At 39.0% G+C, this 115,343-nt stretch carries 112 protein-coding genes, 6 pseudogenes and 1 other annotated feature (2 of these 119 cut by a window edge); of the genes and pseudogenes, 83 read left to right on the top strand and 35 right to left on the bottom strand.

Annotated features, from left to right (window positions below; genetic code table 11):
• Both CJ483_RS04130 and CJ483_RS04125 read right to left on the bottom strand, forming a co-directional pair.
• On the bottom strand, window positions 1–1,332 hold the 5' portion of the coding sequence (locus CJ483_RS04130; RefSeq protein ID WP_259455563.1) for an amidohydrolase. 297 nt of this gene lie to the left of the window's left edge; 1,332 of the gene's 1,629 nt are visible here — the first part of the coding sequence; the start codon lies at window positions 1,330–1,332; its stop codon lies beyond the left edge, outside the window.
• A gap of 95 nt (window positions 1,333–1,427) precedes the next feature.
• Window positions 1,428–2,909, bottom strand: coding sequence for a sodium:solute symporter family protein (locus CJ483_RS04125; RefSeq protein ID WP_120032206.1), 1,482 nt, complete (start codon window positions 2,907–2,909; stop codon window positions 1,428–1,430).
• Between the two features lie 489 nt (window positions 2,910–3,398).
• Here CJ483_RS04125 and CJ483_RS04115 point away from each other — a divergent pair, with 489 nt between their 5' ends.
• The 8 genes and pseudogenes from CJ483_RS04115 (at window position 3,399) to CJ483_RS04080 (ending at window position 13,217) form a co-directional block, all read left to right on the top strand.
• Entirely contained in the window at window positions 3,399–4,661 is a 1,263-nt protein-coding gene (locus CJ483_RS04115; protein WP_182916960.1) for a sigma-54 interaction domain-containing protein, read from the top strand.
• 1 nt (window position 4,662) lies between these two features.
• Complete coding sequence (locus tag CJ483_RS04110; RefSeq protein ID WP_120032200.1) at window positions 4,663–5,475, top strand: carbon-nitrogen hydrolase family protein; 813 nt, start codon at window positions 4,663–4,665, stop codon at window positions 5,473–5,475.
• A 739-nt stretch (window positions 5,476–6,214) separates the two neighbouring features.
• Window positions 6,215–7,747 carry an ABC transporter substrate-binding protein gene (locus tag CJ483_RS04105; protein WP_120032197.1) on the top strand — a complete coding sequence of 511 codons (1,533 nt, stop codon included), beginning with the start codon at window positions 6,215–6,217 and terminating at the stop codon, window positions 7,745–7,747.
• Between the two features lie 97 nt (window positions 7,748–7,844).
• The gene (locus CJ483_RS04100; RefSeq protein WP_120032195.1) at window positions 7,845–8,795 is read left to right on the top strand and encodes an ABC transporter permease; all 951 of its coding nucleotides are present in this window, start codon (window positions 7,845–7,847) and stop codon (window positions 8,793–8,795) included.
• 15 nt (window positions 8,796–8,810) lie between these two features.
• Window positions 8,811–9,709, top strand: a pseudogene (locus tag CJ483_RS04095) (ABC transporter permease).
• 51 nt (window positions 9,710–9,760) lie between these two features.
• Window positions 9,761–10,780 (top strand): ABC transporter ATP-binding protein, encoded by a 1,020-nt coding sequence (locus tag CJ483_RS04090; protein ID WP_120032193.1) that lies wholly within the window; start codon window positions 9,761–9,763, stop codon window positions 10,778–10,780.
• On the top strand, window positions 10,761–11,765 hold the full coding sequence (locus CJ483_RS04085) for an ABC transporter ATP-binding protein (RefSeq protein ID WP_120032191.1): 1,005 nt from the start codon (window positions 10,761–10,763) through the stop codon (window positions 11,763–11,765). Before CJ483_RS04090 ends, CJ483_RS04085 begins: the two co-directional genes overlap by 20 nt.
• 384 nt (window positions 11,766–12,149) lie before the next feature.
• The gene (locus tag CJ483_RS04080) at window positions 12,150–13,217 is read left to right on the top strand and encodes a serine hydrolase domain-containing protein (protein WP_120032188.1); all 1,068 of its coding nucleotides are present in this window, start codon (window positions 12,150–12,152) and stop codon (window positions 13,215–13,217) included.
• Window positions 13,218–13,428: 211 nt separating this feature from the next.
• Here CJ483_RS04080 and CJ483_RS04075 read toward each other — a convergent pair whose 3' ends face one another.
• Window positions 13,429–14,733, bottom strand: a complete 1,305-nt coding sequence (locus CJ483_RS04075; protein ID WP_120032186.1) for an ArsR family transcriptional regulator — start codon at window positions 14,731–14,733, stop codon at window positions 13,429–13,431.
• A gap of 230 nt (window positions 14,734–14,963) precedes the next feature.
• Between CJ483_RS04075 and CJ483_RS04070 the strand changes: the two genes are divergently transcribed.
• The 4 genes from CJ483_RS04070 to CJ483_RS04055 are packed head-to-tail and all read left to right on the top strand — an operon-like array spanning window position 14,964 to window position 20,921.
• Window positions 14,964–16,070 (top strand): C45 family autoproteolytic acyltransferase/hydrolase, encoded by a 1,107-nt coding sequence (locus CJ483_RS04070; protein ID WP_342754517.1) that lies wholly within the window; start codon window positions 14,964–14,966, stop codon window positions 16,068–16,070.
• A 52-nt stretch (window positions 16,071–16,122) separates the two neighbouring features.
• Complete coding sequence (locus tag CJ483_RS04065; RefSeq protein ID WP_120032183.1) at window positions 16,123–17,469, top strand: APC family permease; 1,347 nt, start codon at window positions 16,123–16,125, stop codon at window positions 17,467–17,469.
• Window positions 17,470–17,506: 37 nt separating this feature from the next.
• The gene (locus CJ483_RS04060) at window positions 17,507–19,138 is read left to right on the top strand and encodes an amidohydrolase (protein ID WP_120032181.1); all 1,632 of its coding nucleotides are present in this window, start codon (window positions 17,507–17,509) and stop codon (window positions 19,136–19,138) included.
• Window positions 19,139–19,172: 34 nt separating this feature from the next.
• Window positions 19,173–20,921, top strand: a complete 1,749-nt coding sequence (locus CJ483_RS04055) for a methyl-accepting chemotaxis protein (RefSeq protein ID WP_120032179.1) — start codon at window positions 19,173–19,175, stop codon at window positions 20,919–20,921.
• 392 nt (window positions 20,922–21,313) lie between these two features.
• On the opposite strand, the gene CJ483_RS04050 is transcribed toward CJ483_RS04055, so the two are convergent.
• Complete coding sequence (locus CJ483_RS04050) at window positions 21,314–21,982, bottom strand: MOSC domain-containing protein (RefSeq protein WP_120032177.1); 669 nt, start codon at window positions 21,980–21,982, stop codon at window positions 21,314–21,316.
• Between the two features lie 325 nt (window positions 21,983–22,307).
• Here CJ483_RS04050 and CJ483_RS04045 point away from each other — a divergent pair, with 325 nt between their 5' ends.
• The 14 genes from CJ483_RS04045 (at window position 22,308) to CJ483_RS03985 (ending at window position 39,059) form a co-directional block, all read left to right on the top strand.
• A complete protein-coding gene (locus tag CJ483_RS04045) occupies window positions 22,308–24,350 on the top strand; it encodes a helix-turn-helix domain-containing protein (protein WP_182916959.1) in 2,043 nt (680 codons plus the stop codon).
• Window positions 24,351–24,680: 330 nt separating this feature from the next.
• Window positions 24,681–26,867, top strand: a complete 2,187-nt coding sequence (locus CJ483_RS04040; protein WP_120032173.1) for an acetate--CoA ligase family protein — start codon at window positions 24,681–24,683, stop codon at window positions 26,865–26,867.
• A gap of 4 nt (window positions 26,868–26,871) precedes the next feature.
• Window positions 26,872–27,321: a MaoC family dehydratase N-terminal domain-containing protein gene (locus tag CJ483_RS04035; protein WP_120032171.1), complete on the top strand. Its 450-nt coding sequence runs from the start codon at window positions 26,872–26,874 to the stop codon at window positions 27,319–27,321.
• Window positions 27,322–27,368: 47 nt separating this feature from the next.
• The gene (locus CJ483_RS04030) at window positions 27,369–27,785 is read left to right on the top strand and encodes a MaoC/PaaZ C-terminal domain-containing protein (protein WP_120032169.1); all 417 of its coding nucleotides are present in this window, start codon (window positions 27,369–27,371) and stop codon (window positions 27,783–27,785) included.
• A 20-nt stretch (window positions 27,786–27,805) separates the two neighbouring features.
• Window positions 27,806–28,969 (top strand): thiolase C-terminal domain-containing protein, encoded by a 1,164-nt coding sequence (locus CJ483_RS04025; protein WP_120032167.1) that lies wholly within the window; start codon window positions 27,806–27,808, stop codon window positions 28,967–28,969.
• Window positions 28,970–28,980: 11 nt separating this feature from the next.
• Entirely contained in the window at window positions 28,981–29,397 is a 417-nt protein-coding gene (locus CJ483_RS04020) for a Zn-ribbon domain-containing OB-fold protein (protein ID WP_120032165.1), read from the top strand.
• Between the two features lie 35 nt (window positions 29,398–29,432).
• The gene (locus CJ483_RS04015; RefSeq protein WP_120032163.1) at window positions 29,433–30,629 is read left to right on the top strand and encodes an acyl-CoA dehydrogenase family protein; all 1,197 of its coding nucleotides are present in this window, start codon (window positions 29,433–29,435) and stop codon (window positions 30,627–30,629) included.
• 21 nt (window positions 30,630–30,650) lie between these two features.
• The gene (locus CJ483_RS24940; RefSeq protein WP_259455562.1) at window positions 30,651–31,361 is read left to right on the top strand and encodes an acyl-CoA dehydrogenase family protein; all 711 of its coding nucleotides are present in this window, start codon (window positions 30,651–30,653) and stop codon (window positions 31,359–31,361) included.
• The gene (locus CJ483_RS24935) at window positions 31,358–31,813 is read left to right on the top strand and encodes an acyl-CoA dehydrogenase family protein (protein WP_259455561.1); all 456 of its coding nucleotides are present in this window, start codon (window positions 31,358–31,360) and stop codon (window positions 31,811–31,813) included. The genes CJ483_RS24940 and CJ483_RS24935 overlap by 4 nt, the downstream gene beginning before the upstream one ends.
• A gap of 263 nt (window positions 31,814–32,076) precedes the next feature.
• A complete protein-coding gene (locus tag CJ483_RS04005; protein WP_120032161.1) occupies window positions 32,077–33,489 on the top strand; it encodes an MFS transporter in 1,413 nt (470 codons plus the stop codon).
• 61 nt (window positions 33,490–33,550) lie between these two features.
• Window positions 33,551–34,324, top strand: a complete 774-nt coding sequence (locus CJ483_RS04000; protein ID WP_120032159.1) for an electron transfer flavoprotein subunit beta/FixA family protein — start codon at window positions 33,551–33,553, stop codon at window positions 34,322–34,324.
• Window positions 34,325–34,387: 63 nt separating this feature from the next.
• The gene (locus CJ483_RS03995; protein ID WP_120032157.1) at window positions 34,388–35,359 is read left to right on the top strand and encodes an electron transfer flavoprotein subunit alpha/FixB family protein; all 972 of its coding nucleotides are present in this window, start codon (window positions 34,388–34,390) and stop codon (window positions 35,357–35,359) included.
• Between the two features lie 38 nt (window positions 35,360–35,397).
• Window positions 35,398–37,488, top strand: coding sequence for a (Fe-S)-binding protein (locus CJ483_RS03990; RefSeq protein ID WP_120032155.1), 2,091 nt, complete (start codon window positions 35,398–35,400; stop codon window positions 37,486–37,488).
• Window positions 37,489–37,586: 98 nt separating this feature from the next.
• Window positions 37,587–39,059: an aldehyde dehydrogenase family protein gene (locus tag CJ483_RS03985; protein ID WP_259455560.1), complete on the top strand. Its 1,473-nt coding sequence runs from the start codon at window positions 37,587–37,589 to the stop codon at window positions 39,057–39,059.
• Window positions 39,060–39,193: 134 nt separating this feature from the next.
• Here the strand turns inward: CJ483_RS03985 and ltaE are convergent, their stop codons facing one another.
• Window positions 39,194–40,228 (bottom strand): low-specificity L-threonine aldolase, encoded by a 1,035-nt coding sequence (ltaE, locus tag CJ483_RS03980; RefSeq protein ID WP_120032153.1) that lies wholly within the window; start codon window positions 40,226–40,228, stop codon window positions 39,194–39,196.
• Window positions 40,229–40,480: 252 nt separating this feature from the next.
• Between ltaE and CJ483_RS03975 the strand changes: the two genes are divergently transcribed.
• The 7 genes from CJ483_RS03975 to CJ483_RS03950 all read left to right on the top strand — a co-directional run bounded on the left by CJ483_RS03975 (window position 40,481) and on the right by CJ483_RS03950 (window position 46,156).
• Entirely contained in the window at window positions 40,481–40,951 is a 471-nt protein-coding gene (locus CJ483_RS03975) for an AraC family transcriptional regulator (protein ID WP_120032151.1), read from the top strand.
• 208 nt (window positions 40,952–41,159) lie between these two features.
• Complete coding sequence (locus CJ483_RS03970) at window positions 41,160–41,783, top strand: hypothetical protein (RefSeq protein WP_120037789.1); 624 nt, start codon at window positions 41,160–41,162, stop codon at window positions 41,781–41,783.
• A 245-nt stretch (window positions 41,784–42,028) separates the two neighbouring features.
• Complete coding sequence (locus CJ483_RS24225) at window positions 42,029–42,211, top strand: hypothetical protein (protein WP_142927210.1); 183 nt, start codon at window positions 42,029–42,031, stop codon at window positions 42,209–42,211.
• 302 nt (window positions 42,212–42,513) lie between these two features.
• Window positions 42,514–43,095 (top strand): GGDEF domain-containing protein, encoded by a 582-nt coding sequence (locus tag CJ483_RS03965; RefSeq protein WP_120032149.1) that lies wholly within the window; start codon window positions 42,514–42,516, stop codon window positions 43,093–43,095.
• 649 nt (window positions 43,096–43,744) lie between these two features.
• A complete protein-coding gene (locus CJ483_RS03960) occupies window positions 43,745–44,650 on the top strand; it encodes a peptidoglycan-binding protein (RefSeq protein ID WP_120032147.1) in 906 nt (301 codons plus the stop codon).
• Window positions 44,651–45,073: 423 nt separating this feature from the next.
• Entirely contained in the window at window positions 45,074–45,478 is a 405-nt protein-coding gene (locus CJ483_RS03955; protein WP_120032145.1) for a DUF2500 domain-containing protein, read from the top strand.
• A 486-nt stretch (window positions 45,479–45,964) separates the two neighbouring features.
• Window positions 45,965–46,156 carry a hypothetical protein gene (locus tag CJ483_RS03950; RefSeq protein ID WP_259455559.1) on the top strand — a complete coding sequence of 64 codons (192 nt, stop codon included), beginning with the start codon at window positions 45,965–45,967 and terminating at the stop codon, window positions 46,154–46,156.
• A 153-nt stretch (window positions 46,157–46,309) separates the two neighbouring features.
• Here the strand turns inward: CJ483_RS03950 and CJ483_RS03945 are convergent, their stop codons facing one another.
• The 4 genes from CJ483_RS03945 to CJ483_RS03930 all read right to left on the bottom strand — a co-directional run bounded on the left by CJ483_RS03945 (window position 46,310) and on the right by CJ483_RS03930 (window position 49,032).
• Window positions 46,310–46,654, bottom strand: coding sequence for a potassium channel family protein (locus CJ483_RS03945; protein WP_120032142.1), 345 nt, complete (start codon window positions 46,652–46,654; stop codon window positions 46,310–46,312).
• 305 nt (window positions 46,655–46,959) lie between these two features.
• On the bottom strand, window positions 46,960–47,223 hold the full coding sequence (locus CJ483_RS03940) for an excalibur calcium-binding domain-containing protein (RefSeq protein WP_120032140.1): 264 nt from the start codon (window positions 47,221–47,223) through the stop codon (window positions 46,960–46,962).
• Between the two features lie 1,070 nt (window positions 47,224–48,293).
• Entirely contained in the window at window positions 48,294–48,485 is a 192-nt protein-coding gene (locus CJ483_RS03935) for a hypothetical protein (RefSeq protein ID WP_120032138.1), read from the bottom strand.
• Between the two features lie 181 nt (window positions 48,486–48,666).
• Entirely contained in the window at window positions 48,667–49,032 is a 366-nt protein-coding gene (locus CJ483_RS03930; RefSeq protein WP_342754516.1) for an immunoglobulin-like domain-containing protein, read from the bottom strand.
• Window positions 49,033–49,204: 172 nt separating this feature from the next.
• Between CJ483_RS03930 and CJ483_RS03925 the strand changes: the two genes are divergently transcribed.
• The 4 genes from CJ483_RS03925 (at window position 49,205) to CJ483_RS03910 (ending at window position 53,632) form a co-directional block, all read left to right on the top strand.
• Entirely contained in the window at window positions 49,205–49,960 is a 756-nt protein-coding gene (locus CJ483_RS03925; RefSeq protein ID WP_120032134.1) for an SGNH/GDSL hydrolase family protein, read from the top strand.
• A 532-nt stretch (window positions 49,961–50,492) separates the two neighbouring features.
• Window positions 50,493–51,458: a helix-turn-helix transcriptional regulator gene (locus tag CJ483_RS03920; protein WP_120032132.1), complete on the top strand. Its 966-nt coding sequence runs from the start codon at window positions 50,493–50,495 to the stop codon at window positions 51,456–51,458.
• A 72-nt stretch (window positions 51,459–51,530) separates the two neighbouring features.
• The gene (locus tag CJ483_RS03915) at window positions 51,531–52,163 is read left to right on the top strand and encodes a type 1 glutamine amidotransferase family protein (RefSeq protein ID WP_120032130.1); all 633 of its coding nucleotides are present in this window, start codon (window positions 51,531–51,533) and stop codon (window positions 52,161–52,163) included.
• Between the two features lie 629 nt (window positions 52,164–52,792).
• On the top strand, window positions 52,793–53,632 hold the full coding sequence (locus tag CJ483_RS03910) for a YitT family protein (RefSeq protein ID WP_120032128.1): 840 nt from the start codon (window positions 52,793–52,795) through the stop codon (window positions 53,630–53,632).
• A 368-nt stretch (window positions 53,633–54,000) separates the two neighbouring features.
• On the opposite strand, the gene CJ483_RS03905 is transcribed toward CJ483_RS03910, so the two are convergent.
• The 4 genes from CJ483_RS03905 to CJ483_RS03890 all read right to left on the bottom strand — a co-directional run bounded on the left by CJ483_RS03905 (window position 54,001) and on the right by CJ483_RS03890 (window position 56,246).
• Window positions 54,001–54,789 carry a polysaccharide deacetylase family protein gene (locus CJ483_RS03905; protein ID WP_259455558.1) on the bottom strand — a complete coding sequence of 263 codons (789 nt, stop codon included), beginning with the start codon at window positions 54,787–54,789 and terminating at the stop codon, window positions 54,001–54,003.
• A 576-nt stretch (window positions 54,790–55,365) separates the two neighbouring features.
• A complete protein-coding gene (locus CJ483_RS25670) occupies window positions 55,366–55,578 on the bottom strand; it encodes a DUF3169 family protein (protein WP_120032126.1) in 213 nt (70 codons plus the stop codon).
• On the bottom strand, window positions 55,509–56,042 hold the full coding sequence (locus tag CJ483_RS03895; RefSeq protein WP_120032124.1) for a DUF3169 family protein: 534 nt from the start codon (window positions 56,040–56,042) through the stop codon (window positions 55,509–55,511). Before CJ483_RS03895 ends, CJ483_RS25670 begins: the two co-directional genes overlap by 70 nt.
• Complete coding sequence (locus CJ483_RS03890) at window positions 56,043–56,246, bottom strand: helix-turn-helix transcriptional regulator (RefSeq protein ID WP_120032119.1); 204 nt, start codon at window positions 56,244–56,246, stop codon at window positions 56,043–56,045.
• A gap of 329 nt (window positions 56,247–56,575) precedes the next feature.
• Between CJ483_RS03890 and CJ483_RS25665 the strand changes: the two are divergent.
• The 4 genes and pseudogenes from CJ483_RS25665 to CJ483_RS03875 form a co-directional block, all read left to right on the top strand.
• Window positions 56,576–56,953, top strand: a pseudogene (locus CJ483_RS25665) (PAS domain-containing protein); the annotation flags it as partial.
• Window positions 56,954–57,049: 96 nt separating this feature from the next.
• On the top strand, window positions 57,050–57,394 hold the full coding sequence (locus CJ483_RS25660) for a methyl-accepting chemotaxis protein (protein ID WP_481747733.1): 345 nt from the start codon (window positions 57,050–57,052) through the stop codon (window positions 57,392–57,394).
• A gap of 217 nt (window positions 57,395–57,611) precedes the next feature.
• Window positions 57,612–57,857 (top strand) — a binding site (T-box leader).
• Window positions 57,858–57,914: 57 nt separating this feature from the next.
• Window positions 57,915–59,477: a 2-isopropylmalate synthase gene (locus CJ483_RS03880; protein WP_120032115.1), complete on the top strand. Its 1,563-nt coding sequence runs from the start codon at window positions 57,915–57,917 to the stop codon at window positions 59,475–59,477.
• Window positions 59,478–60,099: 622 nt separating this feature from the next.
• Window positions 60,100–61,446, top strand: coding sequence for a sensor domain-containing diguanylate cyclase (locus CJ483_RS03875; RefSeq protein ID WP_120032113.1), 1,347 nt, complete (start codon window positions 60,100–60,102; stop codon window positions 61,444–61,446).
• A gap of 323 nt (window positions 61,447–61,769) precedes the next feature.
• Here the strand turns inward: CJ483_RS03875 and CJ483_RS03865 are convergent, their stop codons facing one another.
• Window positions 61,770–62,684: a class I SAM-dependent methyltransferase gene (locus CJ483_RS03865; RefSeq protein ID WP_120032109.1), complete on the bottom strand. Its 915-nt coding sequence runs from the start codon at window positions 62,682–62,684 to the stop codon at window positions 61,770–61,772.
• 647 nt (window positions 62,685–63,331) lie between these two features.
• Here CJ483_RS03865 and CJ483_RS03860 point away from each other — a divergent pair.
• Together CJ483_RS03860 and CJ483_RS03855 are read left to right on the top strand one after the other, a co-directional pair.
• Complete coding sequence (locus CJ483_RS03860; protein WP_259455557.1) at window positions 63,332–65,518, top strand: S-layer homology domain-containing protein; 2,187 nt, start codon at window positions 63,332–63,334, stop codon at window positions 65,516–65,518.
• Window positions 65,519–65,939: 421 nt separating this feature from the next.
• The gene (locus tag CJ483_RS03855) at window positions 65,940–66,812 is read left to right on the top strand and encodes a YitT family protein (RefSeq protein WP_120037778.1); all 873 of its coding nucleotides are present in this window, start codon (window positions 65,940–65,942) and stop codon (window positions 66,810–66,812) included.
• Between the two features lie 107 nt (window positions 66,813–66,919).
• On the opposite strand, the gene aac(6') is transcribed toward CJ483_RS03855, so the two are convergent.
• The 5 genes from aac(6') to CJ483_RS03830 all read right to left on the bottom strand — a co-directional run bounded on the left by aac(6') (window position 66,920) and on the right by CJ483_RS03830 (window position 71,222).
• Complete coding sequence (aac(6'), locus tag CJ483_RS03850) at window positions 66,920–67,354, bottom strand: aminoglycoside 6'-N-acetyltransferase (protein ID WP_120032105.1); 435 nt, start codon at window positions 67,352–67,354, stop codon at window positions 66,920–66,922.
• A gap of 266 nt (window positions 67,355–67,620) precedes the next feature.
• Window positions 67,621–68,460, bottom strand: a complete 840-nt coding sequence (mleCBF, locus tag CJ483_RS03845) for a CBF family alpha/beta fold macrolide esterase (protein ID WP_120032103.1) — start codon at window positions 68,458–68,460, stop codon at window positions 67,621–67,623.
• A gap of 348 nt (window positions 68,461–68,808) precedes the next feature.
• A complete protein-coding gene (locus CJ483_RS25655; protein ID WP_182916958.1) occupies window positions 68,809–69,147 on the bottom strand; it encodes a TIGR04104 family putative zinc finger protein in 339 nt (112 codons plus the stop codon).
• A gap of 267 nt (window positions 69,148–69,414) precedes the next feature.
• Window positions 69,415–70,503 carry a sensor histidine kinase gene (locus tag CJ483_RS03835; RefSeq protein ID WP_120032099.1) on the bottom strand — a complete coding sequence of 363 codons (1,089 nt, stop codon included), beginning with the start codon at window positions 70,501–70,503 and terminating at the stop codon, window positions 69,415–69,417.
• Window positions 70,503–71,222: a response regulator transcription factor gene (locus CJ483_RS03830; RefSeq protein WP_120032097.1), complete on the bottom strand. Its 720-nt coding sequence runs from the start codon at window positions 71,220–71,222 to the stop codon at window positions 70,503–70,505. The genes CJ483_RS03835 and CJ483_RS03830 overlap by 1 nt, the downstream gene beginning before the upstream one ends.
• A gap of 151 nt (window positions 71,223–71,373) precedes the next feature.
• Between CJ483_RS03830 and CJ483_RS03825 the strand changes: the two genes are divergently transcribed.
• Genes CJ483_RS03825 through CJ483_RS03815 form a run of 3 tightly spaced genes read left to right on the top strand, consistent with a single transcriptional unit; the run spans window position 71,374 to window position 73,818 of the window.
• A complete protein-coding gene (locus CJ483_RS03825; RefSeq protein ID WP_120032095.1) occupies window positions 71,374–72,303 on the top strand; it encodes an ATP-binding cassette domain-containing protein in 930 nt (309 codons plus the stop codon).
• Window positions 72,287–72,991 carry an ABC transporter permease gene (locus CJ483_RS03820; protein ID WP_120032092.1) on the top strand — a complete coding sequence of 235 codons (705 nt, stop codon included), beginning with the start codon at window positions 72,287–72,289 and terminating at the stop codon, window positions 72,989–72,991. Before CJ483_RS03825 ends, CJ483_RS03820 begins: the two co-directional genes overlap by 17 nt.
• A complete protein-coding gene (locus tag CJ483_RS03815; protein ID WP_120032090.1) occupies window positions 72,991–73,818 on the top strand; it encodes a DUF4097 family beta strand repeat-containing protein in 828 nt (275 codons plus the stop codon). The genes CJ483_RS03820 and CJ483_RS03815 overlap by 1 nt, the downstream gene beginning before the upstream one ends.
• A 758-nt stretch (window positions 73,819–74,576) precedes the next feature.
• Here the strand turns inward: CJ483_RS03815 and CJ483_RS03810 are convergent.
• Entirely contained in the window at window positions 74,577–74,798 is a 222-nt protein-coding gene (locus CJ483_RS03810) for a hypothetical protein (protein ID WP_120032088.1), read from the bottom strand.
• Between the two features lie 645 nt (window positions 74,799–75,443).
• Entirely contained in the window at window positions 75,444–75,629 is a 186-nt protein-coding gene (locus tag CJ483_RS03805) for a type Z 30S ribosomal protein S14 (protein ID WP_120032086.1), read from the bottom strand.
• Between the two features lie 654 nt (window positions 75,630–76,283).
• Here CJ483_RS03805 and CJ483_RS03800 point away from each other — a divergent pair.
• The 6 genes from CJ483_RS03800 (at window position 76,284) to CJ483_RS03775 (ending at window position 80,525) form a co-directional block, all read left to right on the top strand.
• Window positions 76,284–77,147, top strand: a complete 864-nt coding sequence (locus tag CJ483_RS03800; protein ID WP_120032084.1) for a manganese catalase — start codon at window positions 76,284–76,286, stop codon at window positions 77,145–77,147.
• Window positions 77,148–77,633: 486 nt separating this feature from the next.
• A complete protein-coding gene (locus CJ483_RS03795) occupies window positions 77,634–78,116 on the top strand; it encodes a DUF2975 domain-containing protein (protein ID WP_120032082.1) in 483 nt (160 codons plus the stop codon).
• Between the two features lie 10 nt (window positions 78,117–78,126).
• Complete coding sequence (locus CJ483_RS03790; RefSeq protein WP_120032080.1) at window positions 78,127–78,351, top strand: helix-turn-helix domain-containing protein; 225 nt, start codon at window positions 78,127–78,129, stop codon at window positions 78,349–78,351.
• A 40-nt stretch (window positions 78,352–78,391) separates the two neighbouring features.
• Window positions 78,392–79,183, top strand: coding sequence for a DUF817 domain-containing protein (locus tag CJ483_RS03785; RefSeq protein ID WP_120037776.1), 792 nt, complete (start codon window positions 78,392–78,394; stop codon window positions 79,181–79,183).
• Window positions 79,184–79,910: 727 nt separating this feature from the next.
• The gene (locus CJ483_RS03780; protein ID WP_120032078.1) at window positions 79,911–80,099 is read left to right on the top strand and encodes a hypothetical protein; all 189 of its coding nucleotides are present in this window, start codon (window positions 79,911–79,913) and stop codon (window positions 80,097–80,099) included.
• Between the two features lie 234 nt (window positions 80,100–80,333).
• Window positions 80,334–80,525, top strand: a complete 192-nt coding sequence (locus tag CJ483_RS03775) for a hypothetical protein (protein ID WP_120032076.1) — start codon at window positions 80,334–80,336, stop codon at window positions 80,523–80,525.
• 269 nt (window positions 80,526–80,794) lie between these two features.
• On the opposite strand, the gene CJ483_RS03770 is transcribed toward CJ483_RS03775, so the two are convergent.
• Window positions 80,795–80,992, bottom strand: a complete 198-nt coding sequence (locus CJ483_RS03770; protein WP_120032074.1) for a hypothetical protein — start codon at window positions 80,990–80,992, stop codon at window positions 80,795–80,797.
• 862 nt (window positions 80,993–81,854) lie between these two features.
• Here CJ483_RS03770 and CJ483_RS03760 point away from each other — a divergent pair.
• Window positions 81,855–82,757, top strand: a complete 903-nt coding sequence (locus CJ483_RS03760; protein WP_120032070.1) for a DMT family transporter — start codon at window positions 81,855–81,857, stop codon at window positions 82,755–82,757.
• Between the two features lie 377 nt (window positions 82,758–83,134).
• On the opposite strand, the gene CJ483_RS03755 is transcribed toward CJ483_RS03760, so the two are convergent.
• Window positions 83,135–84,547, bottom strand: a complete 1,413-nt coding sequence (locus tag CJ483_RS03755) for an N-acetylmuramoyl-L-alanine amidase (RefSeq protein ID WP_120032068.1) — start codon at window positions 84,545–84,547, stop codon at window positions 83,135–83,137.
• A gap of 216 nt (window positions 84,548–84,763) precedes the next feature.
• Window positions 84,764–85,576, bottom strand: coding sequence for a hypothetical protein (locus CJ483_RS03750; protein ID WP_182916957.1), 813 nt, complete (start codon window positions 85,574–85,576; stop codon window positions 84,764–84,766).
• A gap of 114 nt (window positions 85,577–85,690) precedes the next feature.
• Here CJ483_RS03750 and CJ483_RS03745 point away from each other — a divergent pair, with 114 nt between their 5' ends.
• The 4 genes from CJ483_RS03745 to CJ483_RS03730 all read left to right on the top strand — a co-directional run bounded on the left by CJ483_RS03745 (window position 85,691) and on the right by CJ483_RS03730 (window position 88,061).
• On the top strand, window positions 85,691–85,951 hold the full coding sequence (locus CJ483_RS03745; protein WP_120032066.1) for a hypothetical protein: 261 nt from the start codon (window positions 85,691–85,693) through the stop codon (window positions 85,949–85,951).
• Between the two features lie 137 nt (window positions 85,952–86,088).
• Window positions 86,089–86,904 (top strand): lipid II flippase Amj family protein, encoded by an 816-nt coding sequence (locus CJ483_RS03740; RefSeq protein ID WP_120032064.1) that lies wholly within the window; start codon window positions 86,089–86,091, stop codon window positions 86,902–86,904.
• A 246-nt stretch (window positions 86,905–87,150) separates the two neighbouring features.
• Window positions 87,151–87,618 carry a helix-turn-helix domain-containing protein gene (locus CJ483_RS03735; RefSeq protein ID WP_120032062.1) on the top strand — a complete coding sequence of 156 codons (468 nt, stop codon included), beginning with the start codon at window positions 87,151–87,153 and terminating at the stop codon, window positions 87,616–87,618.
• Window positions 87,619–87,659: 41 nt separating this feature from the next.
• Entirely contained in the window at window positions 87,660–88,061 is a 402-nt protein-coding gene (locus tag CJ483_RS03730; RefSeq protein WP_120032060.1) for a DUF3139 domain-containing protein, read from the top strand.
• Window positions 88,062–88,156: 95 nt separating this feature from the next.
• Here CJ483_RS03730 and CJ483_RS03725 read toward each other — a convergent pair whose 3' ends face one another.
• The 4 genes from CJ483_RS03725 to CJ483_RS03710 all read right to left on the bottom strand — a co-directional run bounded on the left by CJ483_RS03725 (window position 88,157) and on the right by CJ483_RS03710 (window position 90,595).
• A complete protein-coding gene (locus CJ483_RS03725) occupies window positions 88,157–88,459 on the bottom strand; it encodes a hypothetical protein (protein ID WP_120032058.1) in 303 nt (100 codons plus the stop codon).
• 233 nt (window positions 88,460–88,692) lie between these two features.
• Window positions 88,693–89,046: a hypothetical protein gene (locus CJ483_RS03720; protein WP_120032056.1), complete on the bottom strand. Its 354-nt coding sequence runs from the start codon at window positions 89,044–89,046 to the stop codon at window positions 88,693–88,695.
• Window positions 89,047–89,102: 56 nt separating this feature from the next.
• Window positions 89,103–89,396: a hypothetical protein gene (locus CJ483_RS03715; RefSeq protein WP_182916956.1), complete on the bottom strand. Its 294-nt coding sequence runs from the start codon at window positions 89,394–89,396 to the stop codon at window positions 89,103–89,105.
• Window positions 89,397–89,824: 428 nt separating this feature from the next.
• On the bottom strand, window positions 89,825–90,595 hold the full coding sequence (locus CJ483_RS03710; protein WP_120032052.1) for a thermonuclease family protein: 771 nt from the start codon (window positions 90,593–90,595) through the stop codon (window positions 89,825–89,827).
• Between the two features lie 344 nt (window positions 90,596–90,939).
• Between CJ483_RS03710 and CJ483_RS24930 the strand changes: the two genes are divergently transcribed.
• The 3 genes from CJ483_RS24930 (at window position 90,940) to CJ483_RS03700 (ending at window position 91,890) form a co-directional block, all read left to right on the top strand.
• Window positions 90,940–91,065, top strand: coding sequence for a hypothetical protein (locus CJ483_RS24930; protein ID WP_259455556.1), 126 nt, complete (start codon window positions 90,940–90,942; stop codon window positions 91,063–91,065).
• 94 nt (window positions 91,066–91,159) lie between these two features.
• Window positions 91,160–91,369, top strand: a complete 210-nt coding sequence (locus tag CJ483_RS03705; RefSeq protein ID WP_120032050.1) for a hypothetical protein — start codon at window positions 91,160–91,162, stop codon at window positions 91,367–91,369.
• 143 nt (window positions 91,370–91,512) lie between these two features.
• Entirely contained in the window at window positions 91,513–91,890 is a 378-nt protein-coding gene (locus CJ483_RS03700) for an SET domain-containing protein (RefSeq protein ID WP_120032048.1), read from the top strand.
• A 629-nt stretch (window positions 91,891–92,519) separates the two neighbouring features.
• Here CJ483_RS03700 and CJ483_RS03695 read toward each other — a convergent pair.
• On the bottom strand, window positions 92,520–93,278 hold the full coding sequence (locus CJ483_RS03695) for an SDR family NAD(P)-dependent oxidoreductase (RefSeq protein ID WP_120032046.1): 759 nt from the start codon (window positions 93,276–93,278) through the stop codon (window positions 92,520–92,522).
• Between the two features lie 153 nt (window positions 93,279–93,431).
• Here CJ483_RS03695 and CJ483_RS03690 point away from each other — a divergent pair, with 153 nt between their 5' ends.
• On the top strand, window positions 93,432–94,358 hold the full coding sequence (locus CJ483_RS03690) for a LysR family transcriptional regulator (protein WP_182916955.1): 927 nt from the start codon (window positions 93,432–93,434) through the stop codon (window positions 94,356–94,358).
• Between the two features lie 25 nt (window positions 94,359–94,383).
• Here the strand turns inward: CJ483_RS03690 and CJ483_RS03685 are convergent, their stop codons facing one another.
• Together CJ483_RS03685 and CJ483_RS03680 are read right to left on the bottom strand one after the other, a co-directional pair.
• Window positions 94,384–94,587, bottom strand: coding sequence for a hypothetical protein (locus CJ483_RS03685; protein ID WP_120032042.1), 204 nt, complete (start codon window positions 94,585–94,587; stop codon window positions 94,384–94,386).
• Between the two features lie 281 nt (window positions 94,588–94,868).
• Window positions 94,869–95,147 (bottom strand): hypothetical protein, encoded by a 279-nt coding sequence (locus tag CJ483_RS03680; RefSeq protein ID WP_120032040.1) that lies wholly within the window; start codon window positions 95,145–95,147, stop codon window positions 94,869–94,871.
• 506 nt (window positions 95,148–95,653) lie between these two features.
• Between CJ483_RS03680 and CJ483_RS03675 the strand changes: the two genes are divergently transcribed.
• Together CJ483_RS03675 and CJ483_RS03670 are read left to right on the top strand one after the other, a co-directional pair.
• On the top strand, window positions 95,654–96,037 hold the full coding sequence (locus CJ483_RS03675; RefSeq protein ID WP_120032037.1) for a DUF4181 domain-containing protein: 384 nt from the start codon (window positions 95,654–95,656) through the stop codon (window positions 96,035–96,037).
• Between the two features lie 67 nt (window positions 96,038–96,104).
• A complete protein-coding gene (locus CJ483_RS03670; RefSeq protein ID WP_120032035.1) occupies window positions 96,105–96,293 on the top strand; it encodes a DUF4083 family protein in 189 nt (62 codons plus the stop codon).
• 87 nt (window positions 96,294–96,380) lie between these two features.
• Here CJ483_RS03670 and CJ483_RS03665 read toward each other — a convergent pair whose 3' ends face one another.
• The gene (locus tag CJ483_RS03665) at window positions 96,381–97,139 is read right to left on the bottom strand and encodes an MBL fold metallo-hydrolase (RefSeq protein ID WP_120032033.1); all 759 of its coding nucleotides are present in this window, start codon (window positions 97,137–97,139) and stop codon (window positions 96,381–96,383) included.
• Between the two features lie 129 nt (window positions 97,140–97,268).
• Between CJ483_RS03665 and CJ483_RS03660 the strand changes: the two genes are divergently transcribed.
• The 4 genes and pseudogenes from CJ483_RS03660 to CJ483_RS03645 all read left to right on the top strand — a co-directional run bounded on the left by CJ483_RS03660 (window position 97,269) and on the right by CJ483_RS03645 (window position 100,117).
• On the top strand, window positions 97,269–97,679 hold the full coding sequence (locus tag CJ483_RS03660) for an Lrp/AsnC family transcriptional regulator (protein WP_120032031.1): 411 nt from the start codon (window positions 97,269–97,271) through the stop codon (window positions 97,677–97,679).
• 195 nt (window positions 97,680–97,874) lie between these two features.
• Window positions 97,875–98,090 (top strand): annotated as a pseudogene (locus CJ483_RS03655) (RtcB family protein); the annotation flags it as partial.
• Window positions 98,091–98,512: 422 nt separating this feature from the next.
• A complete protein-coding gene (locus CJ483_RS03650; RefSeq protein ID WP_120032027.1) occupies window positions 98,513–99,475 on the top strand; it encodes an RtcB family protein in 963 nt (320 codons plus the stop codon).
• Window positions 99,476–99,898: 423 nt separating this feature from the next.
• On the top strand, window positions 99,899–100,117 hold the full coding sequence (locus tag CJ483_RS03645; RefSeq protein WP_120032025.1) for a hypothetical protein: 219 nt from the start codon (window positions 99,899–99,901) through the stop codon (window positions 100,115–100,117).
• A 209-nt stretch (window positions 100,118–100,326) separates the two neighbouring features.
• On the opposite strand, the pseudogene CJ483_RS03640 reads toward CJ483_RS03645, so the two are convergent.
• A pseudogene (locus CJ483_RS03640) lies at window positions 100,327–101,779 on the bottom strand (DHA2 family efflux MFS transporter permease subunit).
• 172 nt (window positions 101,780–101,951) lie between these two features.
• Between CJ483_RS03640 and CJ483_RS03635 the strand changes: the two are divergent.
• The 12 genes and pseudogenes from CJ483_RS03635 to CJ483_RS03580 all read left to right on the top strand — a co-directional run bounded on the left by CJ483_RS03635 (window position 101,952) and on the right by CJ483_RS03580 (window position 111,343).
• Window positions 101,952–102,506, top strand: a complete 555-nt coding sequence (locus tag CJ483_RS03635) for a TetR/AcrR family transcriptional regulator (RefSeq protein WP_120032023.1) — start codon at window positions 101,952–101,954, stop codon at window positions 102,504–102,506.
• Between the two features lie 304 nt (window positions 102,507–102,810).
• On the top strand, window positions 102,811–103,260 hold the full coding sequence (locus CJ483_RS03630) for a hypothetical protein (protein WP_120032021.1): 450 nt from the start codon (window positions 102,811–102,813) through the stop codon (window positions 103,258–103,260).
• A complete protein-coding gene (locus tag CJ483_RS03625) occupies window positions 103,191–103,694 on the top strand; it encodes a M23 family metallopeptidase (RefSeq protein ID WP_182916954.1) in 504 nt (167 codons plus the stop codon). Before CJ483_RS03630 ends, CJ483_RS03625 begins: the two co-directional genes overlap by 70 nt.
• 303 nt (window positions 103,695–103,997) lie before the next feature.
• Window positions 103,998–104,345: an ArsR/SmtB family transcription factor gene (locus CJ483_RS03620; RefSeq protein WP_120032017.1), complete on the top strand. Its 348-nt coding sequence runs from the start codon at window positions 103,998–104,000 to the stop codon at window positions 104,343–104,345.
• Between the two features lie 19 nt (window positions 104,346–104,364).
• The gene (locus CJ483_RS03615) at window positions 104,365–105,663 is read left to right on the top strand and encodes an arsenic transporter (RefSeq protein WP_120032015.1); all 1,299 of its coding nucleotides are present in this window, start codon (window positions 104,365–104,367) and stop codon (window positions 105,661–105,663) included.
• Window positions 105,664–105,699: 36 nt separating this feature from the next.
• Window positions 105,700–106,118: pseudogene (gene arsC / locus CJ483_RS03610) on the top strand (arsenate reductase (thioredoxin)).
• A 472-nt stretch (window positions 106,119–106,590) separates the two neighbouring features.
• Complete coding sequence (locus tag CJ483_RS03605) at window positions 106,591–107,037, top strand: MarR family winged helix-turn-helix transcriptional regulator (RefSeq protein ID WP_120032013.1); 447 nt, start codon at window positions 106,591–106,593, stop codon at window positions 107,035–107,037.
• Window positions 107,038–107,135: 98 nt separating this feature from the next.
• Window positions 107,136–108,521, top strand: a complete 1,386-nt coding sequence (locus tag CJ483_RS03600; protein ID WP_120032011.1) for an NAD(P)-binding domain-containing protein — start codon at window positions 107,136–107,138, stop codon at window positions 108,519–108,521.
• Window positions 108,522–108,536: 15 nt separating this feature from the next.
• Window positions 108,537–108,734 (top strand): hypothetical protein, encoded by a 198-nt coding sequence (locus CJ483_RS03595; protein WP_120032009.1) that lies wholly within the window; start codon window positions 108,537–108,539, stop codon window positions 108,732–108,734.
• A 525-nt stretch (window positions 108,735–109,259) separates the two neighbouring features.
• Window positions 109,260–109,607, top strand: a complete 348-nt coding sequence (locus CJ483_RS03590) for a PadR family transcriptional regulator (protein ID WP_120032007.1) — start codon at window positions 109,260–109,262, stop codon at window positions 109,605–109,607.
• The gene (locus CJ483_RS03585; protein ID WP_120032005.1) at window positions 109,594–110,592 is read left to right on the top strand and encodes an HAAS signaling domain-containing protein; all 999 of its coding nucleotides are present in this window, start codon (window positions 109,594–109,596) and stop codon (window positions 110,590–110,592) included. Before CJ483_RS03590 ends, CJ483_RS03585 begins: the two co-directional genes overlap by 14 nt.
• 247 nt (window positions 110,593–110,839) lie before the next feature.
• On the top strand, window positions 110,840–111,343 hold the full coding sequence (locus CJ483_RS03580) for a HEAT repeat domain-containing protein (RefSeq protein ID WP_120032003.1): 504 nt from the start codon (window positions 110,840–110,842) through the stop codon (window positions 111,341–111,343).
• Between the two features lie 116 nt (window positions 111,344–111,459).
• On the opposite strand, the gene CJ483_RS03575 is transcribed toward CJ483_RS03580, so the two are convergent.
• Entirely contained in the window at window positions 111,460–112,194 is a 735-nt protein-coding gene (locus tag CJ483_RS03575; protein WP_120032001.1) for a glucose 1-dehydrogenase, read from the bottom strand.
• 150 nt (window positions 112,195–112,344) lie between these two features.
• On the opposite strand from CJ483_RS03575, the gene CJ483_RS03570 reads away from it, so the two are divergent.
• From CJ483_RS03570 to CJ483_RS03560, 3 genes and pseudogenes are all read left to right on the top strand, one after another.
• Window positions 112,345–112,929, top strand: coding sequence for a TetR/AcrR family transcriptional regulator (locus CJ483_RS03570; protein ID WP_120031999.1), 585 nt, complete (start codon window positions 112,345–112,347; stop codon window positions 112,927–112,929).
• 172 nt (window positions 112,930–113,101) lie between these two features.
• The gene (locus tag CJ483_RS03565; protein WP_120031996.1) at window positions 113,102–113,587 is read left to right on the top strand and encodes an NUDIX domain-containing protein; all 486 of its coding nucleotides are present in this window, start codon (window positions 113,102–113,104) and stop codon (window positions 113,585–113,587) included.
• A gap of 216 nt (window positions 113,588–113,803) precedes the next feature.
• Window positions 113,804–114,375 (top strand): annotated as a pseudogene (locus CJ483_RS03560) (dihydrofolate reductase family protein).
• 271 nt (window positions 114,376–114,646) lie between these two features.
• Here CJ483_RS03560 and CJ483_RS03555 read toward each other — a convergent pair.
• Window positions 114,647–115,150, bottom strand: a complete 504-nt coding sequence (locus CJ483_RS03555; protein ID WP_120031994.1) for a DinB family protein — start codon at window positions 115,148–115,150, stop codon at window positions 114,647–114,649.
• A 131-nt stretch (window positions 115,151–115,281) separates the two neighbouring features.
• Here CJ483_RS03555 and CJ483_RS03550 point away from each other — a divergent pair, with 131 nt between their 5' ends.
• Window positions 115,282–115,343, top strand: the 5' end (the start) of a protein-coding gene (locus CJ483_RS03550; RefSeq protein WP_120031992.1) for a hypothetical protein. The gene runs 121 nt beyond the window's last position; only the first 62 of its 183 coding nucleotides appear in the window; its start codon is at window positions 115,282–115,284; its stop codon lies beyond the right edge, outside the window.

Here is a 115,343-nt window from a genome sequence, read left to right as displayed (position 1 = left end):
CATTGGATTTAAAGGATCAATCGGAAAATCTGTTGAAAGGGCGAGTTTCGCTCCAGCTTCTTGTAATGAATGAAGGGCAAATGCCTTTTTCGAACGTTGTTCTCCAATCCGTGAAACATACAAGTTGCGTTCTGTATTGGCAAGAAGACCGGGCTGCATGGATGCCATCACTCCCAATTTGTGAAAGCGTGGAATATCATCAGGGTGAATGACTTCAATGTGTTCAATGGAATGACGGGAATCTCTTACTCCATTTGCTTTTTGTGCTCCTTCATAAGCATCTAAGGCTAAACGAATGGCAGCATCTCCAATCGCGTGAAAACGAACGCTAAATCCTTCTTTATCCGCTGCGGCGACCCATTCTTTAATCGTTTCAGGCGGGAACGCTGGGCTTGCACACATTGTTGGATCATCTGAATAGGGCTCAATCATATAAGCCGTTGAGTTAGAAACAACACCGTCTATAAATTGCTTTAAACCGGATACCCGCAGTTTGTCAGAGGCATAGTGCTTGCGAAGCTGCTTCGCTTGTTCGAGACTTCCATCAAGAACAGGGAATAAGTGAATTCGTGCAGTCAGCTCTCCATTTTCTTCAAATTCTTTCATTATATTAAAATCATCCAGTTTGCTATTTGCACCATACATATTATTAACAGAGGTGACACCATAGCTGGCTGCGTGTCGTAAGAAATGTTGCAGCAAGTTTCTCTTATCTGTTCGTGAGAGGTCAAAGGCATGGTCAGCCACTAATTCCGTTGCTTTTTCAACTAAGATTCCGGTCGGTTCGCCATGAATGTCTTTTTCGATGTAACCGTATGAAGGATCACCTGTATCCCTCGTAATATTAGCTATCTCTAACGCTTTACTATTTACCCAAGAGTAATGACTGTCTAAAGAAAATAATAAAATCGGTCGATCTGAAATTACTTGATCTAATGACGAACGGCTGGGTAAGCCATTGTTGTCCCAACGGCCTGCATCCCATTTAAACCCGATAATCCATGGGTCGTCTGGGTTTTTCCTCGCATAATCAGCAACCATTTGTACTGTTTCTTCTTCTGAACGTGCTTTAAATAGGTTTACACTATTTAAAGCAAGGCCTCCCATCATAATATGGAGATGGAAATCATGGAACCCTGGCATAATTAATTGATCGCCGTATTGATGAATCTGTGTATGTTCGCCGATGAATGATTTGATATCTTCCTTTGAGCCAATTGCAGCAATTTTGTTGTCGATAATGGCAATAGCCGCTGGATGAGGTTGATCCGTGAGCCCAGTAAAAACAGCATCGCTTGATAAAATAACATCAGCTTTTTGTTGAACCAACATTTTGAATCACTCCATTTCAAAGATTTTAGTTTCATAATGAATAATGCAAATCCTATGCCAAATATTCATTCGCTGAACGATCAAGAGTTCAATTTTTAAGACACACTAGCAGTTTTCTTCCCATTTCGAATAGTAGCACGTGTATCTAATACATTGAAAAGTTCATTAACATGTGAAGGCTTCGGAGTAACAAGAGATATGGTAACAAAAAGAATTAGATTTACTGCTAATCCAAGTAATCCAGCTGATACACCATTTGCCCACGTAATGAGCCACGGAAAGGGTTCTTTTAATAAAACAATCACCATACCAGTTATTGTCCCAACTGCTGCTCCATATTTATTTGCCCGTTTCCAGTACATTCCTAATAAAAGAGCGGGAGCGACTTGAACGAGGCATTCATATACATAGAGAGTAATAGTCGTAACCATGGGAAGGTCCATTGTCGCAATGGCCATGCATAATAACCCAATTGCTAATGTGAAAAGTTTTGAGTATTTCAACTTTTGATCGCGACTTAATTTTTGACTTGTAAAATGTTTGCCGATGATAATGGATGAGGTTGTAGACATAGCGCTAATTGTCGACATACTTGCTGATAAAGCAAAGATTCCCATTAGGCCCAAAACAACTGGACCACCATAAGTTTTGGCAATCCAAAATCCACCTTCCTGCGGATCCTTCGGATATCCATCCAATAAACTTCCGCCTAATGCTAGCCACATAACTAAAATGACAAAGATAGATCCAATAATTGGAACGACCAAGGCTGCCTTCTTAGCAGATTTAACACTATCAGACATGTATAAACGATTGAAGATTCCTGGATTCATCATGCCACCAAAGGTCCCTGTAATGATCGCCGAACTCCACGCCCAAAGCCCAAATTTCTCATTAATAATTAAATGATCAGGTAGCTGCTCCGCCATCATTTCAAACATTGGGGTGACCCCTCCATACACTTTGTATAAGAGATAAATGACGGTTGCACTTCCTACAAAGGTAAAAAATATCCCTTGAAAAAGATCGCCGATTGTACCTGCCCTCATGCCTCCAAGGAAGGAGTAAATAAGAACAAAGGCACTAATAATGAATAAACCAAGGTTAAAAGGAACAGCTCCATAAGTGGCGGCGGATACGAGGTAACCTAGGGTTTGCATTTCAATAATGAGCCATGGAACCCAAAATAAAAACGTTGTAATTCCAATAAATAAGCCAAACGGTTTGCTATCATACCTTAGTTCAGCATAGTCCGCATTCGTCTCTAAATTATATTCTTTTCCCCACTTCCAAACAGGACGAGCCATAATATACATCGTTAACGTTGTCCCTACAGCATAAACAGCTGAAAATTGAGCATATACACCGAAACTAGAAGAATATCCAATGGATCCTGTATATAAAGACCCAACATAAAAGGCACCTAAAAAGCCAAACAAACTTAGAATCCAAGGAAACGATCGGCCACCTACTGCGTATTCTTCAAAACTATCTTGTTTTTTATGGAATTTTTTAATAATTAAACCGTTGGCAATCAAAAATATGGTGATGACTAGTACAGAAATAAGTGTATTCAATCAAGTTCACCTCTTTTATCTTCAACGATGTACCAAACAATTAATGAAATAGAGATAAGAAAACAAACGCAAATAATCCAAAATTGCAGGAACGGTAATCCAAATATCCATGGTTCTATACGATTGAAATATTTAAAAATGGGTGGAACGACTAATGTACTTAGTACGATCCAATTAAATACAAAGAAACATAATGTCACTTTTCCTCTGCTCATCCTCATCCTCCTTTTTTCTCCATACATTTTCACTAGCTGTTACAAGCTGGTCATCCTTTCTTTAGTTTTCTTTAATAGTGCAAATCTTATGCCAATTCAAAATAATTTGTGTATTGCTTGTAAAAGTCTTATAATTGAGCAAATAACGATGAAAAAAATCATCACTTCTATAGAAAAAGGTGTTTTTTTCTTTGCTAATACTTGAATTAAGGGGAGTGATGAAAAATAGCATCAGATGTTTTTTTTCATCATTCTACAAATTGGGGAGATGACCATGATAAAGAATATACAGGCAAATGACAAATGGATAGTTCACACCATACGGACTTCGAATGAAGGGATCTTTAACTCAGCACAAATCAACCTTTTTTACGGCTTTTTTGATGAAAAAATGATTGATATTATTCAAAGTATTGTTGAAAAGAGGCTGAAAACGCTGGAAGATAATGACCTTGTTCATCTAGACATTCAACCACTTGGGATTATTATTTTTAAGCAAGGATCGAAAATGTTTATAGCAGTCTCCTCCAGAGAAGAAGGTTCACCTTATCTAACAAGGGAAAAAAGAGATGATGAACTTGATACAGCTTTTATTACTCGTTCAGCTAATATGAAAGAAGTACTCGAAGTAATAAAAAAAGTTTCGTTTGTCGACTCTACGATTCTCCTGCTTGGAGAATCGGGTGTGGGGAAAAGTATGGTTGCGAAACTTATTCACAAGTATAGCAGCCGTTCCAATCATCCCTTCCTGTCAGTCAACTGCGGAGCCATCCCTGAACCTCTAATGGAAGCTGAATTGTTTGGTTACACAAATGGAAGTTTCACAGGCGGGAAAAAAGGAGGGAAAAAGGGGATCTTTGAGTCAGCGAACGAAGGAATTGTTTTTTTAGATGAAATTGGAGAATTACCATTGAATATGCAAGTAAAGCTGCTAGAGGTTTTACAAGAGCACTGTATTCGGCCTATTGGTGCTGTAAAACAAATCCCCATCAATATTCGTGTTATTGCAGCCACCAATCGTAATTTATTAGAGCTTGTTAAGCAAAAAAAGTTTCGTGAGGACCTCTATTATAGGCTTAATGTGGTTCCGATTGAAATCCCGCCATTACGAGAACGAACAGAGGATATTATCTATTTAGCTCGTCATTTTTTAAAACAAAAAGCAAGCAAATACGGTATTTTTAAAACATTTCATCCGGAAGCAGAAGAGAGCTTTACACATTATGCATGGCCAGGAAATGTAAGAGAATTAGAAAATATTATTGAACGATTAACTATTACGACAGAAGATAATGAAATTCGGCTACAACATTTGCCGCCGTTCTTTCAATCTCTCACTGGAAAAACAAAACAAAATGATGAACAGTCAACGCTTATGCCTCTTAAGCAGGCAAAAGAAATGGTAGAGAAAGAGCTCATTATGAAAGCATATACTCTCTATCAAAGCACGTATAAAGCGGCGAAGGCATTAGGAGTCGACCAATCCACAATAGTAAAAAAACTAAAACGGTTTCGGGAAGAGGGAAGGGAAGAATAACATGCTAACAATTGCTCTTGCTCAACTAAAAGGGGTCTTATTTGAAACCACATTCAATCTTAACCGCGTTTTATCAATGATTGAACAAAGCAAAGAAAAAAATATTGATTATATATTGTTTCCGGAATTATTTTTATCCGGGTTTTTAATTCAAGATAAAGTAAAAGAACTGGCTGAGCCGGTGAATGGGACGAGTATTCGAGCTATTCAACATAAGGTGAAAGAAACAGGTGTTGGTGTCATTATCGGTTTTCCTGAGTATGAGAACAATTGCTATTACAATTCTGCGGCATTTATCGAAAAAGACGGGAGCCTAAAAGGTGTTTATCGTAAAACTCATTTGTTTGATAAAGAAAAACAATTTTTCACACCTGGAGAAGAGTTCCCTATTTTTCATACTTCTTTTGGGAACATCGCTTTAATGATGACATTCGATGTTGAATTTCCGGAAGTATCACGTATTTATGCCGTGGAAGGAGCTGATTTACTCCTAGTTTTAAATGCTCACAGCGTTCCTTATGAACCGCATCAAGAGCTCTTTTTGCGTGCACGAGCGTTGGAAAATCAGCTTTTTCTTGCAGCAGCTAACAAAGTAGGCCTTGAGAAAACAACGCTTTTTTTCGGGGAAAGTGCTGTTATCTCTCCAGAAGGGCATTTTATTGCAAAAGCAGGAAACAATGAAGAAATGATTGTGGCTTCCATTGATTTATCAGATATTCATAAAACAAGAGAAGAACAACCGATGAAATATCTTACGAATAGAAGGGGGCAGCTATACACCAGCTATTTTAATAGCCCTCACGCAATTAAATAAGAAGACAATTAATGATTATTATGGAGTTAAAGAATTTTAAGCAAGTTTTAATCAGATTTTTATAAAATGACTTTGTTAGATCAGAATGCTGTTTTTTCACCGTTGATTGTAACAGAAGGCGGCGACTCCAGCGGGAAAATCGAGTCCTGGTGAGACCCCGCAGGAGTGCATGCGACGAGGAGGCTCACGGAAAGTTAAGGATTGAAAAAGCGTGTTTTGAATAACGTGCTTTTACTATTTGTACCTTTTTCACGAAAACAGTGAATAAAAATTGTATCTAAATATTCTAAAAATATTGACAAATATATCGGGCGATTTATAATTATGGTCATAGCTATTAATCAACAATAAATATTCAAATAAGAGAGGAACCCGATTTTTATCGTCTGATGTGGAACTTTTATAAACAAAGAAAGACCAAAGCGAATGGGGAAATGATTCATGAGCATTTTTAATCATGTGATTTTAAAAAAGTTGCGTGTATTGGTCCAATGCTTGTTACGAACGATAGGAGGTGATAGTGGCAAACTTGATTAGGAGTTTACTATACAGAAAGATTATTTCGACAATCCTTAGGATCAAATGGTTTCTTAGGAGACAAGGAATAGTGCAAGTGAAAATAAGAAAAGTGTTCATCGACAAAGAAAATTTGCACTGTATGGAACACCAACTAGGGCGATAGCTAGTCTTTAATCCCGAGATAAGTAAACGCTAATTTTAAAAATAAGGGGGGAGTTAAATGGAAATGATAAAAATCTTTAAAACAGTACTTGTTGCTTTGCTCGTTATTATGCTTATTGGTTGTGGGTCTGATAAAACTGAAACGGGAGGAAAAGGAACATCTGCTGGAGGAAATTTGAAAATAGCCTATTCTGCACAACCCCAGACACTAGATCCACAAATCAGTTTGGCGCAGGCTACGGCAGATATTATGGGAAACGTTTATGAAACGTTATTAACTGTTGATTCCAAGCACAACATACAACCGATGTTAGCTGAATCTTATGAGCAAGGTGATGACGGTAAAACGATTACTTTTCATTTAAGAAAAGGAGTCCATTTTCACAACGGTGAAGAGATGAAAGCAGATGATGTTGTAGCCTCCATGAATCGATGGAAGGATAGCATAGGCGGCAGAAGTCAATTTTCCGATGCTGTTTTTGAAGCAAAAGATGATTACACCGTAGTTTTAAATCTGCCTAGGCCTTTGTCGACTGCATTAAGTATCATGTCTTTCCAAGGTCCTTCTTTTGCTGCGATCATGCCTAAAGAAATCGTTGAAAAGGCCAGTCCTACTGGCGTGAAAGAATTTATAGGAACAGGTCCATTTAAATTTGTTGAATGGAAGCATGATCAATACGTTTCCCTCTCCCGTTTCGATGATTATCAATCTCGCAGTGAAAAGGCTGATGGATTGGCAGGTAAAAAAGAAGCTCTACTGGATGAGGTTAAATTTATTTTTACCCCGGATGCATCGACAAGAGTAGCTGGAATTCAAAGCGGGGAATTTGATTTTGCTTCTTCCGTTCCAGTAGATAACGTGAAAATGCTTGAAAACGATTCCAATCTAGCTCCTTCTATTAATCCTTTCGGTTATATTAGTGTGAACTTTAATAAGAAAAAGGGAGTCTTCTCTAATGAGAACGCACGTAAAGCTGTTGCTACAGCGCTCGATCGGGAGAAAATCTTAACAGGTAGCTTTAAAAGTGAAAAGTTTTTTACTGTTAATCATTCCATGATGATGGCTCAGCAAAAAGAATGGTCCAGTGATGTTGGCAAAGATTTGTACAAGCAAAACGATCCTGAAAAAGCTAAACAATTATTAAAAGAAGCAGGATACAACGGCAAGGAAGTGAAAATTATGGTCACCCGTGATTATATTGATCACTATAATGCAGCGATAGTAATCCAAAGTCAGCTTGAAAAAACCGGCATGAAAGTAAAGCTGGAAGTGTATGACTGGCCTACCCTGTTGGATAAGACAGCAGATCCAAATGCGTATGATATGTACGTAGTGATCGATCTTCCTATTCCTGAGCCAACTTCAAATTTATCCTTGATACCAGACTTTGCAGGGTGGACGAATAGCCCGGAAATGTTGGAGCTTGTTTCCAAAATTAGAGGTCTACCTTCATCGGACGAGGCGAAAGCCCACTATGGTGAATTGCTCAAGTGGTATTACGATTATGTGCCGGATATCAAAGTCGGTGACGTTAAAAAGTCGATTATTTACGCAAAACGGTTTCAAACTATCAATTTCAAGACCGGATGATTTTATGGAATGTAACAAATAACAAGTAGGAATTTGAATATAAAAACTTCCCCATTGCTGATATAGCAATGGGGAATAATCACAAGGGGGGAAACCTTTGCATATTTACCTGCTAAAACGGGTTGTTTCACTTATACCAGTCTTATTTGTAGTTTCCATCGTTATCTTTTTAATCCTTCATTTAACTCCTGGTGATCCGGCTTCTGTCATATTAGGACAGGAGGCTACTAAGCAGCAAGTAAATGAATTACGTGAAAAGCTAGGTCTTAATCTTCCGCTATACCAGCAATACCTCCATTGGATTACTGGAGTATTCCGCGGAGATTTAGGCACATCTTATTTTATGAATGAGTCGGTCACTCAGTCGATTTTATCTCATCTGAAACCAACGCTCTCTCTAGCCATATTAGGTGAGCTGGTTGCATTGCTCCTTGCTATTCCCATCGGTATTAAAGCCGCTAAACACCGGGGATCGGCTATTGACCAATCTATGATGTCGCTTTCTTTATTAGGATTATCTATTCCAGTTTTTTTATTTAGCCTTTTTCTTATCCTGTTGTTTGGAGTGGGGTTAAAATGGCTGCCGGTAGCTGGATACCAGCCTTTAAGTTCAGGATTATGGAACCATTTAAAATATCTGATTTTACCGGCTACTTCCTTGGGGATCATACAGGCGGCTCTCATTGCAAGAATGACAAGATCTTCTATGTTAGAAGTTCTTAATACCAACTATATTAAAACAGCTCGTGCAAAGGGAGTGAAGGAACGCAATGTCATTTACAAGCACGCTTTGCGTAATGCGTTTCTCCCCATTTTAACCATTATTGGGCAATCTATCGGCTTTCTCATTGCAGGAGCTGTTATTACTGAAACAATCTTTAACATTCCAGGCATTGGCCAACTTACGATTAATTCAGTAACAAGACGAGATTACACCGTCATTCAAGGAGTGGTGTTATTTGTTACTCTCACTTATGTTTTCGTCAACTTGATTATTGATTTGTTATACGGCGTGATTGATCCACGCGTCCGATTAGGACGGAGATAGAAGGGGGAGAGGACTATGGGGGCGATAGAAAACCATATTGAATTATCTAGATATAAACATGACCTGAAGAAACAGCAACGGCAATTATTTGCCCGGCGGCTTTTATCAAACAAATTGATGGTCTCAGGGGCATTATTATTATTTTTTTAGTTTTGGTGACTATTGTGGGACCGTTACTTGTTTCTCATGATCCGTATGAAATGGATGTATCCAACAGGCTGCAAGGGCCCAGTAATGAGCATATTCTAGGTACTGACAATTTCGGTCGGGATATTCTGTCTCGGATTGCTTACGGAGCTCAAGTTACGATGGGGGTCGGTTTTTCGGTTGCTGCTCTATCTTCCATTATGGGTGTCATTATTGGTCTATATGCAAGCTATTATCGGACTCTCGATCATATCTTGATGCGGGTTTGCGATGGGTTAATGTCGATACCGGCAATTTTACTGGCGATTTCATTGATGGCAGCATTTGGCCCTATGACTAAAAATGTCATTATCGCCTTAAGTATTGTATTTACCCCTTATGTTGCCCGTGTCATTCGCTCTGCAGCCTTAGTGATCCGTGAGGAAACCTATGTGGAGGCAATGAAAGCCCAGGGGGCAAGTGCGTTTCGAATCATATGGATGCATATCATGCCGAATACGATCTCGCCGCTCGTCGTGCAAGCAACTTTTATTTTTGCGGAAGCGATTATTACGGAAGCAGCGTTAAGCTTTTTAGGAGTAGGGGTTCCTGCGCCCGATCCAAGCTGGGGCAATATTTTGTATGATGGCAAAGTGGTTATCTATAATGCATGGTGGATGACTGTTTTTCCAGGAATGATGATTATGTTATCTGTCTTGGGCTTAAATTTACTTGGTGACGGTCTTCGTGACTTGATAGATCCCCATGTTAGCAAAGCGAAAAAATAATCGGCACCAGATTAGTGATATTTTTAAGATCATAGAGGTAGGGGGATAACCATGACGGAACAATATTTATTGAGCATAAAGGAACTTAAAACCCATTTTCATACAGAACGCGGGCGGGTCACGGCAGTCGACGGAATAAGCTTCCACGTTGAAGAAGGTGAAATACTTGGTGTAGTTGGAGAGTCTGGTTGTGGAAAAAGTGTTACCTCTCAATCTATTTTAAGGCTGTTTGATGAAAAATACACCACCCAATACGAAGGCGAGATTTATTTTAAAGGGGCTAACTTATTAAAATGTTCGAATACAGAAATGCAGCTTATCCGTGGGAATGATATTGCAATGATTTTTCAAGATCCGTTGAGTTCCCTTAATCCGGTTTACACTGTCGGCTATCAAATTGCCGAAGCAATCTTGCTACATCAAAACGTCTCTAAAAAAGAAGCTTATAATAAAGCTATTGACATGCTTAAACTAACAGGTATTCCGGCACCAGAAAAACGAGTAAATGAATATCCACACCAATTATCAGGCGGGATGCGACAACGGGTTATGATTGCCCTTGCTTTAGCTTGTCAACCGAAATTATTGATTGCCGATGAGCCGACTACGGCTTTAGACGTTACCATTCAAGCGCAAATTTTAGATCTGATTATACAATTAAACAAGGAACTTAAAATGGGCGTTATTTTTATTACACATGACCTTGGTGTCGTTGCTGAAATATGTACCCGTGTGATCGTTATGTATTTAGGTCAAATTGTTGAAGAAGCCGACGTCGATAGTTTGTTTTCCAAACCGCTTCATCCATATACGAAAGGATTGATGCAATCCGTTCCGCAACTGGATGGAGACCGCACGCAAGAGCTGCACGTTATTAAAGGGATGGTTCCTACGTTAAATAATATCCCTCAAGGCTGCCGCTTTGCCCCGCGTTGTCCTTATGCTGATCAATTGTGTAAAGAAAAAATGCCTGAACTCAAGCTATATCAAAATAATCAGAAAGTCAGATGCTGGCATGCGGGCGAAATTTCTCAAGTGGAGGAGGAGAATTATGCCATTTCAAGTTCATAATCAATCAAATCAAATACCTCCTATACTTGAAGTGCAAGGATTAAAAAAGTATTTTCCAATAAAAGGGCCCTTAGGAAGGTTCGGAGGAGTAAAGGAGCAAGTAAAAGCTGTTCATAACGTATCCTTTAAACTATATGAAGGAGAGACATTGGGGTTGGTTGGTGAATCAGGATGCGGAAAAAGCACTACCGGAAGAACGATCTTGCGTTTGACCGAACCAACCGAAGGGAAAGCGATGTATAATAACCAGGATATTTTTCAGCTAAGCGAAAAAGAATTTAGACAGATGAGGCAAGAGATGCAAATGGTGTTTCAAGATCCTTATTCTTCCTTAAATCCACGTAAGCGTATTGGAAAAACACTAGAAGAACCTTTGGTGATTCATTCCATTGGGAACAAAAAAGAGCGCACAGAAAAAGTTATGGAAATCTTAAATCAAGTCGGTTTACAAGTAGATCACTATTACCGGCATCCTCACGAATTCTCCGGCGGACAAAGGCAACGAATTGGCTTGGCTCGTGCATTAGTCGTCAATCCTAAAATTATTATCGCTGATGAACCTGTTTCTGCCCTTGACGTATCGATTCAGTCACAAATCATTAATTTGCTGCAAAAATTGCAGGAGGAAATGAAACTGACCTATCTCTTTATTGCCCACGATATAAGCGTTGTACGCCATATTTGTGACCGTATAGGAGTCATGTATTTAGGGCGGATTGTAGAGGAAGCACCAGTCGATAGTATATTTGCCTCGCCGCTTCATCCATATACTCAGGCATTATTATCGGCAGCACCGGTTCCAAATCCGAAGGTAAAAAGAGAACGAATCTTATTAAAAGGAGAGCTACCGTCCCCTTTAAATCCACCACCTGGGTGCGTTTTCCACACGAGATGCCCCTATGCGACAACTCGTTGCATGAAGGAAGTACCCGTGAAGAAAGAAATGTCTAAAGGTCATTTCGTCGCTTGCCATTTGCATGACTGAACCCAAGATTTAGTCCTTCAAAAGGTCAAATTAACTTTTGGGGTGATACTAGATATTTTACAAGAACAACCGCTGAATCTCATTGATAGACATTTATAAGTAGCTATAGCCGGATTCGCTGCCAATCTAGAATGAATCGTGTCCTTATAAAAAAGAGCAAAAGAAAGCCGACTTTCCGTTCCACTTTGAACGAAAAGTCGGCTTTCTTTATATAGCATAGATTTAAGTGCGAATTCTCATCGCTTCCTAGGTGTTGAATGACAATGTTTAAAGATTAAATTACAGAGTAATTATAATTATGTTAAAGTTAATCTGAAGATTGTAAACTTTTGTACGAGGCAGGTTAATGGAATAAATTTAATATCAAATAATGGAGGGATGCCTGTGCAAGCAAAACAAAGTGAAAAAGTAATCAGTTCAATTGAACAATCATTCATAAAACAAGTACAAAAAGACAAAAATTTGATGAGTGCATTTTTACTTGTTCATTCAGAAAAGAAAGGTATCCATTTAAATATCGCAGAAGGGTCAATGAATCCAAAACAGCCAGCATATATGGCAAGCGTAGGAAAAATATTCACGTCAGTTTTGGTTAGCATTTTATATGAAAACGCTCAATTATCATTCGAAGACGGCATCACCAAATATTTAGATCAAGAATTAGTCAAACACCTTCATGTGTATAAAGGTAAAGATTATACGAATGACATTAAAATTAAACATCTACTAAATCAAACGTCCGGTTTGTATGATAATTTCCGTCCATTACTAGAAAAGCTTCTGGCTGACCCAAACCTTTCCATAAGCCCACAAGAGGCTATTACTTGGGCAAAAAACCATCAAAAACCTCATTTTCCTCCAGGTAACGGCTTTAAATATACTGATACAAACTATCATCTATTAGGATTAATCATAGAAAAAATAACAGGAATACCTTTTCATTTAGCTATGGAACAATATATTTATCAGCCCCTTGGTATGATGAATTCATCTGTGCTACATTACTCCAATCCATTAGACAAAGATACCCAACAGTTAGCAGACTTCTATATTAATAAAAGCAACATAACTAATCACAAAGGATACGCAGGTCTCGACTATGCAGGCGGTGGAGTAGTATCTACTGGAGAAGATATGTTGAAATTTATGAAGGCTTTAGCATCCTATCAATTAGTGAGAAAGGAAACGCTTGAGAAAATGATGAACGATAAAGCGAAGTATGGTGTAGGAATTGAGTATGGTTATGGCATTATGCAGTTTAAAACAGTTCCGCTACTCATGCCAAAAATATTTAATATCTGGGGACATGCAGGTGCCACAGGAGCCTATTTGTTTTATCACCCTAAGATGGATACCTATTTAATCGGAACTTTTAATGACTTTTCTTATGAAAGAAAAGGTGTCAGATTTATGTTAATAAAAGTAATAAACCAGTTGACAAAAATTAAATAACTTTATTCTACCCCGTCCATTTTAATGGACGGGGTAGTGTGTATTTGGCGGTTTGAAAATAAACAACTTTATTGTAATTCAACACTAGAATCATGGGGAACGTTCCAACTAAAGAGAAAATCGACATACCAAAAGACACACTTATTTAACATGATGCTTGTAATCCGTTTATTTTTTAATGACTTGCAGACAAAGCGAACAGCTTCTTGCTTCAATCCTTTAGAATAATTTCATATATTTTTTTAGGCCTTCCTCTTGCATGAGGGCTTTCTTGTCTAACGACAGATGCATAGCCATATTTTTCGAGTACAGTAATAATTCTTTGAGCACTCCTAGGCATAATCTGTAGAAATTGGCTTAATTCTTTTACGGCTACTTCATTAGTCCCGTTCTTCTCTAAGTATGAGGCCACCTTGCTTAAAGTCGAAACACTTAAAGATGTTTTTTTGCTGATGGACTCTAATTCCTCAGAATAGTAGGAGTAGTTCATTGTATTAGGTGAACCGAGTGGACCAATAAATTCATAATTATCTAAAAGAGCCATCCATGTTCCTTTTCCATACTCCTTCGCATGAATAAGGGCATTAACCGCGTGTATTTCAGCCTCGTAGGCTGAATAGCCAGCTCCTATGCCGCAAGTCACGGACTTTAGATGAATTTCATCTAGCTCTATCATTTCTGGAATGGAACAAAAGGAGTTTGTGATGCTTTCCATCACTCCTTTCGTGGTAAAAATAACGAACTTGCCTAATCCGGCCGATTTTAAAGAACCGTTTAATCGCTTAGCATACTTTAACAGTTTATCTGTTATTTTTAGTTCAATATTCAATAGTTCATCAGTAGAGTACAAATCTTTCGATAGTTTGTTTTCAATATCAAGTTCTAGCATTTGAACGGCAATTTGGGCATTTTGCGAGCGCTGTAGCTCAAACGCTAATACGATGCTGTTTAACTTACTTTCAATCGCAGATTTGGTAGGCAGGACTCGAAAAACAGGAACACCTAAGCTTTCGAGCTTCCTTTTAATTTGAGGAATACACGTAATGACCCCTTTTATTTTTTGCTCCTCCCATTTTGTATAATGAAAGTCCATGTAGTCGCTAAGAGTTTGTGATTCATCAAATGGTTTGACATATAAAGGCTTCTCACCAACATTTATTTCTTCTAGTATAATTCGTATATCATCCAGTTCAAATGAATCCAAACTTAGCTCATCAATTCTTAAGCCTCGAGCATAAGAGGCCTGTAAAAGGGTTTTATAAAGGCTAGAGCCTGTGTATTCTACAACATATGTAGGTTGGTTTAACTCTCCCCATTTTTTTGCATAAGAATAGGAAAAGGCACCAGCAAAGAGCCAAGCATCAACTGATTCGGAATAAGGCTGCAAAGGATTGCTTTCCTCTTCGCCAAACCCCCAAACAATTGGAACCCCTTTTAAAGAAGGAGTCTTTTCTACAATAGCATAAATTTTATTGACTGCTTCTTCAGAGCCAAAAATACCTAAACGAATTGCCAAGAAAATCTCTCCTCTAAGTGAATTAAAAAAGTCTTTTGAAGCAGAAAGATCTTTTTCTAAGAATAAAAATATTCTTACTCTATTTTACATTTGTTTAAGCCTTTTTTCTAAAAGAAAACGTTATTTAAAGAAAGATATTAATTTTCTAAAAATATTGACAATTAAGCTATTTTATTTATAATTATGGACATGACCATTAATGAACATTAAATGACTAATGGAGGGATTCTATTGCAAACGATAAAAAAATCCGGGTAGAAGGCACTGCATACGAATGTGGCAAACAAATTGGTGAGCAAGCAGAAAGAGAAATACAATGCGCTTTAAAGGCTTATAAACAACTCTTTATGGACACAAATAAAACTAGTTGGAAGGAAGCAAGAGAGCGAGCAGCCGCCTATATTCCTTGGATTGAGAAGTATGATCCATTCATCATGGAAGAAATGAAAGGGATTAGCGACGGGGCGAAAGTTGAATTAATAGATATTGTTACGTTGAATGCACGAAGTGAAATTATGTCAGCACCTGATGGTTGTACTTCATTAGCAGTTGTTCCTCCGGGGACTAAAAACAACAAGACACTATTAGCACAAAATTGGGATTGGATGGCTGCTTTTAAGCCAAGTTTAATTATAGTAGAAATTATTCAGCCGAACCGCCCAAAGGTGTTAATGTGCACAGAAGCTGGCATTGTCGGCAAGATTGGCATGAATGATAGCGGCATTGGCGTATGCCTAAATTATCTAAGTACAACTGAACAAGCACATGGAGTGCCAGTTCATGTTATTTTACGGGGCATTTTAAATAGCCAACTATTTTCCCAAGCGGTTGGACAAGTGTCCCGTTTGCAAAGGGGAACATCCGCGAACTATTTAATCGCCACCAAAGAAGGGGAAGCGCTAGATATCGAAAGCACATGCGATGACTATGATGCTATTTATCTAACGGATGATACTATTGTTCACTCTAATCATTTTTACGGACCAAAGCATATTAAAATTAAAGATTTGGCAAGACTAAATTTCCCTGATACTCATTTACGCCATGGAAGGGGAGAGAAATTATTGAAAAAGGAGCATGGAAAGATTGATGTGGAAACGATAAAGTCACTTTTGTCAGATCATATCAATTATCCGGATTCTATCTGTAGACATGGAGAAACACTTAGCCCTTTACCTGGAAGACCATTGCCTTCTGATACTGTTTTTTCAATTGTTATGAATTTGTCCGATGGATACTTTGAATTAGCTCCGGGCCAACCATGTGAAACGCCTTTTGAAAGACACACATTTAAACGTGTTAATGAACTTAAACAGCCAACAGTTACACACTCATAAAAAATTAAATAAATCGATCATTAGCCAAAACAATTGGCAAGGGGATGGATGGATGGATCATTTAAACTCAACCACTCTTAAACGAACTCTTTCGTTAAAATATGTTGTGTTTTTTGGCTTAGCTTTTATGGCTCCAACGACTATGTTTTCAACTTATGGAGTGGCAGTAAACAGCACAAACGGTATGATGCCAACCGCTTATGCGATTGCTTTAGTGGTCATGTTATTTACCGCTTACAGCTATGCACAATTAGCGAAAGCGTTCCCAAATGCAGGAGCAGCTTATACGTTTACACAAAAATCTATAAACCCTCACATGGGGTTTATCGTGGGCTGGACCATCATCATTGATTATGTGTTTAGCCCGATGATTAGTTCTCTGCTTAATGGAATAGCATTAAAAGCATTGTTCCCCTCTATTCCAATGGCTGTCTGGATTATTTCATTTATTATCATTATTACGTTGGTTAACATCCTGGGTATTAAATTAGCGGCAAAATTTAATACCATCATGCTTCTCTTGCAAATTTTAGTATTTGTGCTGTTTCTTATTTTGACTATTAAAGGACTCCTTTCAGGAAAAGGAGCAGGGACATTGTTTTTAACCCTACCATTCTATGATGCTGGAATTAGCGTACCTGCTCTTCTATCCATCGTTCCTATTCTATGTTTTAGCTTTTTAGGCTTTGATGCCGTGACTACATTATCAGAGGAAACGAAGAATCCTACGAAAACATTGCCAAGGGCGATCTATTTGATTACGCTGATTGGCGGATTTATGTTCATTTCAGGCTCTTATTTTTTACAGCTCATTTATCCAGATTTTCAGTCTTTCAAAAATCCTGAATCTGCCTATTTAGACATTGCAATTTATGTTGGCGGGAACATTTTTACAAGTATCTTCGTAGCAATAGGGCTAACTGCTGGGTTTGCTTCAGCTGTTGCCTCTGGAACGAGTGCCTCTCGTATTTTATATGCGATGGGAAGGGAGAATGTATTGCCAAAAAAGATTTTTGGTTATCTGTCCCCAAAATACCACACGCCAGTATTCAATATTGTAATTATTGGCGCGGTTGCATTAAGTGCGCTTTTCTTAAATTTAACCACGGCCATATCACTTATTAATTTTGGAGCGTTGTTTGCCTTTTTCTTTGTGAATCTTTCGGTTATCGCTCATTATTTCTTCCGAGAGAAACAGAGATCTTTTAAAGGAACGGTTCAATATTTGATTATCCCGCTTATTGGGGCGGCGCTCATTGGACTATTGATAACAAAATTAGATACACATTCTCTAATACTAGGCGGAATATGGCTTCTAATTGGATTTATTTATCTATTAAACTTAACAAAAATGTTTCGACAGCTGCCTCCAGAGCTTGGCTTTGAAGAAGCTCAATAAAAGGAGGTTAATTATATAATGAGAGGATTGATGAAGAATGAGTCAACAACTAGCTGATATGATTATTTCAAGCAATGCGGTATTTACAGGGCTTTCCGATCAACCGGAACCTGCCTCTATTGCGATGAAAGGCAACAAAATAATTGCGGTCGGTTCTGAGGAAGAAATGAAACAATACACAGGCGAGAAGACAAAAATCTATCAATTCAAAGACCAATTAGTCATGCCGGGATTCCATGATTTCCATCTTCATATGATGCAGGGGGCTGTTGCTCTCAATGGTGTCAATCTGTTTGCGGCCCGTTCGGAAGGTGAGGCGCTGAAAATGATTCGTGAATTCGCTGAATCCAATCCGGAAAACCCATGGGTCATCGGATTTATGTGGGATGCAGGCTTTTGGGATACGCAGGCATTACCGACTCGCCATTCACTGGATCGTATCCTACCTGACCGTCCAGCGATTATGTTTCACGCCGAGGTCCATTACGCTTGGGTGAATACGAAAGCATTAGAGATGGCCAATATTAATCGCCACACGGCTCCTCCCTCTTTCGGTATGATTGGAAAGGATGAGAATGGTGAACCAAATGGCCTTTTATATGAAGGGGCAATGGATGCGGTAATCCGCCATGCCTATGATTTTACAAAAGAGCAAAAGCGGGAACTGTTCGCGAGTTTTCTTGATCATGCTTCAAGTGTCGGAGTCACGGCTGTTCACGACTTATTTGCAGCGGAATCATTGGCCGCTTTAAATGATTATGCTGTTTACAAAGAGTTTGAAGACAAAGAGGAATTAACAGCGCGTATCCATTTGTGGCCTGAATTAAATGGCGACTTAGAACGGGCCAAGCATTTACGGAACACGTATCAATCAGATAAGCTTCGTGTGTCTGGACTGAAGCAATTTATTGACGGTGTCATTACTGCTCGTACGGCTTATTTATTAGAACCGTATGCCGATCAGCTAAATACAAGTGGCGAGGCGACTTTCCCTCCTGAAATAATTAAAAAGTGGGTAGCTGAGGCGGATAAAGAAGGGTTTAGCATTCGCTTTCATGCCATTGGCGATGGAGCGATTCGTCTGGCTTTAGATGCCTATGAGGAAGCGCAAAAGACAAATGGCAAGCGGGATTCGCGCCATTCGGTTGAACATGTCGAAGTGATTCACCCTGATGATATCCCGCGCTTCAAAGAGCTTGGCGTGACGGCGTCCATGCAGCCGGATCACTTTGCGATGTCTGAGCGGGGGGTGTACACGGATCGAATTGGTTCTGAGCGAGAAAAGTATGTGTTTCCGATCAAGACATTGCAAGAAGCCGGGGCGAAATTGGCGTTTGGCACAGACTTTCCCGTTGATGTCTTGAACCCGCTTTTACAAATTTACCGTGCGGTAACGAGAATTGACAGCAGCGGAGAAGCTGTGTGGCATCCGCATGAGCGCATCACACTTGCTGAAGCATTGAAAGCTTACACAGCCGGCCCTGCGTACGGCTCATTTAGAGAGCAGGAATTAGGGACATTAGAGTCAGGGAAGCTGGCGGATATTGTTGTGTTAGAGAAAAATCTTTTTGACATACCCACTGAAGACATACCGGATACGAAAGTGCAGGTAACAATTGTTGATGGAAAGGTTGTTTTCGATCATACCGATTCATTAATAGAAAAGTAAGATAGCTCAAATTTCCAATTTAGGGGACAAGCAGATGGGTATGAAAGGCAGATTAGGTGGATTAGGCATAAAGATAGCTAATATTGCTGCAATTATTATTGTTATCTTAACAGTTGTAAGTGGGAGTATGATATATCATACTGCTCAAGAGGCGGCAGAGCGTGCTATCTCAAATGTTAGTATAGACACAGCCGAAACGATTGTTAGCCATATAAATCCTGAAACTTATAAACAATTCTTACAAAATCAGAAAAAAAATAAAGTATATTGGGAATTGAGACAGCAACTGAATGATTTTAGAGTAAAAACAGGAGCATTATATGTATATACACTTGGTGTAACAGATACAAAAGAGATTGAGATTCTAATAATCGGAGAATCCGCCAAGACTGCATCAACAATAGGTGAGACAACTAATGCCACGACTTACAAGTCTATTGAGCCGGTACTTAAAGGAGAAACGGCAAGCACTGAAATCGTAAATGATCCTAAATATGGCGAGTTTTTATCAGCTTTTGCGCCGATAGAAGATAAAACAGGAAAAGTAATCGGTATTTTAGGTGTTGATATTAATGCGGAGAAAGTAGGCTCAATAACAGATAAAGTAGTATTGGAAAGTTTACCGACCTTTCTGGTGACTACAATTATTTTTATGGTTATCGCTGTGATCATTTTATATGTATTTATTATGAACGCGTTGAAACCACTTAATATCGTGAAATACACGGCAGAGCATGTAGCGGAAGGCGATTTGAGGGGCGCTAATAAATATATCGCAGGCTTGCCGGTGAAACGCAGAGATGAGATTGGCCAATTAAGTCAATCATTTCACCATATGGTCTATCAATTAAAAGAGATCATTCAAAAGGTCACTTTTACATCTGAGCACATTGCCGCTTCTTCGGAGCAGTTGTATGCAAGTGCCGAACAATCAACACATATGAATCAGCAAATTGAGCAAGCAATTGAAGAAGTTGCCACCGGCTCTAGCAAGCAATTAAACGCTTCAGAAGAAGGATTTCAAGCGATAGAAGAAATGTCATTGGAGGTTCAGCAAATTGCAAAATCTGCTTCTTTTGTTTCAGATATATCGATGGGAGCATTGAAAGAGGCACAACAAGGGAAAGAAGCGATAAATAAGGTTCTTTCGCAAATGAGTTCAATTAATCATTCAGTTGAAGGAACTGCCAAAGTTGTTGAACGATTAGGTGAACATTCGAAGGAGATTGTTCAAATATTAGATGTCATTACAAATATTGCAGACCAAACGAATTTGTTATCTCTTAATGCCGCTGTTGAAGCAGCACGTGCTGGAGAACATGGTAAAGGCTTTGCAGTAGTTTCCAATGAAGTCCGAAAGCTAGCCGATCAGTCAAGGCAATCAATAGATAAAATTGCCGGGCTAATTAGGGGCATTCAAGAAGATACACAAGAAGCGATAATGGCAATGGAAACAGGAGAAGAAGAAGTACGTTCAGGTTTGACTGTTGTAGAGGAAGCAGACCGATCCTTCCAGCGTATATTAGAAAATATTGAATATGTCGTAAAACAGATACAGGACGTTTCAGCCTCATCAAAAGAAGTGTCTGCCAGATCTAAACAAGTAACAGGCTTAATAGAAGAGATATCAAAAGTCGCTAAGAGCGCTACAGTAAACTCTGAACATGTAGTATTTATCACAAAGGATCAGTTTGTCTCGATGAATGAAATATCCAGCTCTTCTGAAAGCCTGGCCCATATCGCTCAGGAGTTACAGAAAGCTATTCATCGATTTAAACTGTAAGGTTGAAATAAAGCCGGTCGTTAAGAGAACGGAGCATTAAGAGCATTGAAAGCAGGGAAACTTGCAAACATTGTTGTCCTAGAGAAAAATCTCTTTGAAATACTCATGAAAGAGATACCTGGTACAAAGGCGCAGTTACGCACGTTTATAGTAGAAAAGTGAGTTTTCCTAAATAGAGAGGAAGGGAAAATACAATAGAAGGATTGGCACACTTGACAGTTCCATTAGATTCTATTTTATATTCGTTGCCGCAGCTAGGTTGATTTAGGATATAAAATCGCTGAAATTCTAAATGGATTCTTGAAAAAGGCCTGCTCTTGGTGAGCAGGCCTTTTTATTGCTGTTCTTTTTCTTGCTAGGGGAGCCCATATTAATAAATTACTTGAAAGGACTTATAAAAGAGGAGCCAATTTATTCAACCGCTCTTCCAGCAGCTCTTTCCACTCATTGGCTAATTCATCAACAGCCAGCATCTTTTTCATTCCTTCCGCATCTTTCGGTTTACGAAAGTAAATTTCATTCCCTTCGAGGATGGATACCTGTTTTGGATGTGATTCTAACAGCGTTATGTTAGAGTCTTTGCGAACGGTACCTTCTTCTAAAACCCGGCACAAATAGCCCGTGAAACCTGTTTGGACCATCCTTTTTAGGAGAGCTGGATTATTAGTCCTCTTTGTAATCGTGCTGCACGGAATGCGGCCTTGAGTTACTTGGATGACGGCTTCACCTAGACGAAAAACGTCCCCAATATACACGTCTTTTTCCAGCATATTCGTTACTGTTAAATTCTCTCCAAAAGTGGAAGGGGACAAGGGGATTGCAAACTCCTTTTCCCAAAGTGAATAATGCTCATACGGATATACACATACGGCGCGGTCGGGCCCTCCATGATACCTTAAATCTGCTACTCCATCGCCCCGGAAGCCTTCTTTCGTTAAGAAGGCTTCTTCAACCGTTTGTTTACAAATACCAGTCTCCATTTCTTTGCCGTTTCCGTACGTCAATTTTTTAGGCAAGCCAATGGAGAAATTTTTTAATTCAATCACTTGGCTGTTTCTCATTTCATTTACACCTGCTCCATACTGTTAATAGATGATTATTAAATTTTACCATTTATACAGTTTATTTCTATAAAAACTTTATTAATTATCAATGACAATCAGGTAATGAGCGTCTGAAAAAGCAAAAATAACAATAGCACACAAAAGTTCAGCCAACCTTAGCAGATTGATGGGAAGAATAGGGATATTCCTTTAATCAATAGCAAAATGCCGTATTGAATATTCAGAATAATTTTGCTACATTTAAGGATAACTAATGATTCTAGAGTTCAACAAAAACATTCATCGAGACATATATCCTCTATTAAAGTCTGGGGAGGTAGTAATGATGTTAGAAAATGATCATGTTTTGAGACAGAAAGGTGTAAAAAAAACAAACAACCTTTCTAAACAATTATCAGGAAAAATAGATGATTTTCTTATTCTGTGTGTTTATGAACAGGATAGTAGATTAGGGCTCGATCACAGATTTGGAGGCAGATCAGAGAGGACAGCATCCGATTTACCGATCTTTATTGAAAATGAAGGGTTTAATTCATTTATCATTTGGGAGCGCGTCTACCGGGAGAGTGCCCAAGTGTTTAACAGTTTGCGTGTGGCTGCACGCAACCGGTTCATTAGACAAATTGCTGATAACATTGTTACCCACCTGTTGATGAAATATAAAAAGTTTTCCCCATCCCTATCCTCCATCTTGAATGATAAGACGTTGAAAAGCTCATCCATCCACTACATAGAGAATATTTTGAAAAGGGATACTTTTTTAGTGAATGACGAAGTGTGGGAGAATTTTTGTAGGTGGTGCCGAATGCATTTAACTGAATGGGTCCTTGAAGAAATGGCACAATCTCTTGGTCCTCATGGCTTAGAGGCATTAAATAGGAAAGAGTTAAATGAACTTTTTTATGAGTATATATCAAAAAATTTATCTGAGGATCAAGAATTTATTATAAGGTTTACAAGTATAGTGAACACTTACACGTTAGAATGGATTAAGAAAATTAGTAGGATGTTAAATCTAGAAGATTGGACGATGCACGAAATTGAGGCCATGTTCAATTTAAAAAAGAATGCTTTGTTTCAACCATTTTCTGCATTGTCGCTTGAATACGACTCAACTCTAGCTACAAAAGATTTTTTGTCTGTCATGAACAATGCCCCCTACCAATCTGTTCGGGAAGCTCTTTATAAGAACCATTTTCTACATGAACAGGGCTTTTGGCCAACCATGCCGCTTTCTAAAGGAAACATGACGGGCGTACTTCAAATCAAGCCCTTTAAAAAAGATCACTATCGATTTCACGCTACCCACCCCATTATTAAGGAATCGTGGAAGCAAGCTGAAGGATTATCAGACTTAGATGCAGATGTATTTGATGCGCTTTGTGCTATTTTCTTGTCTAAAGCAAAACACTATAAAGATGTAGTTGAAGTGGAGATCGATGATTTGTTATCTATTCGTGGCCTAAAGCCAAAGTTGGGCGGGGAGGGGCGACGGGGCGGCTATGAATTAAAGCAACGACGCCAAGTGTTGAAATCGCTTTCAATCATCCAAAATCTATGGATTGAGCTAGATAAAGCGATAGTATATGAAAAAGGAAAACCAGTAGAGACAAAACTCGAAGGACGAGCCTTTTTATTTGTTGATCAAGAAAGACAAGACTGTCGGATAACGGAGGAAATGAACGGGAAAAAACTAAGGTATACAGTCGATCAAGTATTTGCAAAGTATTTAAGCGGCTCTGGAAGACAGGTAGCACTTCTTCCTATAAAAACTTTGCATTATGATCCTTACCGTAAAACGTGGGAAAAGCGGCTGGCCAGATATTTAAGCTGGCGTTGGCGGATTCAGGCAAGAAAAGGAGACTTTCTTCAGCCTAATAAAGTCAACACGTTACTAGAGGCGATAAGTGTCAATACTAATGAACGTATGCCTTCGCGCACGAGAGATCGATTGGAAAAGGCACTTGATACCTTACAGCAAGATGGCCTTATTCAGTCCTGGCATTATGAAAAGTGGAATGAGTTGATTGCCGATCAAAAAGGATGGGGCCGTGTTTGGGCTCATTCGACGATTGTTATCGATCCACCTGAATATGTGAAGGAACAATATCGGCCGATTAAGAGAAATCAATCCGTACAAAGCATACCAAAGGCTCAGCCAGATCATTATAGCGTAGAGGGATCAACAGAAATCATGGGGAGCCGAGTAAGGGAAATAAGAGAAAGATTAAACCTATCTTTGCATGAGGCAGCGGAAGAAATTCAAATCTCTTCTTCTTATTTGAGCAGCATTGAAAGAGGAAGGAAAATTCCGTCAAATAAAATTCAGGCAAGATTGATCAAGTGGCTGGAACGATTTCATTAACAATCAAAAGAACGGTATCTCCATTTTGAAGATTGGAGATACCGTTCTTTTTTGTTTGTAAAAGCGGAGGTCCTCATAAAGCAAGAAGTCTATCTTATTCATTTGTCGAGGTTATCAAGCATAAAGTCGGGGTTATCGTGTACACAAAAATTGTTCTTTATTATTTTACCTCTTATATAACAAAGGATGTACGGATTTTTTTAAAAACTTCAAAGCCTAATAATTAAATAATCTAAGTATCTTTTTTTTCTGAATTATTAAATCGGGTTTTATATGATAGCAATCAAGGATGGATATCTATTCAAATTATGTTAAATCGGGGTGAAAAGCATGAGTAATGAAAGCGTTGCCGAAAGAAGTCTCGAATCATTATTTTATCCTCGTTCTGTTGCCGTATTGGGTGCATCAAAGAATCCTAACAAGCTTGGTTACATTCAAATGAAAGCCTTAATCGACGGAAAGTTTAGCGGAGAGATTTTTCCGATCAATCCAAAGTCTACAGAAATAGAAGGATTGCCGTGTTACTCGTCTATTACGGACGTACCGAAGCCTGTAGATTTAGCGATATTTTGTGTCAGTGCGAATCAAATTCAGCAAAGTCTTGAAGAGTGTGCGCAGAAAAAAGTAAAAGCTGCCATCATCTTTGCTTCCGGTTTTTCTGAAACTGGCGAGGAGGGGGCAAAGCAGCAGGAGCTCCTTGCTGAGATTGCCAGAAAGAATGGCATTCGATTGATCGGCCCGAACTGTGTAGGCATGGTAAATACACTGAATGGGCTCGTTGGTACCTTTTCACCTGGCGTGATGGCCTATCCATTAAGTGACAATCGCGCCGTTGGGTATGTTTCTCAGAGCGGGGCTTTTGGCGTCCTTACTTATATGGCGGCAGCCCAACATGGTTTAAGCTTTAACTATTTTGTTACTGTCGGGAATGAAATGGAAACGGAATTTGCGGACATCGTCGAGTATATGGTTCATGATCCAAATACGAAAGTGATCAGCGGCTATTTAGAAGGCGCAAAAGATCCTGCTAAGCTGCGCCGATTAGCAAAAGAAGCACTTGACCGCAATAAGCCTATGATCGTGATGAAGACGGGACGAAGTTCGGCAGGAAGCCGGGCGGCCGCTTCTCATACCGGGTCTCTGGCTGGTTCAGACCAGGTTTATGATGCTTTCTTTAAGCAGACAGGCATGATTAGAGCGAATGATTATGAAGAAATCATTTCTTTTTCCAAGCTGTTTCTTTCGGGGAAATTACCTACGGGGCGCAATACCGTCATTATTACAAGTTCCGGCGGAAGAGGGATCAACGAAGCGGACCGTTGTGAAGCGAACGGCCTTACAATCATTCCGCTTAAAGACGAGACGAAAGCAAAAATTAAACAAGCTGTTCCGTCATTTGCCAGTACATCTAACCCTATTGATTTAACAGCTGCTGCGGCAGTGACGAATCCAGAACTATTTATCGCACCATTGCGGGCACTGAGTGAAGATCCGGAAGTCGACAATATCATTTTAACCGAGTTCCCTATGCATTGGGAGGCTGATCACCCTTTGGTTCAGGAATTTATTGAGATTTGCAAAAGCTCCGATAAATTCATTTTGGTTACGACATTTCCACTGCAAGGAATGTCTATTCCTAAAGGGGCCGCTGAAATGGAGAAAAATGGAATACCGGTAATAACAGGGGATTTACATCCCGTCTCAGCTCTTGCCAAGCTGGTCGATTACAGTGAGAAATATCGCCGTAACAAACAGGCGAATGAATCGGCAGAACAGCGTGAGACAGCAGGGAGCGAGGCAAAAGGTATTTTGGAGAACTTGCTAAAGCCGGGTGTTACATTAAGTGAATTTGAAGCGAGCGAAATATTAGAGATTTACCAAATTACAACGGCTCAAAAAGCCCTGGCAGCTACGGCTGAGGAAGCTGTTCAATGTGCCAGAAGCATTGGCTATCCGGTTGTGCTGAAGGTAGATTCCAAAGATATTCCTCACAAAACAGATGCTGATGCAATCAGGCTTCATTTGCAAAACGACCATCAAGTGATCGATGCGTATGCTGATATTTTGCGATCTGCTAAAGGGTACAAGCCGGATGCAGTTATTAATGGTGTATCTGTTCAAGAAATGCTTCCTAAAGGCACAGAAGTCATCATCGGTGTCACGAAGGACCCTGCCTTTGGTCCGGTCATCATGTTTGGTCTAGGTGGAATTTTCGTAGAAACACTCAAAGATGTGTCTTTCCGAGTGGCTCCGCTTACAAGGCAGGATGCTATCGAGATGGTGGAGGAAATCAAAGGAAAAGCCATCCTTTCCGGAGTGCGTGGTCAAGCACCTGCCGATCGTGAAGCCATAATCAATGTGTTACTAAGAGTCTCAGAACTCATTGCTGACTCGGAAGGCAGGATTGATGAGTTAGACATTAATCCACTCATTGTCTATGAGAATGGCTTGAAAGCAGCCGATGCGCTTATTGTGACAAACAGCCATATGGCTGAAAAAACAGAGGTTGGAGGGTAAACCAATGGATTTAGATAAAAGCATCATCGGTTTAACAGGACCGGAATTTACGTTTGAAGTGGACACGAGGCATATTCGGCAATTTGCCCAGGCCATCGGTGATCAAAACCCGTTATACGTGGATGAAGAGTATGCAACCGGCACGCCTTATGGAGGAATCATTGCTCCACCTACCTTTCCGATTGTCATTGGTTCAGAAGGTGAGGGCATTGATCTTGAGCTTGATCCGAAACGAATGCTTCACGGTGAACAGGAGTTTATTTACACTCGTCCAATCAAGCCCGGAGACCGCCTGACCTGTCAGATGAAAGTAACTGATTTATATGAAAAGGAAGGAAGAAGCGGACGAATGCAGTGTTTAGTGCTTGATACAGAAATCAAGGATGAAAACCAAAACAGAGTAGTTATTAGCCGTATGAATATTATTTACCGCTCAAAAATGACCGTTCAATAAGCCAAAATATAACAGTTATTTTTGGAAAGAGAGAGGAGGAGCAGCGATTGCTGACATACAGTGAATTGCAAGAAGGACAAGTATTAGAATCGCTTACAAAACCGGCCGTTACAAAGGTGCAACTCGTTAAATATGCTGGCGCTTCAGGAGACTTCAATCCGTTGCATACGGATGATGAATTTGCCAAAAGTATCGGAATGCCGGGCGTTATTGCCCATGGCATGCTCATCATGGGGTTTCTTGGCGAATATGTGATGCATATAGCCGGTGTGACAGCTGAATCAACAAACTTTCGTATGAGATTTGGAGCGATAACAAGACCAGGGGATGAGATTACCTGTTCGGCAGTTGTCCGCAGTGTCTATGAAGAAGAAGGAAAGCAATATGTCAATCTAGAGATTAAAGCTGAAAAAGCACCTGGGAAAGTTGTTGGATCAGGTCAAGCTACTTTGCGTTTTTTCTAAAATGAAGAGGGGTGTTTTGTATGGCACAAATAAAAGACCGCTATGCCATTGTTGGTGTAGGAGAAAGTGAGCGTTCAAAAAACTCTGGCACGACACCGCTGCATCTGGCGCTAGATGCAGCAAGAGCGGCCATTCAGGATGCGGGACTTGAAGCGAAGGATATCGATGGATTTATGAGCTATAGTGAGAATGACTCTTGTACTTCCCATCAATTGGCTACTTATCTAGGTGTTCGTCCTAAATACGTTAAAGATATTATGGGGGGCGGCAGCAGTACGGAAATGCTAATTGCAGATGCAATTGGGCTCATTGAAACAGGACAGGTGAACACGGTGCTCATTTATCGTTCGATGAATGGACGCTCGGGAGTGAGAATGGGCGGCGGCGGATGGGACATCAATATGCTGCAGTCTGCTATTGACGGCGGCAGCTTTATCATCCCTTACGGAGCAGGGGGGCCGGCTCAATGGTTTGGGCTTTTTGCTACTCGACATATGCATGAAACTGGGCTTACACAAGAGCATTTAGGTCACGTGTGCGTCAGCTTTTACGAACATGCCCAGCGAAATCCGAAAGCTTATTTTTATGGAAAGCCATTAACGATGGAGGCTTATAAAGAAACCCCTTATTTAAGCTACCCGTTCAATAAACATGATTTTTGCCTTGAATCAGATGAAGCGAATGCCATTATCGTAACATCGGCTGAAAGAGCAAAGGATTGCCAGTCAAGGCCGGTTTATATTATGGGGATAACCGCCAGACAATGTGTATCCCACTCTCATTACTGGTCCGACTTATCAGAAGTAGCAGCCGATTACGTAGCTCCTGAATTGTATAAAAAGGCCGGCATTTCTCCGGAAGATTTAGATGTCGCTTCCATTTACGATTGCTACAGCTGGGTTGTTTTGCGGCAGTTAGAGGCTTATGGCATCGCGCCGCGCGGAGAAGTAGGGGACTTTGTAGCAGCAGGCAATCTGAAAATGGGCGGAAAACTCCCAAGCAATACAGCCGGTGGCATGCTCTCAGAAGGCTATACACATGGAATGAACAACGTTCTTGAGATTGTCCGCCAGATTCGTCATGACTATCAAGGAACAGACCGCCAAGTGGAAAATTGTGAAATCGGTCTCTGCACGGGCTGGGCTGGTCCGGATATTGCTGGTGCTATGATTCTTAGAAACTAGGAGGGGAAACTATGGACTATCAAAAACCAATACCATTAAAAAATCAGGATAATCACCCATATTGGGATGCAGCCGATCGTCATGAGCTGATGATCCAAACATGTGAAAATTGTAAGCATTATTCACATCCGCCTGGACCGGCCTGCTCCAAATGCGGCAGTACAGAACTCAGCTGGGAAAATCTCGGCAGTGAAGTGAATGGAACTGTCTATTCATTTATCGTTTCCTACCGGCCGTTTCTGCCTGGATTTCAAGATGACCTTCCGCTTGTCATCGCTGTTGTAGAGCTGGAAAAAGCACCACAAGTAAAACTGATTGCCAACGTGTTGAATTGCAGCCCGGAAGATGTAAGCATCGGGATGAATGTAAAAATGACGTGGCAAGACATCACTGAAGAACGCGCTCTGCCACAATGGATTCCTGCGTAATTCGATAATCGTTTGATTGAAAGGGGAGAAAAAGAATGGATTTTTCTTTTACAGAAAAAGAAGAAGCATTTCGCCAGGAATTTCGTACATGGCTGGAAAGCAATTTGCCCGATGGCTGGTTGGAAGGAAAGAGAGACATTCCGGAAGACAAGGAACAATATTCAGAGTTTTTGAGAAACTGGCAAAGAAAGTTATACGAAGGTGGCTGGGCAGCCATTGCTTGGCCGGAAAAATACGGGGGCAGAGCAGCCAGCTTAATGGAGGAGATCATTTATCAGCAGGAGCTAGTACGCGTTAAGGCTCCGCCGCTCGTAAATTATGTTGGCATTCATATGGTAGGACCCACGTTAATGCAAATCGGGACGGAAGAACAAAAGGAGGCGTACATCCAAAAGATATTGACTGGTGAAGAGGTATGGTGTCAGGGCTATTCGGAGCCGAATGCTGGATCAGACTTAACTGCTATTCAAACATCAGCCGTCCGTGACGGAAACCGCTGGAAAATTAATGGCCAAAAGGTGTGGACGAGTTTCGGACATCTAGCTGACCGCTGTTTTCTTCTCGCCAGAACAAGCCGGGGAGAAAAGAAACATAAAGGGATTACGGTTTTTCTTTTAGATATGAATCAGCAGGGGGTGGAAACGCGGCCAATTATTCAGATGGACGGAAAGCATGATTTTAATGAGGTGTATTTAGAAGATGCTATTGCCTACGATGCAGATATTGTTGGTGAAGTGGATGAAGGCTGGAGAGTCATGATTGCTCTGTTGATGCATGAAAGATCCGGCATTGGGGCCCAGGTATTCACCCTTGAGCAGCAATTTGAAGATTTGGTCGTATTGGCGAAAGAGTTGCAAGAAGACGGCCAGCCTCTGATCGAAAACCCGTTTACCCGCAAAACAATGGTGGATTTATATACCCGCTCCAGGGGCTCGCTCTTAAACTATTATCGAAACCTGACAAAAACATTGAAAAATGGGCAGCCGAGTGCAGAGGGATCAATGGATAAGTTAATAGTGAGCGAATTGACGAAAGAACTGTTCTCTCAATCACTCTCCATACAGGGCCACCAGGGCGTATTGTGGAAAGAGGATGCGATTTTCGGAGATTCCTATTGGCAAGATAACTTCCTGTATTCATTCGGCATGACGATCGGAGGAGGAACGAGCGAGGTGCAGAAAAATACGATTGGAGAGCGCATTCTCGGCTTACCTAAGGATCTGGGACGCTAAACATAATGGAGGTGGCATAGCATGGATTTTTCATTAAGTGAAGAGCAAGAAATGTTTCGCGGGTACGTGAACAAATATTTAAATAGTATGGGTCACACGAAAACAGCTCGCGAATTTATCAAAGGGGAGACAGAGTCTTACAAAACGATTGTTGCCGGGCTGGCCGAATTAGGCTGTACAAGCATTAACATCTCTGAGGAATATGGCGGTATGGGGCTCGGAGCACTCGATTTAGTTCCGGTACTTGAAGAGTTAGGACGCAGTGTTCTGCCTGGTCTTTATCTAGAGACGAACAGCTTTGCCGTACCTGTGCTTGAAAGATTTGGTTCACACAGCCAGAAACAAAAGTACTTGCCAGCCATTGCAGAAGGCAATCAAACTTTCTCGATTGCCTGGCTGGAGCCTGGTGGCAGCTACTATCCGGCTGGTATTCAAATGACGGCCTCTTTGGAGGGGGAGTCCATTGGATTAAATGGGACAAAAACATTAGTACCAGACGCGGAACTGGCGGATAGCTTATTTCTCCCTGTGCGCACAAGTGGAGAAAGAGGAGAGGAAGGAATTTCGCTTGTTATCGTAGATTTGGCTGAAACAAATATTGCAATACGCAAGCAAAAAATATTGATGACAGCCGGCATTTGGCGGAAATTACGTTCCATAATGTCCAGATCCCTCAAGAGCAAATGGTGGGACCGCTTCATAAAGGATGGGACATTCTCCAGGAGGGGGTGATCGCGGTTAATGCTGCTCTTGCTTCCGTCATGGTCGGCGGAATGGAAGCCATTGTAGAGATGGCTGCAGAATATGCAAAAATCCGCGAACAATTTGGTCAGCCTATTGGCCGTTTTCAAGCGATTAAGCATAAAATCGTCGACATGAAGGTAGACCTTGAGATGGCCCGTTCGCTCGCTTACTACGCAAACTGGGCATTGGAGAATGAGCCCGAAGATCGGGTACAGGCAATAGTATGTGCCCGGCTATTTGCGGCAGAAGCGTACAATAAAGCAGCCGCTAATAATATCCAGATTCATGGAGGGATCGGTTTTACCGAAGAAATTGACTGTCACCTCTATGTCAAACGGGCACGCTTTTATGAAAATTACTTGGGAAGCACACAATCGTACTATGAAAAAGCGGCCGCTGCATTGGGCTGGTGTGAACCAGAAAAGGTGAAACAATTTTAATACGCAAAAGGCGAAAATCCATTTATAAGCAATGAAAAAAGTAAAGAATTTCATATACAGCCAATCATCTTTGTTCATGGAAAATGCCCGCGCAAATACATGTGTTGTAAATGGGATATGTGGAGAGCAGCTGAGCCGGCTGTTTCGGCTTCAAAACAGGTAAAATAGCTGGCTGCAATATTAAGCAGGCCGAGTGTTGTTCCCCCCGCTTATCCCAATTGCACACACTGTTATAGTGTTTTTTAAAACAAGGAGGAAAGCTAATGGAAGAAAAATCAGTGAGGAAAGCCTTTCATTTTTTGTGTCTTGGAATTCTTCTTGTTGTTTTTGCGGAAGCGACACATATCCCCGCCTATCCTAAAATGCTTGAACACTTTGGTTTAGGTGCAGGGTATTCGGTCTATATGCAATTGGGATTTGCGCTAGGGTTAACAGGATTTCAACCACTCATGGGGTGGATGTCAGATTCCTTCGGGCAAAAAATAGTCATCTTATTCGGAGCTGCCTGTATGGCACTTGGTTCACTTTTTATTGCGGCTGCTCCTACTTTTTGGATATTGGTTGCCGGGTTGTTTTTAAAAGGATTCTCCGGGGCCGCTGTGATTCCTGCTGGTGTCACCTTCGTTGGGAGATATTTTACGAACGAGCAACGGGGAAAAACCATGGGGCTTTACGGATTTTACACAGTTATTGGCGGCTTGGCAGGTCCGCTGTTAAGCGGGATATTCGTTGACCGCTTCGGTTGGTCTTCTATTTTCTTCCTATGTGCGGCATTGGGTGTGATTTCCTTTTTATTGTTTGCTTACGGAGTACCCCATGTAAAAGGTGAAAAATCTGAACATTTCGACTTTGGTGGTGTAATATTAGTTTTCTTCATATTAGGAGGGCTTTTAACCGTACCAACGTTCATTAACAACTATGGCATTTCTTCGTGGATGTGGGTGCCTGCTTTTGTGATTTCTGTCATTTCTTTTATTTTATTACTCGTTGTTGAAAAAAGACAAAAAAAGCCTTTGCTGGATATTGATTATGCCAAAACGAGAAATTTCTGGGTGCCGTCCGTTATTGCTGTCATTATGTACATGTCATTTAGCAGCGTCATGTATCTATTAACGTTCTTTGTACAAAGTGTGCAAGGAAAGCCTTCAACAGTTGTCGGCTTGCTGCAGTTTCCTCTTTTTTTAACGATGGCACTGGCCAACTTGTTGAGCGGCCGGTTAATGGGCAAGCTCTCGGCACGAGTGCTAATTGGCACGAGTATTAGTTTGTTAGTGGTGGGTATCGGCATGCTGACTGTCGCCAAAATCGACACGTCCTTTTTCTATCTATTCGTGTCCATGAGCTTAATCGGCACAGCAATCGGGACAGTTGGACCAGTCGTGAAATCTGTCATTGTATCAAAAGCACATGAGGCTCGTCTGGGGGTTGTGTCATTTACTTATATTACGATTGAGAATGTAGCTTCTCGCGTTGGAGCGTCGTTCGCGCTTGTTACGTTTGCGTTGTTTGCAGCAGGAGGAAATTCAGTAGGCGCTCTTTCGTCTACAGCCCTATTGCTAACTGTTTTTACAGCGGCTGCCTTCCTCTTTCTGATCTTAATTCCGAAAAAAATAACGGGGATTCAAGAGAAGACAGAGAAATTACCGGAAAGCAAAGAAGATACGGAAGTCATTTAAGGGATAAAGACCAATATTTAATCAAAGGCCAGCAAATTAAATAGAAATAGGAGGATTTCGCATGAATATTTATGTTCTGTTAAAAAGAACATTTGATACAGAAGAAAAAATCAATCTGTCAAACGGGGAAATCAGTGAAGAAGGAGCGGAATTTATTATTAATCCGTACGATGAGTATGCGGTGGAAGAAGCGATACAAGTGCGTGACGTTCAAGGAGGGGAAGTGACAGTTGTTTCCGTCGGGTGCGAGGAAGCGGAGAAGCAGCTGCGAACGGCTTTAGCCATGGGAGCGGATAAAGCGGTATTAATTAATAGTGAGGATGACGTTGAAAATGGCGATCAATATACAACAGCTAAAATTATCGCTGAATATTTAAAAGATAAACAGGCCGATTTAATCATCGCCGGCAATGTAGCTATTGACAGCGGCTCTGGCCAAGTGGGCCCTCGTGTAGCAGAAATGTTGGGAATCCCTGCTGTAACAACGATTACAGACCTTGAGATGGATGGTCAGAATGTAACGATTGTTCGCGATGTGGAAGGTGATTCTGAAACAATTGAAGCCTCTTTGCCGCTGCTAGTCACTGCCCAGCAAGGCTTAAATGAACCACGTTACCCTTCCTTACCGGGAATTATGAAAGCAAAGAAAAAGCCATTAGAAGAATTGGAGCTGGATGATCTTGACCTTGATGAAGAGGACGTGGAACCGAAAACTAAAACCATTGAAATTTTTTTACCGGCGAAAAAAGAGGCAGGAAAAGTATTAAGCGGTGAATTGAATGAGCAGGTAACTGAGCTCGTTCACCTGCTGCGTAACGAAGCGAAAGTCGTTTAATAAAAATAAGCTGTAATGGCAAAACAGATCATCAAAAAAAACATGGCATAGGAGGTTTTTAAGATGAGCAGAAAAATTCTCGTATTAGGAGAAGTGCGCGACGGAGCTTTAAGAAATGTCTCATTTGAAGCGATTCATGCAGCCAAGATCGCTGCAGGGGATGGAGAAGTAGTAGGGATCTTGATCGGTGAAGCTGTTCAGCCATTAGGAAGTGAACTTATCCAATATGGTGCAGATCGGATTGTAACTGTAGAAAGCGATCAATTAAAGCACTACACACCCGATGGCTTTTCCCAGGCAATAATGGCTGTCATCGACCAAGAAAATCCAGACGGATTAATCTTTGGCCATACCGCACTGGGGAAAGACTTGGCACCAAGGATCGCCAGTAAACTTGCGTCTGGTTTGATTTCTGATGCCACAGGTGTGGAAGAAATCGACGGAACGCTTGTTTTCACTCGGCCCATTTATTCGGGAAAGGCATTTGAAAAGAAAATTATTATAGATGGCCTTGTTTTTGCAACGCTTCGTCCGAACAATATTGAACCGTTAGCAAAGGATGAGTCTCGTTCTGGAGAAGTCTCTTCCTTAGATGTTGAGGTTCAGACGATACGCACCGTCATCAAAGAGGTGGTGAGAAAAGCGAGTGAAGGGGTCGACCTTTCAGAAGCAAAAGTCATTGTCGCTGGTGGACGCGGAGTGAAAAGTAAAGAGGGATTTGAACCATTAAAAGAACTTGCCAAGGTTCTGGGTGGTGCGGTTGGTGCTTCTCGTGGAGCATGTGATGCCGAGTACTGTGATTATTCACTGCAAATTGGTCAGACGGGAAAGGTGGTAACTCCAGATCTATATATTGCTTGCGGAATCTCTGGAGCGATTCAGCATCTGGCAGGCATGTCCAATTCAAAAGTGATTGTGGCGATCAATAAAGATCCGGAAGCGAGCATTTTCCAAGTAGCCGACTACGGCATTGTCGGTGATCTATTTGAAGTCGTTCCGATGTTAATTGAAGAGTTTGCTGCAGTCAAGCAGTAAGCAAAGGGGCGCTATCACAATAAAAGGAAGTGACCATAATGAATCTATTAATCATCAATACCATCGCCTTTCTTTTAGTGACAGGTTACGCCCTTTACTTGTTTCTATATCTGGTGAAGACTCGTTATGAATATATCAAGTTAGGCCGCAAGCAGGAGTTTGACCGCAGGTTTAAAGAACGGCTCGATTTAGTGAAAATTAACGTTTTTGGCCAGAAAAAGCTATTAAAGGATAAGAAGAGCGGAATCATTCATGTCATGATGTTTTATGGTTTCCTCCTTGTCCAACTAGGGGCGATTGATTTTATCATAAAGGGGCTTGTGCCGGGTGCTCATCTTCCGCTCGGTCCGGTTTATCCTTTCTTTACATTCTTTCAGGAAGCTGTCACATTAATGATTTTGATAGCTGTTGTCTGGGCGTTCTATCGCCGGTATATTGAAAAACTCGTACGTTTGAAACGTGGGTTGAAGGCCGGGCTTGTGTTAATTTTTATCGGGACACTCATGCTTTCCGTTCTGTTCGGCAATGGCATGGCTATCATTTGGCACGGGCATGCGCCGCCGTTAACTGAACCGGTAGCTTCTGTTGTTGCTGGTGTTTTTAGCTGGCTGAGTGAGCCCGCTGCCATGGCACTATTTTATGTTTCCTGGTGGATTCATTTGCTGGCGCTATTGTCTTTTCTCGTCTATGTTCCTCAATCTAAGCATGCTCACTTAATCGCTGGGCCAGCCAACGTGTTTTTCAGCCGGTTAACTCCGCCTGGAAAGCTGGCAGCCATTGACTTTGAGGATGAATCACAAGAAACGTTCGGTGTTGGCAGAATTCAGGACTTCACACAAAATCAACTTATTGACTTGTATGCTTGTGTAGAATGCGGACGCTGTACGAATATGTGTCCAGCAGCCGGTACAGGAAAGATGCTTTCACCAATGGATCTAATCGTGAAGCTGCGGGATCATCTGACCAACACAGGCGCTGCAGTAACTTCTCAATCGCCATGGGTACCAGGATTTGCTTTTGCTAATACGCAAGGAAATCAGCTCGCCGCAATGGCTAAAGTGACTACGCTTCAAGAAACCGCCGTCGCTCTTGATTACAATCCAAGCCTGATCGGGGACGTGATTACAGAGGAGGAAATCTGGGCTTGTACAACTTGCCGAAATTGTGAAGATCAGTGCCCGGTTATGAATGAGCATGTAGATAAAATTATTGATCTTCGCCGTTATCTCGTATTAACGGAAGGCAAAATGGATGCGGATGCCCAGCGTGCAATTACTAACATTGAACGCCAGGGCAATCCTTGGGGAATCAATCGCAAAGAACGGGAGAACTGGCGGGCCGGACGTGAAGATATTGAAGTGCCGACCATTAAGGAGCTAGAGAAAAAAGGAGAAGAATTTGAATACTTATTCTTTGTGGGATCGATGGGCTCTTATGATAATCGCAGCCAAAAGATTGTTCAATCCTTTGCCAAATTACTAAATGTAGCGGGTGTGAGATTTGCCATTTTGGGCAATAAGGAAAAAAATTCCGGAGATACTCCCCGCCGGATTGGCAATGAATTTTTATTCCAAGAGCTGGCCAGGGCTAACATTGAAACATTTCAGAAGCACAATGTAAGAAAAATTGTAACCATTGACCCGCATGCCTGCAACATATTCAAACATGAGTATCCAGAGTTTGGACTTGAAAATGTCGAAGTCTATCACCACACGGATCTTCTATTTAAACTGATCAAAGAGGGCAAGCTTGTTCCGAAATACGAAGTGAACGAAACGGTTGTCTATCACGATTCTTGTTACTTGGGCCGTTATAACAATGTCTATGATCCGCCGCGAGAAATCCTGAAGTGCATACCTGGAGTAAAAGTTGCGGAGATGGAGCGCAATCGTGAAACAGCTATGTGCTGTGGGGCAGGCGGAGGCATGATGTGGATGGAAGAAGATACCGGACAGCGGGTAAATGTAGCACGGACACAGCAGGCCCTGGCTGTAAATCCGAGTGTTATAGGCAGTGGATGTCCGTATTGCCTGACGATGTTAAGCGACGGCACAAAAGCGATGGAGAAAGAGGGCAGTATTCAAACATTGGATATTGTAGAAATCCTCGAAAAATCCATACTAGCATAACCTTGTCATTCCACTAGAGAGTTAGATAGAAAGATAAATGGAAAGTGAAAGATGGCTAGTTGAAAGTAGTTTAATATTCTAAAAAAGGTGGGATTACATTGACGACAAAGCAAGAATTAAAGCAGTACCAGAACTTTATCAATGGCCAGTTAATGTCAGCCTCTTCTGGAAATACAATGGATAGTATTGAACCTTCTACAGGAGAAGCTTGGGCTAAGATTCCATTAAGCCAACAAGAGGATGTAGAAACCGTTGTTGCAGCAGCACGTCAAGCCTTTCCTGCCTGGTCGGCACTTTCTGCTGAAGAACGTTCAGGTTATTTAAGACGTATCGGCGATTCTATTTCGTTGCATGATGAAGAATTAACAACGCTGGAGACTAGAGATAACGGAGAAGTGATCGCCGTCGCACCTTATCTAGCTGAAGCTATCAAATCAGTCTGGTATGACGCGGCAGGAGCTTGCAAAGATGGTAGCCAGGGAAAAACGGTTCAAATGGGACCAACTAGCATCGGATATACCTTGAGAGAACCATTTGGAGTTGTAGTAGGAATCCTGCCATGGAATGCGCCGCTTTTTACATTCACAATAAAAGCCGCTTATGCTCTCGCTGCGGGCAATACGGTCATTATTAAACCGTCTCAGCAGGCTTCTGTTTCCTCATTGCGGTATGGTGAATTGCTGGGTAAAATTCTTCCTCCGGGTGTGCTTAATGTTATTTCCGGATTGGGGAGAGACATAGGGGATGCTTTAGTAGCTAATCGTGGGGTGAACAAAGTAAGCATGACAGGCTCCGGGACAACTGCTGGTGCCATCCTTCGTGCAAGTGCCCCACATCCCAAACCAGCTATTTTTGAATTAGGCGGGAAATCACCGAATATTGTGTTTGAAGACGCGGATCTTGATAAAGCGGTCGATGGAGTCATTCATGGCATCTACACGAGTAACGCTGGACAAAGATGCACAGCTGGCTCAAGAATTCTCATTCAACGTTCTATATTCAATGAAATGATCAATCGAATAGCGGAAAGAATTAAAAGTACGATAAGCGTAGGTGACCCCATGGATCTGAAAAATACAATGGGTCCTCTTTCAAGCCTGGATCAATACGAAAAAATCCGTTCTTATATCGAGCTGGGATTAGAAGAAGGGGGGGAAATAGTTTGTGGCGGTCGCCATGGAGGGGAGACTATTCTTCCAGACAAGCCTGAGCTCTCCGGCGGTTACTGGGTGGAACCTACTTTGTTTAAAGTGAACAGTAACTCGTTGCGTATCTGCCAAGAGGAAATTTTCGGTCCGGTAGCGGTTGTTATGCCTTTTGAAACAGAAGAAGAGGCTGCGGCAATAGCAAATGATACCTGCTTTGGCCTAGGGGCGGGAGTGTGGACAAGGAATCTTAATCTTGCCCATCGGATGATTCGGAAAATAGAATCCGGAAATGTATGGGTAAACACTTATTCAAGAGTAGGAGCCGACCTGCCGTTTGGCGGTTTTAAAGAAAGCGGATATGGCACAGATTCGATTCTTGAGTATTCGCGTGAAAAAGCTTGTGTAATTGAGATCGGGGAATAATTAAAATTCTCAACCGATACGTACAATTTTAAGAGAAAAAGAAGCAACCAACAGTTTGGGCGAACTGTTGGTTGCTTTAGCATGAATGATCAAGCTTTCAATCAAAGAAAATAATAGACCTCTCTCTGCAATCATTAAATAGGTTGAACATTTACTGTTCTTTGGATAGTCAATAATGCCTTATCAATATCTGTTCTGGTAACACCATTGTTCGTCACAAATCTAATCAAATGGGGGCCGAACTCTCCAGCCAAGACGCCATTCCTTTTTAATTCATTTAAGAAGATCTCTGTTGTTTGGTTAGAACGAGCAATATTAACTAGCACAATATTCGTTTCGACCTTGTTTTCTAGTGTGATTCCTTCAATACTATGAAGACCTTCAGCAAGATGCCTGGCATTTTCATGGTCTTCATGAAGGCGCTCGATGTTTTCTTGAAGGGCGATCATACCAGGTGCAGCCAGAACTCCAGCCTGCCGGAGACCGCCGCCTAAGCGCTTGCGCCACTTCCGTGCTTTGGAGATGAAACGAGAGGAACCAGCAATAATTGAACCAACTGGTGCGCCTAATCCTTTAGATAAGCAAAATTGGACTGTATCGGTGTGTTTAGCAAATTCTTTTGCTGGAATTCCGGAAGCAACGGAAGCATTAAACAATCTGGCACCATCTAAGTGAACAGGCACGCCGTTTCTTTGGGCAATTTGATAGATTTCTTCCATGATTTTAAGCGGAACAACAGCCCCACCAGCTTTGTTGTGTGTGTTTTCTATACAAATCAGTCCTGTTTCGGGTTGGTGGATATCGTCCTCTCGGATAGCTGCTTTCACATCACTTGGCTTCATAGCTCCACGTTCCCCAACTAATGTTTTGGTTTGCACACCAGCAAATGCTGACATGGCAGCGGCTTCGTAGAGGAATATGTGTGATTGAGCTTCTAATATCACTTCTTCTCCAGGCTTACAATGTACCAAGCCGGCAATTTGATTTCCCTGCGTGCCACTTGTGACAAATAAAGCCGCTTCTTTTCCAAGCATCTCCGCAGCAAGCTCTTCTAATTTATTGACTGTTGGATCCTCGCCGTAGACGTCATCTCCTATCTCGGCTTCATACATGGCTTTTCTCATTTTTTCGCTTGGTTTTGTTACCGTATCACTGCGCAAATCTATCATTATATAGCCTCCTATAGTTAAACCGTAAATACAGATGTGAGGTACCTGTTCACTCTACCTAGTCATTTAGCAGGATTTATTGATCACACCTTTATTCCGAAATTTTACCATAAGAGATAATCGTTTCAAAGAAAAAAACTGAATTGTCTAATAACAAAAAAGGTAAATAGGAAAATAAAGGATTCATAAATAAAGCGAGGAATATATAGAGAATGAACTTATTTACCTATTCTAGTTTGATCGGAGAGAAAAATGAACATAAAAATTAAAGAATTACCGGGATTTGATGTGGCGTTTATTAGGCGTACGGGAAGTTATTTTGAACCGCAGGAACACTGGGGAAAGTTGATCGATTGGGCAGCGAATAATGGGCTTTTTCCGCCGAAGCAGTCTTTCATAGGAATCTCCTTAGATAATCCGAGTATAGTTGAGAGCCACAGCTGTCGTCATGATGCGTGTGTAACCATTCCTCAAGACTTTGAAACAGAGAAACATAAACAAGTGCAATTTAGGAAATTAGCGGGAGGGGTATATGCAGTATATTCATTTTGTGATGCGCCCGAGAAATTGAATGCCGCGTATCAATACATGTTTGAGGATTGGCTGCCGCGAAGTGTCTATCAGGCAGATTATGAGAGGCATAACCTGGAATTTAATTTAAACAACCCAGCGGAAGATCCAGAAGGAAAATGCAAGGTTGACCTGTATGTTCCTATAAGATAGGAAAGGAATCATTCGTTTTTCTCTACTCCTTCTTCATTAGTAAGATTTTTTATCGAATAAACGCTTTATAAGCTTTAGATTAAGTTCCTTTACATAGAAATGCACTATTTTGGTAAATAAAAAGAGAAATAGAATCAATTAAGGAGCTTCTAACTCTTGGCTTATGTTATTCTTAGGAAGAGAATGAGTAATGGAGGCTGTTCAATCTATGAAGATATCAATTACGAGAGCCCTGGCAGAGCTAAAACTGTTAGATAAACGCATTCAAACAACAATGAATCAAACTCCTTTTATTAGTTATGCTGTGGGCAATAAGCCTGTTAGCGGATTTGCTACGAATAAAGAGTTTGAAGATAAAGCCAAATCGGCTTATCAATCCACACTTGATTTGATTAAGCGCCGAAATGCTATTAAATCTGCGATTGTTTTATCTAATGCTATGACGCAAGTTGAAATTGCGGGCAATCAGTATACAGTAGCAGAAGCTATTGAACGGAAAACATCTATTCAATACGAACAGCAGCTTCTCCGAAAAATGAAACAAGAATTTTCACTGGTTACCGACCAGGTAGAAGATATCAATGATGAAGTAAAACAACAGTTAGATCGCCAATTGGAAGTATTGTATGGTCGCGAAGCGAAATTAAAAGCAGAGGAAAGCAATGAGCTGACCAAAAGTTATCGGGAAAAACATGAGGCGAAAATCGTTGACCCGTTGAAGCTGCGACAGGAATATGAAAGATTAGAACAAAAGATTGATGAGTATTTAACAGAAGTCGATTTTGTGCTATCGACATCCAACACATTGACAGAAATTGAAATTCCTGAGTAAATAGAGATGGTTAGTTAGCCGAAAATCAATAAAACTGAACAGGTGCCAGCGGCTTCGACCTTACAGCCGCTAACTTTTATCATAATGAGATTATCTAAAACATTTAGTCATGCGAAGCTATCGCATACTTGGATAAAAGTTCAAAGCTCAAAGCTCAGCCCTTAGAGTTCAGGAATCAAACTTCTTACTATTCAAAGCTAAAGATTCATAGTTCATACGTTCGATAAAATCCATGAGAACGGCTAATGCGGTGGTTGTTCATCGACCGTGTTGGTTGCCGCATGGCTGGCTGGCTAACGATTATACATATTAAGAGGCTTAATGAAGCGATGGCTACTATATATAGTAGCCATCGCTTTTTTATGGATGCAGTTTGGCTTTTAGACGGCTCATTTTTTGAGAGGGCCGTTCCATGCTACGTGAGATAATCAAGGTTAAACTCCTGAATTTCACTATTGATGAGCGGTGACACACACAATTTGGACATCAAGCTTTTCCTCCTGAACCAGTGCAGGTTAACCAAACCCATTAATTCCTAGTAGATGAATAGCAAGGAAAGCGATATTGACGAAAACATTATCAATGATTCCCATTTGCTAAATCGCTTAAATTATAGTTATTCCTCTCTTTTTCCTTTCAGATAAGTTTATTGTAAGAGAAAAGAGAGAGGAGTGTAAGAATGGAGTTATAAAATGAAATAAGTCAGGGAAACAAAGAGAGGAAGATCTCTATGGATAATCAGCAGAAGAAGTTAGTTGAAAGTGAGGAATCCATGAAGGACGAACTGGAAAAATGGAAGTATTTAGCGTTACACCATGAGCTGACAAAGCTGCCTAATCGTCGTATGTTTTATATGTCAATAGAATCATATATGAAACGTGCCCAACAAGCTGGAAACAGCTTGGGAATCGCTTTGATTGATATTGATGAGTTTAAAGGGATAAATGATCTATTTGGACATTCGGCGGGAGACCGGTTTCTCATTGAGACAGCTAAACGCTTAGAAGCGCTAGCAGAGTACGGCATTGATGCCTTCCATTTAAGCGGTGATGAGTTTTTATTGTTAATAGAACAGGATGATCACCTAGAAGAAAAGATGAATCAAGTAAAAGCAGTATTCGATACATCCTTCCTCGTAAAGGATAGTCATATTTCTATTCGTGCAAGCATAGGTATCAGCCTTTATCCAGAACAAGGCCAGGATATAGATAAACTTTTGGAATATGCCGATCTGGCTCTCTATCAAGCTAAATCTTCGATGCATCACCAATGCTGCTTTTGTTATTTTACTCCGCATTCTCCAAAAGAATAATTATATAATTGCCAACAAACCATCGATTAAGAGACTGGAATCTCTTGGGAGACTTAAAAATAAAAACCTCGCTTATAAGCGGGGTTTTTTATTGCCAATGTTTTTTTCAGTTTCTTAATCTGGCTCCTGGATGGTTAAAATACATATCATCATTAGTTGAAAATTTATTGGTTTTAGGATTTATACCTGTATTCATCATTCTTTCATCATGAGCAATGATCAATAAATGAGTGGGTATATCCTTCCTTACATAATATAGATCAGTATTCTCTCCGGAATGAGAATAGCCGTCGACCATACACAAAGAAGTATTTTCAGATAAAGCTCACCAGTCAGGCTGTATTTGCTATGGGAAAGTTGATTTCCCGCAAATGTATGGAAGCCTAATTTTTCCTAGTTATATAGAGGGGAGGATCTCTATCACTAATGAATCAAATAAATGATGGGACAATCATTCTTTTTTGATCTAGTGATTGTCTAAGAATCTACATTATACGATACACCCTGCCATTTTCAGTTGATTAGAAAATTGAGCGAAATGCCTTTCCAGTTATTGCTAAAACGCCGACACGAATTGTCCACTAGAAGAATAGTAATATTACATGCAAGGTTCATTGAAGTGAAAAATTTTAAAACTGGGAGGGTTAAAATGAACGTAAATGAACTATTAGCAAAAGCGGATCGGCGCTTGAAAGATGTTCATCCGTTGCTCGCAGAGAAAGCGAGGGAGCTTATTAGACAAGCGCATAGTAAAGGAATCTATATCCTTATTACTCAAGGATTGCGAACGATTGCTGAGCAAAATGAATTATATGCACAAGGACGTGAGAAACCGGGGGAGATTGTTACAAATGCCAAGGGGGGCTACTCTTACCATAACTTTGGATTGGCTTTCGATTTTGTTATTGCGTCGTCGGATGGGACAGCCGTATATTGGAACGAAAATGTTGATACCAATAAAGACGGGAAAAAAGACTGGTATCAAGTGGGGCAATTAGGTAAATCACTCGGACTTGAATGGGGAGGAGATTTTCGCAGTTTTAAGGATCCTCCGCATTTTCAGCTAACATTTGGCTTATCTCTTGCAGAGCTCCGATCAGGAAAGAAGCCGCCGCCATCTGGCAGCTACACACCTCCTGAAAAATCTTATCTTGAACAAGGAGACCGAGGCAACAAGGTAAAAGAATTGCAAGGAAAACTTGTTAAGCTTGGTTACGATACAGGCGGTGTGGATGGGATTTATGACAACGCTACCGCTAATGCCGTGATGGTTTTGCAAAGACGTACTGGACTCCAAGCCGATGGTATCGCAGGTGAAAAGACGCTGGCTAAGATAGAGGAACTGTTGAAAGAGTTAAAGGAAAATAACAAAGATACAGAAAAGGAGGAACCAAACGTGGAATACAAAAAAGATGCGGCTGCATCCCCGCGCTTCAGAGAAGCCCAGAAGTGGGTTAAAGAAAAGGGCATATCCGATGGTACTTACCCACAACGGCCGGTGACAAGGGAAGAAGTATGGTCTATGTTATATAGAGCAAGTCAAATGGATCAATAAACTATGTTAAAAGGAAGCCTCTCCGGAAAGAATGTTGCAGAGAACTAAACCGTACTTCCATCTCCAATGAATAGGGACTTAGGGGTGTGACAAAGGTATAAGAAGAGGAAGTGGCTGGTTGAAATTTATAGGTGAATAGAGTGAAGTGTTAAAGTATAACAGAGTTGCTCGGGAAAAGGGAAATGCTACTAGGCTCATAAATTAGCAAGTAAAGTTCGAGTTTTCTAATTGACACAACCTTTAATCTCCTCCCGGTTATTTATGATGGATGATTAACTTTATTCACCTGTTGCTAAGATGATCTTTTCATCCTTGCTGCTATTGCTACAATTAACCGTCGCCAGTAGAAAAACTATAAACAATGGGGAACTTTCTTTGAATTTCTTCGTATAATTGTGTTAACAGAATAAGGAGGACGGTGTCATGTATACTCTTGAAGGAAATGGAGATTGGTTATTCACGGCTGTTCCTGTTGTTATAGGGCTGATTTTTGCGGTCGCTCTTATCGGCATTATAGTTAACGGATTCAGAGGGCTTAGCCAATGGAATAAAAATGAGCATTCTCCCCGTTTGTCTGTTCCAGCAAGCGTGAAGGCTAAACGAATAAATGTTACAAGACATAATCAGTCATATGATGAGAATACTTACTCTAACAGTTCCTCTACGACTTACTTCGTTACATTTGAATTTGAGAGTGGCGATCGATCAGAGTTTCGTGTTCCAGGCAAGGAATATGGACTGATGGCAGAGGGCGATATAGGAACTCTAACTTTCCAGGGAACGAGATACATCGCATTTTCCAGAGGAAAGCCGACTGAACTATCATAGGCAGGGCTTTTCGGAGGAATAAAATAAGGACTTACGCAAACATTGAATGGAACTGGACAGTGTCTGAAGGTAGAGACAGCGAGTATGAATAAAGAAAAATGACTTGAGGCTGGCACAGTTTTATAGGAACAGCTTAAGGAAGAAAAGACAGAGGACTTCAAAGGAAGTTGAATACTTGGGTATACAGGAGAATTTGAATAGAAATGAACAACGAAGCATCCTAAAAGGGTGTTTTATTTTTGGAGTAAAACAGTCTTATGTACTCGGTTTTACCGTTTTAAGCAAGAGTCCTATAAGAACATTCTTCCATTTGTTTCTTTAATGCATCGGAAGAGGATTTACTGCTTTAACAGATTGAGGAAAGACTAGAGTGAACGAATAAATCGGAAGTTTATCCGCTATATTGTATTTATCATTTGCTTATATTGCACATATTATCTAGAGGAAAATGAATACTAAATTTGGAAGCTAAAAGAGGTGATATAAATGAAACAGTGTCCGTTGTGTAATTCATTTAAAGAATTGGAATTGTATTGCCCGGATTGCGGTTCCCAATTAGATGATTCGGGCAAAGTATCCGATTTTTTAGATCCATACGGCCATTATAACGATGAAGAAACAGTAAAGATGGGGACGGCTATCCGAACACAGCGAGAGATCAGATTTGTCCCCATGTAATGTATTGTCATAATTGTGGATATGATGAGGTAAAGCTTGTTCAAGAAGAGTAGCGGATGAATCTGTATGTTTCTTTATTTCCTGCGCCTGTATGATTAGCAGTAGCACCTGCACAACTGATAATAACCACAACGATCTGTCTTGCTGTGGTTGTTATTTGATCGTTTGCTTTTCATCTTCCGGTTGTTTAATCATGGCATAGGCAAGATACACTATCAGCCCAACAAACAAACCGGTACCAGCTAAAATATAAACGATTGTAAACACCTTGCCAAACGCTGTTTGAGGCTCAAAATTAGGATGGCCAACTGTACTGAGCGTCACAACGCAAAAATAAAGAGCTTCTATTATACTTAACCCTTCTTGCTTAACATAAAAGATCGTTCCCGATAGTAAAAAAATCAACACTAAAGTGAAAAGCACTTGAAAGTTCTTCAATTTAAAAGCATGTTTTAGGGCTTTTAAAAATCGTTTTAAAGTTAGCAAAAAAGAAATCATTATTACTTCTTATCCCCTTTATGTGGCAAAAGTTTGTTTAATGTAAAAAATTATACTATATGTGAAAGTATGCGCTATAACAAAAAATAACAAACAAGTGAACAAAAATCGGCGAATTGAAGAATGGAAGAGCACTTGGTTTAAATGGAACAGCCAGTATTTGTAGTGAATGTGACAGTGGAATTTTTATTGAGAGAGAATCTTACCCAAATAAAATAAGAGAACCCGCTGACTAGTTAGATCTTCAGCGGGTTGTTATCCTCTCTATAGATTATAAGAACAGAGGAAATAGTGTTAAAGTTTACTCATCTCTCGCAAGCAATGCCATCTTTATCTCTGTCAAGCTTTGAATTTGACTTATAAAGGGCTGCAGATACTGTGGGCTTATACTTAGTTTTGCCGCCTTTATTTTTTACCTTGGCGTCTTTGGCGACTCCACCTTGATAGGATTTGTTTAGTTCCGTACAGTTTTTGTAAGATTTTGCCGCTGCATCCACAGTGGAAGGAGTGACGGCTGAAACTCCTAATATTAGGGACGAAGATAAGATTACTGTAGCAATACGATTCATAATAAATCGGCTCCTTTAATTCATGTGTAGTTACCTCTTAAAAATCCAATCATCTTTATTGCACTCCAGCTAATTTTTTAGCAATTCTATCTAAACTTTACACATAAAAGATGAAATGTACTTTCTTCCATTTTCCTACAACTTAATTGGGGATTCCAGATCATTTTTTCGTCAAATAACGACAAAAGGTCTAGAGGGGAGATAGTTTATTGGGTTTATATGCCTGATTTTGCGCAGATAAAGCTAGGGGCATAACCTAGTCTCTCTTGTATTTCGTGACCTGGGGAGTCATTGGTGAAGATTGTATCAATTGAACAGAACAACGAAGACGAATTAGCGATTATTTTTTAGTAAAGGGATGATTGGTTTAACGACGTGAAGAGGGATAGACGAAAGGAAGGGGCGAAAATCAGAAATACGCTCAGAGATCATACTGATGAAGCAGTGTTCCAAGTGTAAGTATCTAGGGAAGCAATTGAACATGAAGATTGAGGAATAGTGGACATAAGCGGTGTGAAACATTACAAAAAGCACACGAATAGTGTACTAAAAGGTCATTCATCCTCTGGCACTCTTTTTCTAAATTTTAACGGAAAATGCTTAGATTACATGCTGTTACGCAGTTCATAAAACATACGAAGGAGGGGAGGGTATGCAACTTATTTTAAATGATTGTTGTAGACATTGCTTGTTTTGGTTTGAGAAGCAACATGCAGATGTTATGTAGATGGATAATCGAGAATTTACCGATACATTATGCGATGAACGGATAGTATAAATCAAACTAGACATTATAGCAGAATTTCGAAATCGGCTATTAACGATGGAGCATTTTATGTAGTTGTCTTTGATCTGTCGTATTTGTGAAAGGCTAGCGAAGATCCATGGTTGGCCAAAAAATATGGAAAGCTTAATGACTTGCAGCAATTGGATAGTAGGAAAGGTTTCAATAAGTGTATGCGCGTTCTTAAAACAAATAGAGAGTAGAGCGAGGATCAAATAAAATTACACGAAATTGAGAATGAACAGCTCATGATAAATACCCTGCTTAGTAGCAGGGCAGTATTCATCTATGGCTTTAATCGCTGCTGGCTGATCCACCAGTCAATGTGATCTAAATTAAAAACAATGAGGTGTTTTAAAGGTCTGAGGTGAGGAAGTTCCTTTTTTAATAATAGATCGTTGACCTGTTCTTCCGTAAGTGGAAAATCCACGAATTCTAAATAAGCGATTAAATTCTTTATGCCATGAACTTTTCTCATGTAATCACCTCCCACCGGGTTTTCCTTATTCAAACCAAATAAAGAAAGCTCAGTGCTAGATATTAGATGAGAAAGCTTAATAACTTGGTACCCCTTTTTCTATAAAATACACATATAACTTATGAATGTACTTTTATGGCGTAGTACTTTAATGGAGTCACAGATCAAGCCTTTTCCTTTCTCATTCTACAATTTTAAATGGAGCAGCAAGTGCGCCTATAAGAGCTTGGTATTCACCCGGTGTAAGCTCGTAATTTAGATCATCAACATTAAGGCTTAAGGATGATACTTCATTTGGAGGATGAATCATTCCTTGCTCTGTGAAGCCTTTTGCTTTCATTGGCACCTTGCGCCATATACCGTCTACCTTTTTTACAAGAAACACGTGAGCACCTGTCATGTATTCTTTATCACTTTCATTATAGATCTCGACAGTGATCGCCTTCACTGCAGCTGGGTACTTAGCTTTCTCAGTTTTGATAGTAACCCTATTTTCCGAGTTAGAGTGCTTTTGAGCAGGATATTTTTCTAGGTTCGATTCATTTATTTGGCATCCAGTGGAAACGAGGAGTAACGCTGCGAGACATTGACGAACAGTTCGGTTGTTCTAAGTCATTGTAGTTCGGTGAAAAAAGTGAGGTTCCACTATTCCGTTTTATTCTTCCAAGTAAGGAAGTAAATGGTATAATAAGTGTGTACATAGAGTGGGGGTTATTAAAATGAACAAGATTAAAAAATTGTTGGTATCTGGGATTGCGGCAGCCGGACTCCTCATCTCCGGCGTGTCATTTAATATAGAGGCGGCTACAATCAAAACTGATAGAGTCGTTGCTTTTGGGGACAGTAACACGTCTGGATCATATTTGCCGAAAGAGTTCCCGGATTATCCTGATCGCAACTGGCCTAACGTTGCAGGTGTGATCAATAAAGGCGTAAGCGGAAATACAACAGATCAAGCCATAAAGAGATTTAAGAAAGATGTGCTAGACCTAAATCCAGCAGTTGTTGTAATTATGTTTGGACTAAACGATGCATTGATTAACCCTAAAACTGGACAACCACAAGTTAGTAAGGCTCAGTTTGAAAGAAATCTTGCCAGCATGGTCTTACAGTTAAAAGAAAGACCTGCTAAAGTCATATTGATGACTAATCTGCCTGTGAATGAGGGAGTATATTATCAATTCCATTCAGCAAGCAATCCTAAAGTGAGAGCATTATACGCTGATAAGGGCGGCCTACGCAAATGGGAGAACAGCTATAACGATGTGATCCGAAAAGTGGCAAAGGTACACAAGGTTCAACTCGTAGATAACTATGCGAATGCCGTATTGAAAGCTGGAAATGCGACAGATACAAAGATTTCAAAAAGCGGGTTAGTTGATCCGCTGCTAGGCTTCCATTGGACGCCAAAAGGACATAGCATGGTCGCTTATTCTGTAAACTACTATTTAAATAAGATGTTTCCCTACGTGTAAATAAAAATTCACTATATCACATGAAAAAATTCGACTTCTTCACTCCGCTAGAACGATCTATAATGTGGAAAATATAAAAACTTAATACACAGCCTAACAGAAAAATCAAGGGCACTAAAACTTTAAGGCAGGTTGCAACTGCTTGATTGTTTGGAACCCTCCTTTATTTTAGAAAATAGTATAAAAAGCAGCGAGTGGCTATAACATATCATCTTGCTGCAGCGCTTGGACCATCTGAGCATTGGAGATTTGAAACAAAGGTTGAGAAAAATCCTGCGTTAAATCAGGATTTTTCTTTTTTGTTGTGATAAGGTAAAACTCCATTCATCTTTCTTTGCTAAGGGCCAGGTTGTGGGGTAACCCGGTTGATGGATTTGAAAACGGATTGTGAAGAATTCCATTTGAACTATCAAGATATACTAGCAATCCAAGGAAATAAGTTGAATTTAAATAATAAATACAGTGGAACTCACTCATTATTAATTAACGAACATAAACTTACATAATCAATTCCGTATAGAGGTGGATGTATATGCCTAAAAGTGACAATCTACTAGCAATTCTATGGATGCTTAGTTCAGGTAAAAAAGTTACTGCAAAACAAATTTCAGAAAAGCTAGAGATGAATATAAGAACGGTGTACCGTTATATTGATACACTTTCAACAAGTGGCGTACCTATCATTTCAGACACAGGCCATAACGGTGGATATACTTTATTGAACAATTTTCTTGAAGCTCCTCTTTTTTTTGATTTTGAGGAGCAAACCGCCCTATGTCATGCTGCTATTTTTGCAGAAGAAGCCGGATATTATGGAGGTGAAGCACTAAAAAGGGCTATTTCAAAGCTAAGCAAATATTCAAATCAAGAGCAAGAGACAAAAATAAACCAACATGTAACCAGTCTTGAAGTAATACGTCGATTAAGTTCGCTTTCTATGGAACCTTTGTTAAAGGACTTGGAGCAGGCCGTAGCTGACGGATACTCTGTGAAAATTCTATACAACAGAAGTGGCGAAGAGCAATCAAAGTACAGGTTGGTTGATCCATACAGAATGATTTATTGGAATAATAAGTGGTATGTGATTGGATTTTGTCACCTTAGGAATGACATCCGTAGTTTTAAAATAGAGCGGATTGAAAATCTAATGTTGACCGAAAATAAATTTACTCGACCAGAAGAACTTTCCGCACGTGACGTTTTTATGAAAAACCTTCTTCCAACGATAGAAAATAAGAAAGAGATTATTTCTTTGGTTATAAATGGAGAGGCAAGGGCGTTGAGTGATGTTTGCGGACATTGGTTTTTAGAACATTATTTACAAGAACGAACTTCAAATCAAGCAGTATTTCTTCTTGAAAAAGATATCCTCCATACATATGTACCTTACTTACTTTTACCGTACGGTCAATCTATCGAAGTTATTCAGCCAATAAGCCTTAAGGAGCGGCTTATTGACATTCTGTCGGAATTAATAAAATTTCATCAAGTAAGATAACTTCCCTGACATTAGCTGTCAGGGAAGTTATCTTATAATAAGCTATATTACTTGTGATTGGAGTGTTATTAGATGCAGACCCCAAAAGTTTATCTTTATGTATTCAATACAATGTCAGACTGGGAATACGGATATTTAATTGCCGAACTACACTCAGGGAGATATTTCAAAAAAGATGTAGCGCCTTTAAAAGTAGTTACAGTAGGAGCGAATAAAGAAATGATTACTACGATGGGAGGACTGAGCATAAAACCAGATATTTCCCTTAATGAGTGTACTCTTGAGAGGAAAGATCTTTTAATTTTACCTGGAGGGAACACGTGGGGAGAAGAGCTTCATCAATCTATCCTGCAAAAAACTGGTGAAGCTTTAGAACTCGGCACTATTGTTGCTGCCATTTGCGGTGCAACGGAGGGTCTCGCAAACATGGGATACCTAGATTCTAGAAAGCATACAAGTAATAACTTGGAATATATGAAAATGGTTTGTCCTAATTACAATGGAGAAAAATTTTATGAGGGAAGATCCGCGGTATCCGATGAGAATTTGGTTACTGCCTCAGGAGTAGCTCCTCTGGAATTCGCAATGGAAGTACTGAAAAAACTAGATGTATGTGCACCAGATACATTACATTCCTGGTATAACCTACATAAGACTCATCAACCTGAATACTTCTTTCAATTGATGAATTCAGTAAATGAATGAGTTAATAAAATTAACTTAGCAAATTTATACGAATTTAAATAATTGCCATGCTTGAAATTATGTTAAATCCTAATTTTTGTATACAACTTAAAAATATTTATGGAAGTAAAAAATCACATTAAATCTTTTTGAACGACGGTGGGCTTTTTCTTTGGGAATGAGGATGAAATGGTCTTCAAGAATCGGGCGCTTTAGTTGAGCCAGATAATTACTTACAGACTGATCGGTTTTTGCTGTTCAGTCTATTTTTCTTAATAAGCCTTCTCCTATGGAGAAGGCAAAGGTTTATTGATTTTCAAGGATTTAAAGTTTCCTGAATGCAATGATCAAAATGGATTACACGGCATTTACTCCTATGGTGGCCCCTGACATCCAGAATCGTTTCCGTATCCCTATAAAAAAAATAAATAAATGCAGAAAGATAGAAGTCAATAAGTGTATAATGATAAAAAGTTTTCACCTTCCTAGAGAGTAAAGGAGGTTTATAGGACAGCTAATGATTTTTTATAGTGAATACAAGGAATATAAGAATAGATAGTTAAAAGAGACAGGCGGGCGCTATTCGTTTCTATTACAAAAACGAAAGAGCTGCCCGTTTGTTTTTCAAAAATATATAAGCAGGTGTTAATGTGAAAAGAAGATTGTTGGATATTTTAACGATTATGGTAGGGTCCTTTATTTTTGCTTTGGCGATTAATGTTCTTATCATTCCTACTAACCTTGGAGAAGGCGGAGTAACGGGGGTTGCGCTTATCTTCTATTATTTGTTCGAATGGTCTCCTGGACTTGTAACCCTCGTGGTAAACAGCCTTTTAATTGTGATTGGCTATAAATTTTTAAGCAAGACCTCTGTTCTTTACACGATTATTGCTGTTATTTTTAACTCTCTCTTTCTCCATATAAGCCATGATTGGCGGGTAGAGGCATCGGATATGCTGGTGAATGCGATATTTGGCGGCGTTCTTGCAGGACTCGGCATCGGGATGGTGATTAGAACAGGCGGGACAACAGCTGGGTCCACGATTCTTGCCCGCATTGCCAATAAATATTTCGGATGGAGTATCAGCTACGGGTTGCTGTTCTTTGACCTAATTGTAGTATTTTCCTCATACTTTATCATCGGAACAGAGCGTTTGATGGTCACGATTGTCATGCTTTATGTCGGAACAAAAGTTATGGACTTTATTGTGGAAGGAATGAATCACAAAAAAGCGGTCACCATCATCTCGAAGAGTCATGAAGAAATTGCTGAGAAAATTAACCAAAAAACACATCGAGGCATCACGGTATTGACAGGATACGGCTATTACACGAAAGATGATAAAAAAATCCTTTATGTCATTATTCATAAACAAGAGGTGCTGATGCTTAAGAAAATTGTGAAAGCCATTGATGATGAAAGTTTTGTGGCCATCCATGATGTGCGGGATGTTATCGGAAAAGGATTTATGGACAGTGCAAATGTGTAAATAACAAAAACAGGCGAAAATATCTTTATTAAAAAGGGATAGAATCAGCGAAGCTGTCACCCCCATAGGAAGTGTCAAATTAATAATAAGTTGTTTAAGGTTTCAAAATTAAATATCCTATACGCTGGACATTTCAAACCATTAGTTTTAAAGATCATCTTCTTATCAGGTGAGGAAATTTTATTATCTGGGGAGAATGATACAAACAGTGCATGGAGCGTCCAATTTGATAGTAAAATTATCGATATATTTACATTCCTTCATTGAGCACCCTTTAGGGTGCTTTTTTCTATGCTCTAACACACGATTATTACCCCGAGCATGGCTGGCGGCACCCGGGGGTTGACGAAAGATTGTATGGGGTTCTTTTAACTATTTTTAAGTGAATGTGAGAAATAGTCATCAGAGGGGTCTCCAGGAAGTGTATCATGATCGAGCACTTTAGATTGATATATTAAATCAGAAACCGTAACACATTGATAGCCGGATTTGTCTAAATAATCCAGTATCTTGTCTAATGCCCGAATGGTTTGAGTGCGATTGCCGCCAGCATCGTGAAGGAGAATAATATCGCCAGACCGCAAATGTTTAATCACGTGATTGCTAATTTTGTTTGCAGGCAGTCGAAGCCAATCTTTAGGATCCTGATGCCAAGACCACATGACGACAAGATGGTTCTTGTCAGCAGCTGTGTTCATGATGGAGTCATTATACATGCCTCCAACAGGGCGATAAAGTGTGGTTTCCTGGCCCGTGATTTTTTTTACCGTTTGAGCGGTTAAATCGATCTCTCTTTTTAACTTTTTTACGCTCTTGCTTCTGTCATAAATATGGGTATACGTATGGTTGCCCACCTCATGGCCTTCTTTCACCGTTCTTTTTAAAACATCAGGATATTTATTTGCATTTTTCCCGGTGACAAAAAAAGTGGCTTTTGCCCTATGCTTAGCCAAAACATCCAGTATTTGCGGAGTGTAGGTTGGGCTTGGGCCATCGTCAAAAGTGATGGCTACAACTTTCTTTTTAGTAGCCGTTTCCCATATGGCTTGACCTGACTTCTCATATTCCTGACGACTGCTCATATGGGCATCTGCAGACAATACAATGGAAAAGCAACCAATAAAAAGAGTGCAAAAAAAGACCATATATTTCAGCAAACCACATCGCCTCCAGCTTGAGATAGGATGTTGAATTGAATACAGATACAAACAGCTGGTTTTACATTACACATTGAGCAAGCATTGTCTATACATGTATTTACAAAATAAAGAGAAACCATAGAAGCCGGGAAGGTTCCCGGCTAACCAAAAGCAATTTTGAATAAAGCAATGAGGGTATCTACCTTGATTATAGTTAGTGTCTCTCTCTAAAAAGAAAACATACAAAAAACAAGGATGTCTGTGACCTGCTAGATGGAGGTTCAGGTGAGACCTTTCCACAGTTAAAAGGAATGATTAAAAATAACCACTTAAAATTAATAAAATTGTTCCTAAATGAATGGCTAAAACAAAGGCCCGTTATTATGGAGAAGAATAAAGGAGAACTATTCCATTTAATAATTGAATGATTCATTCGGAGCCCTGTCGAAGAAGGAGTTGAGTTCATTTGAAAAGAGGGGAGGTGAAACCTTTTACATCTTGATTAAAAAGCTGGACTTCATTTTGAAGTCCAGCTTTGTTTTTACTTCGTCCTCTAGAGGAGCAAGGTGATACAGTCTAGGCCCTTTTTCAATTTTATTTGTCGCGAATAGTCAAGATATATTTTCCATGTACTAAGAGTAAAACAATACACATAGCGATGATGGAAAACAACTGTGAATTCTGTGAGAGCATGGAGTAGATGACAGCGGCTGCAATTGCAACTGTCAGCGCAATGCTTAATAAGTTATACGATTTATATAAACCATGCATAATAATATGTTTTTCCCCTTCATCAGAGATTTCCAAAAGCTTTTCCGAAAACTGCGTGTCAGAAAGAGGGGGATCTCACGATCGGGATACACAAATTTCATTAACTGAATCATATAGGCAGTAAACGCATAACCGACAATCAACAGAATAATTGATAGGATAACCAAGACTATATCCATTTTACAAACAAGGGTGAAACTTAACGCTAAAAACGATAAAACGGTACTGGATTGAGCAAATAAGGAGTAGTCTGAAAACTTTTTATATTTTAGTTCCCCAGCGGCATCTTCTTCCTCACCCGTAAGCTCTGTGTTATGCAACTGTTTAATTTGTTTGCATAACAGCAAGCTCCATCCCAGCAGGATAACGTTTAGAGAAAACAAGCAAATAACGGCGGGTTTTGCGTAATGTAAAAAATCAATGGTAGAAAAGTTCAGGGCGCTAATTGCTATAATAAATCCCACTATGGCTCCGATCAACAGTTGCTTGATTATTTTCATTTATAATTCATCCTCCTCAAAGAAAAATACATTTTCTACAGGCTCCCGGAATATCCGTGAAATACGAACGGCAATTAAGAGAGAAGGGATGAACTCTTCGCGTTCGATTAAACTAATTGTTTGTCTAGAAACTTTTGCCAGTTTGGCGAGCTGTGTTTGGTTCAAGCCATCCCGAGCTCTTAATTCCTTAAGACGACTTTTCATAAAATTTCACCTCTTGCCATTGATTGTAAAGTATAATGGTCATTTTGATAAGTGTATTTGTCGAAAATGGTGGTATAGTAGTCAAATTATAAGGACGCTCTATTGGTTTGAGGGGTTCTGCGCTTAAGGGATATAGATGAAGAGAAGGGTTTAGGAGAGCTTGTTATCAAGTAGTAGACATAAATAAGAGACAATTTTCTGCTTATCCATTCAACCCTCTTTTTTAAAGTGCTAATTTTCATTGTCTTGCAAGTAATATTATAGTATTATTGTCACACATTCCCAAGGCATCTAGGAAGACTAGACTATAAGAAAAGAGGGGGTACTTTATGAGTACTACAATAAATAAAAGCACACAAGTATTGGATTCAGCGGCTGTGCTATCATCACTTGAAACGAATCTTGCCATGATAGAGTTTGATATTAATGGCAAAGTGATATGGGCAAATAAGAATTTTGCGCAGGTATTAGACTATGATGTGAATGAATTAGGTCATATGATGCATAAACAATTTTGTACGGCGGAATTTAGAGAAAGCGAAGAGTATGTTGAACTGTGGAATAATTTACGGGCTGGAAAGAAGTTTCAAGAAAAGATACAGAGAGTAGGGAAAAATGGAAAACTCATTTGGCTAGAAGCTACCTACATCCCCATCTTAAATGAAGAGCGGAGGGTAGACGCTGTTCTTAAAATTGCTACTGATATTACAGAGCGAGAAATTAAAACAGAGAGTGTAGTTTCTAAGTTAAACAATGTGTCCACAGAACTTGGCGATTTGGTTGTTGCAAAGTCTAAAGAAAATATGCAAGCTCTTCAGTCATTAAAAGAACAAACTACATTGATCAGTGAGCTATCTAAAACAATCAAGAATATTTCCTCACAGACGAACATGTTAGCTTTAAATGCTGCTATAGAGGCAGCACGTGCTGGTGAGCACGGAAAAGGTTTTAAAGTGGTAGCTGATGAAGTTCGAAAATTAGCAGGAAATGTTTCAGATGCTATCGTTAAAGTGAATAATAACGTTGAGAATATAACCCAAGAAGTGGTGAAGGTAAGTGACATCACAGAGAACTTGCAAAGCTTAGTAACGGAGACTCAATTGAAAATTAGTGAAACGATGAAAGAGTTCAAAAATATTAACGAATAAACGCTCAGTTTAATCAATAAAGTAAATAGGAATGCCTGGCTGCTGGTTTTTGGGATGTGATGGGATATGGCGCAGTGTAAAGCATCTAACAGAACAGGCCTATTTTACGTAAAAAAAGGAAACAGTTGAAATGATCGCAGGAATAATATAACTATTCAGTTAATTTTATATTGACAACTAGAGTTCACTCATATAGTATGGCATATAATTACATAATGAAAAAGCGAAGATTGGAAATAGTAGGAGGTTTATAATCTTTTCAGAGAGTCGATGGTTGGTGAAAATCGACAGTTATGGCCTTTGAACTCATCCAAGAGCTGCTCCCTGAACACACGAAGTAAGTAGGGGGTGCCGGATTTCTCCCGTTATGCAGATAGGTGGTGATGGCCATCGAAAATGAGAGGGTTAATGTAGTTTGATTAACCAATTAGAGTGGTACCGCGAGCAAAGCCTCGTCTCTATATTTTATAGAGACGAGGCTTTTTTTATAAATTAATGATGTTAAAGGAGTGTTTTTTACATGACAAGGAAAATTTGGGTATTTGATACGACTTTAAGAGACGGAGAACAAGTTCCGGGCGCAAAATTAAATTTATACGAAAAACTGGAAGTTGCCAAGCAATTAAAAAACCTCCAGGTAGACATCATTGAAGCGGGATTTCCTTCTTCATCGGCTGGCGATTTTAATGCCGTGAAAGAAATTGCCATGAAGGTAGGAAACACAGATGAGGTAATGATTACAGCATTAGCAAGAGCCGTACAGTCTGATATTGATGCGGTATATAATAGTGTGAAATATGCGGAAAGCCCGCTTATCCATATCGTGTTAGGCACATCAGATGTTCACTTAGATAAGAAGTTTGGCAAGTCGAAAAGTCAAATTTTGGACATGGGGGTGGATGCTGTCAAATACGCCAAAACACTTCTTCCGAATGTCCAGTACTCTACAGAAGACGCGTCACGCTCAGATTTTGAATATTTGTGGGCAACGATAGAAGCTGTTGTAAAAGCAGGAGCCACAATGATTAATGTGCCTGACACGGTTGGCTTTGCAGAGCCGGAAGAGTTTGGTGAATTAATATACAAATTAAATGATCGCTTGAAAAATTTAAATGACCGAACACTTTTAAGTGTCCATTGCCATAATGATCTTGGAATGGCTACTGCCAATACGTTAGCGGCAATCAAAAATGGGGCGGATAAAGTGGAATGTACGATCAATGGAATTGGAGAGCGTGCAGGAAATGCAGCATTGGAAGAGGTGATAATGGCGATAAACACACGTGCGGAAGTTTATCGAGTCCACACGAACATTAATACAAAAGAGATAATGAATACTTCAAGAATGGTAAGTGGATTTATGGGGCTCGATGTACAAGTAAATAAAGCGATTACAGGAGAGAATGCTTTTGCTCATTCTTCAGGCATCCATCAGGATGGTTTAATCAAGTCAAGAGATACTTACGAAATCATCAATCCGGTTGCAGTGGGGTTAGATGACATGGAGCTTGTATTAACCGCTCGTTCTGGTCGGCATGCTGTGAAAACGGCAATTGAAAAATTGGGCATCCATCAGTTTACCGATGTGAAATTTGAAGAAATCTTTGCCGCTTTCCTTGAGTTAGCTGATGTTAAAAAAGAGGTGTATAATCATGACTTATATGTGATTATTGAAAACTGTTATAAAAAATATAACAGTCAGGAAATCCATCCATATAGCGACAATTTCTATGAGCTAATGGATCTGCAGGTCATCAGTAATACCAATTTCCCATCCGCCAGTGTAGAGTTGAAGAAAGCGAATCAAACAATAAAAGGCAGTGCCGTAGGTTCCGGCCCAATTGATGCACTATATTCTGCAATCAGCAATATATGTGATTTAGATATTAAGCTAATTCAATATGATATAAAGAGCATTTCAAGAGGCAAAGAAGCATTAGGAAAAGTGAAAATTCAAGTGGAGTTCAGAGGAGAAAAATATATCGCCAAAGCATCAGATACCGATATCCTAAAAGCAAGTGCCGAAGCCTACATTAATGCCATCAATAGCATCGTTATCGATCATTTACTTCCAGTGAAATGATTAATGGGTGAATGTAATAGCTACTTGAGAGCCGAAGAGGTGGGAGGGGCCGTAACAGGCGATAAAAACTAAAGTCATTTTTAGATGGGGAGGCCTTCTGTACTTCCGGATTCGTCAAAGGTTGTTGATAAAGAGGGAGGGGAAGAAGTCTAGGATACTAATTTCTTTAGGTGGAATGAGACGATGGAAAGAGGGTTTTTCCCCTCTTTTCCCTTCTTTTAGAAGGGACTTATTTTCAATTTAAATTGTTTTTTGTATGTCATTCTTCTTGCATCGTATCGAGTTTAATCAGGAGATGAAAGGGATTTTCCTCGCTTTGTTCTATTCGTTATTTTCTTTCTTTATCCCTTCACTTGTTCAGTTATGTATTAATACAAAAAGTTTGATCTACGGTTACCTTAATGAGGTTTTGATAATCCCATCCAAAGTGCTTTGAACGGACCGCTGGAGAGAGGCTGTTTATTCACAATTGTGATGTGTGCCAAAAGATGCGAGTACCAGCATTTTTCCAACCGCAAGCTTATCAAAAAGATCGAGTCTGCCCGTGATGAAAACGGTATTATTTTTAGAAACGACATGCTAAAATGAGAAAAAATGAATAAAAAGGCAGGACTTTTTTTGTATGGCTAATTCTAAAGTAATGACAGTCATGGAAAGAATAGCAAAACTATACCGACATAAGGATTATATGGACGATAAGAGCTTTGTTAAAACGAATCATATTTTTTTATTGCATAGATTGAAAATAGCATCCATTATTTTGCTGATTTTATACGCTTATTATTTATATGTGGATGTTATTTTGGTTAATGATTTAAAAGATCCTAGTTTTAGATACACGCTGATCGCGCTCCATTCTGCTGGTTTTCTCTTATCGATTTTGTATCTTTATTTTTACCGCAAGATAAAAAATAAAGGATTCATTTTCACATCTATGTGGCCCGCTTTCCTTATTAATACGTACGTTATATTTTATGTTTTCATGGGAGCAATGGCTTCTATTAATAGTCAAAGATTCACTGGAAATGTTGATGCTTATGCGATTATTCTGATTAGTGTAGCTGTCATACTTCCTATAAAGCCTAAACATGCATTTTTCATTTTTTTGTTTAACCATGCGGCTTTTCTTATAGGCCTTTATATGGTGAATGAAGATAAATACACTCTTATAGCCAAACAAATCAATACAACCATTGCAGCAATTATAGCCTTTTTTATTGTTCTGACGTTTTATGCAAATCGAAGAAGCCAGTTTATTCATAAATTAAAAATAAAAGAAAACGAAGCAAGCTTTCGGAAGTTATTTGAAGTCAATCCGTATCCGCTGCTTCTTACTACAATCAGTGATGGCAAGATTGTGTTGATTAATCAAAGAGCCATCGATTTTTATCAGCATTCATTTGGACAGATAGAGCCATTTGAAGGAAATCTGATTTATAACAATTTAGAAGAGAGATTCTTCATTGTTAAACAACTTAGTAAATACGGCAGCATCAAAAATCATATTGTCGAGCAAAATATATCTCCTGGCGTGACTAAATGGCTTTCTGTAAACTATGAATTGATTGAACATGAAAATGAGAAGCATATTTTAGCTGGAGTAACTGATATAACGAATTTTAAAAAAGTAGAAGCTGAACTGAGAAGGCATGCCTCGGTAGATATTCTTACCGGCGTAATAAACAGGAGGAGCGGCACGGAAATTTTACAGAATGCCCAAAAACAACATAAAGAATTTATTTTGTGCTTTATTGATATAAACAATCTAAAAGAGGTGAACGATAAATACGGTCATTCAGAAGGAGATGAATTGATTAAGTCGGTTTGTCAGGAAATAACAAAGCATATAGAAAAAGAAGATGTTTTCTTTCGGTATGGCGGGGATGAGTTTATTATCGTCTTTTTAATAAGCAAATGTCTGCGGTCCATAAAGTATGGGATGACATCCTTGTTGCTTTTGGTGAAATGAACGAATCACACAATAAGCCGTACAGCGTCTCAGTCAGCCATGGTTTTTGCTATTATGAATCAGGGACGGATATTTCTTTGGAAGAAGCGATTAACCTTGCTGATACAGACATGTATAAAGAAAAATCTAAATCTAAACAAAGTAAAATTTCTATATAGAGCAGAGTACATGTCCTGTTTTTTATAAAGGGATACATCCGAATGAACGGATGTTTTTTTACTTCTCTTTCAATTGTCTGCAAACAGGTGATAATTTTGAAGCAGAAAAATAAACATAGAACCGCTCAATCATCTTAGCTATTGAGCGGCAGCATGTATCTCTTCTTATTTTTTTACAGCGTGAATATAATGAATCGTTTCAAATGAAGTTAAATAATCCGTTCGGTGACTGAAAAATTGTTCATTTATTTGAGCTGGTGATAAGTGCTCATAAATAAGCAACCCTACCTCTTCTAATAACCTCTCAATTTCAGCGTAAGAGAAGCATGATTTCATAGGTTCTCCGCTGGCAGCGGCCATTTCCACCATGTTCGCTACTCTATTCGATAATCCTTTTTCCTTAAACAGTTTTTCGTCTGCATAATCAAATACGATCGAGCTGCCTGACGGGATATTTGCAAATAGGTGTTTAAATAATTTTTTTATTTCATTTTTGCTTAAATAATAGGAGACTCCTAACAAACTAAAAAAGGTTTTTTGATCTTTAAACCCTTGTTTGACTAATTCCTCGTTAGAAAACTGTTTCGTAAAATCCATTGGAACGAAGTGAAGATGATTGGGAATTTCTAGGGCTGTACTCGCCAGTCTCTCTTTTTTGAACGCTTGCATAGATGGATGGTCAATTTCAAATATTTCCAGGTTTTCAATTAATTCCGGGTGGCGAAAACAGAACGTATCTAATCCAGCGCCAAGGATCACATATTGTCTGGCACCTAATTTGATTTCATGGTTTAAAACTTTTTCGCAAAATGCTGCTCGTGCTAAGGGAGTAGGAGAAAGCTGGACTTGGGTAATCCATTTTATAATTTCATCTGGATCGTTGTTAAGCCTCTGGGCGATCTCTTTGTTGAAAAAGTAAACGCCTTGAACCATATGCTCTCTAATTTCCGCAAATTCTTTTTTAGAAATGAACTCTTCGGCGATAAAGTCGTCAAAAACTTTAGGTGAGTCATATTTACTATGATAGGCACGGCCAAAGGCTGATATTAAGGCTGTTAAACTTACCTGGTTTTGATTCATACAATTTCTCTCCCTTATAAAATATAATAAGATTCCCCTGGCCAGGGGAATCTTATTATAGACGATCGAATTTTAATTGTAAATTATAGCATAAATAAAATTTTTTGTCAATGATTTCGCTTGTTCTTTCGATGGTCCCTCTTATCAAATAGCAGGAGAAAATAGCCAATCAATCTTTCTGAGAACACAATGAAATAGAAGATTGAAAGAAGAAGTCTGAGGAGGGGAACGACTTTATTTTGGGGTGTACTTTTTTAAATACAAGAAAGATATCTTTGGAGTAAAAAGGGATTTGTTCTTTTTTGGTAAGAGAAAATGGTTCGTTAGGTTCGCTTCTAAACGATCAAAAAGATATAAACTGTGTAAGTCAATAAAGCGTCATTCCGAAAAGATAAGGCGGTATATCGTAATTAAACGACTTTCTGCAAGCTAACCTTCTTTATCCCGCTCGTGCTTTCGGCGTCATGTCAAGATGGTAGATAGTGAATTAGTAATATTTTGTAATTAATATTTTATGTTAAAATAAGCCGGAGGAGGGGATCACTATAAAAAGATTGATGACAGGTCTAGCCGTAATAGTTTTATTTTTCATGCTCTTCATTCAGTCGTCCACTTCCACAGCAAGGGCTGCTAGCAGTCCTAGCTTAATGGAGCAAGTGCAGGCGCTTATGGATGCTGGGGTCATGGAAGGCTATCATGATGGAACATTGCGACTCGATTCGTCAGTCACAAGGGGACAATTTGTGGCGTTTCTAGTAAGAGCTCTGGATTTGCCATCTGGTGACTCCGGATTTAAGGATGTAGGCCCCGGCAGCAGTTTATATAAAGATATCAGTGCCGCGAAAAAAGCGGGGCTTCTTTTAGGAAATGCCGAGGGCTATGCGCTCGCCAATGATCCGGTCACACGTTCGGATGTAGCTGTTATGCTTGATCGGGCCATGCAGCTAAAAGGAGAGTACCCAACAAAAGCTGCACTCACGTATAAGGATGCAGCAGATATTACCCGGTACGCCTATGAATCTGTACAGCGCATGACTCATTACGGACTCATTAAAGGAACAGCAGATAATTATTTTTTACCGAAGAAAATTGCTACACGCGGTGAATCAGCCGTGTTTGTGTATCGATTGATGGAAAAGCTTGATTTATTCTCTGGAAGCAAAGATCCGATTACGATTCCTAAGCCGGTCGATTCTTCAGAGGTTGTCGTCCCAGTCAATGGCTACCAATATATTAAAGTAAGAATGAATACGCGCGGTGTACCTCTTACATACGACAAACGTACGATAGATGCACATATTCGCTCAACTGATTATCATTATTACTATCATATGGGAAATGCCTCTAAGCCGCTTGGCTCCTTGAGAGTGACATTGAGAAAGTTGGATAACGGCGATGTATTCGCCTTTACAAAATTTATCCATAATGGAAGCAATACATACTCAGCATCTGTCATTGTGCCGTTTCAGCAGTCGGATAATTATTCATTGGCTAAATATAATACGTTCGGCCAGGTAGATCAAAAGCATGATGATACATTCGGTGTTGATAAAACGTCACATCCGACCGGCATTTTATCAGCGAAAAAAGGCAATACGGTGGTCAATGAAATGATGATCGGCAAAAACTATATTTCCCTTCATCGCCAGCATAATTACCCGACCGGGGATAAATCTGTTCTTCGCGAGCTGATTGAGGAGCGGGAAAGCTATCAAATGTACACGGATAAAGCGCGCAACCTCGTTACGACGCATGTAAACTTATCTGTCCGCTCTAAAGCGATTTCGGAAAACTGGATACTGTTATCGGATAAGCGTTTATTTGCCAATGATAAGAACAGAAACGATTGGTTTAAACGGACGATCAGCCAATATACAACTATCAACAACTGGCTTACGGCGGACGGAGCTTACACGAAACTGCCATGGTCAATTGAGCCTGGTTATAAGATGGGGTACGGCCGTAACATCACCCGCCTTCAAGGGGGAGTGTATTTAACAGCCTATACTGGCAATAAGGAACGCTACTTTTATGATCTTGTCATTAATGCAGTGGCCGATTTGGATGTATTCTCTAGCGGGGCGATCACAGCAGGAAAGAATCCGATCTTTCCGACGGAATATACAAGTTCGTTGCTTAAAAAAACATACGGTCTAACAGCTCCCTATGTTGACACTAGATTGAATGAAAACGCCGCTTTGTTCTTGAAAAACACTTCCGAATCGTTATCTATTCGAGAGCTTCAAGGCACCAACATTCGTTATGCTGATTATTTGGTGAAACAAAAAAGCCTCGGAAACATTATCCCAATCACAGCTTCTAGCTATTTAATCGCTGATTATTATGGGATCGGAAATAATCATGCCAAAACACATGCGTCACTCAATCACGCACTCGGTGAGATGCGTTTCTTGCTCGAAACATATAAGCAAACGAATCATCCTGCTTACTTGAAAACAGCCCGTGAAATTAAAGCAGGTATTGAAGCACTTCATCCAAAGTGGATCCGCTCTAATGGTGATCTTTGGTACCGAGTAAGCCCAGCAAAGGCATTTGGAGGCGATGACTACCCTCATTTGACCCTAGCAGATCTGCTGTTAAGCCAAAATATATTTGCCGAAACAGGCATCCCGCGCAGTATAATATTTGACGAAATGATTCGCTCAAAAACGAAGTATATGGTTAACAATAAGGTGCCGATACCGGCCTTTATCGTTCAACTTCTTCGTGAACAAGGCTTCGGCAGCCTGATTAATAGCACATACCAATCTAGCACAAACAAAGCAGATATTGAAAAACGTCCTAAAGATTCGCTTGATTTGCTAGCAGAGTGAAGTTTATGTGGTGAAAATTTCTTTTCATATCCAATATCAACGTGAATTCTATCCTTTCTGTTTGCCAAATAACAATAAAAGGCGAAGGGCGATCTTTTGTAATTAGGAAAGAAATTCGCGATTCGAAAAAAGAAGCTTACGGGATTGTTTTAAAGAAAAGATTCAATAATATATGAAAAAGACCATTCTTAAAGTAATTATTTTAGAATGGTCTTTTTTGTGCGGGGTTACTAAAAAATATTTTTACACATTTTTTACATGGTGTTAGCAAGTAGATGGATAGCCGATGTGAGAGGGAGTGGCAGAAAGCATGGTCCTGTAATTTGTGCAGTTTTTCTTAGGATATAAACAAAGCGGAGTAATCAAAGAAGCGTTTTATGGTAAATTTAAAAAGGAAAAAATATTGGAAGTGAGGAATCAGATGAGTACAGTTAAAAAGCATAGTCCTAATCAATTAAAATTAATTTTACGAGGATTGATAATCATTATAGGAGGATTTATCGCAGCATATGGACTTGAAACCGTATTAATCCCAAATAATGTATCCGATGGAGGAGTAACCGGCATTAGTATCGTTGGTTCACAACTATTTGGATTACCTTTAGGAGTCCTCATTGTTGTTATTAATATTCCTTTTGTTTGGCTAGGTTATAAACAAATTGGTAAAAGCTTCGCGATTTATTCCATTATCGGCATCGCTTCACTAGCTGTTGGCACCAGTCTTATGCATCATATGCCAGCTATTATTGAAGGGGATACTTTGCTCGTTACTGTTGTCGGCGGAATTATTCTCGGCTTTGGAATGGGGTTAGCCTTGCGTAATGGCGGGGCGTTGGACGGTATTGATATGCTAGCCGTTCTGCTCTCTCGAAAATTGCCGTTTGGGACGAGTGATTTTATTCTTTTTTTAAACCTATTTGTATTCATTTTTGTCTCTACCGTATTTGGTCTACAAGGGGCCATTCTTTCCGCCATTGCTTATTTTATCGCTTCTAAGGTGATTCATATCGTTGAAGAAGGCTTAAGCGGATCAAAAACCTTTAAAATTATTACAACTCAACCTGAATTAATGGTAAAAACGATACGAGACCGCTTAGGAAGAAGTGCCACGTATAATGAAGTGTATGGCGGTTATTCCCATGAAAAGTTCAAAGAAATTACGTGTGTTATTAACCGGTTAGAAGAAAGTAAAATTAAGGAAATTATTAATGAAATTGACGAAGAGGCTTTTGTGACCGTATATGACGTAGCAGAGGTAAAAGGCGGCAATTTCAGAAAGCATAATATCCATTAGGCGAAAGTTGGCAAATAGATAGTCAGGCAACAGACAGCCCCTTTGGACAAAGTGTATATAAAGGGGCTGTCTGTTAATTGTGTTTGAAGAGTTTTTCATTTATATACCTATAACCTCTTTGTAAAACAAATGATACGATTGGCTTCGCTAAATCCTAATTTAAGATGCATCGCTAAACTTTCTTTGTTTCCTAATTCACAGTCACTAGCAAACTCCTGGCAGCCCCGTTCTCTAGCCCAATTTTCGCACGTATGAATTAGGCTTCTTGCAACCCCTTGCTTACGAAAAGCTTCTTTTACATAGAGTCCCTCTAAATATCCCACAGGGCTTGAAGTTGTCCCTTCAACATAATCATAGCGCAATTGGCATTGGGCAAACCCAATGGCTTCATTGCTATCATAAGCCAAAATTATAGTCGCATCTGGCTGGCCAAGAAGCTGTGACATTTCGTGTATAAGTTCCTCCAAAGTATGTCCAGGCCAGAGCAACAAAGCAAGTTGAGCAGCTTCTTTCGTATCTGATAATGTTGCCTCTCTTAGCATAAAAGAACCTCCCCATTCAGTCTGTCTGCGATATGCCAGTCGTTTGGCGAGTGTGGCTCCATTTCAGGCTCCTTGAAAACAAACGCCAATATGTAAATTTTCCTTATAAGAATTTCAGGTAACAGAGATGAACCATTAGGCTGAATGAAGCGAGAAAAGAGAAAGGGACCAGAGCGGCCCCTTTTCTAATGATAAATGTGAAGCCTGCTTATCTTTTGGAAATCCATCTATTTGAACGGCAAAGGAAGAAGGGAATGATTCGCTTATCAGGAACCAAGCTTTATTATTGAATGGATAATTTGATCCCAGTCTTCACAATGAATTTCATGTCCTGATCCATCAAGAGCCACTAATTCAGCATGAGGGATGGCTTTTGCAAGAGCAAGCCCGTGCTCGTATGGCAAGGCTGGGTCCTCTGTACCATGAATAATGAGCACAGGTACGTCGATCTCATTCATTCGATCGAAATACTCGTCTCCGCCTTGTAGCATGGCATGATTAAACCTGCTTGGTAGCTGTTTGGCACGATCGTATTCTTTTGCCGCCAGTTTATACATTCTTGCTTGTTCATAAGGTTTGGATCCAGCTAAAGTTTTCCACCCATCTGCCAGATAGGCAATAACGGCCTCTCGATCGGACCAATCTATCGATGCATTCTTCGCATGGTGATCCAGTATGCTTTGATCCATTGGAGGCAACTTTTCCGCTTCAGTCCCAAACACACTTGATGCAATGAGTGTAAGCGTGAGTGTGCGTTCTGGATATCTCAGGGCAAGAATCTGGCCGATCATACCGCCTAAGGACATTCCAACGATATGTGCCTGCTCTATAGAATAAGCATCTAGCACACCTGCCGCGTCATCGGCCATGTCCGTTATTGTATAGTTGGAAGTACCAGGCTCATATACTGTCGATCGCCCAAGATCCCGATGATCATAACGAATGACAAATCGCCCTTGATCAGCGAGGTGGAGACAAAAATCCTCATCCCACCAATCCAATGAAGACATCGCTCCCATAATCAAAAGTACGGCAGGGTCCTTACGGTTTCCAAAGCATTCTGTGCATATATCTACATTATTTATTTTCACTATCTGTTCACTCATATTTTTACCTCCGTATAATTTATTATCTAATCGCCGTTATTAAGGCGCAGATCAATAAACTCTTTCCGGAGTCTCATTGGCCTGCCCCTTTAATTATCGCAGTCGAACCCACTTAATAATCATGACGAGGCCTCCTTTTGACTAGAGTTAGAAAGGGGATCACCCCTTATATGTATGACTATAACATAACGTAGTTTCCTCACATACCGAAATTTCTCTATGTTTTATCAAATATGGCTGTGCAACCATGTTTCTAGGAAAATCTAAAATAAAGAAAGTTTTTATATAATTTGATATGCAGTAAATCTCAATGCGTCATACATAAAAAATAAGGCCCGAGATATTCAACTAACGGGTCGTATTTATAGATTTTTCTTCTGTTTCTTGAGAACGCTGATACTTTGCGCAGAGCGGAAAAAGGAAGGAGGTTAAAGTCATCAATAGAAGATACACAAAGATGGATGGCCAGCTCAAATGATAGCGATAAATAGTGAAGTAACATAGCAGTATGGCTATTAGTACACATAGGGCAGAATAAGTTAAACGTGAAGAATGAATCATTGTATAGCGGGTTTGACATTGTTTGCAATACAGAGCTCTGCTTTCAATGAAAAGTGAGGGGTAAATTTCAGTCCATTTGAACCTGCGATGACAAGTTTCGCATTTTTGCAGATTGATGTTTAACACCTCCCTAAAAATGATTTAATGAAGTTCTTCTATTAATGATACTGCATAGGGCAATGAGAAGGAAGTGATTTTATTTTAGCGAGTGAGAGCAGGAGAAAATCAAAGGGCCTATTCCTTGTTTAGAGGATAGGCTCTTTTGGTCTATATACATTATCTAAGAAAACTTTGGTTGGGAAAAGATCATTGTCTACATCGATGGTATAGCTGAACCCTTTCTTGCATCCTTGGGGAAGGGGCTCCTTTGTTAAGCGGTATTGCTTTAGAAATCTACTTTACCATTGGCAATGTAATTGTAAATGATGTGCCTTGCTGCTCTGTACTTTCGACCGTGATGGCACCATCATGCGCTCCGATTAAAGATTTAACAATAGCCATGCCTAAACCGGTCCCCTCTGATTTTTGCTCAGTCGTCGTTCCGCGATAATAGCGATTAAACAAATTTTGTTTCGTTTCCTCGTTCAAGCCAATTCCATCATCCTCAATATGAATAACAATACCTTGTACCTGCTGTTCGATGGTTGTCTCAATATTTACGGAAGCTTCGTTATGAAGCACAGCATTCATATAAATATTTTGCAGCGCACGCCGTAATAAATGATCATCAAATGCTAGTTGTATATCCGGCGTCGTAAAATGCAATTCGAAGTGATGAGGCTCTGCACGTAAATCATTGCTCACATCAGCTAAGACGCTCTGAACGAACTCCACAATATTTTGCTTTGTTTTATGGATCGGTATGGCCTGTGAACCATCAAAGCGCATGGCTAAATTTAAATCCTGCACCAGTTGCTCTAGATGCGAGCTTTTGAGATCAATTTCTTGAATAAAATTTTGCTGCTCTTCTTTTGACCAATCATAATCAGGGTTTAATAGCAAGGTAGAATAGCCTTTAATATAAGTGAGCGGCGTTTTTAAATCATGTGAAATGCCTGCAATCCAATCGCGCTTCGCTTCCTCTACCTGAGCGCGTTCAATTTTCGCTTTTTCTAACTGCGAGCGCATATCAGCAAGCTGCGTAATCACTTCCTGATACAAGCGATAGCGCATCTTTAATTTTTTCTTCCGTGTATACATTTTCTCGCACTCTTGCAGCGGGGAAAAATCTTCATGGGCAAGCTGGTTAATCCATTTCATCACAAGCAGCAATGGGCTGCCAAAGTACCAGCCAAATAGTAACATGCACAGCACCGTCACCATGCCAACAACAATGAGCACCAGCCATTCATAACGCTCACCGCCAAGTCCGAACTTTGGTAAAATCCCATCCATAACAGTTGGCAATATGATCGCTAACAGCAGCAGCCAAATCAACGAGCCTAATAGTAAATGCCAAATAAAGCGTTGTTGAATTTTCATTATGCCTCACCTGTTGGCGGAATAAATTTATAGCCGATCCCGCGCAAATTCACAATAATACTTGGCTTTCTCGTATTATCTCCTAGTTTTTTACGCAGTTTAGCAATATGGATGGTAACGGTTTTTTCTTCCCCAAACACATCTTCTCCCCAAACGAACGTATAAATTTGCGCTGTGGTGAACACGCGGTTCGGGTTTTTACAAAAGAAATGGAGTAACTCTAATTCTTTCGCCGTCGCTTCCACTGCTTCTCCTCGTATGGTTAATAAGGCTTCGTCAGGTGAAAAAGCAAACGTATCGTATACAAAGCTTTTGGCCTCGGGCTGTGACGATTGTTTTTCATACACACGCTGGCGTCGTAAAATAGCGCGTATTCTGGCTACTACTTCAAGCGGATTAAATGGCTTGGTAATATAGTCGTCACCACCGACGCTTAACCCAGTTAATTTATCGAAATCGCTCGAGCGTGCACTAATAAATAAAATGGGGGCTGTTGTTTGCTGACGAATCGCTGAGCATAAGGCAAAGCCATCACCATCCGGCAGCATGACATCAAGCAAAATAATATGGAAGTCTTGCTTGAATAGGGTTTGCATCGCTTCTTCTTTCGTTGATGCGGTGACGATATGAGAAAAATGTTCTTTCTGTAATGTAATGGTAAGCAGTTTTAAAATGCCGACTTCATCATCCACAATTAAAATTTTAGCGTCGTCTGTCATTGTAATCCCTCTTTCCTATTTCTATCCTAACAAGTTTTTCTTTTTATACCTATCTTAAAAATAAATATTACGTACATTTTCCTGCCAGTTTACTTTATTTTTACTTTCATCTTTTACGCTTGATATAAGCAAAAAACAGGAGGTTTCGCATGTGACTTATATTATTCAAACGCATCAATTAACGAAACGCTTTACATCTGAGCTCATCATCAATCATGTAAGCATGAAAGTGAAAAAGGGGGAAATATACGGATTTCTTGGTCCAAATGGTTCTGGCAAAACAACGGTTATGAAAATGCTGTTAAATTTAGTTAAGCCATCTTCTGGCGACATTATTATACAAAATGAATCGATTGCGGCCACTTCCTATAGCTACTTAAAAGACATCGGCAGTTTAATTGAGTATCCGATTTTTTATGAGGACCTTACTGCGCAGCAAAATCTGCAATTGCACTGTGCCTATATAGGCTATGACGATCATCGCCGCTTGGAAAAGGTGTTAGAGACCGTTGGCTTGCAGCAAATTGAAAAGAAAAAAGTAAAGGAATTTTCCCTTGGTATGCGTCAACGCTTAGCGATTGCGCGCGCCATCATTACAAAACCAAAAATTTTAATTTTAGATGAACCCATTAACGGGTTAGATCCTGTCGGCATTAAAGAAGTGAGGGAGCTGCTTGTTACTTTGAAAAAACAATACGACATGACCATCTTAATTTCCAGTCATATCGTAGCTGAAATTGAGTCTATTGCCGATACAATCGGCGTATTAAAGGATGGAAAATTAATCGAGGAAATCGCCATGCCTGCATTGCGCGAGCAGCATCAGCCAACGACAGAGATCATGGTAAGCGACGCAGGAAAAGCAAAGCAATTGCTGGAAGAAGCGTTTCAGGCCAAGGTACAAATCATTAACGCAACGACATTGCGCCTTACAAAAGTAAATGTAAAAACAGCCGATTTAACGAAACACTTGATTTTACACGGAGTAGACGTTGAGAGAGTGGAAATGGTGCATCAAACGTTGGAGGAATACTTTATTAACCGCATCAAAGGAGGGTACACACATGCTGCATTTAATTAAGCTGGAATGGAAAAAACATCAAATGACCCGCTATTTTAAAAGCTTTGCCTTTTGTATGATTGGCATTTATGGATTTGTGGCGCTCATTGCCTTAAGTTCAAAAAATGAAATGGATGGCGCAATGAGCTCCTTTCATGAATTTATGTCGCTCCTCACCATCCTATCGAATATTACCTTTATTATTTTCGGCAGTGTTATTTTATCGCGCTTAATTATTTCAGAATTTCGCACTAAAACAATACAAGTGGTATTCACATATCCGATACAACGGAAAAAACTATTGTTGGCTAAATTAACACTTGCTTATGCCTTTACGGCGGGAAGTCTATTAATCGGCCTTTGGCTCATGCAAATGATCACGTATTTTTTGCAGCCTTCACTCGGACTATTTGAAGGCACGGTCACATTACAAGAAATATTCTCCGTTTCTCCAAAGGTAGTATCAAACGCATTAATGATGGGGGCCATCGCATTGATTCCACTGTTTTTCGGTATGCGAAAAAAGTCCACCTCAACAACAATTACCTCAGCGGTCATTATCGGCTTTTTAATTAATGCCACAGTTTCAGACGGTGGGGACACCTTCAGCTTAGCGGATGTCGTATTTATTCCACTTATCCTGGCATTGTTTGGATTGGGGATTGCCTATCTGTCGTTCCGCAGCATTGATGTAAAGGATGTGGCCTAATGCTACGAAAAATGTTTGTTTTATTATTGCTCGGAACAATGGGTGCAGGCCTCATTCTTTATCTGAAACAGCCTGTTAAAACGGTAGCAATCGGCGGGTATAAAGCGATGCCGTATATCGACATTACACTAGATGAGTTAAATATTGATATTGCCGATTCACCTGATGATAAAATACATCTTCAAATAAAGGGGCATACATTAAATAAAAATATACTGTCAGTTAGTCAAAAAAACAATACATTCGTCCTGAAGGAGACACGCCAAAAGAAAAAATGGCAAGAAAATATTCACTTTCGTCCCATGCCAACCGTGGTCATGAAACTGCCGAAGTCCCAAAGTAAAGCTCTTACAATTAACGGTGCCTATGGCGATCTTATCATTCAAGGTTTGGAGTTGGATACAATACAGGCAGGAACCTCCGCTGGCATGGCGCATGTAAAAAATGTAATCGTCTCAAATGCTGAGTTTTCCACGGCAGACGGCATGGTGAAAATTGCTAAAAGTAGTCTCAAAAATTTATCGATCACAACAGATGCAGGCGATGTCTCCATAAAAGAAAGCACAGGCACAGCACATACGATACGAACAGCTGACGAACAAATTAAAATAACAGAGGCTACGGAACAGCCGAATATACAATTGAAAAGTGTTTCAGGTGATATCGGTATTCAATATATAAAAACACCTGCTTCGCTTCAATTGGTGACGGCTGGTGAAGATGTGAAGATTGAGTTACCTAAATATGATAGAAACACTCATGCTATTGGCGACGGGACGAATCGTCTTTCGGCTAAAACCGAAGATGGCGGGCTTGTTATTCAATAAAAAATAGAGTACATAAAAATCCCCTTGCCCACTCACATTTGCTTCAAGGGGAATGAACCTAGAAAACTTTTCAGAAGCATCCGAACATTCTAAAGGGGGCTTACAGCCAAAAGAAACTGTATAGGGAACTTTAGAGATTGAAGAGGGCTTCTCCCATTAATAAAGATAGGAAGAATCCTCCTAATAAGGTGGCTGAAATAAAGGCTGGTATGGAGAGAAGAAACTTTATTCGAAGACGAATGGTACTGAAATGTCTATAAAAATGAATGATCGGTTTTGAAACCAGCATGGCAAGAAGTAAAAATATACATGATGCTATTAGATCAATACGAGTAAATGGAGGACTGATATATTCATCAAAATAAAAATTGACAACAAAAAACAAACTAAATAATACTGATTGAAAAATAAAAAATGTAAAGTGTTTCATAAAAAAATTACCTCTGTTCCATATATTGAAACTAACTAGATTATAACTCTACAGAAAAATAACAGATACTTCTACAAACGTAGTTCCTACTTGCTGAAAAGTGACAAGAAGGAAGGGAATAAGACTTTCTAACCGGATCGCAGATGAAGAGGTGTGGAAATGAGGGGATCTTCTTTTAGTAGAAGATATAGAAAGGCCTATTGCTCATGAAAATCTAGCGGAAGAGCCTACAGGGTGTCAGAAGGATCGTCTAGCTTGCCTCAAAAAGAAGGTGAAGTAGGTATTTAGATTCAATAAGGAATTACACTCTAGGAAGAGTGGTCTGAAATTAGTCTTTTATGGCTTTTTCTATTGCCAGAGCAGTTGATTCAATGTCGCCATAAGTTTCAATAGCGGCTGTTTCTAAATAAGTTATTTCAAACAGCTTCTTTTCTTTCTGATAGTTTACAGAGAGTACCCTTTTTTGGTTTTTAGAAACCGTTTGAGTGATTTGGCAGTTACTATAAAACATCATGGTTTTTAACATGTTTTTGGTATGGTCTAAAGACAAGGTCGTTATCTCCTTTTTTTAGGCTAAAAGAAGTGATTCAATACTACTTTTCTATAATTAATTATAATTTGTATTTTTTTCCTTGTATATGGAAAGTTTGATGACGTTTTTTACTTTTTTGTAACATGGCGTAAAAAGGAAAAGGTGTTTCATCAAATAGGGGGAAATATAAAAATATGAATAGGGGTACTAACATACAATTAGGTTGGTGGATAAAAGTAGAAGAAAAATAAAAAAGCCAGGAAAGCTCCCAGCTTATCTAGGGCCAATTCTATTGAATGAAACAGATCAGTAAGATCAGTAGTATGTATCGGAAAGAAAAGAGACTTGGGCTATTTATACGTCTGACTGGTCACTTAGAAATAGGGCTTTGCTTAAAAGTTTAATATCAGAATAAATATAGGTTTTTATAATGGGATTTTTGCATTTATAATAGTCGTCTGTTAACCGTTTGAGTTCATGACAAATAAGATCTATCGGAATCAAAGGAAGCTCCCCTTTCTAGTAACTAATAGTATAATGATGAACGTTATTTGTAAGACAGAGAAGAAATTTGTCGACAAGTGGAATTATACCAAACTTTACTAGGGATTCGTATTTATTAAAAAAATAAGTCTCCTATTTAGGAGACTTATTTTAATTTTATTACCAGCTGGCTTTCTTTATTCCAGGAATTTGCCCTTTATAAGCAAGTTCTCTGAAGCAAATACGGCAAAGCTTAAATTTACGATAAACAGAATGGGGTCTTCCGCATTTTTCGCAGCGTGTATATTCTTGTACTTTATATTTTGGGGTGCGTTTTTGTTTAGCGATCATAGACTTCTTGGCCATATTTTAACCTCCTTTGTGATTAAGGATAGGAGACATTTATTATTATAACCTAATAATAATTCTAATGACATAGGAGTCTGTTGGTAATTAGATAAAGGCTTTATTGCTTTATAGGAAAAACCGTATTTCATTGGAAAAACGGAAGAGACATTTGGACAAGTCTTCTAACGGAATTACAGATGAAGAGCTGGAGAAAAAGAAATCAAACGAGCAAAGACAAACCTAGGATTTAAATTGATATGGATGAACAAGAAAGCGAAGAAAATGCAAGAGATAGCAGGAAAGAGATTTAAATGGAGTCGATTTAACTAGTATCATACAGAGGTTTCTAGGAAAAAAGCTTATGGAAATTAGAGAGGCATTTATCTATTTCTCAAGAAAGGGCAGAATAAAACAAAAAATGGAGTCAACGACGAGGAGAGGTTGACTCTTTTCGTGTATTTATTCATGACGAAGAACACGAACAAATGATTAATAAGAAGGTTTTACTTTTATTTCAAGCCACTGAAAAAGCAGACGAGCATTGAATAAGCCACAATCCTATGTTTTACCTTATGGTAGGGGGATGACGGGACACGCACCTAATAAAGTGCCAGCTAATAGTATAACTTGAACCTTATTAGCGTGACCACATTTCAAGAAGAGGTGAGTGGATTGTTCTACCACATTAAGGAATTACAATATCATGCAAAGCCGGAAAGACCTGATCCGTTATATGCGAAAAAGCTACAGGAAGTTTTAGGCGGGCAATTCGGCGAAATCTCTGTTGCCTTGCAATACTTGTTCCAAGGATGGAGTGTGCGGGGGAATGGGAAGTATAAAGATTTATTAATGGATACGGGAACCGAAGAGCTGGCCCACATAGAAATGTTAGCGACAATGATTGCCCGTTTATTGGATGGTGCTCCGGTTGGCGACCTGGAAGAGGCAGCGAAAGATCCAATAATAGGAGCTATTCTTGGAGGAATGAATCCACAGCACGTGATCGTATCCGGACTAGGAGCCATGCCGGCAGACAGTGTCGGCAATCGATGGACGGCTGATTATATTATTGCGAGCGGAAATCTTTTAGCTGATTTTAGAGCTAATTTAAATGCAGAATCTCAAGGACGATTGCAAGCCGTTCGCTTGTACGAGGAAACGAATGATAGAGGCGTCAAGGATATGCTTTCATGGTTAATAGCGAGAGATACCATGCATCAGAATCAATGGATCGCAGCTATCAAGGAACTGGAGGCAGCAGAAAGGGGGATTGTTGTCCCGGTAGCATTTCCAAAGGAATTGGAAAAACGTGAAGTCGCTTATACGCTGTTTAATTTTTCACGAGGAAATGAAAGTGCTGAAGGGCGATGGGCCCATGGAATTAGTATGGATTGTCAGGGGACATTCAATTACGTGGAAAACCCTCTTCCTTGTGCTAAAGCGCCAAAACTGAAGCCTGCCCCACCATATATATTCAATACCCCGCCAGCAGCCCTTAAAGCCAACCCGACGAACATTCCCCCAAGCATGTGTTAGCAGGTTCGTTCATTTGAGCAAGAAGGAGAAAGAGCATCCTTTAGGTTTTATTTGATAAGTGAAGAAATATGAAGTTTATCATTCTTGGCAGCCCGTCTTTTTATAAGTGCACAGCACCCTGGAAGGGGTGTTTTTTTATTTCCTACTTTTCCAAGCGGGACGGATAGTTCCACACAAATTATTTAACAAACTAGATGTATCTTTTATTCAATCAGGTGAGGGTATTTTTGAGAAAAAAGAAGAAGAAATGGAGCTATGCCGCTCGTACAGGCGCTTTGCTTTCAATGCTGTTGGAACAGTGATAAAGGGAATAGCTCAAAGTTGTGGAGTGCTTCTATGTAGTAGGAATGCTTTTTTTGTCTTTGTCTAAGATAAAAGGATAGTAACATAACAACAAAAATATAATAAAAACAGATAAAAATTTATTGTAAAACGATAAATAACTTGTTAAAATCAAGTGGAAAATAAATAAGTGAGGTGCTTTTTATGGAAAGAGGAACAACACTTTTTCTAAAGATAGCAGTTATTATCATTGGACTTCCAGTTCTTGCTTTGTGCATATTTGTGGTGCCTGAGATTGCGAATTTTACAGCAGAATTATACCCGGATCGCCTATATTTGAAATATCTCATGTTCATCGGTTTGTATGCAGCGGCGATTCCTTTTTACTTCGCTTTGTATCAGGCTTTTCAGCTTTTGCATTACATCGATAAGAATCATGCATTCTCGGAACTGTCTGTAAAATCCTTAAAGAATATAAAATACTGTGCTATCACAATTAGTGTCCTGTACGTAATGAATCTGCCGCTCTTATATCTGATAGCAGAGAAGGACGACGCCCCAGGCATCATAGTCATCGGATTAATCATCATCTTTGCTTCACTGGTGATTGCAGTCTTTGCTGCTGTTCTTCAAAGGCTCTTGAAAGATGCAATTGATATAAAATCAGAAAATGATTTAACGGTCTGAGGTGAATGAGATGGCAATTATAATTAATATTGATGTTATGCTGGCTAAAAGGAAAATGAGCGTCACTGAACTTTCGGAGAGGGTTGGAATAACGATGGCTAATCTTTCTATATTGAAGAATGGAAAGGCAAAAGCGATTCGATTATCAACTTTAGAAGCGATTTGTAAAGCTTTAGACTGTCAGCCCGGAGATATTTTAGAATATAGAAATGATGAAGACGACCAAGATGAATAATAAAGTGGCATATCAGAAGGAACCGTTGAACGCACAAATCATGGGAGCGCTGAAACAACTCGTTCGTTTCGGGTGGGAGCAGGCATTATCATGTTTGTTTCCTGTCGTTATTTTTGCCTCTTTGGCTTTGACACAAATTATCCCGCTTCCCTTCCTGCCGCGGTATGACTGGTTGCTCATTATCTGCCTTTTAATGCAGTGGTGGATGGTGCATTCAGGGCTTGAAACAAGGGATGAATTAAAGGTTATTACCTTGTTTCACTTGATCGGGCTTGCTCTTGAGCTTTTTAAGGTACATATGGGCTCCTGGTCTTATCCAGAGGAAGGGTATGCCAAAATTTTTGGCGTGCCTCTATATAGCGGGTTCATGTACGCGAGTGTAGCGAGTTATCTTTGTCAGGCGTGGAGAAGACTTAAGGTTGAACTGATTAAGTGGCCGTCTTTTTTGACGGTTGTACCGTTGGCAGCTGCGATTTATTTGAACTTTTTCATCCATCATTATTGGATTGATGTTCGTTGGTGGTTATCGGGACTTGTCATTATCGTCTTCTGGCAATCCTGGGTCCTATATGAGGTTGGGGGGATTCGTTACCGTATGCCGCTCGTACTTTCTTTCATACTTATCGGTTTTTTTATATGGATTGCCGAAAATATTGCGACATTCTTTGGCGCTTGGAAATATCCAAACCAAGCGGATGCATGGAGTCTCGTTCATCTAGGAAAGGTAAGTTCATGGCTTTTATTAGTGATTGTTAGCTTTCTTATAGTAGCCACGTTAAAACAGGTTAAGGGAAAAGCTCCCTCTAAGATAGACGCTGATCAATTTCTATAGCCATTAAGAACCGCTTCAAGAAAGTCGAATCCTTAGCACAATAAGGAATTCGGCTTTTTTTAGTCGAATGTCTTCCGGCATAAAAAAGTCGACGTGTTAGGAGGCCCCGTTGGTATGAACAGGAAAATTCAACTACGCCTTATTTGATTATACTATTGCTTCTTAGCGATCCCTACAAGCAAGAGAGCTACACTAAAAATCCATAATAAATTGGCCGTCATTATGTTGAGAGAACCTTCTGTAGAAGCCTATTCGGGTTCAAGGTAGACTGGCCCGATCAACCATACCGTCCAAATAACTAAACTTATTATTGCAATGATAAAAGAGCTTAAAAACCGTAAATAAGTACGAGAAAATTTTTGTTTGTACCATACGTATATAGTGAAAAAATAGCTATGACCAGTGTGCCGTAAGAACTTATTAAAAGAAAATTGCGAGTGCTTTCTTCCCGTATAAATCCCACACCTTTCAGAAAGGGCTTTGTTCCTTATTTTACTATACAAACTGTGGTGTGGAAGAATAGCTGATGTTTAAAAAATATGTTAGCTATTTAATGGGTATTTAGATATAGTTTAAAATGAAGATAAAGATTCATAAATGTGGTTTGATAAAAAAATAAAAGGGTATATAGAACTGTATTTTGTGGAAAGGAGGATCTGTTGTAATGATGTAACGACTCTATAGTGAAGAAAGTAAGGAATAGTGCAACAAGAAAGGATACTTATGAATGAAACAAGTTAAAGTAAAACACCGGTTTCAAATTGTGTGTATGGAATTGATCAAGAGTCAACATTTTGATGAATACCCAACAGAAGAACAAATGAAAGAGTTTGTCTACACTTATTTTCCTACATTTCATACAGATGGTGTGCCAGTTGAATGGAGAGTAGAGAAAGTATATTTCTTAGAGGATTAACAATAGCTTAACAGTAAAAAGAAGGGCATCAAAACTTTAAAGCAGCTTTGCAGCTGCCTTAGAGATTGGTGTTCCTTTTTATGTTGCAAATGTGATTGCCGCTTTCGCTTTAATGAAGAGAAGGATCAGCTTCTTTAACAGCGGATAGGGGCTTACTGGTCCTATTGGTGTGATTTGTCGAATGAATAGTATAGGAAAATACCCGTTCTTATGGAAATGTGTAGGTAGGAGGGGGTGTGTAAAATAAAAACTTATTCAATTGACTTTTATCTGAAAAATAATCAAGTCATCACATTGAACGTACGGAAAAATTCAGAAGAGGAACTGAAGAATGAACTGGAAAGAATGAAAGGATTTTATATAGTAGAAAATGGCGTAGTTAATTTGGATAAGGTAAAGGAATATAAAATCAAGGCTACTGTTTGATGGGCAGAATAAGCCTTTTTCGACGTGCTATTTTTCACTGCTGCTTTTTGCTTAGTTGGAACATCGATAAATTTCCAAGAACCAAAGCCTATATAAAATTGTAGTATATGATTGAAGAGGATTCTGCTGGCGAATAATAAGTAAAAGACTTTTAAATGGACGAGAAAAAGAAATATGTTTTCTGAGAAGAAATGGCCTATTTAGGAGCGTCACCGTTTATAGTGACGCTCTCACTTGTCCCGCTCTAAACGTTTCTTTTAAGGGGAATATTAGCAGTTGTTATTATTGTTGTTGCGGCGATTGTTACGGTTGTTATTGTTATTGCGGTTGTTTCTGTTATCAAGGTTCTCGATTTCGTTATCAAGTCCAAGCTCAAGGTTTACATTGTTTAGATCCAGTTCTTTATTACGGTTGTTATTATTATTGTTGTTGTTCAAATTACGGTTGTTATTATTGTTATTGTTCATGTGTATTCCTCCTTAGTTGTTTTTGTAATAAAAAGTAAGCAGCAAGTATCAAGCACCCAACCCCTCTGAGGCGAATAGCAAAGAGAAATAGAAGTGGTTGTTTGCGTCGATAGTTTGCTACTTATAACAGTTATTGTGTCATCATCTTCAGAGATTATTCTTTAGCATGAAGGTCTTTTTATGATTTTAATTATTATTTAATGGACATACTACAGACGTAATGTGCCATAACCTGAAATACCCTGGGCGGGCTAGAGCCTCTCCTTACTTAAAAAGCTAGAGAACAGCAATAAAAAGAAAGCCACCAAAAGTAACAAATCTTTGTCACACGCTAGACGTAATCATATCTTTAGGCATACACGATTCCCCCTTTCAAAGAAGAGACTTACTGTTCTTCCGAAAGCTTGGGGATATTTATGTTTTACCTGTTAGTTACCCGGAGTGAAAACCATTAACATCAATCTTTTCCCCATACTCATAGAGGAAGATACAGGCTTCTATGATTGAGTTTGGCTGCAGTGATGGCCACGGGCAAAGAAATATTAATTACACTGCCATGTTTAAATGCAAGATCATTAACAAAGCAAAAAGCCTGCTAAATTGGATATTTCTTCAGCGGGCTTTCTATGTTTCAGTTTATAAATTTGAATCAAACCGCAGCGTGCTTACAAAATCATATAGGATTTTTTTGTGATTTGGTTTAAGTGACTATATTCATTCTCTTTTAATTGTACCAGTACAGATGGAGAAAAAGACGATTCATTTTATGGCATGTACCCCGTTATTATTTGAGTTATATTAGAACTGTTTTTAGAAAATGGAACAGATATAATACGAATTTAAAAGATAGGGGTAGGACAAAATGCAGAGAGAGACAAGAGAGAAAATTGGATTATTGTTGGGGTTAATAGGTGTCATTTGTTTTAGCTTAACACTTCCAGCTACAAGGGTGGCAGTGGAGTACTTTGGGACTGCCGTCGTCGGTTTAGGAAGAACAGTGGTTGCCGCTATTTTAGTAGCGATAATATTGATAGTGCGAAAAGAAAAACTGCCTTCTCTTAGCCAATTTAAAAGTCTAGTTATTGTTGCTTGTGGAGCAGTTTTAGGATTTCCTCTCCTTACTTCCTGGGCGATGGAATCCTTGCCTGTTTCTCATGGTGCTGTGGAATTAGCCCTGTTGCCATTAGCAACAGCGGGATTTGCTATGTTTAGAGCAGGCGAACGGCCTTCTCTTAAATTCTGGCTTTCCAGTGTAATCGGCTCTTTAGCTGTTATTATGTATGCTCTTCATCTTGGGTTTGGCCAATTGCAATTTGCTGATTTAGCTTTATTGGTAGCGGTGATCATACTCGGGCTTAGCTATGCGGAAGGAGGAAGATTGGCGAGAGAATTAGGCAGCTGGCAGGTGATTGCTTGGGCCATCATGATCGGTGCCCCGTTTTTCATTCTTCCAGTCGGGCTGCACTTTACAACAGAAATGATCCATGCCCCTTTACAGGCCTGGGTTAGTTTTATGTATCTCGCAGTCGTTAGTCAATTTCTCGCCTATGTTGCCTGGTATAGTGGAATGGCCATGGGCGGAATAGCAAGAGTGAGTCAGATTCAATATTTACAACCATTTTTAATGATTCTATTTGCGGCCGTCTTCTTGAATGAATCCGTTACACTTTTCACACTTGTCATAGCAGGGGTGGTGGTCTTTTCTGTAATAGTAGGCAAAAATGCTCCTGTAGCCAGAAAAGGATCGATCGTAGAGAGAAGCTGACTGTGTGCTGGAGAAACTACACTTAAACGAAGGAAAACTATTAGTGAAGAAGAACATGACAGATTAGTCATATTGAATCCCTCATGTCTCTACTGGTATGGTTGTACGGCTACCCCAACTTTGTAAACCCTGTTGGGTGGAATGGAAGGCGCAAAGACTCCTGCGGGCTCACCGACCGCCCCGCGGAAAGCGAAGCGCCTGGAATGGAAATCAACAGCCTCGATTCACAAGAAAAATAAAAAGGACTGCAGACAAACTTCCGAATTTCTTGAGTTTGTCTGCAGCCTGAAACACCTACAAGTTGTAGGTAGGTGTTTTTATTTTTTAGTTTAACAGGAGTTCCATCTTCTCATGATAGTTTAATAGAAATCGATTTTTTATTTTGCTGCTTTATAAAGAGAGTCCACCTTATAGCCTTTCGCTTTATAATAGTCTAAGATTCCGTTATAAATGGCTTTAGCGGCTTCCGTACGCCAGTAATCCGATTTAAGCATTTCATTTTCTTTTTTGTGATCAATGAATGCCATCTCAGCGATAATAGCTGGCATACTATTGCGTGTAAGGACGTGCAGGTTGTTTCTTGGCTTTACTCCTCTGTCTTTCAGTTTTAAAGCTTCAACCATGCGCTGTTGAATTTTCGTTGCCAGTAGCTTGCTGTCAGCAACATAAGGGTTTTTTGAAGTCGCAGCGCCATAGTAAAGTGTCTCCGTTCCATTTCCGCCGCCAGTAGAAGCATTCGCATGAATGCTTACAAAGATATTACCACCTTTACTTTTTGCGAAACTTGTTCTCTGAGACAAACTTGGATACGTATCACTCGTGCGGGTCATATAAACCTTGAAAGGTGTGTTTTTCAGTAACTCATTTACCTTTAAGCCTGTATCCAATACCACATCTTTCTCTAGAAGGCCGAAACCGTCTGCACCTGGATCACTTCCGCCATGCCCGGGATCCAGAATAATCGTTTGCTTGGCAAGACGTGGATCTGCCTCTCCAATGCTACTTCTTTCCTCTGTCTCTCGTAAATAGCTTTTATGTACAAAACCAGTAATATGACCGGATTGGATATAAATCCAACTACCTACTTCATGTCCCGCAAGCACCTTCGTGTTTTCTTTAAGAGACCCGGTTTTCGTATATTTGGCAGCCGGACCGGTACGTACATTCAAATCATCTACATCTACCCAGCGTCTTTTATCAAAGCTTGCTGACTCTTTTGTTCGGAATTCAGGATGGATGGCACGAGCCAAAAACACAGCGAAGTCTGCACGAATGATCGGCTGATTAGATCCAAATGTGCCGTTCTCAAGCCCGTTTGCGATGCCGCGTGTTGTCAATGCTTTGGCTGCACCGGAGAGGCTTCCACCAAATTCATAACCAAAAGCTTTCGATAGCATAACGGCCATTTCACCACGTGTGACTTCGTTATATGGAAGGAACCTGCCTCCAGAGTATCCAGAGAGGATGCCTTTTTCTACAGCAGATTGGATATAACCGGAAGAGAAGTTGCCCGGTGCCACATCCTTAAAGTTGGTTGTACGCTTTGTACCATTCAATTGAAGGGCACGTCCAATGAAGGCTGCTGCTTCCGCTCGTGTTACCGTTTTATCTGAAGCGAAAGTAGTGGCAGATGAGCCATTGGCTATTCCACCTTCTGACAGATAATTTACTTCTTTCAACGCCCGAGAAGGGACATCTACAAAGCTAGCTGCCTTGACAGTTGTAGAAGGAGAAAGAAGAGGAATCGCCAATAAAAAAACCAAAAAAGTAAACAGTAAACTCTTTTTCATAAATATTACTCCTTTATAAAATTTTACCACCCCATTCTAACATAGATATCTACACAAAAGTCTCTTCTAGAGTAATTATTAAATTTTTACTCTGAAACACATATACCCCCTTACCTGATTTTCGGAAGGGAGAAACGATCTCGCACACTTGAAAACATCAATAAAGCTGTAGAAGTCCAGGAGTCATTTTATAATTATGTCTACACTTTTGATAAGTTACTTGCCTTCTGTCATAGGATACAGAGGATATTCCCACCGATGCGTACATTCTTCCAACATATAAAATTGGCTTTCTTCATTGGGCACAATGCGAGAGCATTGTTGCCTAGGGATTACACCGTCGCTAGTTACCTCAATCCAGCTTTGACCGGACATTTCGTCATATCTTATTTCTAATTGATTACCATTTACCGTTAAGGTTCGGCCATTCTTCTTATTCTTCGCCATATTGATGAAAGCTTCAATATCGGCTGAACTCACTGGCGATCGAGAAGGAGCCAAATGTATGTCTTTCATTCCTTCCCAAGTAGGGAAGCGAACAATATTTTTAGTGATCCATTGTTCTCTGCCTAATCCTAATGCTTCTTCTGCAGTCAACCGAATTCCACGATCATAATTAACCATTTCAATAGACTGATCATCAAGGCGCTTGCCAACAAAACCGAATATTGTCTTGTAAAAATGGTAATAATACGTGGTTTCACCTAATGTAAAGTCCCGATACTCAATGATAAGCGACTGTTGACCATGGGGAGAATCAATTTTCTTGTAGCTATAATCTCTTATTTGAACCCAAAGATTGAGCATGAGTAAGAATGGAACACTTAGGAATAGGCCTGCAATAATCAATCTATTACTATATCGAGAAGAGCGAAAGCCAAGTATAGCTAAAATAATAATATCAACTGCTAGAGGAATCATATAACCGGTTTGTCTAAAGAAAAGGATGAAATAGCCTGTTAGATGCATAAGGATAAGAATCAAGTTCATGACACCTAGCAAAACGAATGCCAACTTTGTTTTTGTCATTGTCATCTCTCCGCTTTCATTTACAAGTAATCATTAGAATAACAAAGCGGCAGACCCATTAAAAGGTCAAACATCCGTTCCATCCATTTGTTTTGTACAATAGAGCATATAGATTTGTATCAGTCAGACAATTTATTCCTTTATATGGTATTATTGTTATTGAAATACATAAAGGTGGTTTGGAATGGGAAAGTAAAAAATATAGCGCACGACACTGCAACGAAACAAGAGAATATGAAGGGCGGAGCATATGCACTAAATCAACAAGGAGAAGGCACTTCAGATATCGAGAAAGTTAGTAAAATGGTGGCAGTAAAAGTAAAGGAATTGATAGTAACAGTGAACTCGCTGGCAAAAGAAAAAACGAGAGGCTGATGGTAAAAAGAATGTGAATGAAAGGCATATGCAGTAGTCATTGCATTCTTTAAGAACACCTTCAACTACTGAGAGGTGAATCGATTTTGCAACTTGGTTTATCATACAGTTAGGCTGTCTTTCAAGGGGGAAGTTTTATGAGCTTAGTTACGAGTAAAGTAATCATCATATCTGTATTCCTGCTGATCATCACAATGATTGAAACGTTAGCTTATTCAGCTAGAATTTCGGGGGCGAGGGTAAAGTTAATAGCAACCGCTTTATCCTTGTTTAGTACGTTAGTGATCATTTCAAGATTTTCTACCATGATCCAACAGCCACTAACAGCAAAGCTTATTGCAGAAGCACCGCACTTAAACAAATTAGACTACATAGAAGAGCAATACAGAATTTTAATTGGAGTAACGTCTGTTGGGGTATTACTTGGAATTCTTCTCTTTCCTACGTTCATTAATATCTTTTCACGGGCTATTGTTCAATTATCTAATGAGCGAGGTTCAATCATGGCACTGCTTTTTAAGTATGTTAATAAAAAAGGAATTGCAAAGGGATTTAGCTGTTTTAGGCTACCCAGATTAACATACCTTAAAGGGATTACTTTAAAAACAATCCCTAAGCGGATTTTCGTGATAAATGTCATTATTTCAGCTGTTTTTACTATTGGTGTCCTTTCGTCTATATATGCATCTATGCTAGTTCCACAAGATTACTCGCAGGCTGCCTTAATGTCATCAGGCATTATCAATGGTGTGGCAACTATTCTGTTGACGCTATTTGTTGATCCGAAAGCTTCAGTATTGGCTGATAGAGTGGTTAAAAAACAAAGCAGTTATGTTTATTTAAAAAGTTATTCCCTTACAATGGTCAGTTCAAAATTATTAGGCACGTTTGTGGCGCAGCTTTTATTTATTCCTGCTGCTTACTATGTCGCTTGGTTTGCTGAATGGATTTAATTTGATTTGTATGCGCAAACGAGGGATCATCCATAGAATGATTTACATAAATAAAAAGAAGTTGAGTATCTAAAAGGATCCTCAGCTTTTTTTGTTTGAATTTAGAGAAATGCCTAGAGAAGGACAAAGGAAATTAAATCTGTCCTTTTCAATATACTTGATAAATTTCCAGTTTATTGTTGATATTTGAATTCCAAATGTGTAAAATTACACTAAATTAAACATAAGTAACTAAGGGGATGCTCTATGAATGAGAAAGATGTGATTGATGTTATTTCCAAAAAAGTAAAACTAGTAAGACATGAAAAAGGATATACACAAGAGAAAATGGCAGAGGTCCTTGGGATTTCTAAAAAAACATTAGTTCAGATTGAAAAAGGGCGAACGTCTGCTACATGGACGTGCGTCATTGCTCTTTGCGCTCTATTTAGAGATTCTGAAGTTATTCAGGCAGCCTTAGGTGAAGACCCTCTGGAAGTAATAGAAACATTAGCACACGGGAACATTGATAGACCTAGAGAAAAAACACTCGGTGGAAAGATTTGGTGGAAACAGATTAAAAAAGAAAACGACTTCATTTTACAGCAGAATGTGATCAGCAAACATTATCGGATTATTGATAGGGACAATTACCGGTGGTTTAGTTCATTGGATCAAGATGAAACGCTTATATATTTTGATGAACTTTTAGAAAATAATGCCACCACTCTTTAAGATTTGCAGGAGAGTATAATGAATTTAAGGAGATCACAAACATGACCACTAAGCAGATCGTACTTATAATAACGGCGGTTAGCCTGCTCTTTTTATTAGTGCCGTTTATGATGATCCTCCGTCTGAACTACGGTAACCCATACGAAATCTATCTCGTCAATAAGCATGTACCTTCCTATCTTGAGAAAATGGGGTATACGGAGGAATCGATAATAGAACAGCATGAGGGTGAACCGAAAGAATCTTCAAATAAAGAATATCTTCATACTCAATATATGGTGAAGTTCAAAGATGAGCCAGATATAACGTATTATTATGGAGTAAGGAAAAAAGGGAAGATTGTCAAGCAGTTTTGTGAAAGGTATAGCCCAAGGTATAGAGAGATTAAAAAACCCACCAAACATAGTGAAGAGGACTGTGTGCATTATCATGAGAATCAGTAAAAAGTCGTTTTCAGTCAGTGCAGCCGCTAGCGAAGCTTTCATAAATACGAAAACATGTCTATAAATAAAAACTAAAGGCAAATAAACTTTATCTTTTAAAATCCTCTAAAATAATCTAACCATGCTAGAATAAAAGCGATTGAAAAAGAATAAAAAGTTACAAGATTGCCTAACAGTAATATATACTTAAGCGGTCTTTGGTTAATCAAAAGAGACAATACAAGCGCAACTATAGGTAAAACAATAAAACAGAGCTGCAGCGTTATATTTACAAAATTATGTGCTCCCCAAGGGCTCACGCTAAATGCGCCATATTTGACATTATAATACTTTACAGCGATAAAAAAGAGCCAAATAATGATAGTTATAGCAGTATAAATAACTGAGTTTTTATTCAAACAGACACCTCTTTCTTGTAAAGTTTTGCGGATTCATTTTGAGCGTATGTGTATAGTATGAGCACATAAGGAAACGCCCGGGGATTATTAAACTTCCAGATAAGCACAGTTTAGAAGAGCTGAATTCAAAATTGAAAGCAGAAAAAATAGTAACCTGTTTCTTGTCTCATAGAGGGTGATGGGTCAAATTTGTATTTAGAAAGGCTGTTTAAAAGTCAACGCATGGCCGACTTTTAAACAGTTTTTTTTTCATAAATAAATAGGTGTTGATAATGAATGTAATCAAAAAAATGAGCATGGTGGCGAACGGGATCTTCATCTAGTTCTTTGGCTCGCTTGATGACCTCTTCAGCTACGTCCTGCTTGCCAATTCGTTTCAGATAAGCTTGCAAATAATAATACACAGATAATGACTCATACGAAACAGCAGGCTGTAGAGATTGGCGATCGTATTGACCAAAAAGTTTGTGCTTATTGTTCCACTCTTTTAACAGCCATTCATTTAGTTGATCCGAGTTGTAGCCAATATTTTTCCGATTAATAGCAATTAGCAACTGATCGATCATATGCACCGTTTTATTGTGCACATAGGTTTCTTTTTCTATATTATAATATTCGGGAAAGAAGAGATCCTTGTTGTTATTTAAGCGAGTGAGAAGCTGCTTCGATTGCAGGGTGTCTGGGAAAAGAGAAAAAAATCCGGTGTTAAATAACTTAGAGTCATTCGTGACGATGACTTTTCCAGCGACCAATCGTAGAAGTCAACATAATAACCTGCTTTCTTTTGCTTTTTCGCTATCGTGTTTTGAATGCTTTGGGCCAATTGTTTATACGTTGGTTCTTCGAAAACTTGGCTAGCTTTTTGGAGTGCAGCGATAATCCGGACATCATCAATTAATGCATTTGTGTTAGCCTTCTTAGCCAGTTCCCATTTCACATAAGTTTCGCCTTTGTAGAGAACAGCCAAGTAACTGTTTTTCCTTCAATCCTATCTAACACAATGTTTATTCCCGCTTCGTCAGTATCCTTAAAAATCCTTTCTTGCCATTGTTCTAGATTTGTATTAAACAGCCTTTCTTAGTTAGATACAACATTACCCATATGTACACAGCGGGTGGAGAAAATAACAGAGGTAAGTCAGTTATGTAATTATAATATGAAGCATTGCTAACCTACAAAGGGAACTTATGAACAACTTATTAAAATTAATTTGGTTGTCTTTGTTGTTAACTTACAAAATGAACCTTCGGCTTTCTTTTATATAGAAAATAAAAAACTGGACCTCAATTTTGAAGTCCAGGCTCATTGCCGTGCATTACGGCTACCTATTTTAAAGTAGCTTTAATGTGAGGCTGTAGTAGTTACTTACTTCTCGCAAGCCCAACCGTCTTTATCGCGGTCGTGTTTTGAATCGTAAGCAGGGTGTCCCTTGGCCACACCTTTTGGATATTTCTTTCTAAGCTCTGTGCAGTTTTTAAATGATTCTTTTTTAGGTGCAGGCTTGGGCGCTGGCTTTGGAGCCGGCTTTGGTTTAGGCGCTGGCTTTGCTGGAGCCGGTTTTGGTTTCACTGGTGTGGTTTTTGGAGCACAAGCTCCATTCATAGCGTTTGCACTAGACCAGATGCCAAGTTTTTTCTGTTTAGCAGTGGCTTCAGCAGCCTGTAACTCTTCTAAATACTGAGTGTTTGGCGGAAAGATCGCAACACGGGCCAATCCTTTTTCTAATAATGTTTTGTTGAACATTTTGTTATCTAAATAAATATAAGCAAGAACACGGCCGTATTGGTCACGAGTCTGAACACCAAGTTCTACTTTCACATTTTTTCCCTGTAAGCTTTTTTTGGTAAAGTCAGATGCTTCTGGACCAAATAATTGCACGCACTTGTTGGGGTCTTTTGTCTCGGGTGTATCCACCAAAATCATACGCACAGTTTCTTTTCTACCTTTATACATGACTTTAATAGTGTCTCCATCAATGACCTCAGTAACCTTTGAAGTAACAGCTGTTGTAGGTGCAGCTGCCTGAACATGATTACTTTCTTTTATGGCAAAAGGTGTAAATGAGCTGCCAAGCAAGGATAAAGACAGGACAGCCGCAGCAATAGGCTTAAATAATTCTGATTTTTTGTTAAACATAATGTAGCTCCTTTTATAAATAGATAATAAGACTCGTGATTAAAGTACTGATAATGACATAAAAATAAAGACACGTTATCACGTGTATAAGCAGAAAAACACCTTCTATAGTATCCTATAAATTGAATTGAAATGCTATATTATCTTTTCGTCAAATAACGACAAAAGTCCTTGAGATGAGCAATGATTATCCGTATTTTGTCTTCGGAACGAGGAGGGAAATGCATGGGGGAGGTCTTTATTATCAGGTGCTTTGTAATGATAGTTTGACAGTTGGAATTTTTGTGATTCATATGTGTTCTTTCTCAGGATAGAGAAATAATTTTAGAATGGGGATAGATGGAATGGTCAAGCCATTTCATGCCATTCCTAAAAGAGGAGAGATCGAACAATGTACTGTGACAGGGAGTAATCATTTAGCACTCGTCAAAATAACGCTCTATTTAACTGTGTGCCAGCTCATGTTATAATGAGAAACTTAGGATAATTACGACTTTTGGTCATAATTGAACGGATGCCTGGTAAAAGCCTCCGCCTAGCGATAAAATATGGAGGTGTAAGAGAATGAATAAGCGATGGACAATCGGTAAAATTAAAGAATTCGTTGAGAATAACTCGGAAAGCAAGCTGCTAACGACGGAATATCATGGTTTTTCACAAAAGTTACTGTTTAAATGTGCTTGTGGCAGCAATTTTGAAAAAACATTTACAAAGTTTAAAAATAACCACCAGCGTAAATGTGACGTATGCCAACCGCCAAAAGCGTCACGCTAACGTATGGGGTCCGGAATGAGCTGCGCACAGACTAGCTCATGCTTTAACAAAACGAAGAGACTCTTTACTGAATAAAAAGGGCTTAATGCTCAAATTGATGTTTCCACTAGAAAGAAAATTTTAAAAGTGAGTAGGCGAACGACATGATTGAGATAAAAACATCTCCCCTAAGTGATGGAGAATTCAATAGAGGGGTATTTGCTACATGTGATATCAAAAAAGGAGAGCTGTTGCATGAAGCGCCCGTTATTTCTTATCCGAATGACCAGCATCCATACATTGAGAAAACTTTACTTGCGGATTACGCTTTTGAGTATGGGATAAATCACTCGGCCATCCTTCTTGGTTATGGAATGCTGTTTAACCATTCTTATGAACCGAATGCCACGTATGAGATTAATTTTAAGAATCACACATTTGACTTCTATGCTTTCACAGATATAAAAGCAGGAGAAGAAATTTTAATTAATTATAACGGCGACGTGGATAACAAAGATCAATTATGGTTTGATCAGGACTAACAAGGATAGCAAAATAATAAAAAAACATTTCATCTATCCTCACTGGGATAGTCACCATTTGCCAATATGAAATAAACAAAGCGAAATCCCGCTGATTTTTTATGTTTTCAGTGGGATTTATTCATTTCATTTAATATATCTTCGTTAAAGTCTTATCCACCTGTTTCTCATTTTCTTTCATCTCATGATTATTCACTGTACGTTGTGTTTTGCAAAAAAACCGAAAGGGGAGAGGGAAGTCGGTAGGTTGTCTATCTTTGTTGGGCAATTGATAAAGGATAATTGAGTTTGATGGGAAATTTTATTTTTCAGGATGTATCCCTTTAACCACAGTGGCCGTTTTATTAATAATGAAGATAGTAAGAGCAGTTACTGAGAAGATAAAATAGGTAAAATTAAACAAATTTGGTAACTCTGCATATTGAAAGTAACATCATCCTTCTTCTCCGACTAAAGAGGGAGTTTAATGAAAGAAGAGTATATAAGTTTATATGACATAAGAAAAGAACAAGGTATCTTAACATTTCCAAAAACGAAAAGTATAATGACCTTGTTCTCCATGAATGATTAAACATCTAGAGTAATGAATTGACTTAAGAATTATTTTTGTTTATTTAGCGTGTTTACTATTAGTGAGCAACTTGTCCGCCATCGGCTGCATAAACATAACCGTTACAGAAACTTGCCGCATCGGAAGAAAGGAAGACTACTACTTCAGCGATTTCTTCTGGTTTAGCAGAACGACGCATTGGAACGTTAGAAATAACTTCTGCCCATGTCTCTGGATCATCTTTCCACATTTGAGTCATTGGTGTTTCTGTTAAACCTGGTGCTACAGCGTTTACACGGATGCCATCTTCGGCGTGATCAATGGCAGCTGCTTTCGTTAAACCAGTTACTGCATGCTTGGCAGTAACGTATGGTGCCATATTAGGGTCTGCGATTAAACCAGCTACTGAAGCAGTGTTTACAATGGTACCCCCACCGTTAGCAATCATATGTTCAAGCTCATGTTTCACAGCAAAGAATACACCTTTTACATCAACAGACATCACTTTATCAAATGCATCCTCTTCAATATCTACGAATTTTGCTGGTTTATTTAAAACGCCAGCGTTATTGAATGCATGATGTAATCCACCAAACTTTTCTACTGTTTGTTTAACAAGTGATTTTAATTGTTCTGAGTTTGTCACGTCTGTTTTAAAGAATACAGCTTCTCCGCCTTCTTTTTCAATTAGTTCCACGGTTTCTTTTGCGCGATCATCTACGTCACCAATGGCCACTTTCGCACCACGGCGAGCAAAAGCAAGCGCTGTAGCACGTCCAATCCCAGTTGCTGCTCCAGTGATTAAGACAACACGACCTTCAAAATCTTTGATGCTCATATTATTTTCCTCCTCATTGCTCTTTGGTGTTCATCATAAAAGCTGCTTAATTGGTTACATGTGTAGTATAGCTTTCTTAAAAAAGCGCATTCAATATTTTTGTGAGAATGAGCTTATTCCTTTATAGTTATAAGCATAAGAAGGTGAATGAAAATGCAATTAACGCAATTAGAATATTTTTTAGTAGTCGCGCGATTTGAGCATATGTCAAAAGCTGCATTGGAGTTGGAGATTTCACAATCCTCCTTAAGTAAAACTATTGCCCGTTTAGAGGATGATATTGGGGTGCCGCTATTTGATCGAAAAGGGAAATCTATTCGTTTAAACGAATATGGTCGTATTTTTTATGAAAAGGCAGAAAAGGCTTTAGCTGATTTGCAGGCGGCAAAACTAGAAATTCAAGAGCTGGCTAATATTCGTGAAGATAGTGTAACGATTAACGTAATGAATTCAAAGCTGTTGCCCAAATTATTTTTTGATTTTTATAAAAAGCGCCCCAATGTTAAATTCCACCAGTATTTATTACCAGATAAATTAGCCCAACAAAAGCTAATTTCCGGTGAAATTGATTTGATGATTGTTATTCATCCCATTGTGGATCGAAGGATAGAGTGGGTGCCGCTATTTACGGAAGAGGTCTTTTTAGTCGTTCCAAGAAATCACCCTCTGGCAGCTAAAGAAAGTGTTTCATTGATCGAGGCTAAAGAGGAACTGTTTATTTTGTCAGAAACAGGTCAAAGTTTTCGCACAACAGAAAATCGAATATTCGAAAAAGCGGGTTTTACTCCGCGTATTGCCTTTGAAGGGGAAGACCTGTCTGTGATTTTACAATTAGTGAACGAAGGAAAAGGAATTTCCTTTATTTTTAAAAATTCATTTTTAGATGTGTATTTAGACAATGTAAAAATCTTAAAGATTTCAAATCCAGATTGCTTTCAAACGGTAGGGATTGCTTGGAATAAAGAGAGAAAGAGCTCATTTGTTGTTAACAGTTTTCGGGATTTTGCTATTACCTTTTTGAAAGAGGAGACTATTTTTAATGAGGAAGATAGAGGAAATGGTGTTAGCCGGATTACATAATGGCAGATGAAGGTATCGTTATCCTTTAGTTTTGAAGAATTATTTTTAATTCAAGCTGGTGAAGAATCATACTTAAGGCAACCGGGACATTTCTTTCATAGGCAGGAATAGAGTTACAGTAGCTTAATCCTTTGTTCAAAGCCGTCCGCTGCGTCTTTCTTCTACCGATGAGGGAAATGCTTAAATGATGGCATATAGTTATGTTAGGCAAAAGTTTTCGGTTTGTCATTTTGTCATTTCCCTCTTGAAGTGGGGGGGATGGCTATGAGCCTATAGTCTCCCGATAGGTTGGTGAAAATCCGGTTTGATATTACTTCATCCATCCTTTCTTCATAGGAACAGCAGCCATTCGCATGTCTGCTGTCTTTTCGGCTTTCGCCAGATAACTCAATCTTGTGTCCATAGAAAAAACACCTTTAAGTTGTATGTAAGTATTTAATACCCTCATTGCAACTTAAAGGTGGTTTTTAGAAGTTTCATTTTAAGGCGGTATTTGATTGTCCTACATATTCAATGCATGGGTTCCTGTCCATCGGTTGGCTTTAAAATTGGATTGGGGACGGGCTCATTAGCTGATTGTGGATTTGTCAGTCTCTCTTCATACCTGCGGTTAGCCGCATAAAATTGGTCTTCCAACCATCCAGCTTGCTCATGTGTTAGCTCCAATACAAGTTCATTATTAGTATCATCATAGGCAGTTAAAAGTACATAGCTTTTGTTGTCACGAGTGACATTAGCTACTCTAAGGTAAAGATTTTTAACTTCCAACCTTAAGTGCATTCCGTCCATGAATATAACCTCCCTAAAGCGTTTGTAATTACTATTCACTGGAAGGAAAAAGAGTATACAGGCAAGTTAAAGTCCACTAGTTTGAAACGAGGAGATGGATTGATAGAAAATACGGAGTATCAAAAGTCTACTGTAAAAAAAGCATAATAAAGATGAGAACGTCAGGTTTTAAACCAACAAATCTAAAATATTGAGCTATGCGGCAAATAAAGCAAGTGTAAGCATTTATCTTTCCAGCTTGAAGATATCTCAATGAGGATAGGGGAAAGAATAAAATGTATGAAGAGGCAATCATACGAAAGCGGAAACGTCCAACGTTATCCAGCTCAACGAAGGATAGATGAAAGACTGAAAACATACGAATCTCTCTTAAGACCAATCCACCATCTTACCGAGGATCATAAGCAGGTGTTATTTGAGTTCTTGATTCTTTGATCATTATGGTTAATTTATCAATAAATGTAATTTTTGTGGTAATATAAATATAAAAGAGGAGAGACAAGTGTTTGAAGTTTTTCATTTTTGTTATTGTTATCATAATTTTAAGTCTTGTATTTATCACTCTAGAAAAAATAATAGATAAACTATTTGATGTAGAAAGAAAGAAGATTTCAGAAACTCCTGGCAAAAACATTGACCGATGGGGGAGGAGCATCATCTTAGTTGTCTTTTTATGTGCTCTAGGTTTTGCTGTTACGAAGGATACAGATATTATCAAATGGTATTGGATCGTGTATTTGGCTCTGTTGTTGGGGTTTCAAGCTTTCCTCGAGTGGAAGTATTTAAGGAATTCAAAACAGTATGTTGCTACACTTGTTTTTTTAACATCGAGTAGTGCAATCATTATTTTTTACATTAATTATTTTATTCAGCTGTTGGGCTGGGGATAGCTCCCTGCACCAATGCATGCATTTTTAAAGCAATAGAGGAATGGATATTTAAACTTATGAGGTGACTATGGTTAATATTGGGGATGTAATATTTCAAATCGCTATGCTTTTATTGGTAATTTTATTCTTTGTGTCAGTGTTTTTATTTATTAGAGGGCTTCGCAAAAATCAATTTTATAGAAGCGATGCTTTAGAGAGAATCGAAAGCAAACTTGATAAAGTCATTGAAAATCAGGAGAAACAACTTAGAGATTAACTTGGAAAACTTATCAGGTTGTGAAAATGAACCTCCACTGAATGGATACTTCTTCAGGGAGGTTCTTTCTTTTATTGAATGTATCTTCTAAAATAAGTAGGATTCTCCGTCAGCTGGCACTAAAACATTAGAGATGCCTTTTTCATTCATAAAGCTCTTTAATTCTTCTCTTGATAAAGTCCAGTGGTTGACAGCTTCCATATGAACGGCAATAATTTTAGCGTTGGGAGCAGTTTTATACACTTCATAGACATCCTCTTTCCCCATGACTAGAGAACCGCCTTCAAAGAATTGATTATCTCCGGCATTGACCACAATGACTTCCGGTTTATTTGTGTCGATGACTTTGTGAACTTCTTCATACCAGACTGTATCTCCAGCTACATACAAGGTTTTTTCCGTTGGATGTTTGAAGACCACTCCACATACTTGACCAGCAAGTTGTAAAATGTCTCCTCTTCCATGCTCACCTTTTGTTTTAATCAATTGGATACCTTCAAAGGCTGTGTCCTCTTGTAAAATCTCTATATTTTGGAAGCCTGCATTTCGGATTTCTGCCGCATCTTCTTCGTTTTGAGCATATATTTTGATCTCTTTTGGCAATGCTTCTTTAGCTGCATCATCCCAATGATCATAATGAAGGTGAGTAACGATAACTGCATCAATATTTTGGATAATATGATCAACGGATGTGGGTAAGCTGACTAAAGGATTATTCTGATCTTGTCTGGGTGCATTTGGGAAAGGAGGGTAGGCGCCTTTTTCCGCTAACATTGGGTCGATTAAAAACTTTTTTCCTGCGTATTCAACGATTATAGTTGCATTACGAATTTGCTGTATATTCATATTCATTCACTCCTCTTCTTTGAAATTTTCTTGAACAATGTATATTCTATACTGTGACTCATAGACGGATACATAGATTAAATAAAGTCTTATGGCTGTTTTACTTTATTAATGAAAGGAGTTCAATAAATGTTAGATCACACGGATATTCATATCTTAAATGAATTGACCAAGAACAGTCGGATTACAATGAAAGAACTCGGAAAGAAAGTCCATTTGACTGGACCAGCTGCTTCAGCTAGAGTGGCCAAATTAGAGGAAAGTGGAATTATTAAGGGATACACGGTTAAAGTCAATCAGGTGAAAATGGGTTATTCCGTTCATGCAATCATTCACATTTATACAAAAAGCCCAAATCATCAACCGTACCTGTCGTTCATAAAACAACAAGAGCCATACATAATAAATAACTACAAGACCAGTGGAGAAAGTTGCTATCTTCTCGAATGCAAATTTCCATCCAATGAACTGTTAGATGAGTTTTTGACAAGGTTGAGCAATCTTGTAAGCTACAAATTATCAATTATTATTAGCAAATAGTATATGAAAAGAAATAGATAATTGTACGCATATTCACTGCACGACAGGAAACAGGGGGCATTTAAGAATCGATAAAAGATTGTGTTACGGTACTGTTGATAAACGGGCAGAATAGAAATATGATGTATAATAAGAAAAAATAAAAATACAAATTTTAGTAGACTGTTTTAGATAAAATAGAGAGAAGGTTATAGGATGCTAGAATTAAACGGGAAATACAATATGGCAAAGGTATTTACGGACAATGTGGAGCAAACAGCCATGTCTCAAATTGTTGAGCTATGCAACCAAGAGTTTGCTCAAGATTCCAAGATCCGGATTATGCCGGATACCCACGCGGGGGCTGGATGCACAATCGGAACCACTATGACCATTCAAGACAAAATTGTTCCAAATTTAGTTGGGGTTAACTAAATCGGCTCCAACGTTAAAAAACTCGCTCAATTGCTGGAAACCCTAACGTAAAGACGAGGGCAATCAGCAGCCAGAGGCTATGGTGACATAGTCAAATGGTTCAGAGACTTGCACCCTGTTAGCAGACTTAGGTGCAGAATTATTCCACATCCCGCTATCCAACGCTACATGATAGAAGCAAGACGTGTAGTTGAATGACAAATGGGAAGATTCCCTATGATGGCTTAAGGATATGTCAGCGAACAGAACGGGGCGAATATCCCGGCTTTAATTCCTGCCAACAGGAAGAACAATTTAACTTGATGGAATAATTAACACGGCGAGCCTACAGTAGGAGCTGCCTACTCCGATGACTGTAGTGAAGGTATAGTCCACTCCCTAAGAAATTAGAGGATATAAAGTACGATATTGGCTGCGGCATGGAAGTGGCTGTCATTGATAAACATAAAACAGAAGTCAATTTTGATCAGCTTGATGATACTGTACGCAAATTTGTGCCAAGCGGCTTTAGTGTTCGTTCTAGAAGTCAGCGTCACCCGCTTTCTAAACGTATCAATTTTAGAGATGTTCGCGCTCCATTTAATTTGAATCGGGCAAAGGATTCTATCGGTACGCTTGGGGGTGGCAATCACTTCATCGAGTTGAACGAAATGGATGATAAAGTAGTATTGGTGATTCATTCCGGTTCACGGAATCTTGGCAAACAAGTGGCTGAATATTATCAAAAGCGTGCTTACGATGAGTTGACTGATATCACCGAACAGAGAAAAGAAGTGATTGAGCGTCTTAAGAAAGAAGGCAGACAAGCAGAAATCCCAGATGCTCTACAAGCAATTAGTCGACCAAAAGTTTCAAAGGATCTAGCCTATCTTGAAGGGCAAGGCTTTGACGATTACATGAATGATATGAAAATAGCTCAGGAGTACGCTATGTTGAACCGTAAAGCGATGGTAGATGAGATTGTGACACGCATGGGATGGGCGATCACTGATAGTTTCACTACCATTCATAATTACATTGACATGGAGAATAGGATTTTGCGTAAAGGGGCAATTTCTGCACAAAAAGGTGAGCGAGTAATTATTCCGATTAATATGAGAGATGGTTCTATTATTGCCACAGGAAAGGGAAATCCGGATTGGAATTTTTCAGGACCGCACGGAGCAGGTCGTATCATGTCACGATCGAAGGCTAAACAAACTTTATCATTACATGATTTTAAAAACTCTATGAATGGCATATGGACCACATCCATTGGAGAAAGTACGCTTGATGAAGCGCCAATGGTTTATAAGCCGATAGATGAAATTATGAGCAATGTGAAAGAGTCCTTAACAATCGAAAAAGTAATTAAGCCTTTATATAACTTTAAAGCTAATTAAGCTCACCTGATAAAACGGAAGAAAAAAATTTTTTAGCGCTTTTGAACATAGGTTTAAATGAGAAGAGCCCCGTTCGTTTGAGTGGGGCTGATTTTTATTGCCAACCTTTTCGCCCGTTCCTCAAGACGGCATTTTTACCTTTAAATTCAACAGGAGCACGGCTTTCTGTAGCTTTAAGTGGGGGAATAGTGACTTTGCAAATTCTCAGCCGCCTGACTCCTTGCCGTTTCTGCAGTACTTCTAAAGCTGTAAAGCCGATGAATGTAAAATTGTAGGTATAATTGCGTTCTCATGCCTTTTTATGTCTCACTCTCCTTTTTATTTTATGGGCACATTTTACTGTTTTAATTGGAAGTTAAAAAGAAAAATTAGCAGGAATTTCTAATTAGAGAGAGAAATAGTCCTTTGGAGGGGGATGGATACATGGATTTGAAAGAGATCAAAAGTTACAGACAACTCGATGATTTTTTGTTTGAAAATGATGTGGAATTGAAATGCAGGGAAAGAGGGTTCAAAGTGGTAGGGATAGATCCAGGGAAAGACAGCAAGCTCACCTTTACTTTGAGCAACAGATCGCAAGTAGAATGTTTGGCCAAGCAAATGGAAGAACATTTTAGTGTGGCTCCTTTGGTTAAACAGTAAAACAACCGCCTTTTGATAAGCGGTTGCTTTTATTTTGGCCTCTAGTCCTTCTAGTGGAAATTTGCTAGTTATCATGATAGACCGAACAGGTTAAAGGAGGGAAGACAGCTGATTGGATGTAACAACTATAATAAGTATAAAAAGCAAGCCTATCTGACAAGTCTCAGATAGGCTTGCTTTTAGACATAATGAATGCGATGTTAAATTCATCAGGTGTGTGATGCACTTTCGCGTTTTTGACTAGCTGTTTTTTTAGGCATAAAGCATGCAAACACTAACGCCGCAAAAGACAAGACGAGCATAAATGCATAGGCATCACTTGAACCAGAGATCGAAGCTAATTTCGCTAGTTTGGCAGCTGTAATGTTTCCATTTTCCATGGATAGATCAGAGGCATGGGAAGTTGCTTGAATAGTATATACAGTGATGACCACTGCTGTACCAATAGCCCCTGACAATTGGCGAATGGTATTATTGACTGCTGAACCATGCGCCCCTAATTCTCTCGGTAAAGCATTCAACCCAGCCGTGTTTAAAGGCATAGAGATGAAGCTTAATCCAATCCGTAAAATAATAGTACGAACCATCAAATACATATAAGTCGTAGATTCCGTTAAATTGATGACTCCCCACATGGAAATAATAATAAATAGTAACCCCGTAATAAAGAGTGGCTTAGCCCGTACTTATCATACATTTTGCCTGTGACAGGGGATAAGAAGGCATTGATCACAGCTCCAGGGAATAAAAGTAATCCCGCTTCAAAAGCTTTAAAACCTCTTCCATTCTGCAAGTAAATTGGTAGAAGAATTAAATCTGCATACATGATCATCGTAATTAGTACATTTATGAATGTCGTAACAGTAAAAACCTTATATTTGAATACGCTCAAATTCAATAATGGGTCGTTGGATCTCATTTGCCGCAAACAGAATAAAGCCGTGATGATGATTCCGACAACGATAGTTACAATCACAACAGGATCATCCCAGCCTTTGCTTCCTGCATTACTGAACCCAAATAAGATGCAGCCAAAACCAATGGTTGATAAAACAACACTTGCAACATCTAATTTTGCTTTTGTTGTTTCTGCCACATTCATTAAATATTTGAACGCAAGCACAATGACGACTAATGCAAATGGGGCTAATCCAATAAATAGCCATCTCCATGAAACATACTCAATGATAAAGCCAGATAATGTAGGAGCGATGGCCGGCGCAAAAATGATCGCAAAGCCAATGGTTCCCATCACGCTGCCACGCTTTTCGCTAGGGTATAAATATAAAATAACCGTCATCATGAGAGGCATAATAATTCCAGCACCAATTGCTTGAATCATTCTTCCAGTTAATAAAATGCTAAAATTCATTGCACAGGCACAAAGTACAGACCCAATGAGTAAAAAGAACATCGAACTAATAAATAGCTGCCTCGTTGTAAAACGCTTCATTAAAAATGCCGTAATGGGCACTAAAACACCGTTTACCAGCATAAATCCTGTTGATAACCATTGTACAGTTGCAGCTGTGACATGAAAGATATCCATGAAACTGCTCAATGCTACATTTAATAAAGTCTGATTTATGTCGATAAAAAACAGCCGGCAATCAGAACAGTTAATAAGATTTTCTTATTTTTTTCTGCTATCTCCTGCTCCATTTGTACACTCCTTCATTTTAAACTTGAATTCTCAACACTGTGTCGATAAAATTCATAGTAACAAACTATATAGGCCTTGACCATGAACAGTTTTACTGCGAATGTTCATTAATCTACATAGAAAACGCCTTTTGTTGAGAAGGTTGAAGAAAAATCTATAAAGGAGCGTAAAATGTCTATATCTAAAAAAGAAGATCCTCGTGTGATTCGTTCGAAAGAAATGTTTAAAAATGCAGTCTTTTCTCTCTTAAGCGAGGATGCCGCTATACCAAATTTAACGGTTCAGAAGGTTGCAGCTAAAGCAGGGTTAAATCGGACAACGTTTTACTTGCATTATCAGGATATTCAAGATTTACTTACGCACATTACCGCGGAGATTGTAAATGAGCTATCTGATAAAATTGTTGCTTTAATTCATTCAAAAGATTTATCAGAAAAACAACAGTTAATACAATTGCTGGATTATTTATACGTCCATAGAAATTATTTACTTACCTTATTTAATATCAATCAGTTTGAGGAGCAATTGTTTTCGTTGTTAAAACAATTAGTGGAAACGAGAAGGGAGAATACTGAAAAAAATTTACCCCCTGAATATGTTTCGGTAGATATTAAAACAGCTTCCTTGGTAGGTATCATCATGTGGTGGATAAAGAAGGGCCTTCATTTTAGTTCGGATTACATCGCCAACCAAATTTATTTAATGTACAAGGTGGAGTGGGCCTAAATCATTCATCCATGGGTTTCCTTAAAGGTTTATCAAGTTATTCTCATTAAAATTTAATAACGCCTAACTCTGAAAAGCTGGACTTCAATTTTAATGTCCAGCTTTTCAGTTTAATTGTCATTCAATAAATCAATGTATGGGTTAGCAATTGAATCATCAATAAAGCCTGTTTAATGTATAAAACACGGAGCCAATGAATGCAACTACATATATTTCTAAAATATCCAATTAATGAAACTTATTTGTTATAAAGAGCGTATAAAGTTTTTGTAAGAAATAATTTATAGAAATTGGAGTGTTTTAATTGAGAGGAATGCAAAAATTAGAGGTTACTCCTGATGATTTCGGATCTAGGTTTTTAAATGGAGATTTTTCTGCGATCTATCAGCAGACAACAGAGGAGTTTAAGCAGTTAGCAACACTCGAACAATTTATTGAATATGGTGAGTCCTTTAATAATGGGGTAGAAACATATAGCCTGGAAATGAGTACGAATTTAAACAAGTATATAACGCAGTATTTATGGTTAGATAACGAAAGAGAGAAAGCCATAGGCATTTCTTTTGATGAAAATAACACTATTTATGGAATAAGCCTTGCACCTTTTGTTTCTTTTCCAGAAAGCGACCAACAGTACACAAAGAATACATATATTATGCCAATAAAAGAGGAATGGTTTGTTTTTTGGGGGGGACAAACCAGTTTATTAATTATCACTATGTATATGCTGATCAAAGATATGCGTACGACTTAATTATTATGAAAGACGGTCAATCATATAGTGGTCCCGTGAAAGAGAATGAAAGTTATTATGCTTTTAATAAAGAGATCATAGCTCCAGCAGAAGGGAAGATAGTAAAAATAGTAGACGGGATAAAGGATAATGTACCGGGCGAGTTCAATCCCGAGCCACCTGAAGGGAATTGCGTGATTATCGAACACAAAAACAATGAGTACAGCATGCTTGCGCATTTAAAACAAAGCTCCATCCTTGTGAGTGAGGGAGATTTTGTACAGCAAGGAGAGGTGATCGGGGTATGTGGAAATTCAGGAAACTCATCGGAGCCTCATTTACATTTTCAAGTAATGAATTCAATTAACTATTTGAAGGGCCAATCGATTCGTATCCGTTTTGAGAATGGGCTTGAACCCATTCAAGGAGACTTTGTTAGCCCTTTTACATCTTAACATTAAAAAACTGGACTTCAATTTTGAAGTCCAGTTTGATTATAATTCAGTTCTTACTCATCGTCTTTATCACAATCATGCTTTAAATGATAAGTCAGAGGTCCTTTGCCAACGCTTTTCAGATATGTTTTTTTGAGATCGGTATAATTTTGAAGGCTTCTTTTCAAGGGGCTGTAGCATATAGGGAATGTAACACTGAGAAGGAGGCTACAGTTTCCTTGATAGGCGATCCACTTAATAATTAATTGCGTATATAAGCATATTATTATATGATGATTAGCGATGCAGGAGGTATGGAGGAAAATGAGCATAAAATCAATGGTAGAAATTGAAGGCACGGCAAGTGTTCTAAAATTACTTGGAGATAAAACCCGATTGACAATGATGAAATTGCTGCAGTTGAATGAATGTTGTGTATGTGAATTTGTAGCAATGTTTGAGATCAGTCAGCCTGCTATTAGTCAGCATTTGCGTAAACTACGAGATGGAGGACTAGTAAAAGAAACTCGACGAGGACAGTGGATTCATTACTCAATGAATAAAGAAAGTGAACATTATCAACTTGTGCAAAGCCTTTTGGATTACCTTCCGAGTCAAGAAAAGAATTTAGAAGAACTCAAGGAAAAGGGTTTGCGTATTTCTTGTGATTAAATCATCGGAGGTTTAGATTGTGACATCAACAATATTAGCATCATTAATCTTTTTAGTAACGCTTGTGATGGTTATTTGGCAACCAAAAAATTTATCGATTGGTTGGTCTGCCTGTGGAGGAGCATTGCTTGCCTTGTTAGTCGGTGTCGTTGACTTTCAGGATGTAGTAGATGTTACTCAGATTGTTTGGAATGCTACTTTAGCTTTTATTGCTATTATTATTATTTCCTTAATACTTGATGAGATTGGTTTTTTTGAGTGGGCAGCTTTACATATGGCACGGGCAGCAAAGGGAAACGGCACTCTTATGTTTGTTTATGTAGCGTTTTTAGGAGCGCTTGTAGCCGCCTTTTTTGCTAATGACGGGGCGGCTCTCATTTTAACACCCATTGTCCTAGCTATGGTTCGTGCATTAAAGTTTAATGAGGCCATGGTCTTTCCATTTATATTAGCTAGTGGTTTTATTGCAGATACAACTTCTTTGCCGTTAGTGGTTAGTAACTTAGTTAATATTGTTTCAGCCGATTTTTTCAATATTAGCTTTATTGAGTTTGCTACCCGCATGATTGTGCCGAATTTCTTTTCTCTGGCAGCCAGCCTTTTGGTTTTGTATCTCTTTTTCCGTAAAAGTATTCCAAGGCATTACGATATAGATCAATTAAAGAAGCCAGTAGAAGCCATTCGGGATGCTAAGATGTTTCGCTTATCATGGGTCGTATTAGGGATACTTCTTGTTGGATACTTTGCCAGTGAATTTTTTAACATTCCCGTCTCGATGATTGCGGGTGCAGTAGCAATTTTCTTTTTATTTATGGCAAGAAGAAGTCCAACTGTGAATACTTCAACGGTAATCAAAGGAGCGCCATGGGCAATTGTCTTTTTCTCTATCGGAATGTATGTGGTAGTGTACAGTTTAAGAAATGTAGGGCTGACAAATGTGTTAGCAGATGTTATTCAGGTGGCGGCAGATCAGGGGCTATTTGCAGCTACCATGGGAATGGGATTCATTGCTGCCGTTCTTTCATCAATAATGAATAACATGCCGACTGTCATGATTGACGCACTGGCCATTGCAGATACCAATACAAACAGCGTGATTAGAGAAGCTCTTATTTATGCCAATGTTATCGGTTCGGATTTAGGACCAAAAATTACACCTATTGGTTCTTTGGCTACTCTATTATGGCTGCATGTTTTATCTTTAAAAGGGGTTAAGATTTCATGGGGAACGTACTTTAAAACTGGAATCATTTTGACCATTCCAACACTGTTCTTTACATTGGCAGGGCTATATATCTGGCTGCTGATTATTCACTAATAGCAATGAGTCTGCTCATAAAAGGAGATGAATAACATGAACAAAAAAATCATTTATTTCTTATGTACAGGTAATTCTTGTCGCAGTCAAATGGCAGAAGGTTGGGCAAAAAATACTTAGGTAAGGAGTGGAATGTCTATAGTGCAGGGATTGAAGCTCATGGATTAAACCCCAATGCGGTTAAAGCAATGAAAGAAGCCGGAATTGATATTTCTAACCAAACGTCAGATATTATTGAAGAGGAAATATTAAACAACGCTGATTTAGTCGTAACGTTATGTGGGGATGCAGCAGATAAATGTCCGGTTACGCCGCCGCAAGTCCAACGCGAACACTGGGGATTTGATGATCCAGCAAAGACAGAAGGAACAACAGAAGAGAAATGGGCTTTTTTCCAACGGGTACGTGATGAAATTGGCGAAAGAATAGAATACTTTTCAAAAACAGGGAAGTAGCCCATGAAAGGCAAAGAAATAGATTAAGAGAATAAATTGATATATGGTGATTAAAAAAGGCAGCTGCATGTTACAAGCTGCCTTTTTTAATTCGCACTAACTACTGTAATTTTTCTCTCTAGAATGATAGTGTATGCGCCACACACCATCTCTTTTGGCCTAGGGATGAATGAGAACCTAATTTGCACCATCCCAGGGTTTCACTTTCTTCTTCAACGACAAAACAACAAGCTGGATGAGCACCATTGCCCACTTTTCATAAGTGAGTGTTTGTGTTTCAAATGTTGCATTTCCTATAACCCTGCCAGCTTTGTAAATGCATTTGACTTGTTTCCGGTCATCTGATGTCGTATTAGTTTTCTCTCTAAGCTTATTTAGATTTTCGCTGATTTATCAGATGACATTTTATTTTAAAGGATGTTACTTGCAAAATGCAAGTAACTGTTGTATAAATAACGTTAAGAGGTGGAACATGGAAAATAAAAGAGAACTATTTCAAATAATGACTCGCAGATTTGGACTTCTCAATAAAAACTGCTGTTCTGTTGGCAAAACTAACATTTCCCTTGTGCAAAGTCATATTTTATATGAAATTGACAAGCAGAAGGCTCCATCCATGCAAGAAGTTGCAGAAACGTTAGCTATGGACATTACAACTTTTAGCAGGCAGATTCAAACATTAGTGAGGTTGGGCTTGATAAAAAAAATGCCAGCAACTAAAGATCGTAGAGTGTCTATTCTTAGCCTCACAACAGAAGGGAAATTTATTGCATCAACAATTGACCATGCGATGAATGAGTATTTGGATGAAGTTTTTTCTCACATGAATGAACTTGAGAAAGAAAGTGTAATCCGTTCAATTAAATTACTTAATGAGAGTATGGCAAAAACTAGCGTATGCTGTAAACCTCTCCTTTGAGCAGGATGATGTCCTGCTCAAAAAAATAAAAAATACTTGCAAATTGCAAGTTAATGCACGCTGCTTATATATTCAATCGTTGAGGGAGGATGGTTTTGATGAAAGAAATAGAAGTTAAACAAAATATTAGAGGCTGTTGCAGCCAAACAGCCCCTAGCTCACAAAACGAGAGGAAGGATACAAAAGATAAATTACCGATAGCTATCATTGGTGCCGGTCCTATTGGATTAGCAGCAGCAGCTCACTTAACTGAGCGGGGAGAAAGGTTTATTCTTTTCGAATCTGGTAGTCAAGTGGGCAGTAATATTCTTGAATGGGGCCATGTGCGACTATTTTCGCCATGGCAATATAACATTGATGGAGCGGCTAAAAACTTACTGGAAAAGCATGGCTGGAAGGCTCCTTCCTTAGAAGACTTGCCTTTAGGAAAAGAACTAGTAGAGCAATACTTAGAGCCAGTGGCCAATCTACCTGAAATTAAACCTTTCATTCTTTTAGAGACAAAGGTATCGTCTGTCAGTCGAAAAGGGATGGATAAAATGAAGACGTTCAACAGAGAAAATGTCCCATTTGAGATATGTGTTGAAAAAAGCGGAGTGGTTGAGCGGTATGAAGCGCGAGCTGTCGTTGATGCATCTGGTACTTGGGGGCACCCTAATCCCGTGTATGCTAATGGAGTGTGGAAAAAGGAAGAACAGGAATTAAGTGAAAAGATTTTCTACGGCATCCCAGATGTAAAGGGAAAGGACCGTGTAAAATATGCAGGGAAACGAGTTTCAGTAGTCGGCGGGGGACACTCAGCTTTAAATACTATAGTAGAGTTGGTTCAATTAAAAGAGGTGGATTCTAACACGGAAATCATTTGGATCATGAGAAAGAAAAACGTCGAGGAGGCATATGGGGGAGAGGAAAAAGATGCTCTTCAAGCTAGAGGAGAGCTTGGTGTTCGGATTCATCAATTAGTTGATTCAGGTCAAATACAGGTGATAAATTCATACAGAATACAACAGCTTGTTCACAAAGATAATCGTATAAATATTATTGGCTATTTAAATGATGACGTTGTAGAGATCGAAAAGATAGATAATATTATTGTCAACACTGGAAGCCGTCCGGATTTTTCGTTCTTGCGGGAAATAAGGCTTCGTATGGATTCAACAACGGAAAGTGTGGCAGCTCTTGCGTCACTAATTGATCCGAATATTCACAGCTGCGGCACGGTTCGCCCACATGGTGAACAGGAACTGCGCCAACTGGAAAAGGACTTTTACGTTGTAGGATCGAAAAGCTATGGTCGGGCACCAACATTTCTTATGGCTACTGGCTATGAGCAGGTACGATCTATTGCTGCTTACCTTACGGGAGATTTTGAAGGGGCAAAAAAGGTAGAGCTTGATTTACCTGAAACAGGTGTATGTAGCCTATCTATAATCTCAACAAGAGAAGCAGAAGATTTATGTTGTAATCTAACATCTAATTGCTGAAGAGGTGAGTCAGGAATGGTAGTAAACCATGGAGGAGCTTTATCAAAAGAATATTTTATCTCATATTTAAAGCTCATAATGAATGCTCGTTCTTTTACATTAGAAGAAGCCGAATGGTTTATGTTTAAGCAATTTTTTAGTGGAAAGAAAGATACTTTTGGGAAAGAAAGTTATACCAAATTTTTAGAAGCCATTGAAGATTTAAGAGTATAGAGGCCTATAACTGTTATAAAACAATCATTCAATTTAACGGAAAAAGCATGTTTTAAAAAATCATTAAAACATGCTTTTTTATTGGTCATTTATAGACAAAAAAAAATAAAGAACAACTCATCCCATACGGCTTGGTCCAAGACTTATCCATTTGTTCCTCATTGGTTTTAACCTCCTGGCTATTCACATTATCAATGTTCCTATAAAGATAGTTAGTTTCTGTTCTACGATCGTTGTAAATGATCAAGTGAACGAGATATATTTCAGAAATCCAATGGCTTGAGCTGATATTCTCTGCTTTATCTTTGTCGGTAAATATATAAAAGTTAATATCAGAATACAGATCGCCTTCGCCTTTAGTGAAAGATCTGTGGACTGCACACGCTTCAACCGATCTGTCTTGAGTGAATTTTTTGATTACTATTTAAAATATGATAATTTTAATTGATTGCGGAACAATAATAGTGTATGATGCATAGTATAAGTTAGATACTGTATGACATATAGTAAAAATGAGGTGGGTGGATGAGTAATTTATTAAATTCATTAACAACAGAGCTTAGAAGAGGGACTTTGACTTTAGCGGTTTTGAGTCAGTTGCGAACCCCCCAATATGGATATTCACTCGTCCAATTACTGGAACAGTCAGGTGTAACCATTGATCAAAGTACCTTGTATCCATTGCTTCGTAGATTAGAGAAACAGGAGTTAGTATCGAGTAGTTGGGATACCTCTGAAAGTAGACCCCGTAAATATTACGTTTTAAGCGAATACGGGCTAGACATATTTTTGCAGTTAAAAAGAGAATGGATGAAGAATTCAAAAGAGCTTTACAGCTTATTAAAGGGGGAGGAAGACAATGAATCTGATTGAGATTTACATTCGGGAAGTTACTCGAAGGCTTCCGGAAAAAAATCGTGAGGATATTGCACTTGAGTTACGATCTACAATTGAGGATATGCTGCCTGATGATCCCAGTGAAGAAGAGATAAAGACGATTCTTGAAAAATTAGGGAGTCCAGTCGTATTGGCTAGTAGGTATCGCGATCAGCCAATGCATTTAATTGGTCCACGCTATTTTGATGTATATGTTACGTTGCTTAAAATGATTTTACCAATTGCCGTTGCCATTTCGTTCATCTCGATGATTGCTGAATATTTTGTAGGTTACCGTGGTGAAGAAGCAATAGCAAATGTCGTTTTAGATATTATGGGTTTTGGCGTATGGAGGATCATTGAAGTGGTAATCCAGGTATTCTTTTGGCTAACACTTGTGTTTGCCGTTTTAGAAAGAACAGATAAAGGAAAAGATGAACATCCATTAACAGCGAGCCTTAAGAAATGGACACCTGATGATTTAAAAAACATCTCATACATCCCTAAGAAAAAAGCTATTTCAAAGATCGAAGTATTTGGAAGCTTAATGTGGACGGCGATTTGGGCAACCTTTTACTTTTATGCAAATTATCTTTTGGGTGTGTACGAAGGAGAAGGGGGCAGACTAGAATTCGTGGCCCCAGCATTAAATCAAGAGGTTTTGTTAGGATATTGGCCGATCGTTGTGGTTATGATCGGATTAGAAATAGCATTATCGCTTTACAAGTTAATAAAGGGACAATGGACAAAAAGAATAGCTATGTGCAACGCTATTCTCCAACTAATCGCAAGCATCGTCTTCATTGTCATATTGAGTAATCCGGATATACTCAGCAAAGATTTCGTTAGATATATGACAAATTTATTTACTGTTACCGCTAACGAATTTACAATGTGGATCGTTGGTGGAGGGATTTTCTTCTTCGTTGTATCGGCAGCTATCAGTGTGTTTGACGGTTTCCGCAAGGCGAGAATTTATTAATCTCTATTTGCTTATTAAAAATAACGGGGGTTCAAGCTGATGGTCAATTAAGATTGTCGGCTTTTTTTATTGCACGAAATGATGATCGTTATTTTACCAGCTGGATTGTTCAAAATAAAGATCGATAAATTATAAATAATATTGATTGAAAGTTTCGTCTATTGGCTATGGAGGCAAGATCATTAGAGAAAAACCGTGATATAATTAAGTTAATTACTGTCAGTGATAAGGAGTTTGGATAAATTACATGGATATCCATTCATTAAGATTGGTATTAGAAAATGATATGTTTGATGAAGCTGAAATCATGTTAAAGGAGATGGGTAGAAGCAAAAATATAGAGGCTGTCCCTTTGCTTATTGAATATTTAAAGAGTACAGGAAATGCCTTATTGAGAAACTCCATTGCTTTGACATTAAGTGATATAGGAAATGAAGAGGCAGTACAACCGCTAATAGAAGTAATTAATGATCCAAAAACTTTGGGAAATAGAGGGACCCTGTTATATGCACTGGAACCTTTTGATTGTTCAGCACATTTAGAAACATTAGTTGATCATTTGATCAATGGAAACTTTGAAGTGCAAGCTCAAGCTCATCAATTAATAAAGGCAATTAACGGTAAAATACCAGATGAAATCTTATGTAAGTGTATTCTACAAGTAAAAGAGAAATTAAATGAAATAGAGAGGCAGGAGGGAATACTCTCAGATGCCTTAGAAACCTTTTCTTCTTTCAAAAAATGTAACTAAAATCATAAAAGTAATACATCCATAGTGGCAGCTTTTGAAGAGGTTATGTATAAAGGTGATACAAGTTTCTGTATCACCTTTTACCTTTTATTGCTGCCAATGTCATGACGCTCGCATTACATAGCTGTTAAGCCGCCATCAACAATGAATTCAGAACCTGTTGAATAGCTGGACTCCTCAGAGGCCAAGTAAACCACTAAGCTTGAAACTTCTTCCGGTTGGGCCACGCGCTTTATAGGAATATGTTTAGAGAACTCTTCCACTGCTGCTTTGGTATCTTCTTGAACAACCATTGGTGTGGCGATGACACCCGGATGCACCGAATTCACACGAATTCCGTAATTAGCACACTCGATTGCAGCCGCTTTTGTCATACCACGCACAGCAAATTTTGTATCTGTATAACCTATTGCTCCCGCAACAATACCATTCATTGATGAAATATTGACGATGGAACCGCCGCCTGCTTTTTGCATGGCTGGGATAACTGCTTTCATACCTAAAAAGACGGAAACTTGGTTGATGTCTACGATCCGACGATATTCCTCTTCCGTTACTTCTAATATAGATTTTGCCATTGTGATACCCGCGTTGTTGACTAAAACATTTACTGAACCAAAGGCTTTTTCTGTTTCAGCCACTACATTTGCCCAATCTTCAGCACTTGTTACGTTCTGTTTTACAAATAAAGCATTTTCGCCAAGTTCTGCCGCAAAAGCTTTACCTTTTTCTTCGTTTAAGTCTGTTAAAACAACCTTTGCGCCTTCTTCAATGAATCTTTGAGCATGTGCGGCACCCATACCTTGAGCAGCACCTGTGATAATGGCAATTTTTCCTTCTAAGCGAGTCATGTTTTTACTCCTCCTATAAACATCATGGCAAGATAATAAAGATAAACTACATTTGTAAATTAACAGATAAAACGAGTGTTTGTCCAATAAAAAGATTGATGTCATAATAAAATGTAATAGAAAGTTTCTTTTTAAAGGAGATATCGATAAATGGCAAACAGCGAAGACCGTCGCTCAGCTCGTACGCAAAAAAATTTAAAAAATGCGTTACTACAATTATTGAAGGAAAAGGAGTTAAACGATCTTACTATTACAGAGGTAGCGCACTATGCCAAATGTAATCGGGTAACCTTTTATTCGCATTATAAAGATTTACACGATTTATTGGCTGCAATCTTCGATGACTATTTAACAGAATTAATTGCTCACTTTCGTGAAGGGTATCGCAGTGTAGAGCGCTTTTCGGCAGATGATGAACATCGCCATCTCCCTATTTTTGAATTTATTTATCAAAATCAATTCGTTTTCTCACTCATTTTAAAAGGGGAAGTGCTCCCGGGATCACAGAATCAATTTTGTGAAAGTCTAGTTCAAACATCTAGTCTCGAACTAAAACTAGGTGAGGCAACTGAAGTTGAAATCCCTGCACTAAACTACTTCTTAACATACGGCAGCCTGGGCTTTTTTATGTACTGGATTCACCAGGATTTCAAAGATTCTCCCGAAGTTATGGCGAAAAAATTAGCCCATCTTCAAAGCAAGATGTTTAAAGAGGCTATTGTTCTTGACGAATAATCGCTAGCCCATTATTTTGAATGAAAAAGAAGCGGTTATCCTGAGAATTATGAGGAATTTCCATCTTTGAGATTTGCAGCTGGAAAAATGGTGAACCTCTCTTTGAAAAGTCTCTGCTGTTTGGGCTTCACATAAAATTGTCTTAAAACAGTATTTTAAATGAGGTGAAATCTTGTCACATATAAGAATTCGATGTACGGGTCTAATTATTGAACATAACTCTGTACTTTTAGTGGAATATGATGAAAATGGGATTCATTATAATTTGCCGGGTGGAGGACTAGAGCCTGGTGAAACGATCATTGAGGGGGTTGCAAGAGAAGTGGTAGAAGAAACTGCAGCTCATGTTGATGTAGGGCCGCTGGCACTAATCTATGAATTTGCTCCTCATAAACAATCGGGCGATTATCATCTCAATGAGCAACACGCATTGCATCTCATTTTTGAATGTAGCATAAAGAATAATTCGCTGGCACGGTTGTCCAAGTATCCTGATCCACATCAATCGGCGGTCAAGTGGATTTCTCTAGAGGAGTTAGACTCCATTTTGCTGATACCCAATATTAGCCAGGAAATCAATGACTATCATGAAAATAAAAGAAGCATCAACTTAATTGAGGATCATAGTCTAGGTAGGCTCCGTTTAGAATTAAATTGATTTATATTGTATAATATAACCTCTATTATTGGATACAGAAAAGGCTCTTCATCAGGAGCTTCTTTTTGCTGTTTGTTCACCTAAAGTGCCTATTTCTGAAATATCTTGCTTCAAACTAAATGTGTACCAGGTTGCCCAAAGGAAGGACTATAGTTTCTAACCGAAAAGCTATGATTGTTGTTATTATTTCCAAAAAATTTGAAGGGAGAAAGAATGATGTCCAGCAGTGGAAAACGAAGAAGAATTATTTTAGATTTAGCGGTTACTTTAGATGGTTTTATCGAAGGAGCAAATGGAGAAGTTGACTGGTGTATCATGGATTCTGAGATGGAGTTCGTTAATTTCTTAAATCAGATTGATACTATTTTGTATGGGCGGAAAAGTTATGAATTATGGGGAGAATTTACTCCAAAAACGGAAGATGATGATACTGAAAAAGAACTTTGGAGATTAATCCATAGCAAAGAAAAGTATGTGTTCTCCAAAACTCAAAAGAGCACAGATAATAAAGCGATATTCATAAATGATCATATTCTTGAAGAAGTAAATAAATTAAAAATCAGCCTGGTAAAGACATCTGGCTATATGGGGGTTCAAGTCTTATTGCCACTTTTGTCAATTTAGGGCTCGTTGACGAATTTAGATTATCTGTTCACCCTGTTGTTTTGGGAGAGGGAAAACCTTTGTTTGGTGATATAGAGGAAAGGTTAAATTTAAAGATGGTTGATACAAGAACATTTTCTTCTGGAGTTGTACAATTAATCTATCATTTAGATGAAAATAAATAGCACAACCCATTTCGAAGATAGAAGGAGCTTTTAATCGAACTTAAACTTAAATGTTACATTTGGAAAGAGTTCCATTGATATCGAACAGAACACTCTATCTATTCTCACTAGGATAGTCATCATTCATGGACATCATGTAATCGAAACGAAAATCCCACTGTATGGTTATGTCTTCAGTGGGATTCTTTCACCTTATTCAATATATTTTCACCAAGCTCTTATCTATCTGTTACTTTGTGTTTTGTCAAAAACGAAATGCCTATGGAGTAGGTTACATTTTGGGAGCTTCCATACCAAAATTAGCCCATTCTTCTTTTGATGGGCCATAAATGCCAGGAACGAGTAACCCTGCTTGTCGCATAAGAACAGTCATTTGTCCTCGATGGTGGTTTTGGTGTTGAATCAAAAACATCAAAAGAGAGCCATTTGGCATTTTTTTACCTAGAAAATCTATAGGCTCTTGCAAAGTACTGTCTGTCCATTGAGTTTTTAATGCCTGTACAAATGCCTCGCTAGCTTGATGATAGCTGTCTGCTATAAAACGTGATGAGGTAGGAACAGGCCAATCTTCAGAAATAGCTTCAAACCTTAAATTTGTGTTTGAGGCAATGATGTGGATAGCAGCAACGGTATGCCACGCAATCCGTCCTAAAGTCCAATTCTGTGAGGTAATCTCCTGTTTGAGTGATTCATCAGTTAAATTATTTAGTAATTTCTGAGTGACCCCTGCTTCATACTCCCAAGATTTTAAGAAATGATCTAATGTTTGAAACATACTGAACCCCCTAAGCTTTTTACATAATAATTTCGCTAAATCTTTAAATTTTCCTTGTAATTATTAATATGGAGAATAAAATTAAACGACTTCATTATAATGTATGTCGCCAGTCGGAGAAGAGGATAAAAATGTTAGAAAACAAATATAAAAAACAATGGAGAAATGCTTTAACGGAAAAATATCAGTTGGT

It is taken from the genome of Bacillus sp. PK3_68 (assembly GCF_003600835.1).
GTDB lineage: Bacteria > Bacillota > Bacilli > Bacillales > Domibacillaceae > Pseudobacillus.
Note: the sequence above shows the minus strand (reverse complement) of the source record. Positions and strands in the feature narration are given on the sequence as shown.

Excerpts from the sequence above, each read along its gene's own strand:
- CJ483_RS04115 (WP_182916960.1), top strand. The coding sequence starts at position 3,399 with ATGATAAAGAATATACAGGCAAATGACAAATGGATAGTTCACACCATA.
- CJ483_RS04110 (WP_120032200.1), top strand. The coding sequence starts at position 4,663 with ATGCTAACAATTGCTCTTGCTCAACTAAAAGGGGTCTTATTTGAAACC.
- CJ483_RS04105 (WP_120032197.1), top strand. The coding sequence starts at position 6,215 with ATGGAAATGATAAAAATCTTTAAAACAGTACTTGTTGCTTTGCTCGTT.
- CJ483_RS04090 (WP_120032193.1), top strand. The coding sequence starts at position 9,761 with ATGACGGAACAATATTTATTGAGCATAAAGGAACTTAAAACCCATTTT.
- CJ483_RS04085 (WP_120032191.1), top strand. The coding sequence starts at position 10,761 with ATGCCATTTCAAGTTCATAATCAATCAAATCAAATACCTCCTATACTT.
- CJ483_RS04065 (WP_120032183.1), top strand. The coding sequence starts at position 16,123 with ATGGATCATTTAAACTCAACCACTCTTAAACGAACTCTTTCGTTAAAA.
- CJ483_RS04060 (WP_120032181.1), top strand. The coding sequence starts at position 17,507 with ATGAGTCAACAACTAGCTGATATGATTATTTCAAGCAATGCGGTATTT.
- CJ483_RS04055 (WP_120032179.1), top strand. The coding sequence starts at position 19,173 with ATGGGTATGAAAGGCAGATTAGGTGGATTAGGCATAAAGATAGCTAAT.
- CJ483_RS04050 (WP_120032177.1), bottom strand. The coding sequence starts at position 21,982 with ATGAGAAACAGCCAAGTGATTGAATTAAAAAATTTCTCCATTGGCTTG.
- CJ483_RS04045 (WP_182916959.1), top strand. The coding sequence starts at position 22,308 with ATGATGTTAGAAAATGATCATGTTTTGAGACAGAAAGGTGTAAAAAAA.
- CJ483_RS04040 (WP_120032173.1), top strand. The coding sequence starts at position 24,681 with ATGAGTAATGAAAGCGTTGCCGAAAGAAGTCTCGAATCATTATTTTAT.
- CJ483_RS04035 (WP_120032171.1), top strand. The coding sequence starts at position 26,872 with ATGGATTTAGATAAAAGCATCATCGGTTTAACAGGACCGGAATTTACG.
- CJ483_RS04025 (WP_120032167.1), top strand. The coding sequence starts at position 27,806 with ATGGCACAAATAAAAGACCGCTATGCCATTGTTGGTGTAGGAGAAAGT.
- CJ483_RS04020 (WP_120032165.1), top strand. The coding sequence starts at position 28,981 with ATGGACTATCAAAAACCAATACCATTAAAAAATCAGGATAATCACCCA.
- CJ483_RS04015 (WP_120032163.1), top strand. The coding sequence starts at position 29,433 with ATGGATTTTTCTTTTACAGAAAAAGAAGAAGCATTTCGCCAGGAATTT.
- CJ483_RS24940 (WP_259455562.1), top strand. The coding sequence starts at position 30,651 with ATGGATTTTTCATTAAGTGAAGAGCAAGAAATGTTTCGCGGGTACGTG.
- CJ483_RS04005 (WP_120032161.1), top strand. The coding sequence starts at position 32,077 with ATGGAAGAAAAATCAGTGAGGAAAGCCTTTCATTTTTTGTGTCTTGGA.
- CJ483_RS04000 (WP_120032159.1), top strand. The coding sequence starts at position 33,551 with ATGAATATTTATGTTCTGTTAAAAAGAACATTTGATACAGAAGAAAAA.
- CJ483_RS03995 (WP_120032157.1), top strand. The coding sequence starts at position 34,388 with ATGAGCAGAAAAATTCTCGTATTAGGAGAAGTGCGCGACGGAGCTTTA.
- CJ483_RS03990 (WP_120032155.1), top strand. The coding sequence starts at position 35,398 with ATGAATCTATTAATCATCAATACCATCGCCTTTCTTTTAGTGACAGGT.
- ltaE (WP_120032153.1), bottom strand. The coding sequence starts at position 40,228 with ATGATAGATTTGCGCAGTGATACGGTAACAAAACCAAGCGAAAAAATG.
- CJ483_RS03975 (WP_120032151.1), top strand. The coding sequence starts at position 40,481 with ATGAACATAAAAATTAAAGAATTACCGGGATTTGATGTGGCGTTTATT.
- CJ483_RS03970 (WP_120037789.1), top strand. The coding sequence starts at position 41,160 with ATGAAGATATCAATTACGAGAGCCCTGGCAGAGCTAAAACTGTTAGAT.
- CJ483_RS24225 (WP_142927210.1), top strand. The coding sequence starts at position 42,029 with ATGCGGTGGTTGTTCATCGACCGTGTTGGTTGCCGCATGGCTGGCTGG.
- CJ483_RS03965 (WP_120032149.1), top strand. The coding sequence starts at position 42,514 with ATGGATAATCAGCAGAAGAAGTTAGTTGAAAGTGAGGAATCCATGAAG.
- CJ483_RS03960 (WP_120032147.1), top strand. The coding sequence starts at position 43,745 with ATGAACGTAAATGAACTATTAGCAAAAGCGGATCGGCGCTTGAAAGAT.
- CJ483_RS03955 (WP_120032145.1), top strand. The coding sequence starts at position 45,074 with ATGTATACTCTTGAAGGAAATGGAGATTGGTTATTCACGGCTGTTCCT.
- CJ483_RS03950 (WP_259455559.1), top strand. The coding sequence starts at position 45,965 with ATGAAACAGTGTCCGTTGTGTAATTCATTTAAAGAATTGGAATTGTAT.
- CJ483_RS03945 (WP_120032142.1), bottom strand. The coding sequence starts at position 46,654 with ATGATTTCTTTTTTGCTAACTTTAAAACGATTTTTAAAAGCCCTAAAA.
- CJ483_RS03940 (WP_120032140.1), bottom strand. The coding sequence starts at position 47,223 with ATGAATCGTATTGCTACAGTAATCTTATCTTCGTCCCTAATATTAGGA.
- CJ483_RS03935 (WP_120032138.1), bottom strand. The coding sequence starts at position 48,485 with ATGAGAAAAGTTCATGGCATAAAGAATTTAATCGCTTATTTAGAATTC.
- CJ483_RS03925 (WP_120032134.1), top strand. The coding sequence starts at position 49,205 with ATGAACAAGATTAAAAAATTGTTGGTATCTGGGATTGCGGCAGCCGGA.
- CJ483_RS03920 (WP_120032132.1), top strand. The coding sequence starts at position 50,493 with ATGCCTAAAAGTGACAATCTACTAGCAATTCTATGGATGCTTAGTTCA.
- CJ483_RS03915 (WP_120032130.1), top strand. The coding sequence starts at position 51,531 with ATGCAGACCCCAAAAGTTTATCTTTATGTATTCAATACAATGTCAGAC.
- CJ483_RS03895 (WP_120032124.1), bottom strand. The coding sequence starts at position 56,042 with ATGAAAATAATCAAGCAACTGTTGATCGGAGCCATAGTGGGATTTATT.
- CJ483_RS03890 (WP_120032119.1), bottom strand. The coding sequence starts at position 56,246 with ATGAAAAGTCGTCTTAAGGAATTAAGAGCTCGGGATGGCTTGAACCAA.
- CJ483_RS25660 (WP_481747733.1), top strand. The coding sequence starts at position 57,050 with ATGCAAGCTCTTCAGTCATTAAAAGAACAAACTACATTGATCAGTGAG.
- CJ483_RS03880 (WP_120032115.1), top strand. The coding sequence starts at position 57,915 with ATGACAAGGAAAATTTGGGTATTTGATACGACTTTAAGAGACGGAGAA.
- CJ483_RS03875 (WP_120032113.1), top strand. The coding sequence starts at position 60,100 with ATGGCTAATTCTAAAGTAATGACAGTCATGGAAAGAATAGCAAAACTA.
- CJ483_RS03865 (WP_120032109.1), bottom strand. The coding sequence starts at position 62,684 with ATGAATCAAAACCAGGTAAGTTTAACAGCCTTAATATCAGCCTTTGGC.
- CJ483_RS03860 (WP_259455557.1), top strand. The coding sequence starts at position 63,332 with ATGGAGCAAGTGCAGGCGCTTATGGATGCTGGGGTCATGGAAGGCTAT.
- CJ483_RS03855 (WP_120037778.1), top strand. The coding sequence starts at position 65,940 with ATGAGTACAGTTAAAAAGCATAGTCCTAATCAATTAAAATTAATTTTA.
- mleCBF (WP_120032103.1), bottom strand. The coding sequence starts at position 68,460 with ATGAGTGAACAGATAGTGAAAATAAATAATGTAGATATATGCACAGAA.
- CJ483_RS03835 (WP_120032099.1), bottom strand. The coding sequence starts at position 70,503 with ATGAAAATTCAACAACGCTTTATTTGGCATTTACTATTAGGCTCGTTG.
- CJ483_RS03830 (WP_120032097.1), bottom strand. The coding sequence starts at position 71,222 with ATGACAGACGACGCTAAAATTTTAATTGTGGATGATGAAGTCGGCATT.
- CJ483_RS03820 (WP_120032092.1), top strand. The coding sequence starts at position 72,287 with ATGCTGCATTTAATTAAGCTGGAATGGAAAAAACATCAAATGACCCGC.
- CJ483_RS03815 (WP_120032090.1), top strand. The coding sequence starts at position 72,991 with ATGCTACGAAAAATGTTTGTTTTATTATTGCTCGGAACAATGGGTGCA.
- CJ483_RS03805 (WP_120032086.1), bottom strand. The coding sequence starts at position 75,629 with ATGGCCAAGAAGTCTATGATCGCTAAACAAAAACGCACCCCAAAATAT.
- CJ483_RS03795 (WP_120032082.1), top strand. The coding sequence starts at position 77,634 with ATGGAAAGAGGAACAACACTTTTTCTAAAGATAGCAGTTATTATCATT.
- CJ483_RS03790 (WP_120032080.1), top strand. The coding sequence starts at position 78,127 with ATGGCAATTATAATTAATATTGATGTTATGCTGGCTAAAAGGAAAATG.
- CJ483_RS03785 (WP_120037776.1), top strand. The coding sequence starts at position 78,392 with ATGGGAGCGCTGAAACAACTCGTTCGTTTCGGGTGGGAGCAGGCATTA.
- CJ483_RS03780 (WP_120032078.1), top strand. The coding sequence starts at position 79,911 with ATGAAACAAGTTAAAGTAAAACACCGGTTTCAAATTGTGTGTATGGAA.
- CJ483_RS03770 (WP_120032074.1), bottom strand. The coding sequence starts at position 80,992 with ATGAACAATAACAATAATAACAACCGTAATTTGAACAACAACAATAAT.
- CJ483_RS03760 (WP_120032070.1), top strand. The coding sequence starts at position 81,855 with ATGCAGAGAGAGACAAGAGAGAAAATTGGATTATTGTTGGGGTTAATA.
- CJ483_RS03755 (WP_120032068.1), bottom strand. The coding sequence starts at position 84,547 with ATGAAAAAGAGTTTACTGTTTACTTTTTTGGTTTTTTTATTGGCGATT.
- CJ483_RS03750 (WP_182916957.1), bottom strand. The coding sequence starts at position 85,576 with ATGACAAAAACAAAGTTGGCATTCGTTTTGCTAGGTGTCATGAACTTG.
- CJ483_RS03740 (WP_120032064.1), top strand. The coding sequence starts at position 86,089 with ATGAGCTTAGTTACGAGTAAAGTAATCATCATATCTGTATTCCTGCTG.
- CJ483_RS03735 (WP_120032062.1), top strand. The coding sequence starts at position 87,151 with ATGAATGAGAAAGATGTGATTGATGTTATTTCCAAAAAAGTAAAACTA.
- CJ483_RS03730 (WP_120032060.1), top strand. The coding sequence starts at position 87,660 with ATGACCACTAAGCAGATCGTACTTATAATAACGGCGGTTAGCCTGCTC.
- CJ483_RS03710 (WP_120032052.1), bottom strand. The coding sequence starts at position 90,595 with ATGTTTAACAAAAAATCAGAATTATTTAAGCCTATTGCTGCGGCTGTC.
- CJ483_RS24930 (WP_259455556.1), top strand. The coding sequence starts at position 90,940 with ATGGTCAAGCCATTTCATGCCATTCCTAAAAGAGGAGAGATCGAACAA.
- CJ483_RS03705 (WP_120032050.1), top strand. The coding sequence starts at position 91,160 with ATGAATAAGCGATGGACAATCGGTAAAATTAAAGAATTCGTTGAGAAT.
- CJ483_RS03700 (WP_120032048.1), top strand. The coding sequence starts at position 91,513 with ATGATTGAGATAAAAACATCTCCCCTAAGTGATGGAGAATTCAATAGA.
- CJ483_RS03695 (WP_120032046.1), bottom strand. The coding sequence starts at position 93,278 with ATGAGCATCAAAGATTTTGAAGGTCGTGTTGTCTTAATCACTGGAGCA.
- CJ483_RS03690 (WP_182916955.1), top strand. The coding sequence starts at position 93,432 with ATGCAATTAACGCAATTAGAATATTTTTTAGTAGTCGCGCGATTTGAG.
- CJ483_RS03685 (WP_120032042.1), bottom strand. The coding sequence starts at position 94,587 with ATGACAAACCGAAAACTTTTGCCTAACATAACTATATGCCATCATTTA.
- CJ483_RS03680 (WP_120032040.1), bottom strand. The coding sequence starts at position 95,147 with ATGGACGGAATGCACTTAAGGTTGGAAGTTAAAAATCTTTACCTTAGA.
- CJ483_RS03670 (WP_120032035.1), top strand. The coding sequence starts at position 96,105 with ATGGTTAATATTGGGGATGTAATATTTCAAATCGCTATGCTTTTATTG.
- CJ483_RS03665 (WP_120032033.1), bottom strand. The coding sequence starts at position 97,139 with ATGAATATACAGCAAATTCGTAATGCAACTATAATCGTTGAATACGCA.
- CJ483_RS03660 (WP_120032031.1), top strand. The coding sequence starts at position 97,269 with ATGTTAGATCACACGGATATTCATATCTTAAATGAATTGACCAAGAAC.
- CJ483_RS03650 (WP_120032027.1), top strand. The coding sequence starts at position 98,513 with ATGGAAGTGGCTGTCATTGATAAACATAAAACAGAAGTCAATTTTGAT.
- CJ483_RS03645 (WP_120032025.1), top strand. The coding sequence starts at position 99,899 with ATGGATTTGAAAGAGATCAAAAGTTACAGACAACTCGATGATTTTTTG.
- CJ483_RS03635 (WP_120032023.1), top strand. The coding sequence starts at position 101,952 with ATGTCTATATCTAAAAAAGAAGATCCTCGTGTGATTCGTTCGAAAGAA.
- CJ483_RS03620 (WP_120032017.1), top strand. The coding sequence starts at position 103,998 with ATGAGCATAAAATCAATGGTAGAAATTGAAGGCACGGCAAGTGTTCTA.
- CJ483_RS03605 (WP_120032013.1), top strand. The coding sequence starts at position 106,591 with ATGGAAAATAAAAGAGAACTATTTCAAATAATGACTCGCAGATTTGGA.
- CJ483_RS03600 (WP_120032011.1), top strand. The coding sequence starts at position 107,136 with ATGAAAGAAATAGAAGTTAAACAAAATATTAGAGGCTGTTGCAGCCAA.
- CJ483_RS03595 (WP_120032009.1), top strand. The coding sequence starts at position 108,537 with ATGGTAGTAAACCATGGAGGAGCTTTATCAAAAGAATATTTTATCTCA.
- CJ483_RS03590 (WP_120032007.1), top strand. The coding sequence starts at position 109,260 with ATGAGTAATTTATTAAATTCATTAACAACAGAGCTTAGAAGAGGGACT.
- CJ483_RS03585 (WP_120032005.1), top strand. The coding sequence starts at position 109,594 with ATGAATCTGATTGAGATTTACATTCGGGAAGTTACTCGAAGGCTTCCG.
- CJ483_RS03580 (WP_120032003.1), top strand. The coding sequence starts at position 110,840 with ATGGATATCCATTCATTAAGATTGGTATTAGAAAATGATATGTTTGAT.
- CJ483_RS03575 (WP_120032001.1), bottom strand. The coding sequence starts at position 112,194 with ATGACTCGCTTAGAAGGAAAAATTGCCATTATCACAGGTGCTGCTCAA.
- CJ483_RS03570 (WP_120031999.1), top strand. The coding sequence starts at position 112,345 with ATGGCAAACAGCGAAGACCGTCGCTCAGCTCGTACGCAAAAAAATTTA.
- CJ483_RS03555 (WP_120031994.1), bottom strand. The coding sequence starts at position 115,150 with ATGTTTCAAACATTAGATCATTTCTTAAAATCTTGGGAGTATGAAGCA.